Origin of the sequence: Alkalihalobacillus sp. NPDC127517, assembly GCF_050276055.1 — a bacterium.
Taxonomy (GTDB): Bacteria; Bacillota; Bacilli; order Bacillales; family Bacillaceae_D; genus Alkalicoccobacillus.
This window is the reverse complement of record NZ_JBNNQX010000011.1, coordinates 1-115,343: the sequence shown is the minus strand read 5'-3', so window position 1 is coordinate 115,343 and position 115,343 is coordinate 1. Positions and strand designations below refer to the sequence as shown.

The 115,343-nt window shown below is 40.8% G+C and carries 113 protein-coding genes, 3 riboswitches and 3 other annotated features (1 of these 119 running past the window's edge); of the genes, 97 read left to right on the top strand and 16 right to left on the bottom strand.

Features of this window, described 5'->3' with window-relative positions; genetic code table 11:
* The 17 genes from ACQKKO_RS15850 to ACQKKO_RS15770 form a co-directional block, all read left to right on the top strand.
* On the top strand, positions 1-221 hold the 3' portion of the coding sequence (locus ACQKKO_RS15850; RefSeq protein WP_498648877.1) for a head-tail adaptor protein. 148 nt of this gene lie to the left of the window's left edge; 221 of the gene's 369 nt are visible here — the last part of the coding sequence; its start codon lies beyond the left edge, outside the window; its stop codon occupies positions 219-221.
* The gene (locus tag ACQKKO_RS15845; RefSeq protein WP_498648874.1) at positions 218-610 is read left to right on the top strand and encodes an HK97-gp10 family putative phage morphogenesis protein; all 393 of its coding nucleotides are present in this window, start codon (positions 218-220) and stop codon (positions 608-610) included. Before ACQKKO_RS15850 ends, ACQKKO_RS15845 begins: the two co-directional genes overlap by 4 nt.
* A 2-nt stretch (positions 611-612) precedes the next feature.
* Entirely contained in the window at positions 613-984 is a 372-nt protein-coding gene (gene gp17 / locus ACQKKO_RS15840; protein ID WP_498648871.1) for a tail completion protein gp17, read from the top strand.
* Positions 985-989: 5 nt separating this feature from the next.
* Positions 990-1,592 (top strand): major tail protein, encoded by a 603-nt coding sequence (locus tag ACQKKO_RS15835; protein WP_498648868.1) that lies wholly within the window; start codon positions 990-992, stop codon positions 1,590-1,592.
* A 2-nt stretch (positions 1,593-1,594) separates the two neighbouring features.
* Positions 1,595-1,900, top strand: a complete 306-nt coding sequence (locus ACQKKO_RS15830; RefSeq protein WP_498648866.1) for a hypothetical protein — start codon at positions 1,595-1,597, stop codon at positions 1,898-1,900.
* Positions 1,901-1,951: 51 nt separating this feature from the next.
* Positions 1,952-2,311: a phage tail assembly chaperone G gene (gpG, locus tag ACQKKO_RS15825; protein ID WP_498648864.1), complete on the top strand. Its 360-nt coding sequence runs from the start codon at positions 1,952-1,954 to the stop codon at positions 2,309-2,311.
* 14 nt (positions 2,312-2,325) lie between these two features.
* Entirely contained in the window at positions 2,326-2,514 is a 189-nt protein-coding gene (gene gpGT, locus ACQKKO_RS15820; protein ID WP_498648862.1) for a phage tail assembly chaperone GT, read from the top strand.
* A 40-nt stretch (positions 2,515-2,554) separates the two neighbouring features.
* The gene (locus ACQKKO_RS15815; protein WP_498648860.1) at positions 2,555-6,502 is read left to right on the top strand and encodes a peptidoglycan DD-metalloendopeptidase family protein; all 3,948 of its coding nucleotides are present in this window, start codon (positions 2,555-2,557) and stop codon (positions 6,500-6,502) included.
* Positions 6,495-7,208: a distal tail protein Dit gene (locus tag ACQKKO_RS15810; RefSeq protein WP_498648858.1), complete on the top strand. Its 714-nt coding sequence runs from the start codon at positions 6,495-6,497 to the stop codon at positions 7,206-7,208. Before ACQKKO_RS15815 ends, ACQKKO_RS15810 begins: the two co-directional genes overlap by 8 nt.
* Positions 7,209-7,237: 29 nt before the next feature.
* Complete coding sequence (locus ACQKKO_RS15805; protein WP_498648856.1) at positions 7,238-13,123, top strand: phage tail spike protein; 5,886 nt, start codon at positions 7,238-7,240, stop codon at positions 13,121-13,123.
* Between the two features lie 15 nt (positions 13,124-13,138).
* A complete protein-coding gene (locus ACQKKO_RS15800) occupies positions 13,139-13,558 on the top strand; it encodes a DUF1617 family protein (protein ID WP_498648853.1) in 420 nt (139 codons plus the stop codon).
* A gap of 20 nt (positions 13,559-13,578) precedes the next feature.
* Positions 13,579-13,821: a hypothetical protein gene (locus tag ACQKKO_RS15795; RefSeq protein WP_498648851.1), complete on the top strand. Its 243-nt coding sequence runs from the start codon at positions 13,579-13,581 to the stop codon at positions 13,819-13,821.
* Between the two features lie 83 nt (positions 13,822-13,904).
* Complete coding sequence (locus ACQKKO_RS15790) at positions 13,905-14,573, top strand: restriction endonuclease (protein ID WP_498649020.1); 669 nt, start codon at positions 13,905-13,907, stop codon at positions 14,571-14,573.
* A gap of 51 nt (positions 14,574-14,624) precedes the next feature.
* Positions 14,625-15,053: a phage holin family protein gene (locus tag ACQKKO_RS15785; RefSeq protein ID WP_498648849.1), complete on the top strand. Its 429-nt coding sequence runs from the start codon at positions 14,625-14,627 to the stop codon at positions 15,051-15,053.
* On the top strand, positions 15,050-16,000 hold the full coding sequence (locus tag ACQKKO_RS15780) for a peptidoglycan-binding protein (RefSeq protein ID WP_498648846.1): 951 nt from the start codon (positions 15,050-15,052) through the stop codon (positions 15,998-16,000). Before ACQKKO_RS15785 ends, ACQKKO_RS15780 begins: the two co-directional genes overlap by 4 nt.
* 271 nt (positions 16,001-16,271) lie before the next feature.
* Complete coding sequence (locus tag ACQKKO_RS15775; protein WP_498648844.1) at positions 16,272-17,060, top strand: hypothetical protein; 789 nt, start codon at positions 16,272-16,274, stop codon at positions 17,058-17,060.
* A gap of 1 nt (position 17,061) precedes the next feature.
* Positions 17,062-17,745 carry a hypothetical protein gene (locus ACQKKO_RS15770; RefSeq protein WP_498648843.1) on the top strand — a complete coding sequence of 228 codons (684 nt, stop codon included), beginning with the start codon at positions 17,062-17,064 and terminating at the stop codon, positions 17,743-17,745.
* Positions 17,746-17,787: 42 nt separating this feature from the next.
* Here the strand turns inward: ACQKKO_RS15770 and ACQKKO_RS15765 are convergent, their stop codons facing one another.
* The 3 genes from ACQKKO_RS15765 to ACQKKO_RS15755 all read right to left on the bottom strand — a co-directional run bounded on the left by ACQKKO_RS15765 (position 17,788) and on the right by ACQKKO_RS15755 (position 19,435).
* Positions 17,788-18,156 carry a YolD-like family protein gene (locus ACQKKO_RS15765; RefSeq protein WP_498648841.1) on the bottom strand — a complete coding sequence of 123 codons (369 nt, stop codon included), beginning with the start codon at positions 18,154-18,156 and terminating at the stop codon, positions 17,788-17,790.
* A 124-nt stretch (positions 18,157-18,280) separates the two neighbouring features.
* Entirely contained in the window at positions 18,281-18,931 is a 651-nt protein-coding gene (locus tag ACQKKO_RS15760) for a hypothetical protein (protein WP_498648839.1), read from the bottom strand.
* Between the two features lie 309 nt (positions 18,932-19,240).
* Complete coding sequence (locus tag ACQKKO_RS15755; protein ID WP_498648837.1) at positions 19,241-19,435, bottom strand: helix-turn-helix domain-containing protein; 195 nt, start codon at positions 19,433-19,435, stop codon at positions 19,241-19,243.
* Positions 19,436-19,681: 246 nt separating this feature from the next.
* Here ACQKKO_RS15755 and ACQKKO_RS15750 point away from each other — a divergent pair, with 246 nt between their 5' ends.
* The 3 genes from ACQKKO_RS15750 (at position 19,682) to ACQKKO_RS15740 (ending at position 20,919) form a co-directional block, all read left to right on the top strand.
* Positions 19,682-20,107 (top strand): hypothetical protein, encoded by a 426-nt coding sequence (locus ACQKKO_RS15750; protein ID WP_498648835.1) that lies wholly within the window; start codon positions 19,682-19,684, stop codon positions 20,105-20,107.
* A gap of 178 nt (positions 20,108-20,285) precedes the next feature.
* Complete coding sequence (locus ACQKKO_RS15745; protein ID WP_498648833.1) at positions 20,286-20,465, top strand: hypothetical protein; 180 nt, start codon at positions 20,286-20,288, stop codon at positions 20,463-20,465.
* Between the two features lie 130 nt (positions 20,466-20,595).
* A complete protein-coding gene (locus ACQKKO_RS15740; protein WP_498648831.1) occupies positions 20,596-20,919 on the top strand; it encodes a DUF771 domain-containing protein in 324 nt (107 codons plus the stop codon).
* Positions 20,920-21,114: 195 nt separating this feature from the next.
* On the opposite strand, the gene ACQKKO_RS15735 is transcribed toward ACQKKO_RS15740, so the two are convergent.
* Both ACQKKO_RS15735 and ACQKKO_RS15730 read right to left on the bottom strand, forming a co-directional pair.
* Positions 21,115-21,543 carry a hypothetical protein gene (locus ACQKKO_RS15735; protein ID WP_498648829.1) on the bottom strand — a complete coding sequence of 143 codons (429 nt, stop codon included), beginning with the start codon at positions 21,541-21,543 and terminating at the stop codon, positions 21,115-21,117.
* Positions 21,544-21,630: 87 nt separating this feature from the next.
* Positions 21,631-22,041, bottom strand: coding sequence for a hypothetical protein (locus ACQKKO_RS15730; protein ID WP_498648826.1), 411 nt, complete (start codon positions 22,039-22,041; stop codon positions 21,631-21,633).
* Positions 22,042-22,382: 341 nt separating this feature from the next.
* Between ACQKKO_RS15730 and ilvD the strand changes: the two genes are divergently transcribed.
* From ilvD to yihA, 15 genes are all read left to right on the top strand, one after another.
* A complete protein-coding gene (ilvD, locus tag ACQKKO_RS15725) occupies positions 22,383-24,050 on the top strand; it encodes a dihydroxy-acid dehydratase (protein ID WP_498648824.1) in 1,668 nt (555 codons plus the stop codon).
* A gap of 2 nt (positions 24,051-24,052) precedes the next feature.
* Positions 24,053-24,308 (top strand) — a binding site (T-box leader).
* Positions 24,309-24,387: 79 nt separating this feature from the next.
* Positions 24,388-26,124 carry an acetolactate synthase large subunit gene (ilvB, locus tag ACQKKO_RS15720; RefSeq protein ID WP_498648823.1) on the top strand — a complete coding sequence of 579 codons (1,737 nt, stop codon included), beginning with the start codon at positions 24,388-24,390 and terminating at the stop codon, positions 26,122-26,124.
* Positions 26,121-26,642: an acetolactate synthase small subunit gene (ilvN, locus tag ACQKKO_RS15715; protein WP_498648821.1), complete on the top strand. Its 522-nt coding sequence runs from the start codon at positions 26,121-26,123 to the stop codon at positions 26,640-26,642. Before ilvB ends, ilvN begins: the two co-directional genes overlap by 4 nt.
* 62 nt (positions 26,643-26,704) lie before the next feature.
* The gene (ilvC, locus tag ACQKKO_RS15710) at positions 26,705-27,727 is read left to right on the top strand and encodes a ketol-acid reductoisomerase (protein ID WP_203089803.1); all 1,023 of its coding nucleotides are present in this window, start codon (positions 26,705-26,707) and stop codon (positions 27,725-27,727) included.
* Complete coding sequence (locus tag ACQKKO_RS15705) at positions 27,714-29,261, top strand: 2-isopropylmalate synthase (protein WP_498648818.1); 1,548 nt, start codon at positions 27,714-27,716, stop codon at positions 29,259-29,261. The genes ilvC and ACQKKO_RS15705 overlap by 14 nt, the downstream gene beginning before the upstream one ends.
* A gap of 12 nt (positions 29,262-29,273) precedes the next feature.
* On the top strand, positions 29,274-30,362 hold the full coding sequence (leuB, locus tag ACQKKO_RS15700; RefSeq protein ID WP_498648816.1) for a 3-isopropylmalate dehydrogenase: 1,089 nt from the start codon (positions 29,274-29,276) through the stop codon (positions 30,360-30,362).
* Positions 30,363-30,386: 24 nt separating this feature from the next.
* Positions 30,387-31,802, top strand: a complete 1,416-nt coding sequence (leuC, locus tag ACQKKO_RS15695; RefSeq protein ID WP_498648814.1) for a 3-isopropylmalate dehydratase large subunit — start codon at positions 30,387-30,389, stop codon at positions 31,800-31,802.
* Positions 31,803-32,381 carry a 3-isopropylmalate dehydratase small subunit gene (gene leuD / locus ACQKKO_RS15690; RefSeq protein ID WP_498648812.1) on the top strand — a complete coding sequence of 193 codons (579 nt, stop codon included), beginning with the start codon at positions 31,803-31,805 and terminating at the stop codon, positions 32,379-32,381.
* Positions 32,382-32,411: 30 nt separating this feature from the next.
* The gene (locus ACQKKO_RS15685) at positions 32,412-33,608 is read left to right on the top strand and encodes a tetratricopeptide repeat protein (RefSeq protein ID WP_498648810.1); all 1,197 of its coding nucleotides are present in this window, start codon (positions 32,412-32,414) and stop codon (positions 33,606-33,608) included.
* A gap of 155 nt (positions 33,609-33,763) precedes the next feature.
* Entirely contained in the window at positions 33,764-35,056 is a 1,293-nt protein-coding gene (gene tig, locus ACQKKO_RS15680; RefSeq protein ID WP_498648807.1) for a trigger factor, read from the top strand.
* 330 nt (positions 35,057-35,386) lie between these two features.
* Complete coding sequence (locus ACQKKO_RS15675; RefSeq protein ID WP_498648805.1) at positions 35,387-35,551, top strand: ClpX C4-type zinc finger protein; 165 nt, start codon at positions 35,387-35,389, stop codon at positions 35,549-35,551.
* An 83-nt stretch (positions 35,552-35,634) separates the two neighbouring features.
* Positions 35,635-36,909 (top strand): ATP-dependent protease ATP-binding subunit ClpX, encoded by a 1,275-nt coding sequence (gene clpX, locus ACQKKO_RS15670; RefSeq protein WP_498648804.1) that lies wholly within the window; start codon positions 35,635-35,637, stop codon positions 36,907-36,909.
* 153 nt (positions 36,910-37,062) lie between these two features.
* Positions 37,063-38,733 carry an ATP-dependent protease LonB gene (gene lonB, locus ACQKKO_RS15665; protein WP_498648802.1) on the top strand — a complete coding sequence of 557 codons (1,671 nt, stop codon included), beginning with the start codon at positions 37,063-37,065 and terminating at the stop codon, positions 38,731-38,733.
* Positions 38,734-38,939: 206 nt separating this feature from the next.
* Positions 38,940-41,261, top strand: a complete 2,322-nt coding sequence (gene lon / locus ACQKKO_RS15660) for an endopeptidase La (protein WP_498648800.1) — start codon at positions 38,940-38,942, stop codon at positions 41,259-41,261.
* A 4-nt stretch (positions 41,262-41,265) separates the two neighbouring features.
* A complete protein-coding gene (gene yihA, locus ACQKKO_RS15655) occupies positions 41,266-41,847 on the top strand; it encodes a ribosome biogenesis GTP-binding protein YihA/YsxC (protein WP_498648797.1) in 582 nt (193 codons plus the stop codon).
* A 350-nt stretch (positions 41,848-42,197) separates the two neighbouring features.
* Here the strand turns inward: yihA and ACQKKO_RS15650 are convergent, their stop codons facing one another.
* The gene (locus ACQKKO_RS15650) at positions 42,198-42,653 is read right to left on the bottom strand and encodes a LiaI-LiaF-like domain-containing protein (protein WP_498648795.1); all 456 of its coding nucleotides are present in this window, start codon (positions 42,651-42,653) and stop codon (positions 42,198-42,200) included.
* 268 nt (positions 42,654-42,921) lie between these two features.
* Between ACQKKO_RS15650 and hemA the strand changes: the two genes are divergently transcribed.
* From hemA to ACQKKO_RS15600, 10 genes are all read left to right on the top strand, one after another.
* Complete coding sequence (gene hemA / locus ACQKKO_RS15645) at positions 42,922-44,304, top strand: glutamyl-tRNA reductase (protein ID WP_498648793.1); 1,383 nt, start codon at positions 42,922-42,924, stop codon at positions 44,302-44,304.
* 16 nt (positions 44,305-44,320) lie between these two features.
* Positions 44,321-45,136, top strand: a complete 816-nt coding sequence (locus ACQKKO_RS15640) for a cytochrome C assembly family protein (RefSeq protein WP_498648791.1) — start codon at positions 44,321-44,323, stop codon at positions 45,134-45,136.
* Between the two features lie 27 nt (positions 45,137-45,163).
* Positions 45,164-46,093, top strand: a complete 930-nt coding sequence (gene hemC / locus ACQKKO_RS15635; protein WP_498648789.1) for a hydroxymethylbilane synthase — start codon at positions 45,164-45,166, stop codon at positions 46,091-46,093.
* Positions 46,077-46,871, top strand: coding sequence for a uroporphyrinogen-III synthase (locus ACQKKO_RS15630; protein WP_498648785.1), 795 nt, complete (start codon positions 46,077-46,079; stop codon positions 46,869-46,871). The genes hemC and ACQKKO_RS15630 overlap by 17 nt, the downstream gene beginning before the upstream one ends.
* Positions 46,872-46,877: 6 nt before the next feature.
* Positions 46,878-47,864 (top strand): porphobilinogen synthase, encoded by a 987-nt coding sequence (hemB, locus tag ACQKKO_RS15625; RefSeq protein ID WP_498648784.1) that lies wholly within the window; start codon positions 46,878-46,880, stop codon positions 47,862-47,864.
* A 15-nt stretch (positions 47,865-47,879) separates the two neighbouring features.
* Positions 47,880-49,166, top strand: coding sequence for a glutamate-1-semialdehyde 2,1-aminomutase (hemL, locus tag ACQKKO_RS15620; protein ID WP_498648782.1), 1,287 nt, complete (start codon positions 47,880-47,882; stop codon positions 49,164-49,166).
* A gap of 139 nt (positions 49,167-49,305) precedes the next feature.
* Positions 49,306-50,349 carry a stage VI sporulation protein D gene (spoVID, locus tag ACQKKO_RS15615; RefSeq protein ID WP_498648781.1) on the top strand — a complete coding sequence of 348 codons (1,044 nt, stop codon included), beginning with the start codon at positions 49,306-49,308 and terminating at the stop codon, positions 50,347-50,349.
* Between the two features lie 19 nt (positions 50,350-50,368).
* A complete protein-coding gene (locus tag ACQKKO_RS15610) occupies positions 50,369-51,280 on the top strand; it encodes a hypothetical protein (RefSeq protein WP_498648780.1) in 912 nt (303 codons plus the stop codon).
* Positions 51,277-52,287 carry a spore coat protein YsxE gene (gene ysxE / locus ACQKKO_RS15605; RefSeq protein WP_498648778.1) on the top strand — a complete coding sequence of 337 codons (1,011 nt, stop codon included), beginning with the start codon at positions 51,277-51,279 and terminating at the stop codon, positions 52,285-52,287. The genes ACQKKO_RS15610 and ysxE overlap by 4 nt, the downstream gene beginning before the upstream one ends.
* A gap of 101 nt (positions 52,288-52,388) precedes the next feature.
* A complete protein-coding gene (locus ACQKKO_RS15600) occupies positions 52,389-53,045 on the top strand; it encodes a hypothetical protein (protein ID WP_498648776.1) in 657 nt (218 codons plus the stop codon).
* On the opposite strand, the gene ACQKKO_RS15595 is transcribed toward ACQKKO_RS15600, so the two are convergent.
* The gene (locus ACQKKO_RS15595; protein WP_498648775.1) at positions 53,004-53,216 is read right to left on the bottom strand and encodes a YszA family small membrane protein; all 213 of its coding nucleotides are present in this window, start codon (positions 53,214-53,216) and stop codon (positions 53,004-53,006) included. The genes ACQKKO_RS15600 and ACQKKO_RS15595 overlap by 42 nt on opposite strands.
* Positions 53,217-53,370: 154 nt before the next feature.
* Positions 53,371-53,597, top strand: a binding site (T-box leader).
* A gap of 42 nt (positions 53,598-53,639) precedes the next feature.
* On the opposite strand from ACQKKO_RS15595, the gene ACQKKO_RS15590 reads away from it, so the two are divergent.
* The 3 genes from ACQKKO_RS15590 to ACQKKO_RS15580 all read left to right on the top strand — a co-directional run bounded on the left by ACQKKO_RS15590 (position 53,640) and on the right by ACQKKO_RS15580 (position 58,002).
* Positions 53,640-56,282 carry a valine--tRNA ligase gene (locus tag ACQKKO_RS15590; protein ID WP_498648773.1) on the top strand — a complete coding sequence of 881 codons (2,643 nt, stop codon included), beginning with the start codon at positions 53,640-53,642 and terminating at the stop codon, positions 56,280-56,282.
* A gap of 109 nt (positions 56,283-56,391) precedes the next feature.
* Complete coding sequence (locus ACQKKO_RS15585) at positions 56,392-56,559, top strand: hypothetical protein (protein WP_498648771.1); 168 nt, start codon at positions 56,392-56,394, stop codon at positions 56,557-56,559.
* A gap of 120 nt (positions 56,560-56,679) precedes the next feature.
* A complete protein-coding gene (locus tag ACQKKO_RS15580; protein ID WP_498648770.1) occupies positions 56,680-58,002 on the top strand; it encodes a bifunctional folylpolyglutamate synthase/dihydrofolate synthase in 1,323 nt (440 codons plus the stop codon).
* 55 nt (positions 58,003-58,057) lie between these two features.
* On the opposite strand, the gene ACQKKO_RS15575 is transcribed toward ACQKKO_RS15580, so the two are convergent.
* The 3 genes from ACQKKO_RS15575 to ACQKKO_RS15565 are packed head-to-tail and all read right to left on the bottom strand — an operon-like array spanning position 58,058 to position 60,614.
* Positions 58,058-59,839, bottom strand: coding sequence for a hypothetical protein (locus ACQKKO_RS15575; protein ID WP_498648768.1), 1,782 nt, complete (start codon positions 59,837-59,839; stop codon positions 58,058-58,060).
* Positions 59,830-60,252, bottom strand: a complete 423-nt coding sequence (locus ACQKKO_RS15570; RefSeq protein WP_498648767.1) for a hypothetical protein — start codon at positions 60,250-60,252, stop codon at positions 59,830-59,832. Before ACQKKO_RS15570 ends, ACQKKO_RS15575 begins: the two co-directional genes overlap by 10 nt.
* Complete coding sequence (locus ACQKKO_RS15565) at positions 60,249-60,614, bottom strand: type IV pilus modification PilV family protein (RefSeq protein WP_498648766.1); 366 nt, start codon at positions 60,612-60,614, stop codon at positions 60,249-60,251. Before ACQKKO_RS15565 ends, ACQKKO_RS15570 begins: the two co-directional genes overlap by 4 nt.
* Before the next feature lie 153 nt (positions 60,615-60,767).
* On the opposite strand from ACQKKO_RS15565, the gene ACQKKO_RS15560 reads away from it, so the two are divergent.
* The 20 genes from ACQKKO_RS15560 (at position 60,768) to ACQKKO_RS15465 (ending at position 80,236) form a co-directional block, all read left to right on the top strand.
* The gene (locus ACQKKO_RS15560; protein WP_498648764.1) at positions 60,768-61,238 is read left to right on the top strand and encodes a hypothetical protein; all 471 of its coding nucleotides are present in this window, start codon (positions 60,768-60,770) and stop codon (positions 61,236-61,238) included.
* 10 nt (positions 61,239-61,248) lie between these two features.
* Positions 61,249-62,610 (top strand): hypothetical protein, encoded by a 1,362-nt coding sequence (locus ACQKKO_RS15555; protein ID WP_498648763.1) that lies wholly within the window; start codon positions 61,249-61,251, stop codon positions 62,608-62,610.
* Positions 62,600-64,258 carry a GspE/PulE family protein gene (locus ACQKKO_RS15550; RefSeq protein WP_498648761.1) on the top strand — a complete coding sequence of 553 codons (1,659 nt, stop codon included), beginning with the start codon at positions 62,600-62,602 and terminating at the stop codon, positions 64,256-64,258. Before ACQKKO_RS15555 ends, ACQKKO_RS15550 begins: the two co-directional genes overlap by 11 nt.
* A gap of 15 nt (positions 64,259-64,273) precedes the next feature.
* Positions 64,274-65,314 (top strand): type IV pilus twitching motility protein PilT, encoded by a 1,041-nt coding sequence (locus tag ACQKKO_RS15545; RefSeq protein WP_498648759.1) that lies wholly within the window; start codon positions 64,274-64,276, stop codon positions 65,312-65,314.
* Positions 65,314-66,522, top strand: a complete 1,209-nt coding sequence (locus ACQKKO_RS15540) for a type II secretion system F family protein (protein ID WP_498648757.1) — start codon at positions 65,314-65,316, stop codon at positions 66,520-66,522. Before ACQKKO_RS15545 ends, ACQKKO_RS15540 begins: the two co-directional genes overlap by 1 nt.
* A 74-nt stretch (positions 66,523-66,596) precedes the next feature.
* Positions 66,597-66,680: riboswitch (cyclic di-GMP riboswitch) on the top strand.
* 69 nt (positions 66,681-66,749) lie between these two features.
* Complete coding sequence (locus ACQKKO_RS15535) at positions 66,750-67,187, top strand: prepilin-type N-terminal cleavage/methylation domain-containing protein (RefSeq protein ID WP_498648756.1); 438 nt, start codon at positions 66,750-66,752, stop codon at positions 67,185-67,187.
* A gap of 291 nt (positions 67,188-67,478) precedes the next feature.
* Positions 67,479-68,246 carry a prepilin peptidase gene (locus ACQKKO_RS15530; RefSeq protein ID WP_498648755.1) on the top strand — a complete coding sequence of 256 codons (768 nt, stop codon included), beginning with the start codon at positions 67,479-67,481 and terminating at the stop codon, positions 68,244-68,246.
* Between the two features lie 36 nt (positions 68,247-68,282).
* Positions 68,283-69,254 carry a type IV pilus biogenesis protein PilM gene (pilM, locus tag ACQKKO_RS15525; protein WP_498648753.1) on the top strand — a complete coding sequence of 324 codons (972 nt, stop codon included), beginning with the start codon at positions 68,283-68,285 and terminating at the stop codon, positions 69,252-69,254.
* Positions 69,254-69,877: a hypothetical protein gene (locus tag ACQKKO_RS15520; protein WP_498648752.1), complete on the top strand. Its 624-nt coding sequence runs from the start codon at positions 69,254-69,256 to the stop codon at positions 69,875-69,877. Before pilM ends, ACQKKO_RS15520 begins: the two co-directional genes overlap by 1 nt.
* Positions 69,874-70,668, top strand: a complete 795-nt coding sequence (locus tag ACQKKO_RS15515; RefSeq protein ID WP_498648750.1) for a hypothetical protein — start codon at positions 69,874-69,876, stop codon at positions 70,666-70,668. Before ACQKKO_RS15520 ends, ACQKKO_RS15515 begins: the two co-directional genes overlap by 4 nt.
* Before the next feature lie 101 nt (positions 70,669-70,769).
* Complete coding sequence (locus ACQKKO_RS15510; protein ID WP_498648749.1) at positions 70,770-71,807, top strand: hypothetical protein; 1,038 nt, start codon at positions 70,770-70,772, stop codon at positions 71,805-71,807.
* A gap of 73 nt (positions 71,808-71,880) precedes the next feature.
* Positions 71,881-73,836, top strand: coding sequence for a S9 family peptidase (locus ACQKKO_RS15505; protein WP_498648747.1), 1,956 nt, complete (start codon positions 71,881-71,883; stop codon positions 73,834-73,836).
* A 144-nt stretch (positions 73,837-73,980) separates the two neighbouring features.
* The gene (locus tag ACQKKO_RS15500; protein ID WP_498648745.1) at positions 73,981-74,562 is read left to right on the top strand and encodes a Maf family protein; all 582 of its coding nucleotides are present in this window, start codon (positions 73,981-73,983) and stop codon (positions 74,560-74,562) included.
* A gap of 53 nt (positions 74,563-74,615) precedes the next feature.
* Positions 74,616-75,299, top strand: coding sequence for a RadC family protein (gene radC / locus ACQKKO_RS15495; protein WP_498648743.1), 684 nt, complete (start codon positions 74,616-74,618; stop codon positions 75,297-75,299).
* Positions 75,300-75,454: 155 nt separating this feature from the next.
* Positions 75,455-76,495, top strand: coding sequence for a rod shape-determining protein (locus tag ACQKKO_RS15490; protein ID WP_498648739.1), 1,041 nt, complete (start codon positions 75,455-75,457; stop codon positions 76,493-76,495).
* Between the two features lie 13 nt (positions 76,496-76,508).
* Positions 76,509-77,387 carry a rod shape-determining protein MreC gene (mreC, locus tag ACQKKO_RS15485; RefSeq protein ID WP_498648737.1) on the top strand — a complete coding sequence of 293 codons (879 nt, stop codon included), beginning with the start codon at positions 76,509-76,511 and terminating at the stop codon, positions 77,385-77,387.
* A 2-nt stretch (positions 77,388-77,389) separates the two neighbouring features.
* On the top strand, positions 77,390-77,914 hold the full coding sequence (mreD, locus tag ACQKKO_RS15480; protein ID WP_498648735.1) for a rod shape-determining protein MreD: 525 nt from the start codon (positions 77,390-77,392) through the stop codon (positions 77,912-77,914).
* A 130-nt stretch (positions 77,915-78,044) separates the two neighbouring features.
* The gene (gene minC / locus ACQKKO_RS15475) at positions 78,045-78,734 is read left to right on the top strand and encodes a septum site-determining protein MinC (RefSeq protein ID WP_498648733.1); all 690 of its coding nucleotides are present in this window, start codon (positions 78,045-78,047) and stop codon (positions 78,732-78,734) included.
* Between the two features lie 28 nt (positions 78,735-78,762).
* Complete coding sequence (gene minD / locus ACQKKO_RS15470; RefSeq protein ID WP_498648730.1) at positions 78,763-79,557, top strand: septum site-determining protein MinD; 795 nt, start codon at positions 78,763-78,765, stop codon at positions 79,555-79,557.
* 160 nt (positions 79,558-79,717) lie between these two features.
* Positions 79,718-80,236, top strand: coding sequence for a type 1 glutamine amidotransferase domain-containing protein (locus ACQKKO_RS15465; protein WP_498648729.1), 519 nt, complete (start codon positions 79,718-79,720; stop codon positions 80,234-80,236).
* A 49-nt stretch (positions 80,237-80,285) separates the two neighbouring features.
* On the opposite strand, the gene ACQKKO_RS15460 is transcribed toward ACQKKO_RS15465, so the two are convergent.
* Positions 80,286-80,735 (bottom strand): cyclic pyranopterin monophosphate synthase MoaC, encoded by a 450-nt coding sequence (locus tag ACQKKO_RS15460; RefSeq protein WP_498648728.1) that lies wholly within the window; start codon positions 80,733-80,735, stop codon positions 80,286-80,288.
* 129 nt (positions 80,736-80,864) lie between these two features.
* Between ACQKKO_RS15460 and ACQKKO_RS15455 the strand changes: the two genes are divergently transcribed.
* Positions 80,865-81,329 (top strand): MogA/MoaB family molybdenum cofactor biosynthesis protein, encoded by a 465-nt coding sequence (locus ACQKKO_RS15455; RefSeq protein ID WP_498649019.1) that lies wholly within the window; start codon positions 80,865-80,867, stop codon positions 81,327-81,329.
* Positions 81,330-81,575: 246 nt separating this feature from the next.
* Here ACQKKO_RS15455 and ACQKKO_RS15450 read toward each other — a convergent pair whose 3' ends face one another.
* Positions 81,576-82,496, bottom strand: coding sequence for an aldo/keto reductase (locus ACQKKO_RS15450; RefSeq protein WP_498648727.1), 921 nt, complete (start codon positions 82,494-82,496; stop codon positions 81,576-81,578).
* A gap of 151 nt (positions 82,497-82,647) precedes the next feature.
* On the opposite strand from ACQKKO_RS15450, the gene ACQKKO_RS15445 reads away from it, so the two are divergent.
* From ACQKKO_RS15445 to ACQKKO_RS15400, 10 genes are all read left to right on the top strand, one after another.
* Positions 82,648-83,424, top strand: a complete 777-nt coding sequence (locus ACQKKO_RS15445; protein WP_498648725.1) for a peptidoglycan DD-metalloendopeptidase family protein — start codon at positions 82,648-82,650, stop codon at positions 83,422-83,424.
* Positions 83,417-84,298, top strand: a complete 882-nt coding sequence (locus tag ACQKKO_RS15440) for a M50 family metallopeptidase (protein ID WP_498648722.1) — start codon at positions 83,417-83,419, stop codon at positions 84,296-84,298. Before ACQKKO_RS15445 ends, ACQKKO_RS15440 begins: the two co-directional genes overlap by 8 nt.
* Before the next feature lie 34 nt (positions 84,299-84,332).
* Positions 84,333-85,820: an Rne/Rng family ribonuclease gene (locus tag ACQKKO_RS15435; RefSeq protein ID WP_498648720.1), complete on the top strand. Its 1,488-nt coding sequence runs from the start codon at positions 84,333-84,335 to the stop codon at positions 85,818-85,820.
* An 83-nt stretch (positions 85,821-85,903) separates the two neighbouring features.
* Positions 85,904-85,983, top strand: a sequence feature (ribosomal protein L21 leader region).
* 12 nt (positions 85,984-85,995) lie between these two features.
* Positions 85,996-86,304 (top strand): 50S ribosomal protein L21, encoded by a 309-nt coding sequence (gene rplU / locus ACQKKO_RS15430; protein WP_143849098.1) that lies wholly within the window; start codon positions 85,996-85,998, stop codon positions 86,302-86,304.
* Between the two features lie 8 nt (positions 86,305-86,312).
* Positions 86,313-86,648 carry a ribosomal-processing cysteine protease Prp gene (locus ACQKKO_RS15425; protein ID WP_479822140.1) on the top strand — a complete coding sequence of 112 codons (336 nt, stop codon included), beginning with the start codon at positions 86,313-86,315 and terminating at the stop codon, positions 86,646-86,648.
* Positions 86,649-86,654: 6 nt separating this feature from the next.
* Positions 86,655-86,936 (top strand): 50S ribosomal protein L27, encoded by a 282-nt coding sequence (rpmA, locus tag ACQKKO_RS15420; protein ID WP_498648717.1) that lies wholly within the window; start codon positions 86,655-86,657, stop codon positions 86,934-86,936.
* Between the two features lie 330 nt (positions 86,937-87,266).
* Positions 87,267-87,548, top strand: coding sequence for an AbrB/MazE/SpoVT family DNA-binding domain-containing protein (locus ACQKKO_RS15415; RefSeq protein ID WP_498648715.1), 282 nt, complete (start codon positions 87,267-87,269; stop codon positions 87,546-87,548).
* Positions 87,549-87,652: 104 nt separating this feature from the next.
* A complete protein-coding gene (locus ACQKKO_RS15410; protein ID WP_498648714.1) occupies positions 87,653-88,801 on the top strand; it encodes an amidohydrolase in 1,149 nt (382 codons plus the stop codon).
* A 148-nt stretch (positions 88,802-88,949) separates the two neighbouring features.
* Positions 88,950-89,120, top strand: coding sequence for a hypothetical protein (locus tag ACQKKO_RS15405; RefSeq protein ID WP_498648713.1), 171 nt, complete (start codon positions 88,950-88,952; stop codon positions 89,118-89,120).
* 80 nt (positions 89,121-89,200) lie between these two features.
* On the top strand, positions 89,201-89,857 hold the full coding sequence (locus ACQKKO_RS15400) for a uracil-DNA glycosylase (RefSeq protein WP_498648712.1): 657 nt from the start codon (positions 89,201-89,203) through the stop codon (positions 89,855-89,857).
* Positions 89,858-89,960: 103 nt separating this feature from the next.
* Here ACQKKO_RS15400 and ACQKKO_RS15395 read toward each other — a convergent pair whose 3' ends face one another.
* The 4 genes from ACQKKO_RS15395 to mtnK form a co-directional block, all read right to left on the bottom strand.
* On the bottom strand, positions 89,961-91,706 hold the full coding sequence (locus ACQKKO_RS15395) for a methyl-accepting chemotaxis protein (RefSeq protein ID WP_498648711.1): 1,746 nt from the start codon (positions 91,704-91,706) through the stop codon (positions 89,961-89,963).
* Between the two features lie 134 nt (positions 91,707-91,840).
* The gene (locus ACQKKO_RS15390; protein WP_498648710.1) at positions 91,841-92,962 is read right to left on the bottom strand and encodes an NAD(P)/FAD-dependent oxidoreductase; all 1,122 of its coding nucleotides are present in this window, start codon (positions 92,960-92,962) and stop codon (positions 91,841-91,843) included.
* A 54-nt stretch (positions 92,963-93,016) separates the two neighbouring features.
* Positions 93,017-94,078, bottom strand: coding sequence for an S-methyl-5-thioribose-1-phosphate isomerase (gene mtnA, locus ACQKKO_RS15385; protein ID WP_498648709.1), 1,062 nt, complete (start codon positions 94,076-94,078; stop codon positions 93,017-93,019).
* 12 nt (positions 94,079-94,090) lie between these two features.
* On the bottom strand, positions 94,091-95,302 hold the full coding sequence (gene mtnK, locus ACQKKO_RS15380; RefSeq protein ID WP_498648707.1) for an S-methyl-5-thioribose kinase: 1,212 nt from the start codon (positions 95,300-95,302) through the stop codon (positions 94,091-94,093).
* 80 nt (positions 95,303-95,382) lie between these two features.
* Positions 95,383-95,527: riboswitch (SAM riboswitch) on the bottom strand.
* 187 nt (positions 95,528-95,714) lie between these two features.
* A riboswitch (SAM riboswitch) is annotated at positions 95,715-95,823 on the top strand.
* A gap of 77 nt (positions 95,824-95,900) precedes the next feature.
* On the opposite strand from mtnK, the gene ACQKKO_RS15375 reads away from it, so the two are divergent.
* From ACQKKO_RS15375 to ACQKKO_RS15290, 18 genes are all read left to right on the top strand, one after another.
* A complete protein-coding gene (locus tag ACQKKO_RS15375) occupies positions 95,901-97,124 on the top strand; it encodes a 2,3-diketo-5-methylthiopentyl-1-phosphate enolase (protein ID WP_498648704.1) in 1,224 nt (407 codons plus the stop codon).
* 2 nt (positions 97,125-97,126) lie between these two features.
* Positions 97,127-97,810 carry a 2-hydroxy-3-keto-5-methylthiopentenyl-1-phosphate phosphatase gene (locus tag ACQKKO_RS15370; RefSeq protein WP_498648702.1) on the top strand — a complete coding sequence of 228 codons (684 nt, stop codon included), beginning with the start codon at positions 97,127-97,129 and terminating at the stop codon, positions 97,808-97,810.
* The gene (locus ACQKKO_RS15365) at positions 97,807-98,433 is read left to right on the top strand and encodes a methylthioribulose 1-phosphate dehydratase (protein WP_498648701.1); all 627 of its coding nucleotides are present in this window, start codon (positions 97,807-97,809) and stop codon (positions 98,431-98,433) included. The genes ACQKKO_RS15370 and ACQKKO_RS15365 overlap by 4 nt, the downstream gene beginning before the upstream one ends.
* Before the next feature lie 11 nt (positions 98,434-98,444).
* On the top strand, positions 98,445-98,987 hold the full coding sequence (locus tag ACQKKO_RS15360) for an AraC family ligand binding domain-containing protein (protein ID WP_498648697.1): 543 nt from the start codon (positions 98,445-98,447) through the stop codon (positions 98,985-98,987).
* Between the two features lie 85 nt (positions 98,988-99,072).
* Positions 99,073-99,546: a DinB family protein gene (locus ACQKKO_RS15355; protein ID WP_498648695.1), complete on the top strand. Its 474-nt coding sequence runs from the start codon at positions 99,073-99,075 to the stop codon at positions 99,544-99,546.
* A gap of 209 nt (positions 99,547-99,755) precedes the next feature.
* The gene (locus ACQKKO_RS15350) at positions 99,756-100,706 is read left to right on the top strand and encodes a phosphate ABC transporter substrate-binding protein (RefSeq protein WP_498648691.1); all 951 of its coding nucleotides are present in this window, start codon (positions 99,756-99,758) and stop codon (positions 100,704-100,706) included.
* An 84-nt stretch (positions 100,707-100,790) separates the two neighbouring features.
* The gene (pstC, locus tag ACQKKO_RS15345) at positions 100,791-101,726 is read left to right on the top strand and encodes a phosphate ABC transporter permease subunit PstC (RefSeq protein ID WP_203090024.1); all 936 of its coding nucleotides are present in this window, start codon (positions 100,791-100,793) and stop codon (positions 101,724-101,726) included.
* A complete protein-coding gene (gene pstA, locus ACQKKO_RS15340) occupies positions 101,726-102,613 on the top strand; it encodes a phosphate ABC transporter permease PstA (RefSeq protein ID WP_498648686.1) in 888 nt (295 codons plus the stop codon). The genes pstC and pstA overlap by 1 nt, the downstream gene beginning before the upstream one ends.
* A 62-nt stretch (positions 102,614-102,675) precedes the next feature.
* Entirely contained in the window at positions 102,676-103,455 is a 780-nt protein-coding gene (gene pstB / locus ACQKKO_RS15335; protein ID WP_498649017.1) for a phosphate ABC transporter ATP-binding protein PstB, read from the top strand.
* A gap of 19 nt (positions 103,456-103,474) precedes the next feature.
* Positions 103,475-104,257, top strand: coding sequence for a phosphate ABC transporter ATP-binding protein PstB (gene pstB, locus ACQKKO_RS15330; protein ID WP_498649014.1), 783 nt, complete (start codon positions 103,475-103,477; stop codon positions 104,255-104,257).
* A gap of 35 nt (positions 104,258-104,292) precedes the next feature.
* Positions 104,293-104,943, top strand: coding sequence for a phosphate signaling complex protein PhoU (gene phoU, locus ACQKKO_RS15325; protein ID WP_498648685.1), 651 nt, complete (start codon positions 104,293-104,295; stop codon positions 104,941-104,943).
* A gap of 252 nt (positions 104,944-105,195) precedes the next feature.
* Positions 105,196-105,567: a DUF1516 family protein gene (locus ACQKKO_RS15320; protein WP_498648683.1), complete on the top strand. Its 372-nt coding sequence runs from the start codon at positions 105,196-105,198 to the stop codon at positions 105,565-105,567.
* 24 nt (positions 105,568-105,591) lie between these two features.
* The gene (locus ACQKKO_RS15315) at positions 105,592-106,041 is read left to right on the top strand and encodes a GNAT family N-acetyltransferase (RefSeq protein ID WP_498648681.1); all 450 of its coding nucleotides are present in this window, start codon (positions 105,592-105,594) and stop codon (positions 106,039-106,041) included.
* A 4-nt stretch (positions 106,042-106,045) separates the two neighbouring features.
* Entirely contained in the window at positions 106,046-108,907 is a 2,862-nt protein-coding gene (locus ACQKKO_RS15310) for a PD-(D/E)XK nuclease family protein (protein WP_498648679.1), read from the top strand.
* Positions 108,904-112,203, top strand: coding sequence for a UvrD-helicase domain-containing protein (locus tag ACQKKO_RS15305; RefSeq protein ID WP_498648677.1), 3,300 nt, complete (start codon positions 108,904-108,906; stop codon positions 112,201-112,203). Before ACQKKO_RS15310 ends, ACQKKO_RS15305 begins: the two co-directional genes overlap by 4 nt.
* Positions 112,204-112,287: 84 nt before the next feature.
* Positions 112,288-114,288 (top strand): chemotaxis protein CheW, encoded by a 2,001-nt coding sequence (locus tag ACQKKO_RS15300; RefSeq protein ID WP_498649012.1) that lies wholly within the window; start codon positions 112,288-112,290, stop codon positions 114,286-114,288.
* A 22-nt stretch (positions 114,289-114,310) separates the two neighbouring features.
* Positions 114,311-114,751, top strand: coding sequence for a chemotaxis protein CheW (locus ACQKKO_RS15295; RefSeq protein WP_498648675.1), 441 nt, complete (start codon positions 114,311-114,313; stop codon positions 114,749-114,751).
* Between the two features lie 17 nt (positions 114,752-114,768).
* Positions 114,769-115,137, top strand: coding sequence for a response regulator (locus tag ACQKKO_RS15290; protein WP_498648674.1), 369 nt, complete (start codon positions 114,769-114,771; stop codon positions 115,135-115,137).
* Positions 115,138-115,343: the final 206 nt, after the last annotated feature.

Below are 115,343 nucleotides of genomic sequence, written 5' to 3'. Positions count from 1 at the left end.
CCGTTTGGCTTCGTGATTTAGAACAAGCTAAGGCTAATAACACGCTTTCTGATGTTACTGTGATCATTCGTGATCCGCTTGATGACTTCACGCCTACGAACCTACATTACTTGTCTATTGATTCCAGGGAGTATAAAGGTGTTAAGTACAATATCAAACAAACTCAACCGGATCTGCAAAATAAGAGCTTTATTAATATCATTGCGGAGGTTAAACGATGAGTAATGTTAAAGTAACGGGCGAAGCGGAGTTAATAAGGGAACTTGAAAAGCGATACGGTAAGGAAGCTATGCAAAGGCGTGTTGATGCTGCTCTTGTAAAAGGGGCAGAGGTATTCAAGAAAGAATTGAAAAGAGAGTTCGAGAAATTTAAGGATACTGGCGCCTCTGTTTTAGAAATTACTGTTTCCAGTCCTCTTGATTATGGAGGCAAACGTGCAGTAAGAATACATTGGCGTGGAGATAAAGGACGATACCGGATCATTCACTTGAATGAATTTGGCACAGTCAAAAATCCAAATCCGAAAGGAAAGGGCGCAATTGCTAAAGCTGAACGCGCTGCTACCGAAGCGTATTTCCGAACGATCAAGGAAGAGCTTGGGAGGGGATAGATTTGAAATGGAAAATCTATCACACATTGAAAGCTGATCCATTTATAACGGCTCGCGTAACAAATGAAATAAAATTTTACGAGTACCCTCCTACTGACAAGATGGAGGGTATTTATATTGTCGTAGATCCTATAGACGTGCCTCGTCCTGGTGACTATGCCGACAACCAACCGCTCACCGATGATTACTTGTTTCAAGTGGAGGTGTGGGGGATGGATGGCGCATTAGTTGAAGAAGTGGCGAAGCGGGTGCGAAAAATTCTCTTAGACATGAGTTTTAGTCCTGGATCAGGAGAGGATCAGTACGACAAGGATACAAAAATCTATCGATACGTCCGTCAATATGATGGCGTATTTTATATTGATGAGGAGTGAGTGAATTGGTAAAAAGTTATCGTTCTTCTACTGGTGTAGATAAGTTTTTCTATGCTCCACTAGCAAGTGATAATTCAATTGAAGATATTATTGAACGAGTGAAGTTCTTACAAAACATAAATGTGGAAATGCCACAGGAACCGGTTCGTGCATATGGAGATAATCAGGTTGCAGAAATTGCGGTTGCAGCTGGTGATATTTCTGTAACGTCCGCTTTCCACAAGCTTCCGGAAGAGGACAAGATCAAGCTTCTTGGTCTTGAAACAGTGGAAGGAATTTCTGCTTATGGGTCTAGTGACACACCTCCTTATGTAGCTGTTATTTTTGCGAAGACTTATGAAGATGGTTCAACTGAATGGGTCGGATTACCTAAAGGGCTGTTTTTACGTCCAAATGTTTCTGGTCAAACGAAACAGGGTGGCGTTGAATTCCAACCGGATGAAATTTCGGCTGCATTTATGGATCGTCAAGTTGATGGTTTCACTGATGATAAATCTGTCCTATTCGGTAAAGACAAAAAAGGTTCTACAACAAATCGGGATGCGCTGTTCCAGATTATTTTTGGTAAGCCTGTACCAACTGACGAAGACATTCCAGAGGGGGCATAAGCATGAGCTATGTAGTATTAGAGGATTTCACTGATGTTAAGGACAAGCGTAAGATCTACCGTAAAGGAGATAAGTACCCTAGACCAGCAAATAAGATAATCGATCAAAAGCGATTAGATCAATTAGCTTCTGATAAGAATCGAATCGGTGCACCATTAATCAAGAAAGTAGAGTCTGACCAAGTTGATGTGATCGCTGATGGCGAGGTCGTTGAAACGCTAGATTCTGCCGAAGGTAAAGAGCCGGCAAAAACAGTTAAACCTAAAAGTCAGGCTAAACCTAAAAAAGACGAAGCAAAGCAGGGGTAATCTCCTGCTTTTTTTGCTTTACAAATTTGAACCTAAAAGGAGAATGAACAAATGGCTTTAAAACGACACATGATCGAGTTAGTTAAGAACGTGGAGGAAGTGCAAAAGGGTGGAGAGGTTGTACTTGAACGCTTCTGGACACCAATATTGATTCCATTTAGAAAAGTACAAGAAGCGCTTCAAATGCAAGTTGATATTGAAAAAGAAGAAACGACTGAATTAGCTGCTATGGATATGATGGCTAATTTTGTAGCGAAAGATATTTATGATAACCAATTCACTGTGGATGATCTCTACAATCGTCTTCATGCACCGGACGCACTAGCTACTTTACAAGCTCAACTGGCATTCGTAGCCCAGGGGGATCAGACGAATGAAACAAAAAAGTTCCTGGAGCAAATGAAAAAATAAACGGTGAAGAATCTTTGACGTCAGAAGATTTTACACCTGAAAAGCAACTTGAGTACATGGATGAACTTGTTATGGAGCTTATGCAAAATGGAAAGGACATCAATGAAGTATTAGACTGGCCTTTTTATTATATCGTTGAGCTGTTAAGAAAGCAGAATGAGCCAAAACAGGAAACTTCTTTAATAGCTGCCTTTGGTGGCTAATTTTTTTTGTTTGTGATTCTTGAGGGAAGGAGGAAACCAAGTGGCCGAACGAATTAAAGGTGTATCGATTGATTTAGATCTTAACACGACAAAAGTAGAGCGTGGTATGACTGGTTTAAAAGGTACGCTTAAAACCGTTAATTCAGAAATGAAAGCCAATATGTCTGCTTTTGATAAAAGCGATCGATCGATTGGTAAATACGAGACACGTTTGAGCGGTTTAAATAAAAAGCTAGAAGTTCAAACAAAGATCACTGAAGAAGCTGAAAAGAAATATAGAGCGATGGTCGAGCAACATGGCGAGGGATCGAAAGAAGCTGAAAAGGCAGCACAAGAGTACAACAAGCAAGCAGCCGAGTTAAATAACCTTCAAAGCTATACAGAAGGCGTCCGTAAAGAGTTAAAGAAATTACAAGAAGAGCAACGTATTGCGAATTCCGGTTGGACGAAAACTGGTCAAGCATTAGACGCGACCGGAAAGAAAATGACAAAAATCGGTGACGGTATGCAGTCGTTCGGTAAGAAATGGACAGCTGGTATTGCGATTGCTGGTGGTGCAGTTGTTGGTCTTGGTGTCAGCTTATTCGCTTTGACAGATAAAGCAACACAAGCAGCGGACGCAATTGCTAAAGGATCAGAACGTGCAGGGGTATCAACAGACTTTTATCAAGAAATGACGTTCTGGGCGTCCCAAAATGGTTTAGCGCATGAGCAAATGGAAAAGGGCATGGGAAGAATGAATCAACGTCTCGGTATGGCGATGCAAGGGAACAAGAAGTATATTGATTCTCTTACACGTTTGGGTATTAATCTAGAGGATATCGAGAACGGAACCCTTACAACAGAAGATGCGTTTGCTCAATCCATTTCTACTCTTTCACAAATGACAAATGAGCAAGAAAAAGCTGAACTAGCCACAGAAATGTTTGGGGCAAAATTAGCTCAAGACTTAATGCCTGCATTGAATGACGGATCTTTAAGTATTGAAGAAGCGAAAAAACAAGCACAAGAATTAGGCTTGGTCATGTCAGAAGATCAGCTCTATGCAGCTGAAACCTTCCAGGATTCATGGGATAAGATCAAACGGTCGATGGGTGCAGCTGGAATGCAGATCGGACTTGATCTAATGCCAAAATTCCAAGAGCTTCTTAATTTCATCTTGGCGAACATGCCAAAAATACGAGACACTATCAGTTATGCGTTTGATCAGGTCATGGAGAAGATTTCGGCTACGGTTAAATGGTGGCGTGAGCTATCAGGTGGCGCAAAGACCTGGATAAAAATCGCTGCGGGTGTAGTTGTTGGTATAGGCCCTCTTGCAATTGTTTTTGGAACATTACTTAAAGTATTAGGTCCATTAACTTCTGGATTAGGAAAACTCTTTATGTGGGTAGGAAGAGTAGGGGGCATTCTACCGGCTATTAAAATTGCGTTCGCAGCGATCACCGGACCTATTGGGTTAACGGTCTTAGCAATTACTGGACTGGTTGCTGGTTTTACTCTTGCATACACCAAGTCTGAAACGTTTAGAAACATTATCCACCAGGTGAAAGATGCTTTTGTGGATGCGTATAAGAAAGTCAAAGAGTTCTTGACCACGAATCCTCAATTCCTAAGTTTTATTGATTCGGTGAAGACAAGTTTTTCTTCTGCAAAAACCATCATTATGGATGCGATAGGCAAAGCGATGGATTTTGTGAAAGAAAAAATAAGTATGGTCAAAAAGTTCTGGGATTCTGATGGTCAGCAACTACTTCAAGCGTTCCGAAATGTTTTTCAAGGAATCTGGAAAGTCGCTGAACCAATCATTGGTTTCTTAGTTGATGCCTTTAAGTTTGCTTTTCCGTATATAAAAATGCTAGTTATATCGGTCATAGGGAATATCAAAGGCGTCATTGATGGCGGACTAAAATTTATCCTTGGTTTAGCAAAAACTTTTTCTGGTCTTTTCACTGGTGACTGGTCAAAAATGTGGGAAGGCATTAAGCAAATGGTTTCCGGAGCCGTTCAATTTATCTGGAACTTTGTACAATTGAGTTTCTTTGGAAAATTACTTGGTGGAGTAAAAATATTTGTTAAGAGCTTTTCTGGCTTCTTTACAAACATGCTTACTGCGATTCGATCAACTTTTTCTAATATCCTAAAATGGATTGTTGATTTTGTTAAAAATCGCTTAACTTCCATGCAAAATACCGTATCTACTATTTCGACAACCATTCGAAATACTTTCTCTCAAATATGGAATTTCATATGGAATAGCATTATTAAGCCGGTGATCCGAAGTATCGTTGATTTCGTTCGTGGGCGTCTATCAACTATGCGTGACACGATCCGAAATATCTTTACTTCAGTTCGTGACGTCACACGAAACATGTTTAACCAGGTAAAAGATCGGATTATCAATCCGGTACGTGATGCAGCTTCAGGAGTACGTACACGATTTACTGATATGAAAAATAAAGCAGTCGATATTTTCCTCAATATGAAAAATAATATTGGAAAATACGTAACTGAAATGATTGACACCGTTAAGGGTATGCCAAAGAAAATGGGTGACGGTTTAAAATCAACTGCTGGGAAAATCGGAGACGGAATCAAGGCTGTAGCAAACAAAATGACCGAGCAATTAGGTAAAGGGGTCAATGGCGTCATTGGTGGTGTCAATTGGGTCCTAGATAAAGTTGGTGTCTCTAGCAAGATCAAAGAGTGGTCTGTGCCACAGTACGCGCATGGGACAGATGGACATAAAGGCGGTCTTGCTATAGTAGGAGACGGCAAAGGAGAAAATGCCGGTAGAGAGCTTATACAGACGCCTGACGGTGATCGATTCTTGTCACCATCTAAGGATACCTTGGTTAATCTGCCAAAAGGGACTCATGTTTGGTCGGCACTGGAGACCAAAGAGATGCTGAAGGACGTTCCAAAATACAATTTAGGAACAATTAAGAATGCTTTCTCTAATGCGTGGGGAACTACAAAAAAAGTCGGAAAGAAGATCAAAGATTCAGCGCTTGACGTCTGGGACTATATCTCGAACCCTGGAAAGCTATTTAATAAAGCACTAGATCTATTAGGTGTAGAAGCTCCAAAAATGGGCGGTATTCTTAAGAATGTCGGAACTGGTGCCTATTCAAAAGTAAAAGATTCATTTAAGAAATACGTCACTGATAAGATCAACGGTTTCTTTGATGGTGCTGAAGGCGGAGGCGGTGGAATTGGATGGAAAGGCTTTAGACTTTCATCTCCATTTAATCCTGCTAGGCGTCATCCGATCACCGGCAAAGTACGACCACATAACGGTGATGATTGGGCTGCTGGTATGGGAACGCCGTTTTCTGCTCAAGCAGCTGGACGCGTTTCATTTAGTGGATGGGCTGGCGGTTACGGAAATCTTATTAAGATCGTTTCGGGACCATTTGAACGTAGGTATGGCCACAACCAAAAGAACCTAGTAAAAGCAGGGCAGATGGTCAAGGCGGGACAACGGATTGGCTTAACTGGATCAACAGGTGACAGCACAGGTCCACACGTCCATTATGAAGTACGAAAGCATGGTGTTCCACTCAATCCAAGAGGATTAAAGACTGGTGCAAGAGTGGTTAAACGAGGCTTCTATGAATTGGCTGATGGTGGCTATCCTGAATACGTCATTCCAACTGATCCTGCTAGACATTCTGATGCTCAAAAGCTCCTTGCCTTAGCTGGTAAAGAGATTCAAGGCAATAAGCGTCCGAATCAGCTTTCTAATCCTTCTGGCGGAACAGGTAGTGGGGGAAATGGTTCAAACGATGATTTATTGCTACTACTTGCAGATAAGGTTGATAAAATGACATTGATCTTAATTGAAATGCTTGGACTGCAAAGAGATCAGTTAGAAGCATTACTGGCAGGTCATGATATTAATTTCGATGGTAAGCCTTTGGCTAAAGTATTACAACCACATTTGGAACGATTGAAGAATAGAAAGGGAAGGGGTCCTAATGGTTAGTTTTTCATTTAACGGAAAAAAGAACGATCGAATTTATATGTTAGCAGGAAGAACAAAGGCCCCTTTCGCGCCTCTTGTTCGAGAGTTCGTAAAGTATGGTAGTAGATACCATCTAAAAAAGACAGAAACAGAGCTATTAGATATTATTCAACCTATTGGCTACAAAGCTAAGACTTATGAAGAAGCTTTAGAAATTAAGAATAGCCTAGCGCCTTGGCTAGTTACAGAAGACCTGGTTCCCCTCATATTTGATGATGAACCGGGTCTTATTTATTGGAGTGTAGTTGAGGGAACGCTTGAGGATCTTCAAAGGGTGGAGCGTTCGATACTTTGGGAAGGCACAATCAAATTCAAGTGTTCTCTTGTAACAGGTCAAAATCGCACATTATCAATTGGGACTAGTTTTACTAACCACAATGTTATCAGTCAGAAGAAATCATTCTGGACTAGTCGAACAGTGTTTAATACTAACGCTTCGCGGTATGTCATTGAAAACAATGTCGGGGGTAAAATTATTATTAATTTTAATTTTGTTCCTACAGACATTTTAGAAATTGATGCGGAGAAAAGAAAGATTACTATAAACGGTAATCTTCAAATGCCATCGATAGATTTAATGTCTGATTGGTTCGTATTGGAACCAGGCACAAATCGATTGAAAGCAAGTCATACAACAACCGTTTCATATGTACAGACTTATCAATAAGGCATGTCATATCAGAAAGGAGGGAAAACATGGCGGAAATTTATATCTTTAATCCATCAGATGAACTATTAACAACCATTAGTCCAGAAACGGGATTGATCAGTGCTCCTTTTCGCGAAGAAAAAAACCGCCTTCCGGAAGAGCCTTTCACTTTCACTGTCGATGCTTCTTTTGAAGAAACTGTACACATAAAAGAAGAAAATCAAGTTGTCTTTAAAGATAAGGAAGGCGATCTACGTTTATATGTAATCAAGGAGCTTGATGATTCAGACGGAGTAAAGGGTCCGGAAACAACAGCTGTATGTGAACCAGCATTTATGGAATTAAAAGAGCGGATTGTCATAGACCGCAGATTTACCAATCAAGAGGCTCAAGTTGCTTTAAATGCTGCTCTTCAGGGTACTGGCTGGAAAGGAACTGTTGAGGTCGAATTGGGTACAGGTTCTACGAATTTCTACTACGAAAACGCAATTGATTGTATTTGGAAAATCATCGATGTGTGGGGTGGAGAATTTAAGGATGTTGTAACGTTCGATAAAAGCTCGATTACTTTAAGAGAGATCAAGATTCTGAATCGGCGTGGCTATGATCGAGGGAAACGTTTCGAGATTGATCACAATATGGAGGGCATAAGACGAACGGTTCTTTCTTACCCAATCACAGCAATTTACGGTCGTGGAGCTTCATTAGAAATCACGGATGAGGAAGGCAATGCAACAGGTGGAAATACACGATTTATCGATTTCGCTGATGTCGAATGGAAGAAGTCAAACGGTGATCCAGTAGACAAGCCGAAAGGTCAACGTTGGGTCGGTGATCCTGACGCATTAAAGAAATATGGTCGTTTACGTAATGGTACCATCTTACACAGGGAAGCTGAATGGCAGAACGGCGACTATGAAGATCCGAAAGAACTTCTTCAAGCCACATGGGATCAGTTACAACTTGTGAAAGCTCCAGAAGTAAACTATCAACTTGACGCTTACCTCTTTGAATCGATTGCTGGATATGAACATGAGCATGTAGCGCTTGGAGATACGGCCAGAGCGATTGACAGAAACTTCTCGAAACCAATAGAAATTCAATCGCGAGTTATAGCCATTAGTTATGACTTGGTGGATATTGAAGGAACAGCAGAAATTGAGATGGGTCAGTTTCTATCCGTTCATGAATATGACGACCGACTTGATAAAGTGACACAAAAGGTTGGTAATAACAGTGGTGCATGGGATCAAGCAGCTAGACCAATTGATGGAAGTCGTTATCCTGATACCATTCCACCAGTTCCTCCTAATGTAAAAGCAACTGGTTTGTTTGCGATGGCTTTAGTGGAATGGGATTTTGATTATGTACGTACATTCATACAGGGATATGAAGTCTTTGCCTCCGAGGTCAAGGGCTTTTTGCCGTCACCTGAGACAATGGTGTATCGTGGTTCAGCAAATAGCTACAGCTATGAGGGTGAAACGAATAAGCAGTATTATTTCCGGGTTCGTGCCTTCAACTATCATCAGCGTTATTCGTTGTATTCGGAAGAGGTATCAGCTACCACAGCGAAGATCATTTCTGATGATATTTTCTTTGGTCCCGAACTAGCAGCCGAATTACGTGAACTAAGCAAACAAGCTCAGATCATAGCTGATAACACGCTTTCGGGGAAGGCGCTTGTTGACGGTACGATTATTGATAGCAAGATAGCTCAAGGTGCTATTGATATGCAGCACTTGAAGCCTGGCATTGTTGATCTTGATAAAATGTCAGAGGACGCTATCAGGCAGATTAGAGAGAACGCAAAGGGCTATACTGATGAAGAAATAGCCAAAATGATTGAGCAATTGCAATTAGAAATCAATGAGGCGATCAAAGACATTGACTTCGACGAAGCATCGAAGGAGTTAAGGGCAGAGATAGCCAAGAAAGCCGGCTTAGAATATGTTGACGGTAAATTCCGTTTCAATGATCTTAAACTCCAGGAGTTAGATGAAATTGCTCAACGCTTGAGAAATGAAATGACTGATATTGATGGTAAGGTTAATTCAATTGAGGTCACTGTGGATGATGTTGAGGGTAAGCTTGATATTCAAGCAAAACAATTAGAGCAAACCGCAGACACTCTGACGGCTCATTCTGCGTCAATTAAAGCGAATGCTACAGATATTGGTTTACGTGTGACCAAGGACCAACTGGACAAGGTATCAGGCGATTTGACCACATCCATTGGAAATGTAAAGTTGACTGTTGATGGATTTAGTTCTGAATTCACCAGAGTGAACCGGCGCATGGATGGCATTGACACGAAACAATCTGAATTTGCTACTACAATCGATGGACTGTCTAATACGGTAAAGACCATCGAAACGCGCACAGGAGATAATGCCGGCGAGATCACGTCTGTTAAGACACGAACTTCTACTCTGGAGCAAAAGAGTGATCGGTTTGCTTTGACCTTGCAAACTTTAGAGTCAGAAGTCGGTAAAACTGAAACGTATAGGGCTATAAGTGTAAGATACAACAATAACACTTTAGAGTATTATCCTATCAGATCGGGCTTGTATGATTCGGACGGTAACAGAATTTCAAAAGCCGGTAATGATCGGTCTTACCTTCTTGGTGTATATGACAAGAAAACACGACAATGGCAGAGTCAAGAGATCTACGATGTATACGGCAATGTAGGCGAGGCTTTAAGGTTGGCAGAGGACTTGAATGCCTTAGATAAGGACAAGATCGTTGTATTAATCGGTACACATGCACCAGGACAGAACAGACTAAATCATGACTTACCTAAAGCGATTTACCGTTGTGGTGGATCAAAAACGGTATTCGAATTAGCAGACGGATGGGGAACTAGTCACCCTGCCTATATATTAATTGGTGTGCCTGGAATGGGCGAGGGTCAGGGAAAAGAACATTTCTCACCTGGTCCCCATGGGTGGCTTGATGTGAGTTTTAATATCACCAATGGTAATTTGGATTTAGATAGTTCTGGTGGGGCGATGGAGAATAGAGTTTCAAAGACAGAAACCTCTATTACTGCCGTGGAAGGAAGCATTTCTTTATTGGCAACCAAAGAAGAAATCAAGTCCAAGGTCGATACGGATATTTACAACCGCAGACAAACGGAGTTGAATACTTCCCTTGAAGGCATTCGTGGAAGTGTTACTGATGTAAAAAGAATTGCTGATAAAGCGACTGGTGATGTCAGCAGTCTTACAACAAGAACAAACAAGCTTGAATTGGATGGGAATGGATTCCGCACTAGCATATCCACCTTGGAAACAGGATTACGAGGTAAGATGAATGAATATCTTATAGATTTTAAAGGGATGAGTTCTTCTACGGATTATGTCATTCTTCTAACTAGAATTACTGCTAATGGAACTACTAATTACGTCAATGGAACCATCCATGGAAGGCGTGTTAGTGGTCACGTTGCGACTGGAAAAGTGGAGATATTATTCAATAATAACAGTAGTGGTACCCTTCCAGTAGGTTACATGGAGGCTACAACAATCCAGGGTGGAGACACATTCTCACTGGTATCAGTTATTTATGAAAATACCAGGTATCTAGCGTTGAGACACAGGCCCACTGATCAATTTCGACTTTGGAATACAGACAGCGTGTTTATTGGTCAAATAGGTTCTACAGGTGAAATGCTCCTAGCTGTTCAAACATCGGAGGTAACAAGCCTACAGAATTTCGTATCTGAATTACCGACAATCTCACCAGTTACAAAGTTTGAAACTGCAATAGAACAAACAGATAGACAAGTGGCACTAAGGGCGCAAGAAATTACTGCTTTAGGTACTCGTGTTTCAAAAGCTGAATCTGATCTTACAGTGCAATCCAATCAAATTAATGCTCGTGTAACTAAGGATGGACTTGTAACAGAGCTAAATCTTCGTCCAGAATCATTAAAAATTAAGTCGGGCCTTATACACTTAGCCGGCAATTCAAGAATTGATAATGCAGTTATTCAAGATGCTCATATCAACAACCTTAGTGGAGATAAGATTCTTGCTAACACGATTGGTGCGAAACAGCTATTAATTTCCGATTTTACAAATCTCATAGTTAATGGCGATTTTGAAGATGATCCAGTACGTGAAGTACCGAATGGGTGGTTTGCTGCTACTAACAATGCACCAGGTAATGGATATGTCAGCGATATGAGCGCATGGAGTGGTGGAAATGGTTCGGTCAAATGTTTCACATTGAATGGCAGTCCAAACGGTAACGTAGAGTATCATTGGGATAAATTAATACCAGTAACACCAGGAGAGGAACTATTCTATTCATTTAGAAAAAGGCACAATAGCTCTACTGCCGGTACTAATACCTGTGGTTTATCTGTTAGGAGATATGATCAGGCAAGGAATCACCACAGCTATGGTGGATTTCATATAAATAGCGACAAGCACACTGGATGGAGAGAGTACAGTGGAACTTGGGTAGTCCCGGCAGGAGTTTACTACATTCAGCCTAGAGCCTATGTTCAAACCGAAGCAGGCACAACATCGAATATGATGCACATTGACGACATTGTGATTAAAAAGAAAGCAACAGGTGAATTGATTGTTGATGGTTCAATCGAGGCTCGACATATCAAGGCTGATACAATCACCGCTAATTCTGGTATTATCGCAACCGCAGCTATCGGCACCGCAGCTATTGCGAATGGTGCTATCACACGAGCCAAATTAGAAAACGCCATTATCGGCACCGCTCAAATTGAGAACGGTGCTATTTCTAATGCCAAGATCGGTAATGCTGCCATTGATAATGCGAAGATTGCCAACACAACGATCACGAGTGCAAAGGTCGCAAGCATAGACGCAGCTAAAATCAATGCCGGTACCGTAACAGGTATTCGATTACGTTCCGTTGATACATCGTCATGGTTTGAGGTACAAGGTGGACGGATTCGCATGGAAATGACGAACGGTCGCCACATGACGATTGATAACACAGGTATTTACTATTTGGAGCGTAACGGAAATATCTTGTTTCAATCTAGCCAGAAGCTAACAACATCGGATATTTTCGGAACAGCAGAGTATAACGTGTACTTGGCCGCTTTCAATGAATCACGATCAGTAACCTATAGCACTGCATTAACAGGTAGCGGTAACGTTGCTGATTATGTGTACGTTCCACACAGAGCGCAAGGTTTTTATGGTAACTATTTAAACGTCAATCCTTATGGATCAGCCGTTAATATTTACTTAAGACCGCTATCTGGTGGGGAGGTAAGGGTCACACGTAATGAAACAGATGATGATTACCAATCACTAAGAGCAGGTACAACGCTTGTTCATCGATTGCAATTAAATCCGTGGAATACGAACACAAGGCATCTACATTTAGGTGCCGAGGATGAGGTCAGGATTGCCTCTTCTCCAAGCGCTAATGATGGTCTTGGTGTGGTAAGGGCAGCTACAGTTTATGCAAGCTCGATTACAATGAATGCAACAGGTAATGCATCTCATTTAAACCTGTTTGTTGTAGGAGCCGGTGAGGTTAGAGTGAGACATGGAAATGATGGTGGTTACGCGAATGCCAGGGCATTAAATTTCTATGAAAACTCTACAGTCCAATCTAAAACGGATATTAAGCCTTTCACAGGTGACGCCTTGAATGAAATTGATCGTATCGAAGTAATGGAGTACCTACTAAAAGATAATATTTCGAGGGGTATTCATGAGGTTCAGTTGGGCTTCATTGCTGAACAAAGTCCTTTTGTTGCTTCCTATGATGGTGAAGCTGTTATTCTCTATAAGGCTCTTTCATTGAACACGAAAGGTATACAAGAATTATCGAAGTACCGTAAAAAGGACAAACAGGAGGTTGAAGCTCTTAAGCTTGAAGTCGCTTCACTTAAGCGAGAAATCGAACAATTAAAATCAGCCTAATTGGAGGAATCATATATGATAGTTAAAATCGAAAACGCTAAGATCGGGCAGGTCATTGACCTGCTTTTTGATTTGTCATTGAAAGGGAAAGAATCGCGTCACCGTAGCAAATTTATCAAGGCGCTTACTGAACGCCTTGAGGAAGTCGCAGAAGAGGAACAAGAACTCATTAAAGAACATTGCCACCTTAATGAAGAGGACAAGCCTAAGACCCTAAATGACGGCAAAGAATGGGACATCAAGGACATTGAGGCTTACAAAAAAGACAAGCTAGAGCTTTACAAAGAAGAGTTTATCCTAGAAGGGGGGAACGTGAGTGGATACCTTAAAACGGTTCGTGATGTTGTAATGAATTGCGAAAAAGAATTCAGTGGACAGGAAGCTGCCATTTATGACTACTTGTATGACCAGTTAGAAGAAATCGAAGAACAATAAAAATAGGAGAGTGATAGAATATGGCTATTACGTACAGAGTAACAAATGTGAATTTCCAATATGATGAGAACGGTGAAAATCAAAAGGTAGAGCTGAACTTCTCCACGACAGATCCGGAGCGTCAGATTTATATGAATGGGCAAGTTCCCATCTCAACAGATGAGTATTTCCAAGCTGGCAGTCTTTCAGCCATGTCTGACATTGTGAAAGAGAAAGTCCTACAACGATTAACAGAAACAGATGAAGAGTCTTTGGAGAATTAAATTAATTAAAGAATTTCTCCTCCCTTGACGAATTAAATGGTGTATATTTAAAAAAAGCCAAGGAGGGTAGAAATTTGGAAATAATGTTTGGATTGTTCTTTTTAGTTTTTAGCGGTCCAATTTTTTGGATTACTCTAGCATTAATGTTGTACATTTTTTATAAGTCTATACTAAATGGCAACAAAATCAGAACTGTGTTATATGTGGGGCTATTGGTTTTAACGCTTATTTTGTTCGCTTACTATAATTCTACTTCGTTTGCTCCAATCATCCTAGCTCTTGTGCTTACTGAGATGCTTGTTTTTACAAGTTATAAATCTTATAAAGATGAAAAAATCAGAAGGAGAAAATTAACTGCTTCTAATATACAAGACATTGATAGGATGAACGGTTATTATTTCGAAAGCTATTTAAAAGAATTGTTTAAAGCATTAGGATTCAAAGTTATTAAAACTCCTAGTAGTGGAGACTATGGAGCAGATTTAATAGTAGAAAAAAAGGGCGCAAAGATTGCCATTCAAGCCAAAAGATATACTGGGAATGTAGGAATAAAAGCGGTGCAAGAAATACAATCAGCGATGCTGTATTATGAAACGGATGAAGCGTGGGTTGTAACGAATAGTGCATACACTCAATCCGCAATTAAACTTGCGAATAAAACGAAAGTAAGACTAATTGATCGCGAACAATTAATTAACCTAATCATTGAAGCCAAAGAAAATAATCAAGAGTGTATGCTACAACCTAGTTAATTAGCTCTCCAGACGGAGGGCTTTTTATTTTATTATGAAAAGGGTGGAGTCATGGAGCAAATATCATTGTTTTTCAATTTAGAAAGTCTTGAGGTTGCAAGAATGTATTTGTTTGGTCCAGTTAAGTTTCTAGATTTGTTAGTTATCCTCATGGTGGTAGACATTATCACAGGTATCATGAAAGCAATCAAACAGAAAGATTTGCGTAGTCGATCTGCTTTGTTCGGTTATGCTCGAAAGATTGCCATGTTTGGAATCATCATCGTGGCAAACATTATTGATAGGATTTTAGACCTCAACGGCATGGTTGCTACAGCGACTGTGCTTTTTTATATGGCAAATGAAATCCTATCCATCACAGAAAACGCAGCACATATTGGGTTGAAGGTACCACCAATGATCCAAGAGAAGTTACGTGGATTTGATCAACATGGACCAGAAGAAGAAAAAACACAATCAAAGGAGAGTGAAGGGAAATGAGTAGAGTATCACTTCAAACATTGTTAGATCGTTCAACAAGGAATATGGGTTCGGGCATGAATAACGTGGTGAAAGAGAGCGCGCTTGAGATGATCAAGCGTGCTTATGCTGAAAATATTAACGTTCAGATTAGTTCTGGTTTCCGATCTTTTGCGGAACAAACACGTATTTATAATCAAGGACGGACTACACCTGGTAGCATCGTCACAAATGCAAAAGCAGGATATAGTAATCACAACTTTGGTGTAGCGGTCGATTACTTCTTGACTAACCACGATGGATCAGAAGCAACCTGGGTAGTTAATGCACAATGGCGAAGAGTAGCTGCTATCGGTAAATTACTAGGGTTTAAATGGGGAGGCGATTGGACAAGTTTTAAGGATTATCCTCACCTAGAAATGACAGGCGGTCTGACCACAGCACAGATGAGAGCAGGAAGACGTCCTGACCTTAAACTTAACTTTACCCCTACAAAGGTAGAAGACGTCAAGACGGAGATTGGAGGGGAAGAGGTGACGTCCCCAGAGCCAGCTATTCCGACACCAACAGGTTCACCCTTCATTCGTTCTGCTCAAGGCTTCATGAACAGTCGGGGATATCCAGAAGCTAGAAAAGGAAACTTCACGCCGTTAGTTGTAGATGGTGTATCAGGACCACTATCTAAAAACGCAGTGATCCGTATTGCTCAGTATTTCGGTGGTACGACTGTGGATGGTCTTGTAGGTCCTAAAACATTGAAAGCAACAGCAACCATTCGCAGAGACAGCACTTCGACTTGGTGGAATCACTTAACTCAAGCAGTTCTTAATCTTCATGGAGCCCAGCTAGCCATAGATGGTTTGATCGGACCTGCTTCTGAAAGAGCAATCAAAGCTTTCCAAAAAGCGAATAGACTTACTCAAGATGGAATCGTTGGGCCTAAAACATGGGAGCAGTTATTTAAATAAAAAAGACCCTCTAAACGAGAGCCTATGCTATACTTTGTATAGATAGTGTTATCCTGTTGGCGGGGTATATAAGAGGTAGAGCCCAACCCAAAGTGGTTAGGCTCTTTTGTACATAATTAACCATTAATGATGGTTTATAATATACTGTTAAAGGAAACTATAGAAGTACACACAAAATCATTTGCATTATCTCATTGTAAACCTATTAGTTATTTACTTTTTATTCACTTTATGTGATAAAATAATTACAAAAAACGAAGGAAGATGACTTATGAGAAAAACTAAAATTATGTATAGTCAAAAATTTTGGATTTCTACGTTGTTATTAACAGTAGTAGTTATTTCAATTTTGGTTTACAATAGTTTTTCTTTTATTCTGTCTAATTGGTTCACATTTCTAAACCTTACATTAGGAGTGTTGGGTACAGTAGCTACCTTGTATAATTATTGGAGGAAATTCAATCTTTGGGTTAATAAAATAATTATTATTCTTAGAAATTCTAATTCCACTTGGAACATAATTGCTAACTATGTAGGCAGCTTTGATGAAAGTGTTATAAGGGAAATTAAACGTAATTTTGATGCTATTGATGAAGTAGATGAAATAGAAATTGTAAGTGACAAAACTTTTAGAATTTATCTCAATGGTTTACCTTTATATTTTAGCTACTCAGATATGGAGGATGCAAATGGAGATTTAAAAGGTAATCTTACAGTGCGTATTAGAGATTTTCACGCCTCGTACGAAAAAGCTACAAGCCTTTTAAATGAAACAATAGTACCTATACTGGATAGAGTGAAAGAAATAACTGGTGCTAAAAATACAGATAACACTTACAAATTTACAATATCTTTTGGAGAGAAAAATCCTTTTGTAGGTTTGGCTGTTAAAAATGTTGATATGAAAACAATTTCTAATTTCTCATATAGTTATAATAGACCCGTTACTTTTGGCACAAGTTCTGTTACAATTAGTAACAAAAGTATAATATGTGTCACCAATTCACTCAGAGATTTCCAAAATTCAAGCGTGAATTTTTTGACCTTAGTGGGGGACTAATGTGAGAGCTTATCATTTTCTAGATGTAGAAAGTTTTTTAGACTTTACAAATCCAAATAGTCGTTATTCTTCTGATGACGATCAACTCCCTTTGGAAGGCAACGACCAACCAAGCAGTTTATTAACTTTGACAACTAAAGACTATTATGAAGGTTTTCAAAAATATGTAATAGTCCATGAAAAGTTAAAAAAGAAGTCCGGAAGAGCTTACGATCAAGAAATTTTATTTAAGCAATTTATTGAAAGTAAGAATATGAACGCTTATTATCATCCTGAGAAAAAGTTACTACTAGTTGAAGGTGATAAAGGCGGAGTTAATGGGTGGGTAAGACGTTTTAGTAAAGTATTTGGTGATAAATTCAGGGTTTCAAGATCAAATGTTGATTTTCCTTATCTAGTTAAACATTCTGAGAATGTTTGGGGAGGGTGGATAAGTGGTTTTAATGACGGTTCATTAAAAAGTGTTGCTCTTTTTGGTGATCATGTTAATTTAAATGAAGATTATAGTAGGCTAGAAGCAGCGGGGAAACTTAGTTCTTTGAACTGTGCTTTAACGTTTGAGAAGAAAAGTTATGATTTTACTATTACAGCTAATAAAACAGTAGTAATAATGCAAAATCAAACTTCAGAGCAGGACTTAGATCTATTAATGCATTTAAAACCTATACTTTATAAAGAAATTTAATATTGTTTCCATAATACTTAAAAGAGCTTAAAAGGCTCTTTTTTATATTACCTGGATACTTCTTAAGCAGTCTACTGCTATATATTCAATCTCCCCATCATCCATTTCCACTTTAATTTGCTTCTGATCTCTCGAAACAGATCCAATACAGCAAACCACGTTATGGTACTCCCAATCGCGCCAATAATTAATGACCACACTTTTTGTGTGATTTAATGCATCCATAACCACATAACCAATCTCCTGCAACTCATTTGGATCCAATTCATGCTTTTCTTTGCGGTAATCACGCTCATTTGATAGTCGAATAGCTTCTTTATGTTCCGGTAGCATCATCCGACTACCTTCCCAAGTCAGATTCCCTCTACGTAAGTACGTTTTATATTCTTCGATCTCTTCAAATGATGGCATCATAAACACTCCTGATCTGATATCTTGCTCTTATTATATGCGAATGAATGTTCGTATTACAACTAGAAAAAAGAACCTCTATTGGGAAAGAGGCTCAGATTTAACTTTATAATTCCTTAATTTGTTAAAAATCAATTTGAATATCAATGCTGCTACCGATAGAATTATAATTTTCGTCACTTGGGGCATCGATTAAAATACGTACCCATTCAACTTCGTTTGGATCAGAATTTTGCAACATATAGCGAATGCTTCCGCTTTTATTAACTGCTCCTAAAAATTCTCCACCAATATGATCGCTAGCCAGTAAATCAGGTTCTAACTGTTCGCCAGTGTTAGTTGTAATAGTTGCTTGGTCCATATAAAAATTAATATCTTCATCCTCTGTATTTGAGATTTCCATATCAATCTGAATAATACCAGTAGCTTCGAAGTCATAGTACTCCGCTAATTCCTCAGGCCATTCAACAACCTCGCTTACAGTAACCTGTGGAAACGAGAGAGTCATTGGTCCTGTTTCAATATCGACTGGATCTTCGCTTCTAGCCAACAGTTTTATAGTGCCATCCTCATTCGTTTCTCCAACTTGTGTTTCCCAATCGTTATCAGAGTCTGCTTCTATAATATTAGATTCTTCTGCAGCCTCATCTGTCTCAGCATCGGCAGTTATGTCTTCGGTTTCTGCGGGCTCGCTTGTTGTTGGTTCATCGCTATCACCACAGGCGGCCAAAGCTAATACACTTATTAGTCCTAACGATAATAATATCTTTTTCATGATGTAGTCCCCTTTAATTAAGTAATGAACACAGTTATTTATTATAAAAGTTTTAATGCTTTAGTCATACTCTTTCGACAAAAATAGACATTAATTATCTAAACATTTTCCTTACTGACTTATTAACTGCTCTATGTGCAGGCCTTGCTACCGTTCTCCTGGCAACTCGTTTATGGTAAGTGCCTTTGCTTACAGCCTTAGCATCGCCGAATAGTCTTAAGATCTTAAAAAAAGCTCTCATGGACTTCACCGCCTTTAGTAAGTAAATCGTACTATTTTCTACGGTGTGCGACAACATAAAGTTTCCAATTATAAATTTAACTTTTCAAGTCCCTTCTTAATTTTAACCTCGGTTTCTATCTTCGGTCTGTACTCTTCATCATTACACATCTTGGAAATGATGGTCCGATTAACACCTGATGCCTGAGCCATCTCTTGTTGCGAAATATTGTTCCTATCTAACATCTTACCGAATTCTGTTCGTTTCTTCCCCAATCCAAACATTCTCATCACCTCATCAAAAGCATTGACAAAGATTTGTTTTTTTATTCAGGGCAAAAAACGTGCATAGTGGACAAGCAGTGATCCATAGCCTTTATCAAAGGACAACAAGACGTCCTTACATTTAAAGGGGGCAAACACCTATGACAAAGGAAATGGCAATGGAGCTACTTGAAAGCACTGATATCTACCTAACGGAAGAGGAACGTCAATGCCTGTTAGAACTAATTGGATTGAAAGAGATAGAGAATGAGAATGTATAGACCAACCGTGAGATACGATGAGGAATTTAGAAAGTACGTAAACAATCTCTTTCATGCAACAACATTAGATCGTAATCAAATCATTCGAGCAGCACTTTTTGCAAGTGCTCATTCTGAGACTTTCAAGGGATTGATTAGTGAACATTTAAAAACTGACGTCCCTCTCTCTCCCCTACTGTGGGAGCTATCAGACTACCAGCTATGGATGGAGCAGACATGGAAAGCGAAAGAAGAGAAGGGGGACGTCAAAGATGATCTTAGAGAAGTTATCACAAGAAGAATGGAACAGAAGCAGCCAGCCAAAGAGATCCTTCAATCACGACCGATTGAGGGACGATCAGGGGAGATTCGCGTCAACCAACCAAGTACCATTAGAAGAGAAGGAAGAGGTCTTAAAGTCACGATACATTAAACTTGTAAAAGAAAAAGGCAGCTACTCCACTTATATGGTAAAGGATTGTATCTTTTCTGCTAGTCAAAAATTCTCTTTATGCGTTATCGCTTCGTTATTTATTTATCTTTACTTAAAGTAGTGAGATGATTATTGTGATAGAAAAAGTATTAAATCATAGAAGAGAGGGATATATATTATGTTTATAATTAAAAGCGCTAAATTTCATGGCGAAGAAGTACAACTTTCAGAAGGTTTAAAGAAACTACTTGGTTCATCAAAAGCTTGGGGAACTGAGGGGCGAAAGGATATCCCAGGTTACAAATCAACAACATTTAAAAGAGATGGTCAATTTGTTACGAGGATAACAAAAATTTAGAGCTTATATTAAAACATTCAGTAAGAGTAACCTTACCTTGGTTCAACTTTATTGCACTTCAAAAAAAAAGCCATCATTTGCGATCCAACATAAAACAATAGTGAATTGGAACAAAAAGGAGTAAATGATAATGATTGAATTTACGATCAAAGCCAAAGAAGAAGAATTTAGAGAGTTGGTAAGAAAGGAAATAGATCTCTATGTAGGGGAAAGAGCTAATCAATTAGCTATTAATAAAGTATGGTGGTCAATGAGTGATCTAAAGACGATTACTGGTAAGGGAGAAGATTGGCTTAAAGAGAACTTTCTATTAAGACCTGAAATAAAAAAGAAAATAGACGTAAATAATGGAGGCTTTGTTCATTACCCAAATAGCAAAGGCGATAAATGGTGTTTCTTAGCTAGGAAAACCCAAGTATATATAGAAGAAAACTTTTCATCTATATATACTTGAATAGAGAATAAAGGGATTTATACAAAATTATAATTTACACAAATTTTACACAGAATATAGCGCAAGTACTGGTAGATCAAAGTAATTGCCTTAATATCGCACGTCCTCCTGGGACGTTACCGAGAAGAATTACATAGGTTTAAAAAACGATCTTAAGCATTAATTCTTAAGATCGTTTTTTCGTCATAGAAAAAATTACGAAGTGGGTAGTAGTCCTTCTATCTCAGAAACGTCCTTGTTGATTAGCAGCTTCAGTTTAAGTGCAAAGTCATCTAGCTGATTCAACTCTGTGAGAATATAAAAATGTGAATATAAAGACTCAGGTACGTCTTGTTTATTATCAAGAATGATCTCAAGACCCACATGCCCTCTGTTCGTATGGTTAAAAAATCGTACAGATAGATAATGAGTTGTTTCATCCGTATTCTCACCTGATGTCCAAATCCATTCTGCCCCTGCGACCGGGTTGAAGTGAATGATCCCTTGTCTTAACTCTTCTAGATCAGCAATTGTTGTGTAGACATCTAAAGACACTTTACTACTTGTAGTAAAAAACTCTAAACGACATTCTATAAGAGTCTCGTCTTCCCAAATCTTTTTTATTCGTATGCTTGGATTACTCAATAATGGCACACCTCAAATTCTTTATTCTCTGCGCCCTTTAGTCTAACACACGAACAATAAAATCAACCAAAAAAACGCCGTCTGCCGTTAGGTTTGCAGATAGGCGTTTTTTGTTTGGGTAGAGCTAGAAGTAATCGCTTGCAGCCACGAAGGATTCTCACTCGTGACATTTTCCTGTGTGTAAAAGTAAACCGTCCATCCTTTTTTACGGAGAACTCTTTTAATGCGCTCTTGCTTCGCTTCTGAACTCGCTTTAACAAAAGCTAGCTTGTAAGGAATTAAAGCGACATTCGTTCGTACCCCATAGATCATCTGGTTAGCCGTTGGATAAAAATTGCGTTGATGGAGCAGCTCACACAATTTCTTATCCATTGCGTCAGGGCACTGTTTCCAATGGTCATTGACAAGCACGAGATGAGTTAGTGGTTGTTTTTTGAATAAGAGAGAGAATAGTTTTAACTCTGACATTTTTTGAAACATGTTTTTTGTTCGTTTCATTTTCATCACCTAAGACTACTATCCCCGTTTTTTTAAAAAGTATGACAATTTTTTTAGAAATCTTAAAACTTTTTATTAGCAAGGATGTAACCGCATACAATAATTGAATCTATCTAAATTATCTAATTATTTTCGTTAAAACGGTTGACCCTCGCTAGCAAGAGGCGTATGATAAGTCTCAATAACAAAACACTTTTAACAAACAACGTAAGAAATGCTGACAAAGATTTTTGATTCTTCTATCTAATAAGAGTTAACGGAAGATTCACACGTGTTTATGCCCATGACAATGTTATATGTGGCCGAATAAACAGATTACACTGATGTGGGAGCGGGTAGCAATGAGAAGTAATATGATCAAAAAAGGAATCGATCGTGCACCTCACAGAAGCTTACTTCGAGCAGCGGGTGTTAGAGAAGAGGATATGGACAAACCGTTTATCGGAGTCTGTAATTCATATATTGATATTATTCCTGGGCACATGCATTTAAATAAATTTGCAGAGGTTGCTAAGGAAGCGATTATTGAAGCAGGTGGGATTCCATTTGAATTCAACACGATTGGTGTAGATGATGGAATCGCCATGGGACATATCGGAATGAGATATTCCCTACCAAGTCGCGAGATTATCTGCGATGCGGCTGAAACGGTTATTAATGCTCACTGGTTTGATGGAGTGTTCTACATTCCAAACTGCGACAAAATTACACCAGGAATGTTAATGGCATCGGTTCGAACGAACGTACCGTCAGTCTTTGTATCAGGTGGACCGATGGAAGCGGGTCGAACAAAAGAGGGCGAGAGTCTTTCACTTGTTTCAGTATTTGAGGGAGTAGGAGCTTTTTCTTCCGGGAAAATGACAAGAGAAGAGCTGCTTGAAATTGAACAGCAAGCTTGTCCGACATGTGGCTCCTGTTCGGGAATGTTTACAGCGAACTCCATGAACTCATTAATGGAAATGCTGGGACTTGCACTTCCGGGTAACGGAACAATTGTAGCAACATCTAATAAGCGTCATCAATTAATTAAAGATGCTGCTAAACACTTAATGAATCTCATTGAAAAAGATATTCGTCCACGTGATATCGTCACTCAAGAAACCATTGATGATGCATTTGCCCTTGATATGGCAATGGGTGGTTCAACGAACACGGTTCTTCATACATTAGCGATCGCTCACGAGGCGGAAGTCGAATATGATCTTAACCGAATTAATGAAGTGGCTGAGCGAATTCCTTATTTAAGTAAGATTAGCCCGGCATCTGACTATTCGATGGATGATGTTCATCAAGCTGGTGGTGTGAGTGCCATCATCAAACAACTTTGTGAAATTGAAGGGGCGGTTCATCCGGATCGGATCACGATCACTGGTAAAAGCCTCTATGAAAATGTGAAACACGCAGAAGTGACGAATAAAGATGTCATAAGAGACAAAGATACTGCATATAGTCCAGTGGGTGGTTTATCAATCCTATTTGGTAACCTAGCACCAGACGGAGCCGTTATTAAAGTGGGTGCTGTTGATCCTTCTATCCAAGTGTTTGAAGGCGAAGCAATTGTCTTTGAATCTCAAGAAGAAGCACAAGAGAAGATTAATAAAGGTGAAGTAAGAGAGGGACATGTGGTTGTTATTCGTAGCGAAGGACCTAAGGGTGGACCGGGTATGCCGGAAATGCTCGCACCAACCTCAGCCATCCAAGGTAGAGGTCTTGGTACAAAGGTTGCTTTAATTACGGATGGACGATTCTCTGGTGCATCACGAGGAATCTCTATTGGACATATCTCTCCTGAAGCTGCCGAGGGTGGACCAATTGCCTTTGTTGAAAACGGAGATACGATTAAGATCGACCTTCCAAATCGAGGGATTCATCTATTGGTTGATGAAGAAGAGCTAGCTCGCCGTAAGGTTGGCTGGACAGAACCAGAACCAAAAGTGAAAAAAGGCTATCTAGCCCGTTACTCAAAACTAGTAACCTCTGCAAATACTGGCGGAGTCATGAAAATATAATTGTTAAATTGTTGATGAGGAAAGTACGAATAGCCTTTCTGCTAAAGAGAGCCGCGTTGCTGAGAAGCGGTGCAGAAGATATTCCGAAACTCACCTCTGAGAGTCTTACTGAACGATTGGCTACGGGCTAATTTACTAGGGAGACCGGGTGTACCAGCACTCGTTATTAAAACGGACAGAATGTTTTGTCCATGAGACCAAATTGATTTTTGGTGAACTAGGGTGGTACCGTGAAAAGCTAATCTTTTCGCCCCTTCAGCTACAAACGTGGCTTGTTGGGCGCGGAAAGATTTTTTTTATATTCCCATACGCTTTGGACTAAAAAGGAGGAGCAAAGATGTCAACGAAAACAAAAAAACAGGAGCTTGTTGTGAACATTGAAAACCAAGAGGCACCAAAAGTACTATCAGGGTCAGGAATGCTGATTGAAGCATTAGCAAAAGAGAACGTTGAAGTCATCTTTGGCTATCCAGGAGGAGCTATTCTTCCAACCTATGATGAAATCTACAAAACAGGTATTCGTCATATTTTAGCAAGGCACGAACAAGGCGCCATTCATGCTGCGGAAGGATATGCAAGAGTAGCAGGGAAACCTGGTGTATGTGTTGTAACCTCCGGACCCGGAGCGACAAATGTAGTAACGGGAATTGCAGATGCGATGATTGATTCACTTCCACTTGTTGTTATTACGGGTCAGGTAGCTAAATCACTAATTGGAACAGATGCTTTCCAAGAAGCAGATATGCTAGGGATTACGATGCCAATTACAAAGCATAATTTTCAAGTGAGGTCGGTAGAAGAGTTTCCAAGAATTATTAAGGAAGCATTCCATATCGCAACAACGGGGCGACCAGGTCCAGTCCTAATTGATCTGCCAAAAGATGTGTCGCAAGATTCTGGGTTATTTGACTATAGCGGTGAAGTGAGTTTACCGGGATATCAACCGACAATTATCCCAAATCGTCAACAAATTCGTAAGCTTGCGGAAGCTGTCACACAAGCGAAAAAGCCCGTTATTTTAGCAGGAGCTGGCATTCTTCATGCTAAAGCAAGCGAGTATTTATATGAATATGTGGAGCAACAGCAAATTCCGGTTGTAAACACACTACTTGGACTAGGGAACTTCCCAGGTAACCATGAATTACACTTAGGTATGGCGGGGATGCATGGAACGTATGCCGCAAATATGGCGCTTCATGAAGCCGACTTATTAATTAACATTGGTGCTCGTTTTGATGACCGTCTTACAGGAAAATTAGAATTTTTTGCTCCAAATGCGACGATTGCACACATTGATGTGGATCCAGCGGAAATCGGAAAGAATATCGAGACGCAAATCCCGGTTGTAGGAGATGCAAAAGAAGCATTAAAGATGCTTATTGCTGAACAAGGCGCACAAGCAGATCATGCAGACTGGAAAGCTAGTCTTCAGCTAAAGAAAACGGATTTCCCTCTTTGGTATAAGCAAGAGGATGAAACGATTAAACCTCAACATTTAATCGAAAAGATTTATCAAAAAACCAAAGGTGAAGCAATCGTGACAACAGACGTTGGCCAGCATCAAATGTGGTCAGCCCAGTTCTATAAATTTGATAAACCCAACCGCTGGGTCACATCAGGTGGACTTGGAACAATGGGCTTTGGGTTCCCGGCAGCAATTGGTGCTCAAATCGCTGAGCCAGAATCAACCGTCGTTTCCATTATCGGTGATGCTGGATTCCAAATGACTCTGCAGGAAATGTCCATTTTACAGGAACTGAACTTGCCGGTGAAAATTGTTATTGTGAATAACGCATCACTTGGAATGGTTCGCCAGTGGCAACAGCTTTTCCACGGAGAGCGTTATTCAAACTCACTTTTCCCAATCCAGCCTGATTTTGTGAAGCTGGCGGAAGCGTACTCCATTAAGGCGATGAAAGTTGAAGTACTAAAGGATATGGAGTCAGCGATTGAAGAAATGCTTGCTCACGATGGTCCAGTTTTAATGGATTGTAGAGTGGCTCAAGAAGAGAATGTCTACCCAATGATTTGTCCAGGGAAAGGTCATCACGAAATGGAGGGGATTAGACCATGAAGCGAACGATTTCTACGCTTGTAAACAATAGCTCAGGTGTATTAAACCGTATCACCGGATTGTTTGCAAGAAGACACTATAACATTGAGAGTATTACCGTTGGTGTAACGGAAAACCCTTCCGTATCAAGGATGACATTTGTTGTTGTAGTAGACACGATGAATAACATCGAGCAGGTATTAAAACAGCTCCATAAGCAGGTTGATGTCTTAAAGGTGAAGGACATTACCGATGAGGCAATTATTGCTCGCGAGCTTGCCCTCATTAAAATTGTTGCCTTTCCTGAACAAAGAGGTGAAATTGCTGCTCTGGTTAACACATTTCGTGCACAAACAATTGACATTGGGCGTGAAAGCATGACGCTTCAAGTCGTCGGTGACCATGAAAAGGTCGAGGCGCTTATTGATCTCCTTCGGCCTTATGGAATTAAGGAGCTCGCCAGAACCGGCGAAACAGCATTAAGTCGTAGCTCTAAAAAGGTAATAGCGGATCCAAACAGGCTAAGCTTAATTAACTAACAGGAACAAGTGACATTCCAAATATATTAAATTATCTATTTAAAAAAGAGGAGAGATTTCTAATGGCAAAAGTATATTATAACGGTGATGTAAATGAAGGACTACTACAAGGTAAAACAGTTGCAATCATTGGATATGGTTCACAAGGTCACGCACACGCATTAAACCTTCGCGAAAGCGGTGTTCAAGTTGTTGTTGGATTACGCCAGGGGAAATCATGGGATAAAGCAGCTGAAGATGGATTTGATGTTCAAACGGTAAGAGATGCGTCAGCACAAGCTGATTTAATCATGATCCTTCTTCCGGATGAGCATCAACCGACAATCTACAAAAACGAAATTGAGCCAGAGCTAACAGAAGGAAAAGCACTTGTATTTGCTCATGGTTTTAACATTCACTTTAACCAAATCGTACCACCATCTAACGTAGATGTATTTTTAGTTGCTCCAAAGGGTCCAGGACATCTTGTTCGTCGTACATTTGAAGAAGGCGCAGGTGTACCAGGACTAATCGCTGTATTCCAGGATGCAACAGGTCAAGCAAAAGACACGGCCCTTGCATATGCAAAACAAATCGGTGCCGCTCGTGCGGGTGTGCTTGAAACAACGTTTAAAGAAGAAACAGAAACGGATCTATTCGGTGAACAAGCCGTATTATGCGGTGGTACAGCTGCCCTTGTAAAAGCTGGTTTTGAAACATTAACTGAAGCTGGGTACCAGCCAGAAGTAGCGTACTTTGAATGTTTACATGAATTAAAGCTAATTGTTGATCTAATGTATGAGGGTGGACTTGAAACAATGCGTTATTCAATCTCTGATACAGCACAATGGGGAGACTTCCAAGCTGGACCTCGTATCGTAACAGACGAAACGAAAAAAGCAATGAAAGGCATTCTGTCTGATATCCAAACAGGTAAGTTTGCTAAAGGCTGGATTCTTGAGAACCAAGCGAATCGTCCAGAGTATACAGCAATTAATGAAGCAGAGAAAAATCATCCAATTGAAGTGGTTGGTCGTGAGCTTCGTGAAATGATGCCATTTGTGAAAGGCAAATCAAAAGGAGTGGTGGGCAGTGCGAAAAATTAATGTCTTTGACACCACGTTGCGCGATGGAGAGCAATCGGCTGGAGTCAGTTTGAATCTAGAAGAAAAGCTTGAAATTGCAAGACAGCTAGAACGCCTTGGAGTGGACATTATGGAGGCTGGATTTCCAGCCTCTTCAAAAGGAGACTTCCAATCTGTTCAGCAGATTGCTCGTACCGTCAAAAACAGCTCGATCACTGGCCTGGCTCGTGCCGTTCAATCAGATATTGATACAGCATGGGAAGCCTTAAAAGATAGTGCGGAGCCAAGACTTCATGTATTTATTGCCTCTTCTCCTATTCACATGCAATACAAGCTGAATATGACGCCTGACCAGGTAGTAGAGAGAGCAGTTCAAAGTGTGAAGCTTGCAGCATCAAAGTTCCCTCATGTTCAGTTTTCTGCTGAAGACGCAAGTCGTGCAGAGCTTCCTTTCTTAGCTCGATTAGTAGAAGAAGCCATTCAAGCTGGAGCCACGGTTATTAATTTGCCAGATACGGTTGGATTTACAACCCCACATGAAATTGGAAAAATGTTTGCTTATATGAAAGAACATGTTCCAAGCATCGATAAAGTGGTCCTGTCTACACATAACCATAACGATTTAGGGATGGCTGTAGCAAACTCCTTGGCAGCGATTCAAAATGGTGCAGGTCAAGTAGAATGTACAGTGAATGGGATTGGAGAACGTGCAGGTAATGCTGCACTTGAAGAAATTGCTGTTGCCCTTAATATCCGCAAAGATTACTACAAAGCAGATACAGGTTTAACGTTAAAAGAAATTAAACGCACAAGCTCCCTAGTGAGTAAGCTAGCAAACATGCCGGTTCCTGGAAATAAAGCAGTTGTTGGTGCCAATGCATTTGCTCATGAATCTGGTATCCACCAGGATGGTATGCTGAAAAACAAAGAGACCTATGAAATTATTACTCCAGAGCTAGTTGGAGTTCATGAGAGTTCTATGGTTCTTGGGAAACATTCAGGAAGACACGCATTTAAAGAAAAGCTGACCGAGCTAGGTTTTGCGGGTGACTCTACGCAATTCCAACAAATCTTTGATGCATTTAAAGATCTTTGTGATAAGAAGAAGGAAGTCACGGAAGACGATTTGTTTGCATTAATGACTGAAACGATGACGGATGCCATTCAAGAATCTTATGAACTTCAGACAGTTCAAGTTAATTATGGAACAAACAACATTCCTACAGCAGCGATTACAATGAAGCTGCCATCAGGTGAAATGGCTCAAGAGGCCGCAACTGGGTCAGGTAGTGTTGAAGCCATTTATAACACACTTGAACGCATCATTGAGGGACCTGTCAGTTTGGAAGACTACCGCATTCAATCAGTAAATGGTGGTGGAGACGCATTAGCCGAAGTCTATGTGCAGGTTAAATACGCAGGGTTCGAGTCGTCTGGAAGAGGTACAGCACATGATGTGCTAGAAGCATCGGCTAAAGCCTACATCAACGCTGTGAATCGGACATTAATCCGAAAAGCTTATGAACAGGAACAAACGAACAAGGTCAATATATAGGAGATTCTGACTATGAAAAAACAGATAACGCTTTTACCAGGAGACGGAATTGGACCTGAAGTTGTAACGGAAGCTGTGAGAGTATTAGATAAAGTTGGAGACATATTTGGTCATGAGTTCTCATATGAGACAGCAGCCATTGGTGGAACGGCAGTCGATCAATTTGAAGATCCGTTGCCACAAACGACACTTGATCGTTGTAGAGAAAGTGATGCTATTTTATTAGGTGCTGTAGGCGGTCCGAAGTGGGATAGCCATCCGGCTCATTTACGTCCCGAAAAAGGACTTTTGCGCATTCGCAAAGAGCTGGAGTTGTTTTCAAATTTACGTCCAGTGTCAATTTACAACAGCTTGGTTTCAGAGTCTACTATTAAAGAAGACGTTGTAAGGGGCATTGATTTACTCATTGTTAGAGAATTAACGGGGGGCCTTTATTTCGGTGAACCGAGCGAGCGCTTGGACGTTGACGGCGAAGAAGCGGCTGTTGATACATTATCTTACAAGCGAAGTGAAATTGAACGAATTGTTCGGATGGCCTTTGAATTAGCAGAGCTAAGAGGTAAAAAAGTAATGTCTGTAGATAAAGCAAATGTACTCGAATCAAGTCGCTTATGGAGAGAAATCGCAAATGAAATATCAGAAGAATTTCCAGACGTGACACTTGAGCACATGCTTGTTGATAATGCTGCTATGCAGTTGATTCGTAATCCACGGCAATTCGATGTGTTAGTAACAGAGAATTTATTTGGAGATATTCTAAGTGATGAAGCTTCAATGATCTCAGGATCACTTGGTTTACTTCCATCAGCTAGCTTAAGTGCAGAGGGACCAGGAATTTATGAACCCATTCATGGATCTGCTCCAGATATTGCTGGAAAAGGTTTAGCTAATCCACTAGCTACCATTGCCTCTGTAGCGATGATGCTGAAATACGCTTTTAAAATGGAAAAAGAAGCAGAAGCAGTGATGTCTGCAATCAATGCAGCGCTTGATTCAGGCGTGCGCACAGCTGACCTAGTATACGGAAATCAAGAGGCAGTCACAACAACAGAGATGACGGATGCTGTTCTTGCTTTTATAGGTACCGAACAAACGAAATAATGTCAGAATGAGGAGGAATCGCAGATGGCACCTAAAACAATCATTGAAAAAATCTGGAATGCCCATGAAGTAACCGCAGAAGAGGGGAAACCAAGTCTACTCTATATTGACTTGCATCTTGTACACGAAGTAACGTCTCCTCAAGCTTTTGAAGGCTTGCGCTTAGCTGGGAGAAAGGTAAGGCGCCCTGATCTCACATTTGCCACAATGGATCATAATGTGCCAACAGTAAACCGTTACGATATTACGGATATGATTGCAAGAAAACAAATGGATACCCTTGCTGAGAACTGCAACGAATTTGGCATTGAGATTGCTGACTTAAAAAGCCCGGAAAATGGGATTGTCCATGTCATTGGTCCAGAGCTTGGGTTAACTCAGCCTGGGAAGACCATCGTTTGTGGGGATAGTCACACATCTACACATGGTGCGTTTGGTGCGATTGCATTCGGGATCGGTACAAGTGAAGTCGAACATGTTCTGGCTACTCAATCTTTATGGCAATCAAAGCCTAAAACCCTTGAAGTGCGTATAACAGGTCAACTGGGTACAGGAATTTCTGCAAAAGATGTCATTCTTGCAATCATTTCAAAATTTGGCGTGGATGTTGGAACAGGCTCCATTATTGAATTTACCGGAGACGCCATTAGAGGATTAACCATGGAAGAGCGCATGACGATCTGTAATATGTCGATTGAAGCTGGTGCAAAAGCAGGTCTAATTAGTCCCGATCAAGTAACCTTTGACTATCTGGAGGGACGTCAATTTGTTCCAAAAGGTGAGGAATTCGAAATCATTAAACACCAGTGGAGTGAACTGGCAACAGATGTTGGAGCAGCTTATGATCGTACAGTCATTATCGATTCGTCTGAGATTGAACCGATGGTCACGTGGGGGACAGATCCTTCACAAGGAGTACGAATAACGGATGTGGTGCCGTCCCCTGAGAATGCTCAATCTGTGTCAGAAAAAAGAGGGATCGAACAAGCGCTTGAATATATGGATTTAACACCGGGTACGCCTATTTCTTCTATTGAAATACAACATGTCTTCATTGGTTCCTGTACGAACTCCCGTATCAGTGATTTGCGAGCGGCAGCCGAGATTATACAAGGTAGAAAGGTCGCTGGACATGTTCGTGCACTTGTTGTTCCGGGATCTCAACGAGTGAAAAAGCAAGCAGAGAAAGAAGGGCTTGATCAAGTATTTAAAGAGGCAGGATTTGAATGGCGTGAGTCTGGTTGTAGTATGTGCTTAAGTATGAACCCTGACGTCGTTCCTGAAGGTGAACGATGTGCATCTACTTCAAACCGTAATTTTGAAGGTAGACAGGGGAAGGGCTCCAGAACCCACTTAGTAAGTCCTGAAATGGCTGCAGCTACAGCAATTGCTGGTCGTTTTGTAGATGTACGAACGTTTAGAACGGAAGGGGTGAAGTAAATGGAGCCATTAACAATTCATTCAGGTCAAACGGCCGCCTTAAATCGTGTAAATGTCGATACGGATCAAATCATTCCAAAACAGTTTTTGAAGCGAGTGGAACGAACAGGCTTCGGACAGTTTCTCTTTTTTGATTGGCGTTTTCTCTCTGATGGCTCAGATAATCCAGAGTTCGCTTTGAATAAACCTGAAGCAGCAGACGCATCTGTTCTTGTTGCAGGTAATAACTTTGGTTGCGGCTCTTCTAGGGAGCATGCACCTTGGGCGTTACATGATTATGGATTCAAAGTGATTATTGCACCAAGCTTTGCCGATATCTTCTATAATAACTGTGTGAAAAATGGTATGCTTCCCATTCGCCTAAATGAGCAAGAAGTAAATGAACTTCTCGAGAAGGCAGAACAAGATCTTTATTCACTAACCGTTAACTTAGAAGAGCAAACTGTAAGTGGAGAAGGGTTTGAAGCTCATTTTTCCATTGATCCTTATTGGAAGAAGATGTTGTTAAATGGTTGGGATGAAATTGGGTTAACTATGCTTCATGAAGAGAAGATTAAAGCGTTTGAAGAAGCGCGCTAAAGGGTACATTAGAAAAAGTCGGAGGTATCTTTGTCAAAAGGTATCTCCGTTTTTCTAAAGTTGAGACTGGATGCTTTTGCATTTGTAATAGGAAAGGTGAACTGGTACACTTTACCTAGCTTTAGACAAACGATGAGTCCAATTAGAGTGGGAGTAAAACGAATGACCGATAAATCTCACAAGAACGATCAAAACAACATTATTCTTTATCCAGGATTAGTACGTAGACTGCTTGAACTCGGGATGGATGCTCTTAAAGCGAAGGATGGTAAGGGTGCTCATGAGTATTTTGAGCAGGCCGAATCCATTGAACCGGAAAACGCAAAGGTCCGATTTGGAAAGATGCTCAGTTTAGTAGAGCTTGGTAGGCTGGAAGAGGCTGTGAACTTAACGGATAAGCTGCTAAGAGAGGGAACCGGAGATTATTTTGAAAACTTGCAAGTACATATTTCATTACTCGTCCAGCTTTCTAGATATGAGGAAGTTATTGAACTCCTAGATGCGGTCTTAGCTGAAAATCGTTTTCCGCCGCAACATGCGGAGAGTCTCTATAAGCTACTTCATTTTAGTAGACAAATGACAGAAAGCTTACCTGTTATCGATCAGTCGTTAGGTGATCATGTAGCGGATGATGTTGAGAAAGAAGAGTTAGACAAACTTCAATCATCAAATCCCGAGCTTGAATGGCAAGCTATTCAAAACCTAGGTAAGAAGAATCAGCACCAGGCAACAGAAGCGTTTATTACTTACATAGAAGATCCGGCCCATGATTGGCTGCTCCAAAGTTATGCCTTGCAATATTTAATGGATTGGAACGTAACTGAAGAAATAACCATTACTAAACTTGGACAAACTCAGGTTGTTGTTCCAGAAACACTTAAGCTTGAGGGAGCGCTGACTCATTTTATTTCAAAGATGAAGCATCTTCTAATTGAGTATTTAGAGCACGAGGATCCTATTCTTTTAGAGATGTCTACACAATTAATGGTGTTACATTCATTAACAATCTTTCCGTTCTTACCAGAGGAAACAGAACAGAGAAGCTATGCGGCTGCGTTCACGATGATTGCTTGTGAAAGGATTGCAAGTGATTATAATGAAATGGAAATTGTGGAGGCCTTTAAAACAAACCGCTCAGACGTGCTTGAGAAAATTGAGTTTGTTGAAGAATTAGAGGGTCAAGTTTTCAGGTATGGTCTACCTCATTTCACTGAAACGGACGGGTAATACATACATAATCCAAAAATTTTACGCAAGCCATTTGTTAATTCTAGTGCTTCCATTGAAAAGCAAGGGCTTTATGTTATAATAGTGTGGTTGTCAATCATGTATAACGGAAATCAATCGTTTTTAGAACGAAGATATAGTTGGAGGGAACACGAATGAGTGCAAAATGGGAAAAGCAAGAAGGAAATCAAGGAGTTTTAACAGTAGAAGTTGAAGCAGAGAAGGTAACACAAGCTTTAGACGAAGCGTTCAAAAAAGTTTCTAAAAAAGTAAACATCCCTGGATTCCGTAAAGGGAAAGTACCTCGTAGTCTTTTTGAAAAGCAATTTGGTGTAGAGTCTCTTTACCAAGATGCTCTAGATCTTCTTCTTCCAGAAGCGTATGCAAGTGCAGTTGATGAAGCTGGGATTACACCAGTTGATCGTCCTGACATTGACATCGAGAAAATGGAAAAAGGAAGCGAGCTTGTTTTTAAAGCAACAGTTACAGTGAAGCCTGAAGTTGAGCTTGGTGAGTACAAAGGTCTTCAAGTAGAAGCTCAAGAAACAGAAGTAACAGAAGAAGATATTGATGCAGAACTTAAACATCTACAAGGTCATCAAGCTGAGCTTGTTGTTATTGAAGATGGAGCAATTGAAGATGGCGATACTGCTGTTATTGACTTTGAAGGGTTCGCAAATGGTGAAGCATTTGAAGGTGGAACGGCTGAGAACTACTCTCTAGAAGTTGGTTCAAACTCATTTATCCCAGGATTTGAAGAGCAGCTTGTTGGCTTGAAAACTGGCGATGAGAAAGATGTTGAGATCACATTCCCTGAAGAGTATCACGCTGAAGATCTAGCTGGACAACCTGCTACATTTAAAGTGAAAGTTCACGAAATCAAGCGTAAAGAGCTTCCTGAGCTAAACGATGAGTTTGCTAAGGATGTAAACGAAAACGTTGAAACGCTAGACGAGCTTAAAAAAGAAGTAAAAGAAAAACTTGAAAAGCAGAAAAAAGATACAGCTGAAAATACAACACGTGAAGCTTTAATTGAACAAGCAACTGAAAATGCAACAATTGATATTCCAGAAGCAATGATCACAACTGAAACAGATCGTATGCTTCAAGAATTTGGTCAACGTCTACAAAGCCAAGGAATGGATCTTGAGACGTACTACCAGTTCTCTGGACAAAACGAAGAAGCGATGCGCGAGCAGTTTAAAGAAGATGCTGGTAAACGCGTAAAAGCGAATCTAGTACTTGAAGCGATCTCTATTAAAGAAGAAATCGAAGTATCTGATGAAGATGTTGATAAAGAGCTAGAAAAAATGGCTGAAATGTATCAACGTCCTGTTGATGAGATTCGTACAATTTTCACTGCTCAAGGTGGAGTTGAGAATCTTAAAGCAGATCTTAAGATCCAAAAGGCGATTGATCTTCTTGTAGAAGAAAGCAAAACGGCTTAATGAACACTAAGAAACAAGGTGCGGACTCGGACGCACCTTGTTTTTCTTCTACAGATTCTGATGTATGATGAGCTCCATTTTTGAACATGCTTAGGAGACTGTAAGAAAAATCTTTTGAAAAAAAGGGTTTTCAAGCAATTATCTTGAATGTATACAGTGTCTTAACATAAACTAACCTATAACAGACATGTATGCATGATACCGTACATAGAAGAGCAAATGAGTGTCGCACTAATTAAAGTATGCTACAATAGCTGAAACTCGTAGAAACAGAATAGAATGAAATGCTTTTTGGTTGAACTCGGAGGATGAATCGTTTACTTTATAGGGGTGATTTATTTGGCTGATAAGAGTAAGGAACTTTCCTGTTCTTTCTGTAGCAAGACGGAAGCGCAAGTAAGAAAGATAGTCGCTGGACCTGGCGTTTATATTTGTGATGAATGTGTTGAAATGTGCACAGATATCATTGAAGGGGAATTCGGGTCTAGACGATAATGTACGGCGCATGTTCATGACAAGGCTTATAAATAGTCATGACATTGATGCGAATGGTACAATATTTTGTGAGGGGTGATCTCATGTTTAAGTTTAACGAGGAAAAGGGACAATTAAAGTGTTCTTTCTGTGGAAAAACTCAAGACCAAGTTCGCAAGCTTGTAGCTGGACCTGGTGTGTATATATGTGATGAATGTATTGAATTATGTACAGAAATTGTAGAAGAAGAGCTTGGAACTGAAGAAGAAGTAGAGTTTCAAGAAATTCCAAAGCCATATGAAATCTGTGAAGTGTTAGATGATTATGTAATTGGCCAAGGTAATGCGAAAAAATCGCTATCCGTAGCAGTTTACAATCATTATAAGCGTATTAACTCATTAAGCCGCTCTGAAGAAGTTGAGCTAGCTAAGAGTAACATTTGTATGATTGGACCTACCGGTAGTGGTAAAACATTACTTGCTCAAACGCTGGCACGTATCTTAAATGTACCATTTGCTGTAGCAGATGCTACATCACTTACTGAGGCAGGTTATGTTGGGGAAGACGTAGAAAACATCTTACTTAAACTGATCCAAGCAGCAGACTATGATGTAGAAAAAGCAGAAAAAGGAATCATTTACATTGATGAAATTGATAAAGTAGCTCGTAAATCTGAGAACCCATCGATTACACGTGATGTATCTGGTGAAGGTGTACAGCAAGCGCTTCTTAAAATCCTTGAAGGAACAACAGCAAGCGTGCCTCCTCAAGGCGGACGTAAGCATCCTCATCAAGAATTTATTCAAATTGATACAACAAACGTTCTTTTCATTTGTGGAGGAGCATTTGATGGCATCGAGCAAATTATCAAACGCCGTCTAGGTAAGAAGATTATCGGATTCGGTTCTGAGGCAAAACAAGAAGAACTAAAACCAGGTGAATACCTAGCAAAAGTACTTCCGGAAGACTTATTACGTTTTGGACTCATTCCAGAATTTATTGGTCGACTACCTGTTATCTCGAGCCTCGAGCCGCTTGATTCAAAAGCGCTTGTTGAGATTCTAACTCAACCAAAGAACGCACTTGTGAAACAGTACCAAAAGCTTTTAGAGCTTGATGATGTTGAACTTGAATTCACGGAGGCTGCGCTAATTGAGATCGCCAATAAAGCGATTGAACGTAAGACGGGTGCTCGTGGACTTCGTTCGATTATTGAAGGAATCATGCTAGATGTGATGTTTGATTTACCATCACGTGAAGACATTGTAAAATGTATCATTCACGATAAATGTATCACGGAAGGTGCTGCACCAATTCTTAAAACAGATGATGGTACAGAAATTACGATTGATACTAGAAAACCAAAAGAAAGTGCATAACAAAAGAAGAGTAGCGAGCAGTCGCTGCTCTTTTTTTGTTTGGGTACGTTCTACCTTCCAACATTTACTATGCGTTAGACAAATATGCCGTAATGAGTCTACGACGGTTCGGTCATACTAAACACAGATTAGTGAGTGACAGGAGGAAATGGTGTGAACTGGACAAGTATTGTGTTAATCGTACAATTATTTTTTGGTGTTGTGATCGGCCTCTATTTTTGGAATTTGCTAAAGGGGCAACGTAGTCAGCGAGTGAGTATCGACAAAGAATCAAAAAAAGAAATGGAACAATTAAGAAAGATGCGAGCCATTACGTTAACTGAACCATTGTCTGAGAGGGTTCGCCCAAGTGGGTTTGAGGATATCGTAGGTCAAAAAGAAGGGATTCGTGCCTTAAAAGCAGCTCTGTGTGGACCAAATCCTCAGCATGTTATTATATACGGTCCTCCAGGTGTCGGAAAAACGGCCGCGGCCAGATTAGTATTAAAAGAAGCCAAAACACATGCAGGCTCGCCTTTTGCTAAAGAAGCTGTTTTTGTTGAACTGGACGGGACAACCGCTAGATTTGATGAACGGGGAATTGCAGACCCATTAATTGGTTCTGTTCATGATCCGATCTATCAAGGAGCGGGTGCAATGGGACAGGCGGGAATTCCGCAACCGAAGCAAGGAGCTGTATCAAAAGCACACGGAGGCGTTTTGTTTATTGATGAGATTGGGGAACTTCATTCGATTCAACAAAATAAGCTTTTAAAGGTACTAGAGGACCGAAAAGTCTTTTTAGAAAGTGTCTATTACAACGAAGAGAATGCAAACATACCTAAGCATATTCATGAGATTTTTCAAAAGGGTCTTCCGGCTGACTTTCGCTTAATTGCAGCAACAACTAGACAACCGGATGAAATTCCACCAGCCATTCGGTCTCGCTGTATGGAAGTGTTTTTCAGAGCGTTAAAGCCTGAGGAAATTATAAAGATCGCTCAAAATGCAGCACAAAAAATACAATTTGAGCTTGAAGAACAATCAGGGGTGAAGATATCCAGATATGCAACAAATGGGCGTGAAACCGTTAATATCATTCAAATCGCATCAGGGCTAGCGTTAGCAGAGGGGCGAAAGCAGATTCAAGTGAGTGACATTGAGTGGGTGCTCCATGCGGGACAGATCACTCCGCGCCCAGAAAAACGCATCCACGATGAGCCAGCCATCGGGCTTGTGAATGGGTTAGCTGTCTATGGTCCGAACTTAGGTGCATTACTTGAGATTGAAGTCAATGTCATTCCTCACATGCAAAAAGGGACGATCAACATTACTGGAATTGCTGAAGAAGAGAGTACTGGAACACAAGCCCGTTCAATCCGACGTAAAAGTATGGCTAAAGGCTCGGTTGAGAACGTAGTTACCGTACTTAGACGGATGGGAACGCCAACTGCTGATTACGATATTCATGTGAACTTCCCAGGTGGGGGGCCAGTGGATGGTCCGTCAGCAGGGATTGCAATTGCATGTGGGATTTATTCAGCGATTCATGAACAACCGATTAGGCATGATCTTGCTATGACGGGAGAGCTTAGTATTCGTGGTCAGGTTAAGCCAATTGGCGGTGTAGTTGCAAAAGTTGAGGCGGCTAAGTTAGCAGGAGCAACCAAAGTCATCATTCCGGTTGAGAATGCCGAAACCATCCTACAGGAAATTGAAGGTGTGGAAGTCATCCCAGTTTCGACATTAGACGAAGTTCTTGAACTTGCATTATTACCATCTATCAAAGAAAAAACCATCCCGGCACAGGCTGGTACAAAAGGATCAATTGCTACGTCTGTATAAATAGACAAAAAAACCTGGATAAGATAGAATTGAGAAAGTGCTTGACCAGCTTTAAAGACGATTAGTTATGAAAAGAAATGTTGACATAATGTGAGCGTATAACAGCAAGAACGCATAGACTACGATAACAGAACGAGGATTAGGGTCTACTAAGAAACTAATCCTCGTCTGATTTGTCTGGAACAGGAATTCGGAGGTGTTCGCGGATGGTCGAAACAGAAAAGAAACGGCATATTCCGCTTTTGCCTTTACGGGGATTATTGGTTTTTCCAAAGATGGTGCTACATCTTGATGTAGGAAGAACAAAATCTGTAGAGGCATTGCAGCAGGCGATGGAAGATGACCAGGAAATTTTTCTGTCTACTCAGAAAGAAATTAAGCTTGATCAACCAACAGAAGAAGATATCTACACAGTTGGAACGCTAGCTCGAGTGAACGAAATGACAAAGCTTTCAAATGGAACGGTTCGTATCCATGTGGAAGGAATTCAGCGAGCAAAAATAGAGCGTTATATTACAAATGAGTCTTATTTACATGTTGAGATTTCAACAATTCATGAAGAAGACGAGGAAGTTACAACAGAAGTACAAGCGATGATGAGACATGTTATGTCCATGTTTGAGCAGTTCTCAAAGCTTTCAAAGAAAGTATCTGCTGAGACGGTGGCGACTGTTGCCGATATTACTGATGCAAGTCGTTTAACGGACGTGATTGCGGCTAATCTTCCACTTAAGCTGCAGCAGAAGCAGGAATTACTTGAAACAAGCTCTATTCATGCGCGTCTTGTAAAGCTAATTGACATTTTAAATAACGAGCAAGAGATTCTCGGGCTTGAGAAGAAAATTAGCCAACGTGTGAAGAAGTCGATGGAAAAAACGCAAAAAGAATACTATTTGCGTGAACAGATGAAAGCTATCCAGAAAGAGCTCGGAGACAAGGATGGTCGCTCTGGTGAAGTCAGTAGCTTACGAGAGCAAATCGAAGCAATAGAGATGCCAGCATCTATAAAAGAAAAGGCATTAAAGGAACTAGATCGCTTTGAAAAAATGCCTGCAAGCTCAGCAGAGAGCTCTGTTTTACGAACTTATTTAGACTGGCTTATCCAGCTCCCTTGGGTCAATGAAACCGATGATCAGCTTGACGTGAATCACTCTGAACAAGTGTTGAACGAAGATCATTACGGACTCGAAAAAGTAAAAGAGCGTGTGCTAGAATATTTAGCTGTTAGGCAGCTAACTCAAGAGCTTAAAGGTCCAATTCTATGCTTAACAGGCCCTCCAGGGGTAGGGAAAACTTCCCTTGCTCGCTCGATTGCCCGTTCACTTAATCGTGAATTTGTTCGGATGTCACTTGGAGGCGTCCGTGATGAAGCAGAAATCCGTGGGCATAGACGTACGTATGTCGGAGCAATGCCAGGACGTTTAATTCAGGGAATGAAAAAAGCGGGAACGATTAATCCTGTCTTTTTACTTGATGAGATCGATAAGATGGCGCAAGACTTTAGAGGAGATCCATCCTCTGCGTTACTTGAGGTGCTTGATCCTGAACAAAACAACACATTTAGTGATCACTACATTGAAGAGCCATATGATTTGTCGAAAGTCATGTTTGTGACAACAGCAAATAACTTGAACACCATTCCTGGACCACTACTTGACCGAATGGAAATCATTTCGATTGCTGGATACACAGAGCTTGAAAAAATGGAGATTGCTAAAACCTATCTGCTACCAAAACAGATTAAAGAACACGGATTAAACGGTAATAAAATGCGTGTGACAAATGAAGCTTTGCAAAAGGTCATTCGTTATTATACTCGTGAAGCAGGAGTACGTAACCTTGAGCGACAAATGGCGACACTTTGTCGGAAGGCTGCAAAAGTTCTTGTAACTGGAGAAAAGAAACGTGTGAATGTAACAGAAACAGTGGTTGAAGAGATGCTTGGTAAAACACGTTTCCGTTATGGTCTTGCAGAGGAAGAAAATCAAATTGGTGCAGCTACTGGACTTGCTTATACGTCAGTTGGCGGCGATACACTATCAATTGAGGTATCAGTTGTACCAGGTAAGGGTAAGCTGACGTTAACAGGAAAGCTTGGAGACGTTATGAAAGAGTCGGCTCAAGCGGCATTCAGCTACATTCGCTCTCGCTCAAATGAACTGAAGATCGACTCTTCCTTCCATGAAAACATGGATATCCACATTCACGTTCCGGAAGGCGCCACTCCTAAGGATGGCCCATCTGCTGGAATTACAATGGCGACAGCTTTAATTTCTGCATTAACCGGTCGTTATGTTAAACGTGAAGTCGGAATGACAGGAGAGATTACGTTAAGAGGTAGAGTTCTGCCTATTGGCGGATTAAAAGAAAAATCAATGAGCGCGCATCGTGCAGGGTTAAAGACCATTATTATTCCGCAAGATAATGAAAAAGACCTGGATGATATTCCAAAGAGTGTACGCGATGAGCTTCAATTTATACTCGTGTCACACCTGGATCAGGTGTTGGAACACGCTTTAGGGGAATGACCATATGAAAATTACAAAGGTTGATCTTAAGTATATTGCTGTAAAACCTGAACAATATCCTAATACCTTTCTGCCGGAGATTGCCTTGGCAGGAAGGTCCAATGTGGGTAAATCATCATTTATCAATAAAATGATCAACCGGAAAAGCCTGGCGAGAACGTCTGGTCAGCCCGGTAAGACTCAAACTCTCAATTTCTATGAAATCAATGAGAAGATTCATTTTGTGGATGTACCAGGTTATGGATTTGCTAAAGTTGCAAAATCAGTAAGAGATCAATGGGGAAAAATGATTGAGCAGTTCTTTATGGAACGCGAGCAGCTAAAAGCGGTTTTATTGCTTGTTGATTTCAGACACAAGCCTTCAAAAGAGGACAAGCTGATGTATGATTGGTTGCATCATTTTGAGATTCCGGTCATTGTTGTTGCGACAAAGGGCGACAAGATTGCAAAATCAAAATGGCAGAAGCATCTTAAAATCATTTCGGACGAGCTTGAATTGCGTGAAGAGGATCAATTGTTCTTATTCTCATCTGAAACGGGCTACGGCCGAGAAACCGTCTGGCGTGCGATTCAGAAAATGATTTAAGTTATCAACTAAACGTTTTGAAAAAGTGGACACGGATTCGCTCTGTTGGGAATTCCGCATAGTCAGATTAAAACGTAAAAGACTGAAGAGACTAAGACATAACTAAAAATCAATTTGAAAAGGCGAGTGATTCGATTGCAGAATCATTCGCCTTTCTTGGGTTTATTTGAACGAGCGGAAGGAGAACCCGAGACTCCAACGGAACAGAACGCGGTGAAGACACTGTAGCGGTGCTTTCCCCGCGGAAGGGGCTAAGGCCGTTCCCGTGGAAAGCGAGGGATTCTCCTGTAGCGGATATTGTGCTACATTCGTGTTTCGCTATCTACATTAATGTTATGTCCCAGCTCGTCTTATTTCTTTTTCTGATAAAGCATAATGACTCCAATGACAATGAATACGACCGGCCAAAAGTAGTCTCCGAACGGGAGAAATGCTGGGTTTTGCAGATACGGTTTCCATGGTGAGAGCATAAATAATGCGAGTAAAAATAACAGTATACCTGGAATGAGACCTTGATGTTTTGTTCGAGTATAAAGGAATAAAAAGGACATACTGATAATGAGCGGATACATACCCAAATGGCTCGGCCAAAACGAGACGAGCTGCAACCCATGATAGTGAATAGCAAGTCCGATTAAGAGCGCACCGGGAAACGATAAGAAACCGTCATATTTACTTTGAAACAAAAGAGCCAATCCAATGATTAATAAGATAGATGGCCAGGTTAGAAGCTGGTTTCCCGCTAGTTGAGGGAAGGCTTGCAATAAAAAGTAGCTGCCAAGTCCGATGAGCAAGACACCGGGCATAATTGAAACGGCTTTTCCTTTTCTCAGAATTCATACCTCCGATTTTGTAGTAAGCAGATCATTTGCCGAAATGAGTCAAAAGGCATACCATTAACAGGGTTAGTTTGTTAAACTTGAATTTATGGTAGCACAACATGAGAAAAAGTTCACATAAATTTACGATGAGAATGCTCATTTACATGTTATACTAATGGTTGAATGTAACCGAGTACAATGTTAATAGGTAAGCACATAGACCGTATATTTTTTTTTAAGGGGTGAGCGACACATGCACATAATACAAGTGGGATTAAATTATAAAACAGCCCCGGTTGAGATGAGAGAAAAAGTTGCATTTCAGGAAACGGAGCTCCCCGCTGCTTTAAAACAATTACGTGTGTCAAAGAGCATACTAGAATGTGTAATCATATCTACCTGTAATCGGACAGAAGTGTACGTCGTTGCCGATCAACTTCACACAGGTCGTCATTTCACGAAAACATTTCTGTCGGATTGGTTTGATATTTCAAAAGATGAGATTACACCTTATCTTCATATAAAAGAAAATGATGTGGCCATTGAGCACTTAATGCGTGTAACGGCTGGACTTGATTCAATGATTCTAGGAGAAACGCAAATTCTAGGTCAGGTTAAGTCTCAATTCCTGCTTGCGCAAACGGAACAAGTGACAGGCACCATCTTTAATGAGCTATTTAAACAAGCGGTGACGTTTGCGAAAAAAGCTCATTCTCTAACGGACATCTCGCAACAGGCAGTTTCTGTCAGCTATGCGGGTGTTGAGCTAGGGAAACGTATTTTTGGGAGCTTTGATAAGAAGAATGTACTTGTGCTAGGAGCCGGGAAAATGAGTGAGCTCACAGCCAAGCATTTACATTCTAATGGAGCTGCAGAAATTACTGTTATTAACCGTACAGAAGAAAAAGCTAGAGAGCTAGCAAACCGCTTTTCAGGGAAAGCGAGAGCGTTTGGTGAGCTTGAAGATGCGTTGGTTCATGCAGATGTCTTTATCAGTTCAACCGGTTCACGTGATTTTGTGGTCACAAAACAAAATGTAGCGGCTGCTTTGAAAAAAAGAAAAGGTCGTCCGTTATTTATTGTAGATATTGCGGTTCCTCGTGATATTGATCCAGCTATTGGCGAGTTTGATGACGTCTATCTATACGATATCGATGATCTTCAAAATATTGTTGAATCAAACCTTGCTGAGAGAGAAAAAGAAGCTGAAAAGATTGGTCTTTTAATTGAGGCGGAGCTTGTTCAATTTAATCAGTGGTTAAACACACTTGGAGTGGTTCCAGTGATTACAGCTCTACGTTCAAAGGCTTTAGCTGTACAAGCTGATACAATGGAGAGCATTGAACGTAAGCTTCCTCACCTTTCTGAGCGCGATCGTAAAGTTTTGCGTAAGCATACAAAAAGTATTGTGAATCAGTTGCTTAAGGATCCGATTACTCGCATAAAGGAACTCGCGGGTGAAGAGGATCCAAATGAGTCACTTGATATGGTGACAAAGATGTTTGCTCTTGAGCTGGAGCTTGCAGAACAAGAAAAGCAAGCGTCTATGCGTGCGGCTGAAGATCAATGGGAACAAAGTAAACACGTTTCGTTTGCGACGGTTCCTTCTGAAGATAAGGTGGCTGTTCGTTCTTAAGTGAGGAGTTCCTACTATGAATTGGATTTATCCTATTACTGTTATTTTATACAGCTTCAGTGTCCTCGGATACTTTATTGATTTTGTTTTTAACAACCGGAAAGTCAATGTAGTGGCTTTCTGGTTGCTTTCAATTGTCTGGAGCTTACAGACAGTTTACTTTGTTCTGAGAGCACTGGAAGTGGGGAGATTTCCAATCGTTACCCCATTTGAAGGGCTCTTTTTTTATGCGTGGAGCGTTGTCACAATTTCTTTAATCATCAACCTGCGTTTTAAAGTTGATTTTCTGATCTTTGTAATGAATGTTGTGGGTTTTAGTATGATGACGATGAGTTTGTTTAAGCCTCATACTGAAGTGCCAACGTATTTAGCGAGTATGCTGCAATCGGAGCTGCTTGTGCTACATATTAGTTTTATCTTGCTTTCTTACACGGCCTTTACATTAAGCTTCTCGTTTTCGATTCTTTATGTGCTTCAGCATCAGATGTTAAAAAAGAAAAAGTGGAGTAACCGGTTAGAGCGCTTTGGTCCGTTTCCATTTTTGGAACGCTTTTCGTTCTTAACAGCTTCTGTCGGTTTTCCGCTTATGCTAATGGGAGTGATCTTTGGCTTTGTTTGGGCCTCTGTTGAATATGGATCTCTACCATGGAATGATGTGAAAACCCTCACGTCCATTTTTACCTTAATCGTTTATGGCGTGTATCTTTACCAGCGTGTGGTAAACTATAGAAGAGGTTACCAGACGATTCTGTTAAATATTAGTGCGTTTTTAGTTTTATTAATTAATTACTTTTTATCAGGTCAATATTCTAGCTTTCATATTTGGACTTGATGGCAGCGAGATGAAATGGAGGACGTTATGCGTACGATCGTATTAGGAACAAGAAGAAGCAACCTAGCACTAACTCAAACAAAGTGGGTCATTGAACAATTAAAGCAACTAAATCTACCCTATGAATTTAAAGTGAAGGAAATTGTCACAAAGGGAGATCAAATTTTAGATGTTACCTTATCTAAGGTTGGGGGCAAGGGATTATTCGTTAAAGAAATTGAACAAGCGCTTGAAAAAGGAGAAATTGATTTAGCAGTTCATAGTATGAAGGATGTTCCTTCTGTTTTACCTGAAGGGTTTACACTTGGGGCAATTACAACTAGAGAAGATCCACGAGATGCATTGATTTCAGAAGGGCATGTGAAGCTTGCAGATTTACCAAGTGGTGCAATCGTTGGGACAAGCAGCTTAAGGCGGTCCTCTCAAATTCTTGCGAAAAGACCTGACCTTGAGGTACAGTGGATTCGCGGAAATGTAGAAACCAGATTACGAAAGCTAAAAGAAGAATCATTCAGTGCCATTATTCTTGCAGCCGCTGGGCTTAATCGACTTGGCTATACGAAGGATTTTGTCACAGAGTATCTTGAACCGGACGTTTGTGTGCCAGCTGTTGGTCAAGGCGCACTGGGGCTAGAGTGTCGTACAAACGACCCGGAGCTCATTGATTTACTTGCAAAACTAAATTGTCCAACAACCTCTCAAACCGTCCGAGCGGAGCGCAGCTTTTTGCATACGCTTGAGGGAGGATGTCAGGTGCCGATTGCCGGATATGCTACGTTAAAGGACGGCCAGATTGAGTTAACCGGTTTAGTGGGTTCGCCTGATGGTAAAGTACTCTTACATGAAACAAAGACTGGAGATTCTCCTGAGGAGCTGGGGAAAGCCGTTGCGGCTGCTCTACTCGATCAAGGTGCTGACGACATTTTAGAGAAGGTTAAGCGTGACCTTGAATCCTAATTCATTAAATGGAGTGCGGATTCTAATTACTCGTGCTCCGGAGCAAGCAACGCTTTTCGCGGAGCAAGTAGAACGCTTAGGAGCAAAAGCTTTGCAGGTTCCTCTAATTAATGTTCGTCCATGCCTGGGTCAGGAGCAACGAGTGCAACTAGTGAGTAAACTTGATTCATTCCAATGGATTGTATTTACGAGCGTAAATGGTGTGACATTTTTTCTTGATTCTTTAACTGAACAAGAACGCAAAATTATCCGTCATTCAATAAACGTAGCATCGGTCGGAACACAAACAACCAAAAGGCTTCTAGACTATGGAATCCATGTTGATTTGATGCCAACTCACTATGAAGCAGGATCACTTGCGGAGGCACTACTCTCAGAAACACAGATAGGTGATCACATATTGATTCCAAGAGGGAACCTAGCACGTCCGCTTTTAGCGAACAAGCTAAAGGATTCGGCTCGTGTTGTCACTGATCTACCGGTCTATGAGACGTTTCAACCAAGTGTTGCCCAGAAGCAGCTTGAGACAATCGCAGCAACCTCTGTCCATCCAAATTATCTAACCTTTACAAGTGCCTCCACTGTCAGGCATTACTGTACCATCAGTAGCCGGATATTCGGTGGAACAAGTCACTTTTTCCAAAATGCTAAAGTTGTCTGTATTGGACCGATTACAGCGATTGAAGCAAAAAAGCACGGTCTTACAGTAGCGGCTGTGCCAAGTGTTTATACTACAAAAGCCATGATTGAAGAAATGGTTCGTTTAAATAAGGAGTGAAGCAGCATGTCAGAGTTATCGTTTGATCGGCATCGTCGCCTAAGACAGTCCCCCTCTATGCGTAGAATGATTAGAGAAACCACATTAAGCCACGATGACTTTATTTACCCAATCTTTGTGAAGGAATCAGGGAGCGAAGTAACAGAGGTTGCTTCCATGCCAGGAGTGTTCCAATGGCCGCTTCATGAAGTATTGAATGAAGTCAAAGAAGTAGTTGAGCTTGGTATCCCGTCCATTATTCTTTTTGGACTTCCAGCAGAGAAGGATGCAGAAGGATCACAGGCTTTCCATGATCACGGAATTGTGCAAGAAGCGACTCGAGTGATTAAAGAAGCATATCCTGAGTTAACGGTTATTGCTGATACATGTCTGTGTCAGTTTACAGATCATGGTCACTGTGGTGTGATTAAAGACGGTGAAATTGATAATGACCCATCTCTTTCTATCCTTGCGAAAACGGCTGTTTCGCAAGCAAAAGCAGGTGCTGATATTATTGCTCCTTCTAACATGATGGATGGGTTTGTTACAGCGATCCGCCACGGTTTAGATGAAGCAGGATTTAATCATGTTCCAATTATGGCTTATTCAGTGAAATATGCCTCGGCCTTTTACGGTCCGTTCCGAGATGCGGCACATGGTGCTCCGTCATTCGGTGATCGAAAAACGTATCAAATGGACCCTGCCAATCGAGAAGAAGCGATTCGTGAAGCTCAATCTGATCTAGAAGAGGGTGCTGACTTTTTAATTGTGAAGCCTGCCCTATCTTACCTTGATATCATTCGCGAAGTGAAGGATTACTCTGGTATCCCTCTTGTTGCATATAATGTAAGTGGAGAGTATGCAATGGTAAAGGCAGCAGCATTAAACGGTTGGATTAACGAACGTGAAGTGGTGCTAGAGAAACTACTTAGCATGAAGCGAGCTGGAGCGGATCTTATTTTAACGTACCATGCAAAAGATGCTGTGGGTTGGATGAACGAGTCAAACAGATAAAGGAGCGGTCAGTCTATGAATTATTCTAAATCAGAAGCAGCCTTTGAACAGGCAAAACCACTTATGCCAGGTGGGGTGAATAGTCCAGTGCGGGCATTTAAGTCAGTGGATATGAGTCCTGTTTATATGGAGAGCGGAAGTGGTTCAAGAATTCGAGATATTGATGGCAATGAATACATTGATTATGTGCTTTCATGGGGTCCGTTAATTCTTGGTCACGCTGATCCACAAGTTGTTGAACAGATCAAAAAAACAACGGAAAAAGGGACGAGCTTTGGCGCACCAAATGAGCTAGAAACGAAGCTTGCCAAGCTTGTGATTGATCGTGTTCCATCAATTGAAGTGGTACGTATGGTGAACTCTGGTACGGAAGCAACGATGAGCGCCCTACGTTTAGCGAGAGGCTTTACAGGACGTTCAAAGATCTTGAAATTTACAGGTTGCTATCACGGACATGGGGATTCTCTACTAATCAAAGCAGGGTCTGGAGTGGCAACACTTGGCTTACCTGACAGTCCTGGTGTTCCTGAATCAGTTGCTAAAAACACGCTAACAGTTCCTTATAATGACGTTGAAAGTGTTCGTTATGCCTTTAACGAATTTGGAGATGATTTAGCTGCAGTTATTGTAGAGCCTGTTGCTGGTAATATGGGGGTTGTTCCTCCAGAACCAGGTTTTCTTGAAACATTACGTGAGTTAACAGAGAACAATGGCACGCTTCTTATCTTTGACGAGGTCATGACAGGTTTCAGAGTAGGGTACCACTGTGCACAAGGAACGTTCGATGTCATACCTGATTTAACGTGTCTTGGAAAAGTAATCGGTGGCGGTTTACCGGTTGGTGCCTTTGGTGGGAAACGCGAAATCATGGAGCAAATCGCTCCAAGTGGTCCGATCTATCAAGCAGGTACGCTATCTGGAAATCCACTTGCAATGACGGCAGGATACGAGACCTTATCTCAACTGTCAGAAGCAGATTACACCGTGTTTGCAGCAAAAGCAAAACGATTAGAGGAAGGGTTGTCTGAAGCAGCTAAAAAGCACGACATTCCTCACCATATTAATCGTGCTGGTTCGATGATCGGTCTCTTCTTTACAAATGAAAAAGTAGATTGCTTCGAAAAAGCACAGACGTCCGATTTGTCGATATTCTCTCAATACTTCAGAAACATGCTAGAAGAGGGTATCTCACTGCCACCTTCTCAATTTGAAGGAATGTTCCTCTCTACCAAGCATACAGATGAAGATATTGAGGCAACCATTGTTGCAGCGGAACGTGCATTTGCAAAGATAACGAAATAAAGAAATGAAACAGATCTCCCTACATCCATGTAGAGAGGTCTTTTTTTTGTCATAAATCTTATGGTTGCCTCATAATCTTTTCATGTACGGATTGTATAGTCATGATTGTTTGGATTTGATTTAATAAGGAGGAATTAGAATGACGCAGGAGCATCCCTCAAAATTAACACTAACGGTAGAAGAATCGGTATGGCTGAATAAAGGACAGGAAATAGAAGAAATTCTCGGTATGTCATTATCACCTGAAATCACAATCAAGGAGAGTGGAAACCAAGTTAGTATTGTCGGTGGGTTACGTTTGGTTGGAGAATACTTACTCGCTGATTCAGACCAAAACACAGATCATGTGATCGATGATGAAGATGGCTACCGTGAGCAAGCCGCGTTTCGATCAATTGAGGAAGTGAATGTGTCCGAGAATGGAAAAGGTGCTCTAAAACACTTTTTTCCGATTGATGTAACAATTCCCTTAGATCGGATTCAGAATTTGCAGGACATCTATGTTGAGGTAGAGTCATTTGATTATGATGTGCCTGATAAGAGCTGCATTCAGTTAACGGCGGATATTTCCATTAGCGGAATGACTACACAAGACGAGCCTGAAAGTCGTGTAGAAGTTCAGGAATCTGTTGAAGAGGAAGTTGAACAAGAACAAGAGGAACAAGCAGTAGAAACGTCCTTTGCCTATGAAGCGTATCAATTGCCTACACCTACACCTGCGATCACCGAGGAAGTAGAGGAAGAAGAAGTTGAAGAAGAGATCGTTCGTGCTGAGGTTGAAATAGAACCTCCTCCTTATGCGGATGACGAAGAAACAGTTTCAGAGCTTCAGAGAATCACTCTTGCACCTAAGCAACCAGAGGTTTATGCAGAGCAAACGTATAGAAACGATGCGTATTATGAAGATCAACAAGAGCAACCATCAGAAGAAGATTCAACAGAACAAGCCAAGTATCAGGCAACGGAGGAACGTGAAGAAAATGCCCTATATCTAACAGGCATGATGGCTAAAAGTGAAGAACAATTTACGAGAGTAAAGATGTGTATTATTCAAGAGGATGAATCGCTTGATACGATTGCAAACCGTTATGATGTATCAACAAGTCAGCTCATTCGAACCAATCGATTGGAAGCGGATCACGTGGAAGCTGGTCAGATTCTCTACATTCCCGTCCAGTCCTAATTAGAGGGGAGGCGATTAGATGGATCTGGCAGATGAGTTAAAGAAAGAGTATGGATGGCAGCAAGCAAAGATGATAGAAGAGGACATCATTGAATCCGATCATGGTTTAAAACGGATTAGACATTGGGATGATCTGAATCTCTTGAACTGGCACATCAATTGGCGCGATCATTGTACCCGCGCGCCAATTGTTCTTACCGATCGAATGATTCGAACAAAGGACGGCGAAGCATATCTTTCAAAAAAATCCTCCTGGATCACAGTTCATGATGAAGTAACTGAACCATTTTCATATCCGAAAAATGGACAGGTATGTGGTACGTTGCTTGGCTTAATGATTGAATACGGCTTAAAAGCTGAGACAGATATAAAGCGTACAAAACGGGAAGCACCAAATCTTTTCACACTTGAAAAAAAGATCTGGCGCTTCCCAGTGTCGTTTCAGACCACCTTACGAAATATGGTTCATGAAGGCAAACGACGTCTTAAAAAAGCAGAAGCCATACAGAAGAAGGATGAAGGAGAGGAGATCTTGCCTCTACTTGACCCGCTTCAACATGCGGGTCAAGCGAAAAGCGTTCATGGAATGCTCCATTGGAACGGTGGCGCCGACTATCCTGAGGAAGGCTATGCCACGCTGAGTCGATGGATTAAGAAGCAAAGTGTTGAACTAGATCAAGAAGGATTAGAAGAGGTTTTGAATGCAATACAGGAAGTGTACCCAGTATTTTCAAAGCTTCAAGCCAGCTTTTTGTTAGCGGAATGCCTTATTCCTTATGAATTAGAAGCCATCATTCAGATTGATCCACGTAAAGAAACCGAAGAAACACTTCAATCGGTGGTTATACAATGCAAAAAAGAGTGGAATGAGTCAAAACAAGTTGTTCTTGGATTAGCAGATTGGCTGGATGGGAGGCGTCAGTCAAATTGAATCAACAGCAGACATTCTTAGAAGCCATATTGTTCCATTATGATTTATATCCCGAACGGATTGAGTCATCATTTGGAAAGGTGAAAAAGCTTGAGTCAAAAAGAGGCGTCTTTGCTCTAAAGGAAACGACGTTATCTCAGTCACAGGCGGACGAATTAGTTCATGCCATGCATCGATTAACAAAGCTCGGCTACAAACAAGCCATTCCTCTTATACCTACAAAATACGGGGAATATACAATCACAGTAGGAGATGCTAGTTATTATTTGATGCCATGGGTGGAATCACCTGAGTATACAGCTAGAGAGTCGATGGAAGAAAAAATTATCGACCAAATGGGTGTCATTCACCGGATGACAGTAAAAACGCAGGAGCTATCTCTTGAACAGCTTGAGCAATCCTACCAGGAGCTTTTAAAAAGGTGGGAATCACGGCAATTAACCTTTATGCACTTTGCTGATCAAGCCGAGCAAAAAATATATATGTCTCCATTTGAATTAACCTTTTTAACACATGTTCATTTACTTGATCAAATGGCAGAAGTGGCAAAATTCCAGTTAAATAATTGGTATGAAGCGGCTAAGGAGAAAGGGAAGTATCGAAGTGTATTGAATCACGGCAGACTATCACGGAACCATACATTGTTTACTCCAGAAAATGATCCGCTTCTTTTTAATTTTGAGCGTGTCAGTCTTGATACACCAGCCAGAGATCTGGCCACGTTTTGCAGATACAGTTTTCCTTATGCACAATGGTCCGATGAAGAAGTTCTAAGATGGTTTGCAAGATATGAGCATCATTTACCTTTATTAGATGAAGAGAAACAGCTCTTATGTAGTTATCTTTGTTTTCCTGAGCCCGTGGTGTATGCAGTAGATGCGTATCACCGAAAGGAGACGGACTGGAGCGAATTAGCTCACGTGCAGCGTTTAGAGAAGCGGCTCCTGTCTATGAGAAAGTCTCAACGATTAGCTTCCAGACTTTTACCGACGTCAACGGAATCTTAAACATAGATCTCTTGCAGAAATAAACTCATTTCCTTATACTGTATTTATTATCATTAATATGAGATTCATTGAGTTGATCTGGTTGATTGGAGGTGCTGAAGATGGAAGATGGGCAGAATAAAGAGTATACGCAGGATGCATCGCTTCTCCACAGGATGAAAGATTATCTTCAATCAAAGGGTTTGTCCCAAAAAACGTGCGATCAGCTGCTTCTTACATTTAAGGAGCAGCTAGCTTTAGATCAGGATGAAAACAAACTGCGGTTACAGTATGATTCCCCTACTGAATTAGAACGCCAAATGGCATGGCTTCAACGAACAACTTGGCGCCAGATGTTAGTGTCCATGGTGGGGAAGGGGTTTCTAATCATTAGTGTCTTTTTCCTTCTTCAGGCAGCGGTTCACTTCATGAGTATGGCCAGTTACGGAAATAGTGGGGCCACCTTAACACATGCCTCCGTTGTGCCACTTTTAGTTTTTGCTGTATTTGGTTACGGAGGATTAGCTATCTTAACGTACACAACCATTTATCGTCCCGCCATTGGGCGCCCGCTCCTTTGGACAATCATTGGGTGGATGAGTGTAGCGTTAGGGACAGGATTGTGTATGGTGAGTATGTCTTTATGGGACGATATCTTAATGTTTCCGATCACAACAACCAGCAGTATCATCTTAGCTGTGGGCTGTTACGCCATGTATAGGTGGACGGCGCTCCCATCAAAAAAGCTTCAACGAAATCGAGCAATAGAATACAATTAGGACGACCAATAAAATAAAATCAATCGTTGTTGGAAAGAGAAGCAAACGAATGGTTTGAAAACAAATGATCGGCAGCAGACATTGATAGCAGATGGCTTTAAAGTAAGACCATATACCCCATTTTTTTGGTGGTGGACAATAGGGAGGTCTCTTATACCCACGACGTAGCAACCCAATCTCCCCTTTCGCTAAAAAGCCATTTTGTTTACATACTATGCATTACAATTAATTGTGCAATGAATCCTGGTTAGAAGCGTAGAAAATAGGCTATGCTGATATTGACGAAAGAGATAGAAACAGGATAGAATAGACTATATTCGAAAATAGACATGCAGAGATCGGGAAGAGTATACGTAACCCCTCACAGAAAGAGAAATCCTTAGGCTGGAAGATTTCTTAGGTAGGTTAAGTAGAAGGTCGCCCGTGAGCAGCCTTGCTGAACATAAGTAGGTAAGGACGGGTACTGGCCGTTAACAGATTGAGTGTGCATAAAGTAGAGATGATCTGCCTTTGTGCAAACAAAGGTGGTACCGCGAACTCTTCGTCCTTTGAGATGAAGGGTTTTTTTGTATGAAAAAAAGGAGGCGCGTAACGATGGCAGAACAAAAAAAGGAAATGCCAACAAAGTATAACCCAAAAGAAACAGAAGCTAAATGGTATGACTATTGGGTGAAAGGGAAGTTTTTTGAAGCAACAGGAGATGAGAGCAAGACGCCTTACTCAATTGTTATTCCACCTCCAAACGTAACCGGAAAACTTCATCTTGGTCATGCTTGGGATGCAACATTACAAGATATTCTTGCTCGTACAAAACGTATGCAAGGCTTTGATACATTATGGTTGCCAGGAATGGACCATGCCGGAATTGCGACACAAGCAAAAGTAGAAGCAAAGCTGAAAGAAGAAGGACTTTCTCGTTATGATTTAGGAAGAGAAGCTTTTATTGAAAAGTCTTGGGAGTGGAAAGAGGAATATGCTCAATTTATCCGTGATCAATGGTCTAAAATTGGGATTTCCGTTGATTACTCCCGCGAGCGCTTTACATTAGATGAAGGGCTATCCAAAGCAGTTAATGAGGTATTTGTTAAGCTTTTTAAAAAAGGCTTAATTTATCGCGGCGAATACATTATTAACTGGGACCCAGCTACAAAAACGGCTTTATCCGATATTGAGGTTATCCACGAAGATGTGACAGGTGCTTTTTATCACATGAATTACCCACTGACTGATGGCAGTGGAACAATTGAAGTGGCAACAACGAGACCGGAAACCATGCTTGGAGATACGGCAGTAGCTGTTCATCCTAAAGACGAACGCTATGCCCACCTCATCGGCAAAACGGTTACATTACCGATTGTTGGACGTGAGATTCCGATCGTAGCTGATGACTATGTAGATATGGAATTTGGTTCGGGTGCTGTTAAGATTACCCCAGCACATGATCCGAATGACTTTGAGATTGGGAACCGCCATAATCTTGAACGTATTCTTGTGATGAATGAAGACGGGACAATGAATGAAAATGCAGCAGCCTATCAAGGCTTAGATCGATTTGATTGCCGTAAGCAAATTGTTTCTGATCTGCAAGAACAAGGTATTCTCTTTAAAATTGAAGAGCATGTACATTCTGTTGGTCACTCTGAACGAAGCGGTGCTGTTGTGGAGCCATACTTATCTACACAATGGTTCGTAAACATGCAGCCATTAGCAGATGCAGCGGTTGCCCTTCAGAAGACCGAGGATAAAGTAAACTTTGTTCCTGACCGGTTTGAGAAAACGTATCTTCGTTGGATGGATAACATCCGTGACTGGTGTATTTCGCGTCAGCTTTGGTGGGGTCACCGAATTCCAGCTTGGTATCATAATGAAACGGGAGAAATTTACGTTGGTCATGAGGCGCCTGAAGATGCTGGAAACTGGACACAGGATGAGGATGTTCTAGATACATGGTTTAGTTCAGCACTATGGCCGTTTTCTACAATGGGCTGGCCTGACGAGGAAGCGATTGACTTTAAACGCTTCTACCCAACAAGTGCACTTGTAACAGGTTACGATATTATCTTCTTCTGGGTAGCTCGTATGATCTTCCAAGGAATCGAGTTTACAGGTAAGCGTCCATTTAACGATGTCTTAATTCACGGATTAATCCGTGCAGAGGATGGACGTAAGATGAGTAAATCACTTGGTAACGGAGTGGATCCTCATGATGTTATTGACAAATATGGAACAGATGCCCTTCGTTTCTTCTTAACAACCGGAAGTTCCCCGGGAAATGATTTGCGTTTTTACTGGGAAAAAGTCGAGGCAACATGGAATTTCGGTAATAAGATATGGAATGCCTCTCGCTTCGCGTTGATGAATATGGAAAATATGGGTTATGATGACATTGATCTCAGCGGACAAAAAACAGTAGCGGACAAATGGATTCTAACTCGTCTTCAAGACACTATTAAAGAAGTTACTCGTCTAATTGATAAATATGAATTTGGTGAAGTAGGAAGATTGTTATACAACTTCATCTGGGACGATCTCTGTGACTGGTACATTGAAATGGCTAAGCTTTCTCTATATGGAGAAGACGAGGCAGCGAAACAAACAACTCGTTCCGTTCTTGCGTATGTATTAGATCAAACGATGAGAATGCTGCACCCAATCATGCCATTTATTACGGAAGAAATTTGGCAGCACCTTCCACACAAAGGTGAATCAATTACAGTTGCTGACTGGCCAATTGTTCATTCAGAATTCATGTTTGAAGAATCTCTTGAAGATATGAATCAGCTGAAAGAAGTGATTCGTTCGGTTCGTACGATTCGTTCAGAGTTGAATGTTCCGATGAGCAAACAAATTGAGTTATTGGTTCGTCCGGCGAACGAGAAGAGTTTAGCTCAATTACAAAGAGGTCAGGCTTTCATTGAAAAGTTCTGTAACCCAAGTAAGCTTGAGATCTCTACAGGCATTGAAGCACCAGAAAAATCAATGTCACAAGTGTTAAGTGGAGTAGAGCTATTCTTACCACTGGCAGGTTTGTTGAATATTGATGAAGAAGTAGCCCGGCTTGAAAAAGAGTTAACTCGTTTAACAAAAGAAGTGGAACGAGTAGATAAAAAGCTAAGCAACGAAGGCTTTGTAGCGAAAGCTCCTGCAAAAGTGATTGAAGAAGAAAAGAAAAAACAAGCTGATTACTCTGAACAACGTAAAACAGTTGAAGCGCGTATTGCTGAGTTAAAAGCATAAGAATTTGAGCCAAAGTGATCATTTGATTGCTTTGGCTTTTTTTTGTAAGAGGAATGTAGTGAGTTATTGTGGAATATTCATCATCAAATAATGAACAAGGAGGAGCAAGATGAGTACTATGATTGCTTGGTTAACTCTGGTGTTAATTGGAACAGGAATTTTTGTCTATCTTCTAGCATTCCTAACAGGAGATGTAATCAGCTCCTTGCTCATAGGCGTTCTTGTCCATACGTCGATTATTCTGGCATGTAAATTAGGTAGGAAACGGAAACTTTAATGACAAGAACAAGAAGAATTTCTAACAATTTGTTTCTACCTCTTTAGACATATTGTATTTCACATCGATTCCTCGCTATAATGTAGTCAGTAGACAGGGATACAGAGTGGGGGAGTGAACATGAATACAAGAGACGAGACGATTAATTGGATTCACAGTCTGTTACCTTTTGGGATTAAACCCGGCTTAAAAAGAATGGACTGGATGCTAGAGCGATTAGGAAATCCAGAATCCAAATTAAATATGATTCATGTAGCTGGAACAAATGGAAAAGGATCCACGGTTAGCTTTATGCGTCATATGCTTGAAGCAAGCGGATACCAAGTTGGGACATTTACATCTCCGTATATGGAATGCTTTGAAGAACGCATATCAATGAATGGGAACCCAATATCAGAAGAAGAGTTGATCACTGCTGCGAACAAAGTGCGACCGCTTGTGGAAGAACTGGCACAAACAGAGCTTGAATCACCCACAGAATTTGAAGTGATCACAGCCATCATGTTTGAGCATTTTGCTAATGTAGCGAAGCCGGACATTGTTCTTGTTGAAGTAGGTCTTGGGGGGAGGCTTGATTCAACGAATGTGATTAAACCGCTATTATCAATTATTACTTCGATTGGTCATGACCATATGCACATCCTTGGATCAACGATAGAAGAAATTGCTGCCGAAAAAGCGGGAATTATCAAGAAAGGGACTCCTGTTCTATCAGCAGTCTCAAACCTAGATGCACAAGCTGTTTTAAAAGAAACGGCTATTGAACGAGATACATCATTCTTTCAGCTAGGTGAAGACTTTTATAAAACAGCAATCAAACTAAATCAAAATGGACAAAGCTTTACCTTTGATTCACCACTTGGCAGGCTGACTCATTTAAAAACAACAATGAGGGGCGAACATCAACTAGAAAACGCCAGTGTGGCCCTAATGGCGATGTTCTATCTGAGAGAACACAGCCATTACCATATCTCAGATGACGCCTGCAAAAAGGGATTAGCTGACACCATTTGGCCAGGCAGGTTTGAACAACTCTCAGATCAGCCACTTGTGATTGCCGATGGCGCACATAACGAAGAGGGTATGAAGGCATTAGCCATAACACTCGCAAATCATTATCCAACCTATAAAATTAATATGCTTGCAGGAATGACTAAAGAAAAAGACGTCAACAAACTGCTCGCACCATTTATTAATACAGATATACACATTACATGGACAAGCTTCGACTTTTTTAGAGCAGCCGAACCAAACGAATTACATGAACAGACGCCAGAGGGGATCTCGGCTTCGGTGAATGGGGACTGGAAAGTGGCGCTGGATGAGTTGATGAGCAATTGGAATAAGGATGAAATGATCTTACTTACAGGATCTCTGTATTTTATTTCGGAGGTGCGGGGCTATTTGAAGGATAGTGAATCAAAGAAATTTAATTTAGTGTGAAAGAAGGAGTTCCTTATTTATGAGGAACTCCTTCTTTTGTTTTAATAATTGACATCTAGTATAATGGAAATTTTGGAAGTGTTGGTGTTATATCTATTGACGAAACTCTAGCTTCCTTTTTTGACTTTATCAAAGCCCTTCCATTTTCAGTGAGTGAGCCTGACGTTTTCCCTGTCCATGTGAGTGTTTCACCAGTATGAAAATAAGCTCCCTGTATGTCACCTTGGTTACTAGGAAACATTATAGATCCATTAATAAAAGAATCATTTAAGGTGTCAATCTTTGCTAGTGGCTCTACAACTAACGAGTTAGCCACATACAGGTTTTTATTTGTAGTTAATTTAACGTTTCTACCTGTTTGCAAACGACCCTTTATATATATCGAATCACCACTAGTGAATTTAACATCCTGTCCTAAGATCATTTCATCGTAAATAACAAAAGTGTTATTTGATTTAACAGTAGAGTTCTGACCAATCTTTGCATAGCCATTTATATATATATTTTTTCCGCTATCGAGAACATTTTGATAGGGGTTATTTAAACTACCATTAATAATTAAATCATTCTTGCTTTTTAATTCAACCTCATTCGCATTTGTTACACTACCATTAAGGTATAATGTTCCTCCGCTTTCAATCTTCCCTTTGTAATCGATTTTAGTATCTTTATCCACATATATATCTCCTTTTGAAGATACCTTAGAGGAATTATTAATGTTTAATTGACCTCCAATTCTTATATTTCCACCTAAAGTATGGGAGTAACTGAATCCAAAAGTAGCATCTTTTACAACTTTTAAATCTCCTGATATTTTGACATTACTAATAGAGCTGACAGAATAATCTAGTTTGCCCTGAATGATAAAGTCTTTGGCAACGGTTAGATTAAGGTTCTGTCCTAGTATGGCATCACCAGTAACAAATAAGTTTCCTCCTGATGCCACAGTGTTCTTAACATTAGGTAATACTAAATTTCCGTTGATTGTAATATCGTCACCTGTAATTAAATGACTGTTAAAATCAAGTTTTACCTCTCCACCAACATAGAGCTTGCCATTTGGTATATTTATATCATTTTGATTAGAAGCGTCGATAATTTGAGTGTATGGTAAATAAACATTGCCATTACTTAACGAAAAATCGGTATCATATTTAAAGACAATCTTGTTAGTATCAATTCGTATATCACCATTTGTAAGGTTAATTTGACTCTGATCATAAAATGTGAGGATTCCGTTTTTCTTATCGCACTGAATCGTATCATGTTGACCCCATTTTTTTATCTTAGATATTTCACCAAATTGAGGATATCGATTGTATTCAAAAACACCGTTCCTACAAATAACATCCGCATCTCTTAATTCCCATTCTTCTTTTTCTTTTAATCCGGTGTCAATCGTAATATTACCCCTAGTCGCAAGCACCACAGGCTCTTCTAAATCCTCAATCTCTAACGTAATTCCTTTTCCTTCTTGAATGGTCATTTTCTGAATTCCTTCTATTGGCGTATGACCATCTTTAGAATCAGCATTCAACTGACCGTTCACTAGCCTGTATTTGCTTGTAATATTATCCGAGTCGATGATTTCAAAGTTATATTCATCTGCACCTTTTTTAATATCCTTTGCCGACTGCACAGCATTCGTAAGCTCCAGCAGTCCCACCTGCATATCCTGTCGATCCTGAGATTCTCCTTGGACTTTGCTAGTTAATGTAGTACTTTGCGCAAGAGCAGCCATACCAATTCCAAGAATAATTATAAGTATCACAACACTAGCTAAAACCTCTATGAGGGTAAGACCTTTATCATTTTTTAATCGATCTTTTATTCCCATGAGCTCACCTCAAGTTCAAGAGGGGACGTTTTTATTACGTCTAAAGTGACAGTTGTGATATGAGATTGTTCTCCGCTTGCCGTGCTAGTTAATTTGATGTTTTTTTCGGTCATTGAGCACTTAAGCACTAGATCATAGCCATTAATCTTTTTAGAAGAAACCTTATCCGCTGAACAACTCTTCTTCTGAATATCAATAAGCTCCGCCGGTTTATGCTCGATCACACTTAGCAATGTTTCGGCTCCTGCCTCTGCTGCATATTTTGCTTGAATGGTTTCAGTCACTGTTTGGCTTTTACTAATCTCATTAAAAAGAAAGCCGAGCAATCCAAGTCCGACTAATGTTCCAACAACGATAATCCCAAGTACCACGGGAAGTGCTGCTCCTTTTTGGTTTTGAAGGGTGAGTTTCATCGTGTACTGACCGCCTTTGGAATGTTTAGTTCGGTTTCAAGTAGAACTGGGTCTGTGAGTAAGCTTGAATAATCAACCTTTACTGTTACATGACATAACTGCTGGTCTGCTTGTACAGTACGATTTACAGAGAATCCGTCTTTAATACTAGTATTCTTTTTGCAGAAATTTGCTTCTTTATTTAAACGCATACTTTCTATCTCAGACTGCGCGACAAGTGTAGCTTCCATCACAATCTGGTTTCGTTCATTTGCCTTTATACCGTTCATAAGCATAGTTGCAAAACCGATGGCAAAGATTGATAGAATCACCATCGAGGCAAGTAATTCTATTAAGGTTAACCCTTTTTCATTTCTACTCATATCACCGACTCCTGTCGTGAAAAAATATTCCTAATCATATGTATCCAAAACTTTTACTTTATTATACAATAAGTCTGATCTACCTGTATCTAAATAATTATGAAGATCAATCAATAAAATTGTTATGTAGTCTAAAAAGGCTGGTGAATGTGTATGGTTTATACACTCTCTTTTTTTATGGGAGCAATTCTTGTTATTAGTTTGGTATTTGTGCTTTTAAAATCACTTCAACTATCGATTAAGTTAAAGCTAATGATCATTGGGGCTTCTGTAGGGATTTCCATGGCGGCTGCTGCATCCTATCTATTATTTTCCTTACTACTAACTATCACTCTATCCGTTGTTTTGCTCATTCTAGCAAGTTTGATTCTTGCAGCACGTCTTGAAAGAGAGCAAGAGGATACAAGCTTTGAATGGGTGTTCCCACAAAGAGAGTCAGCTTTTTCAGAAGTAGCGATAACGGAAGAACCGACAGATATCGTTGCAAGTTCAATCATTCCGGTTGTAAACGAAGAGGTGCCCGAACCGGTTCTTATACGAAAACAAGCATTAACAGAAGTAGAAACGGATGAATCCGAAGAATTAATGACGGGTCGCCGCAGACGAATTCAAATAGAGGAGTAATGGATAAAAGATGAAATCTTTTTTTAAAATTGGCCTAATCGTGTCGCTTATGACTTGTTTGTTTGTTGCGAGCTTGTATGTTGGTCGGTTTATAGATATGAAAGCATTAGCAAATGAATATCAAATGGGAACAATGATTTCAGGAGTGGAAGTAGGCGGACTCTCACCCGATGAAGCGCAAGTAGAACTTATGAAGCAGATGGATGAGAGAAGAAACAATCAGACAATCGAGTTATATTTATATGATTCAAACGTTTTGCTTCCAGGTGACGCACTGCAGTTACGTATGCCTGAATTAAATGTAGACATACCTGAACGTGTCGAACAGGATGCCACGATTGACGTTACTCTCTTAACAGAAGCGATCGGGCAGATTGAATCTGCTGAATTACAAGGTTTGGTAGATATTCCGAGATTAAAAGAGGATATTGAGCGTCAAGTAAATGAACAACAGACTATACCTGTATCCATACATCTTGCCCCTTATATTGACGAGTTGATGGACGAGCAATCGGTACTGGCTAATGTATACAAACCATACTTGGAATCGACGCTCTTGCAACAATGGGCGCAAGCATTAGACGGCTATGTTCTTGAACCAAGACAAACCTTTTCGTTAAAAGATGCTCTTGCGGAAATGAATCAGGTTGTGGTTGGAGGGGAAAGTCTTGATCTGTTTGCTTCAGCCATGTATCAAGTTATGGCGAAATCAAACCTTGACCTGATTGAGCATCACAGCCCAAGCAAGTTGCCTTATGCAACCGACATTGGATTTAGTGCATCGGTGAATGAAGAACATCGTAATTTAATCTTTTTCAATCCTAATTACGCAACGTTAGAACTACATACAACCTTTTCAAATGATGGATTAATTGTTGAACTGATTGGGACACCGTATCTACATGAATATGAACTTGTTGTTGAAGATCAAGAAACGATTCAGCCTCGTCTTGAAATTCAGTACTCGAAGAAGCGTCGTGCCGGAAATTCTCAGCTCATTGAAAATGGTAAGCAAGGCTCTGCAGCAACTTTATATCGTAAGGAAGTTGGAGCTAATCAGGTAGAAATAGACATGCTACTTCTTGCCAGAGATTATGTAGCAGCAAAGCCAGATATCGAGGAACGCAGCGTGTATGCGCTCCTTGAGCCAGAACCAGAGCCGCTTATTGATCAAGATCTGCAGCCAGTCATTATTGACCTACCAGAAGGGCAATCAACACCTAATGTGATTGAGAACCCTCAGGAGCATTCTCCTGAACCTACTAACTCTATGCAGACTCAACCTTTACCAACAGAACAACCAGAGGATGATAAAGATCCAGTAAAAGGGGAAACCGAACCAACGGATGAGGAGCAGAAAGATGAGAGTTAAAAAGAAAATAGGAGACTTATTAGTTGAGGCAGGTTACCTAACCGATGATCAGGTTCAATTAGCCTTACAAGAAAAACGCTCTGGTCAACGATTAGGAGATGCACTTCTTGAAAGAGAATTAATTACTGAACACGAACTCATTAAAGCCTTGGAAACTCAGCTTGGGATTACACACGTGAATTTATATCGAACAGCTGTGGATACGCAAGTGTTAAAACTCATACCAGAAGAGATCGCCAAAAAATATACCTTAATTCCAATTAGTAAGCAAGCGGACCTCTTGCAGATAGCCATGGCTGATCCACTTGATTATTTCGCCATTGATGATATACAAATGATCACTGGCTTTCAAGTAGAGCCGCAGATTGCGGTTCGAGCTGAAGTAATCGAAGCGATCGAGCGCTACTATCAAATTAATGATTCGTTAATTGAAGATGAGACGGCAAAAATAGAACCCGTAACTAAGGAAGAGCCTGCTGCAAGTGAACAGGATGCTCCAATTATTAAGTTAGTGGATCAGCTCCTGCAGCATGGGTTAAATCAGCGAGCCAGTGATATTCATATTGATCCGCTAGAAGAAACATTTATGGTTCGTTACCGGATCGATGGTATTTTGCGTACTGAGCGTACCTATTCATCAACCATTTTAAGTGCGCTCACGGCTCGGATTAAAATTATGGGTGAATTAAATATTACTGAAAACCGCCTTCCACAGGATGGTCGGATAAAGGTGTTAGTAGGTTCGGAGCATGTAGACATGAGGATTTCGACTTTACCGACTATCTTTGGTGAAAAGATTGTAATCCGGTTGCTGGCTGGCTTAAGTGAACGCACAGATTTAAGCTCTTTAGGGCTGAATCAAGTTCATGAAAAAATGTTCCGTTCAATGCTTGAGAACCCATCCGGACTCATTCTGTTAACAGGGCCAACAGGTTCCGGGAAAACGTCTACGTTATATGCGGGTTTGCATCATTTAAATACAGATCAAGTAAATATTGTGACGGTAGAAGACCCGGTGGAGTATCACATTAACGGCATTAACCAGGTTCAGGTAAACAGCCAGGTAGGCTTAACCTTTGCAAAAGGACTTCGTGCCATCCTGAGACAAGATCCAAACATCGTGATGATCGGGGAAATTCGCGATACCGAAACCGCGGAAATTGCAGTTCGGGCATCGTTAACAGGACATTTGGTTTTAAGTACACTTCATACGAATAGTGCGATTGCAGCCATTCCCCGGTTAACAGAGATGGGCATTGAGCCGTATTTAGTCGCTTCTGGATTATCAGGTGTGGTTGGTCAGCGACTTGTTCGTCGAATTTGTCCGACCTGCAGACAAACGCATGCTCCAAACGAATTGGAGCGTGAGCAATTTGAAAAGCGTGGAATGAATGTCACACAGCTATACCGAGGTGAGGGCTGTAGTCATTGTGGTGATACAGGCTACTTAGGAAGGATTGCCGTTCATGAAATGCTAATGATTGATGAAACAATCCGTCAGCTGCTTATGAACAAAGAAACACTCCAAAATATTCATGAATACGCGACGAATAACGGAATGATTTTTTTATTAGATGATGGACTGTTAAAGGTTAAACAAGGCTTAACGACCTTAGAAGAAGTACTTCACGTGACATTACATCATTAGGAGGAGCGTTACGAGATGAAAGAAAAACTTGAAGCGTTACTTTCAACCGCTTTTACAAAGGGTGCTTCAGATATCCATTTGACCGTTGGAACGGCACCTATATTCAGAGTGAACGGGGAGCTTGCACCTTATGGAGAGGACAAGCTGACACCAGATGATACAAGACAGATGGCAGAAGCAATTATTCCACAGGATTTGATGAGTGAATTTGAAACAAAGGGAGAGTTGGATTTTTCCTTTGGAATTCCTAGAGTGTCTAGATTTCGAATTAACGCTTATTTTCAACGCTCTTGTATCGGAATGGCCATACGAGTCATTCCTACAACGATCCCTAAGTTGGATGAGCTAAACATGCCACCGATTTTAAAAGAGATTGTGCAGCAGCCTCAAGGGTTAGTTCTTGTGACGGGTCCAACAGGCAGTGGGAAATCAACAACACTTGCGGCGATGATTGATCAAGTGAATCGAACGGAAGCAAAGCATATTATTACACTCGAAGACCCGATTGAATATTTGCATCGCCATCAGAAGTCCGTTGTTAATCAACGTGAGGTTGGATTTGATACGAAAAACTTTACGAATGGATTAAAGGGCTGTTTGAGACAAGACCCTGACATCATTTTAGTCGGAGAAATGCGTGACCTTGAAACCATTTCAACAGCGATAACTGCTGCAGAGACTGGACATTTGGTTCTTGGTACGTTACATACAACAGACGCTCCGTCTACCATTGACCGAATTATTGATGTGTTTCCACCTGCACAGCAGGCACAGGTTCGTATTCAACTTGCTTCTGTGTTGCACGCCGTCATTTCGCAACGTCTATTTCGAACAGCTGATCATAAAGGACGCCGAGCAGCTACTGAAATTTTAATAAATAATTCAGCAGTGAAAAATCTTATTCGAAATGAAAAGATCCACCAGATCCAAAATGTAATTCAAACGAGCAGAGCTGAAGGCATGATGACGATGGATACGTCGATGGCAGAGCTTGTAAAGCAAGAAGTGCTGAGTCATGAGGTCCTATCAATTTATTCAAAGGGGAATGTGAGTTAATGGCGACTTTTTCGTATACAGGAAGAGACCCTTTTGGAAAGCCGGTAAAAGGCAAAACGCAAGCAAACGATGAGACTGCGGCCATCGAGCTTTTAAAAGAAAAACGAATTTCAGTAACAGCCATTGAGGAATTACAGCAAGGCTTGTATCAAGACATTCAATTGTTGAAGCCGAAAGTGAAATCAAAGGACTTTGTATTGTTTTTGAGGCAGTTCTCTACCTTGCTTAAAGCGGGTGTTCCTGTTATTGAAACAATTAATGTATTAAAGAAACAAACTTCAAGTAAGCCACTGCAAGTCGCATTAACGCTTGTTGAAGAGGATGTAAGAGCAGGGAAATCATTATCAACAGCCTCTGCCAAACAAGGAGATCTGTTTCCACCCTTGTTTGTAAATATGGTTAAGGCCGGTGAAGCAGGTGGACGATTGGACGATATCCTGGATCGTTTAGCAAGCTACTATGAAAAACAACATCGTCTGAGACAAAAAGTGCTAGCTACATTAACTTACCCATTATTTGTAGCGGTTGTCGCCATTGCTATTATTATCTTTTTGTTAGTCTTTGTTGTGCCGACCTTTGCTAGTATGTTTGCAAGCTTTGGCGGTGATTTGCCCGCTATTACTAAATTTGTAATGGCAGCTGGCGATTTGGCGCTTGTCTTTTGGTGGACCGTTCCGTTACTAGGGGTCCTCGCTGTATTAGGATGGAAGTCCGGGCGCAAGAATCCAAAAACTCGTATCTTATTTGATACCTTTTTACTGCGCTTACCAATATTCGGTGCATTACTACAAAAGTCAGAGCTCGCACGAGTTACACAGACTCTTGGGGCCTTATTTCAAAGCTCTGTGCCTGTGCTTCAAGCCTTAACGATTGTTGAAAAAGTAGCGGAGAATCAGGTCATTGCTCATGTTCTAAACGATGCGAGAAAATCGTTGCAATCAGGAAATACACTTTCTGCACCACTTGAAGCACATTGGGCCTTTCCTCCGCTTGTGACACAAATGATAAGTGTAGGAGAGAAGTCAGGATCACTTGATGCCATGCTTGAGAAAGCAGCTGAATTCTATGAAGCTGAGGTAGAAGCAGCAACCGATCAAATTAAAGCTTTAATTGAGCCGACCATGATCATCCTATTGGCAGGGATAGTAGGAACGATTGTCCTAGCTATTATGGTTCCAATGTTTAAAATATTTACAACTATAGGGTAAAAAAGTACTAGACAAATAGATTCGGATAGGATAATCTAAGAATATCAAATAAACAACAAATACCTACACATACATACAACTCGGAAAGCGTTGAAAATCTATCTGTATCTGGGCACTTGGATAGATTGGAGCTACTAGTGCAACCGGCCGGCATCGTCTATTAGACATGCAAGGTCGGTTTTTTGTTGTTTATTAACAAAACCTATATAAAGTGGAGGCGGACAAACATGAAAACATTACTACAAAAGCATTTGAAAAACCAGAAAGGCCTAACTCTTATTGAGTTACTAGCAGTCGTTGTGATCCTAGGAATTATCGCAGCAATTGCAATTCCGAGTATTGGAGCGATTATTGATAACACGAGAAAAGACGCGCATATTGCGAATGCTGAGCAGATGGTTAATGCAACAAAAACAGCAGTAGCTACAAACGTAGGCGATGGTAAAGAATATTCACTATCACAATTGGTTGAAGCAGGATTGATAGAGAATCCAGACATTCCTGGAAAAGGTGGGAAATATGGAACTGGTACTGTTAAAATAACTACTGAGAATAACAATAAAATTTATACAGTCACACTAGATAAATTTATTGAAAACAAAACCATTACACAACTTAGAGGTAAAGGTGATGGAGAAGGAAGAAAAGCCGTTACGATAAATTAATTATTACGACGAACGATCCCCGGATCGTTCGTCGTTTACGTTCCACGCAATCTAGCGGAAGGAGGACCGTAGACTCCTGCGGAAAAACACGTGTCTGAAGACTCAGGAGTGGCGTTCTTCCACGGATGAGGCTAAAGCCGTGTCCGCGGAAAGCGAAGGATCCTCCTGTTGCGGCGATCTAGCTCAAACAAAATTTCTTATACCCAATTGAACTTCCAATTAAAAACAGATATCCTTATAGGTATAAGGTTTCATGATATTCAGACTAATACTATCAATCGAGGTGAATGCATGATCGATGGCATCATTGTAGCGTATTTGGCGCTTGTTGGTTTAGTGTTTGGCTCTTTTTACAATGTGGTAGGACTCCGGGTACCTGTCGGTGAATCGGTAGTAACACCTCGCTCTCATTGCACGAAGTGTGATCGTACACTTGAAGCACGCGAGCTGATTCCAGTGTTATCCTTCGTAATTCAACGTGGGTCGTGCCGGACATGTGATACAAAGATCTCGTTTTTATATCCTTCCACAGAATTAATAACAGGCTTTTTGTTTGCTTTTTCTTTCTATTGGTTTGGGTGGACTGCAGAAACCGTTGTGGCTTTGCTTTTTGTTTCGATGCTTGCCATTATCTTTGTGAGTGATATGCGTTATATGCTAATTCCAGACAAGATCCTGCTCTTTTTTGCGGTTCCTCTTGTTGCTGTTCGCTTGTTTTTTGCACCGCTTTCCACATGGTGGGATCCATTTGCAGGTGCTGTGATCGGCTTTTCGCTTCTTTTATTGATTGCTATAGTCAGTCGAGGCGGAATGGGCGGTGGCGATATTAAATTGTTTGCGGTACTTGGACTTGTTCTTGGCTGGAAGCTTGTTCTGCTTACGTTGTTTTTAGCATCAACTTATGGGGCGATTGTAGGACTTATTGCAAAGCGTATGAATAAAGTGAAACGTGGACAACCCATTCCATTTGGACCGTTTATTGCGGCAGGTGCGTTAACTGCTTATTTTTTTGGAGTGGATTTAATCCAGTGGTATACCGAACGCTTTATGATGTGGTAATCGATTGAATATTAAATAGATATAGGAGAATCGGGTATGGGGATATTTAGTGGTAGAAAACAACAGAGACATGCACTTGTGTTTAAAGACCATGTGATTCGGTATGTTGGTAGTAAACGGGCCGATTTAAAAACGATTCAAACATTTGGAGAAGTGTTCCTTCCACCGGGCCTGATTCACCGTGGTAAAATCGTTGATAATGAGGGCATTAAGCGCATTCTTGAATCACAGCAGAGTGAATGGGAATGTAAGAAAAACAGTCTCGTCCAATTATGTGTTCCTGATAGTCAACTTCTTATCCGCCGTCATGAAGTAGCGGCAACCGTACCCGATGAGGAAATAAAAGGGCAGCTTTACATAGATGCGGGAGATACACTTGTGCTGCCTTTTGAAGATCCTTTATTTGATTATCAAAAGCTTCGTGAGAATGAAGAAACGAAGGAATTGCTTTTATATGTCTCAAAAGAAAATGTCATGAATGAGTATGTCCAGTTAATAGAGCAAATGGGATGGCAGCCTAATGCTGCGGACTTAACATCAGCCTGCAGTTACCGATTATTTACAGAACAAGGACTTCTAAATGACCATCCTGTTTCGATTTCGGTTCAATTTGATGTGTCGCTTGTGAATATTACGATTTTAGCCAGTGGCAAACCGCTTTTCTCTCGTACGTGGCCACTTTCTTACGATGAGGAACGATGGGAGATTCGTAACAACGAGCTTCATTGGAAGCTAGATGCAGATGCATTAAAAGAAGAAATTCAAACCGTTTTAGTAGAGGTAGAAAAGGTCATTAGTTTCTATCAATACTCCGTTTTAAAAGGCGAGGTAACGATTGAAAAGATGTTAGTTAGCGGAGATATGATCGCCATGAATGTCATTGTTGAGGAATGCACACTGTTTTTTCAATCCATGAAGGTGATCTCTCAGCTTGAATTTACTGACACCTATGTACCAGCAAGGTATTATGACGCCCTTGGCTTAATGCTGAGAAAAGAGGTACGCTAATGCAACAACCTCAAGAAATTAACCTTTTACCAGAGCGATATAAACGAGATGTGACGCCTTTTGCGATGGGAATAGGTACAATCATTTTGATTCTGATTGCCGTGTTTGCGTTTCTCTTCTACTATAGTAAGCTTGAACGCGAACGGACGGATGCGGTGAACGAGGTTGCGGAACTTCAACTGCAAAAAGTTGAACTTGAGGCTGCGGCTGGAACACTTGCAGCAGATCAAACACCTGAACAAGAGCTACAAGAAGCGATTACTCAGCTTGAAACCTACCGTGTGGAGACCTCGAAATTTACCGAAGAGCTCATTCGCCTTCTGCCTGAGCGCGGTTTTTTTGTTCGCTACTTTTACCAACGAGACGGTTTGCTAGAAATAACGGTAAGCTTCGATCAAATGCAGGAAGCGGCTCAATACTATCACGAACTATCTCAAAGTCCATATGTTGATGCGGTTCGTATGGGTGAGATCGGTACGGAGGCAGTTGCAGAACAAGCTGTGGATGAGGAAGAAGGGGCTAGTAGTGACGATTCCCGCACCTTACCACGTTATGAGGCAAGCTATGAGTTGTCCATGAATTTACAAGACGTTAATGTGGATGAGGAGGTGGAGCAACCGTGAGGATCTATATGACAAAAAGAAGATGGGTCATCCTTTTCATGATCATTGGACTCGTTTTTGTTGGTTGCTTTTTAAGCTATTGGCAATTTATAAAACCTGCACAAGCGAGCCTCCTTCAAGCTAAAACGGATGTGTCTGTTGCTCAAATTGAGCTTGCAGCGGCTCAAAATCAAGAGCAGGTTCTAGCGGATGATACTTCTGTTTTGCCTAGTGCTGTTCTTCAGCAAAAGCTACCAGTTGTCCCACTTGAAGACGATGTAATTTTTGCGCTCTCTCAAGCTGAAGCGATAGCTGATGTACACATTGAACAGGTAAATTATCAAGGGAATCAGAGCTTTCCAGAGTCTAATCGAGTCATTACTTTTAATGAGGTAGAGGAACCAACAGAGGAAGAAATGACGATTGAGCTTGAACCTGGGGAGGAAGAAGAGCCTGAGGTTGCTGAGCCTATCGTAGACCCTGAACTCATGATCGATTGGACCATTCCAAATGTAGAACCAATCCAAGCCCTTGTTCAAGTACGTACGTCGGAATACGACGGCATTGCAAAGTTCGTTCAAGAATTAGAACATTATTCACGAATCTTATCTGTTGATTCGATTTCCTATGAAAGTTATAAGGAAATGCAGGATGCGGGAGTGGAAGAAGAGGTAGAGACGGAGAGCTTTGGCTTTTATGTGATGGTGTCTTCCTTTTACTATCCAAGCTTAGCAGAGACGATGGAGCCATCTGCGCCATATCGCACGTATCCCGATCACTCGGAGAAAACCGACCCACTCTATCCAAGATGATCTTAAAAAGAAGCTTCCAACTGGAACGCTTCTTTTTTGGTTCTATGAATCTACTTTCTTTCATAGCTATCAGGTAAAGAAGGCAAAAGGAGGAAGCTGTGATGGAAGAGAAGAAGAAGTCCATTTCCTTTCAGTTTTCAAAAGATGGGACAAGGACAGATTTAAGGGACAAGCATAATCCACAGCCAAAAAAGAAGAAACCTGAAACGGAATGGGTGTTTCCAGAACCAGATCATGTAATAGAGAAGAGTCCATCTGCATTCCCTACGAATGAAGAGAACCGAGAGATTTTTCTTTGGGATGAAACGAAGAAAGCTGATTCTACAAAAAAGAAACCTAGTATAAAAAAACAGAGCTTCACTTCATTCTATCAAAAAGGAAGAGCTCTTCCATGGGCACTGGTAGCCGCAGTTGCGTCAGCGATACTGATCGGAATAAGCTTAGGCTTTGTCACACTCACCGTTACAAATGGTGACACCACACATGATCCAAGTGGAGGGGCTACGGAAGTGTCAACGACTCCTATCGCTCCGGTAGACGAGTCCGCTACACAACTATCTGAAACGGAATTATATGTGATTCAAGGTGGTGCTTTCTCAACAAGCGGGGCAAGTAAACAAGTATCAGAAACGTTTAAACAAGATGGATACCCGGTAACCATTGAGTCTGGAGGAGACGCAGAGCTGTTATACATTGCTGCTGCTGGTACAAAAGAAGAAGCCATTCAATTAGTTGAATTGTATAAAAAAGCAGGGCATGATGCGTTTGTAAAGAAATATGAAGTAGCTGCACCAACGGGTGAGCAGACAGAGGTTACTAAATGGTTTGATCAAGCTGGACTTTATTTGGCAGAGGTTGCGGAGGCATCAGCAAGGAATTTAGGCGAAACTCCATACGGGGAAGCAGAAATGACGACATTAACACAGCATTTAACTCAGCTTGAAAATCAACGCGATCCCATGATGGAATCGGCAACGGATGAAGTAAAGGCTTCTGCGCAAACCGTGATGGCAAAGCTTGCTGAATCAAGTCAGCTCCTTCAGGCTGAAACAGAAGATGTTTGGAAGGCACAACAGCTCATTTTAGAAGCGATGTCAGTCTATAAGATTAGTATGGAAGATTTAAGCGAAAACGAGTAACTGATTTTTGTCGAAAGAGTGAGAACCTGTTATTCTAGTAGTGTGAACATTTCGAGAAAAAGGACGTGTTGGAATGAGTAAACGAGTCATCACACCTGAAGATCTTCTGCAACTGCGCAGTGTGACGTCACCTGCGCTTTCTTCTAATGGTGAGCAATTGGTCTACGTAGAAACAACTTTACATAACGAGAAAAACACGTATGCAGCAGAGTTAATGAAAACAACTCTCACAGACCCACAAACATCTGTGCAACTGACGCAAGGTGGACATGTGAACCGGTCACCACAATGGTCACCGAAAGAAGAGATTCTTGCATTTATCTCAAACCGCTCAGGAACACCGCAATTATTTCTAGTAGGTAGTTGGGGTGAGCCAAAGCAGCTGACTGATGAAAAGAAGGGAATTACTGATTTTAAATGGTCTCCTGATGGAACGCAAATTGCGTATTCTAGTGTTCAGGCTCCTGAAGAAGAGAAAGAAGACGATCAGCTTGAACCGTTAGTTGTGAACAAAATGAAATATAAATCAGATGCAAGCGGATTTTGGAAAGGTGAATACACGCATGTATTTACAGTTGATGTTCAGTCAAATAAACATACTCAGTTAACAACGGGTGAGGTCTCTTATACACTACTTGACTGGATGAGTGATAGTCAGCAAGTACTGGTTACGTCTGTGAATCAAAAGGATACAGATTTTGTGTTTACCAATGATTTATTGATTATTTCGGTTGAAACAAAAGAACAGGTTCAATTAACAGATCAAACACATGTGATTAGTGATGCGAGTGTTTCTCCAGATGGAGAATATATTGCGATGCGTGCTCATGAAAGAGCGTATGAGAATGCGACTCATTTTGAGATTTATTTGTTAGAACTTGCAACGACGACATGGACGAAGCTAACAGCAGATTGGGATGTTCAACTAGGGCCAGTTGTAGCCGCAGATTTCTTGCAAAACACAGTGGATCCAGGCCTAGTTTGGAGTCAAGATAGTCAGGCCATCTCATTACTCGTTTCTTTTAATGGAAATGTTGATGTGTACCAAGTGAGTGTAGATGGGACAAGAGTTGCCCTTCTAACAGGAGATCAATATGTGTATGGCTTTGCGCTGCATCCTGATGGGGAAACGTTGGTAGCGGGTATTAGTACATCGAACCATCCTGGTGATTTGTACCTTACAAAGGCAAAAACAAATGAGGTGACCAGATTCACCACAAGTAATGATTCAGTACTTAGTGAACTTGAAGTGGTTCCAGCAGAAGAAATTCGTTTTACACACGAAGAAGGACATGAGCTCCAAGGGTGGCTAATGAAACCAGCTGGCTTTAGTGAAGGGGAATCTTACCCCTTAATTGTTGAAATTCACGGTGGTCCTCATGCAATGTATGCAAATAGCTACATGCATGAATTCCAAACGTTAACAGCACGTGGATTTGCCGTATTGTACATTAATCCACGAGGAAGCTTAGGTTATGGTCAGGAATTTGTAAATGCGGTTCGCGGCGATTATGGCGGTGGCGATTACCGCGACATAATGGCAGCTGTTGATTATACTCTTGAACAGAATCCATGGATCGATGAAACCCGTCTTGGCGTCACAGGTGGAAGCTATGGTGGCTTTATGACAAACTGGATTGTCGGTCATACAAATCGTTTTAAGGCGGCTGTTACTCAGCGTTCCATTTCCAACTGGACAAGCTTTTACGGTGTAAGCGACATCGGCTACTACTTTACAGAGTGGCAAATCCAAGCAGACTTAAATGAGACAGACAAGCTTTGGAAGCACTCTCCACTTGCTTATATTAATCAAATTGAAACGCCATTACTCATATTGCACGGTGAAAAAGACTATCGCTGTCCAATCGAGCAAGCAGAGCAGCTATATATCGCTCTTAAGCGTCGCGAGAAAATAACAACATTTATTCGTTTTCCAGAGTCTAACCACGAGCTTTCAAGAAGTGGAAAACCAAGCTTACGCTTAAGACGACTCGAAGCAATTGGTCAGTGGTTTGATCAGTATCTCTAAGAAGAAAAAGGGAGTCTATAGTGACTCTCTTTTTCTTCTTTTTGTCTCATTTTTCTGAATATAGATTGTTCCTTTAATAAGAGTTTGGTATTCTTATAAGAAGCCTGTACAATAAAGGAAAAAGATTGTAGAGGTGTTCCCTTCATGAAACCACTTATTTTGGCCTCAAGCTCCCCAAGACGTAAAGAATTACTTCAGCAAATTGGTTTTCAATTTAGCATTCGAACAAGTGAAACAGATGAACGACTTGAGCCAGACTGGACGCCTCAAGACGCGGTATTGCATCTATCTAAAAAGAAGGCTGAAGCAGTTTTCACATTGCATCCAGATGCAGTAGTTATTGGTGCAGACACCATTGTTGTGATTGATGATGTCATTCTTGGAAAACCATCCAACCGCCAATCAGCAAAACGCATGCTTACTCAGTTATCTGGCACAAATCATCAAGTATTAACCGGCGTCACAATCATCTCCGACACAACCAAAACATCCTTTTTTACTCAAACTGAAGTCTATATGTATGATCTGACCGAACAAGAGATCGAACAATACATTGATTCTGGAGAACCGTTTGACAAAGCAGGTTCATACGGAATTCAAGGACTAGGAGCTACATTAGTCAAAGAAATTAAAGGTGATTATTACTCCGTTATGGGATTACCAGTAGCCGAAACCGCAAGAAGACTTCAACCCTTCTCCATTTACCCAATGCTAAAGAGAACGTGAAATGAACACATGATTCCCCTCAAATTCGTGCATGTTAGAAAGGAGAGCGTGAATTGACACTCCTCATTCGAGATGTCCCCGTAACAGAAAGACCTCGTGAACGTTTGCTACAAGTAGGAGCTAGTGTCTTAACAAATCAAGAAATTATCGCCATTTTACTCCGTACAGGCTCTAAAAAGGATTCAGTTATTGACCTTGCAGGAAAGGTATTGTCAAACTTTGACGGTCTTGATTTATTAAAAGAAGCAACCATTGAAGAGCTTTGTTCAATTGATGGGATTGGATTGGCTAAGGCTGTTGAACTAAGTGCGGCGATGGAGCTGGGTAGACGTATCCATACTTTACAAACAAAGGATCGGTATGTCATCCGCTCGCCAGAAGATGTTTCATCTCTTGTCATGGAAGATATGCGCTTTTTAAAGCAGGAACACTTTGTATGCTTGTATTTAAATACAAAAAATCAGGTCATTTTTCGTCATACGGTCTTCATAGGTAGCTTAAATGCCAGTATTGTGCATCCAAGAGAGGTCTTCAAAGAAGCGCTTAGACGTTCTTCAGCCTCCATCATCTGTCTGCACAATCATCCAAGTGGAGATCCAAGCCCTAGCAGGGAAGACATTGATGTAACAAAACGGCTCTACGAGGCAGGGCGCGTCTTAGGGATTGAATTACTCGACCACATTATTATAGGAGATCGCACATTTATCAGTTTAAAGGAGCAAGGCCATGTAGGATAAGGGCCGATTGTGTAAAGAGTACAGTAAAAAAGTGGGTTGATCCGAGTATAAAGGCTTATATTCTTTCTTGGGGCAAGATTAGGCTATTTTTTTCCTTTGTTATTCGATATAATAAAGGTTATGATTTCGGATCTGTCATGAAGGGAGATACATAGATGTTTGGTGGGTTTTCAAGAGATATTGGAATTGACTTAGGAACAGCGAATACGCTTGTATATACAAAAGGAAAAGGGATCGTTTTGCGAGAGCCATCGGTTGTTGCATTGCGTACAGATACAAATTCAATTGAAGCTGTCGGAAATGATGCAAAAAATATGATTGGTCGTACACCAGGAAATATTGTGGCGATTCGTCCGATGAGGGATGGCGTTATTGCCGACTTTGATACAACAGCGACAATGCTTAAATATTTTATCCGTCAGGCACAGAAAAATCGTTCTGTGTTTACTCGTAAGCCATCGGTTATGGTTTGTGTACCGAGTGGAATTACTGCCGTTGAAAAACGCGCAGTAGAGGACGCTACAAAACAAGCAGGGGCAAAGGAAGCTTATACATTAGAAGAACCGTTTGCCGCTGCAATCGGTGCTGACCTGCCTGTGTGGGAACCGACCGGAAGTATGGTTGTAGATATTGGTGGGGGAACAACGGAGGTAGCCATTATTTCTCTTGGAGGAATTGTTACTAGCCAGTCCATCCGTGTTGCCGGTGATGAAATGGACGATGCCATTATTCAATACGTTAAAAAAACGTACAGCCTGATGATTGGAGAACGTACCGCAGAAACCTTAAAGCTTGAAATTGGTTCTGCCAATTCTCCTGAAGAAGTGATTGAAATGGACATTCGTGGTCGTGATCTTGTATCAGGCTTACCGAAAACCATTACAGTGACTGGTGAAGAGATTTCAAAAGCATTAGCAGATACCGTTTCGACAATTGTTGAAGCTGTGAAAAATACGTTAGAACAATCACCACCGGAGCTTGCGGCAGACATTATGGACCGCGGAATTGTCTTAACAGGTGGTGGAGCATTGCTACGTAATCTGGATCGTGTGTTAAGTGACGAAACGAATATGCCAGTGATCGTTGCAGAAGATCCACTTGATTGTGTAGCAATTGGAACTGGGCGTGCTCTAGAGAATTTACATTTGTTTCGTTCAAAAGCGGGTATAACGTCTCGTTCTGATCGGAAATCGTAAGTGGGTGATCTAAGTGCCATCGTTTTTTTCAAATAAGAAATTAATTATTTTACTTGTGAGTTTAATTATATTGGTTGCTTTAATTGGTTATTCAACTAGTGGTAGAGAAAATACAACGGGTCCGGAGCAGCTTGTTCGGGACTCAGTTGGGTGGGTTCAAAATCTTTTCTCCACACCAGCTCATGCCATTGGCGGGTTTATTGAGAATGTTCGAGACATTAAAGACATCTACGAAGAAAATCAATTACTTAAATCAAGGTTAGATGAGTATGCACAAATCTCGGTTGAGCGGAATCAGTTAGCGAATGAAAACGAAACCTTGCAGGACATGCTTGATTTGCAGGATACGTTAAATGATTATGTGAAACGACCGGCAACGGTTATTCACCGGAACCCGGATCGTTGGACACAATATGTCGGAATTAACTTAGGTGAAGATCATAATATTGCTGCTGATATGGCGGTCGTTGATTCAAACGGAGGACTTGTTGGAAAAGTGAAACAAACGTCCAAATTCACTTCGTATGTCCAGCTTTTATCTGATAACGATCCTTCTAACCAAGTATCTGCGCAAATTATGGATGGAGAAGACATTCCTGGCTATGGTTTTATTGAAGGATATGATGAGGATCGAAACCTACTAATCTTACGTAAAATTGATGTTGAAGCAGATATCGAGCCTGAACAAATTGTCACAACATCAGGACTTGGTGACGTGTATCCGGCTGGATTGATTCTTGGTGAAATAGAAGAAGTAGAACTTGATGAGTATGGTCTTTCTCAAACAGCTTATGTAAAGCCTGAGGCAGACTTCTCTGCGTTTAGCTATTTATATGTTGTAGAACGTGGAACGGAAGCTATGGATCCTTCTTTACTCGAAGAGGAGGAATAAGTGTGAGCCGTTACTACCCTGCAGCCTTATTGCTGTTCTTACTCGTTATTGAAGGAACCATTGTCCCTAATGCGGTCGCTAATTTCCTGCAGATGGATGCCGTCATGGTTCCCCGCTTCTTAATTGTTGTCATTGTATTTATAGGTATTTTTATTGGGCGTAAAGAAAGCCTGATCCTTGGTTTAATATTCGGGGGTATCTATGATATTGTGTATACAGAATTTTTGGGGATCTATGCATTTGGACTTGGGTTCATTGGATACCTGTTTGCATTCTCTACAAAAAGAATTCAAGACAGTATCATTGTTCCAATCGTATTATCGAGTGTAGCCATACTCTTTTTTGAATACTATCAATATAGCATTATCCAAATGCTTGGCGTATCAGATTGGTCAGCTGGACAATTTGCGAAGGATCGCTTGCTGCCGACAATTCTGTTTAACCTAGCTTTTGCGATACTAGCCATTTTTCCTGTTCGTAAGCTTTGTATGCATGTGAATCACCAAGCAGACCTTCGTCAACGTTAATTCTTACGCCTGAAATAAAGGACAATTCATAGACGATGGCGAATGTAGTGAGGGGTTCTGAGCACAATTCGATTAAAACAGTCAAAATCTGAACATCGTTTGCAACGAGAGTGTCTGAGGTGAATAGAAGGTGACGCAAAAAAAACAATTCGTGACGATCAAAGGTACTAAGGATGGTCTTGTCTTTTTACTGGACGAGCATTGTGCATATGATCGTTTACTTGAAGAATTGAAGGAAAAGCTCAATTCAAATTACTACCAGCAAAAAGAAGGTCCTGGTGTAAGTGTACGCGTAGATGTTGGTCGCAGGTATTTATCCGACGAGTCGGAAGCAGAACTGAGAAGTGTCATTACAGAAGATCGGGGTTTAACAATTGAAGCCATTGAGTCTACGGTTATATCCATTGAAGAAGCAGAAAGACGACAACAAGAGAGTCAGTTTTTAACACTTACGCGTATTGTTCGTTCAGGACAAGTGTTAAAGGTACGTGGAGATGTGCTTCTAGTTGGTGATATTAATCCGGGCGGAACACTGATGGCAACAGGCAGTATCCATGTTCTAGGAGCGTTAAAGGGAATTGCTCATGCGGGGTATGAAGGGAATCGTCAGTCAGTCATAACTGCGTCGTTAATGGCACCTGTTCAACTACGTATTGCTTCTGAAATCTACAGCTTTGCTGACATTGACCATGAAGATACATTTATGGAAACCGCATTTTTAAAAGATGCTACCTCAGAGTTTGTACTTGAACGTGTACAGAGGCTAGCACATGTTCGACCAGAACTGACGTCTAATACGAGTCAACTGATCGAGGAGTAAAGGGATCTATAGAGAAAGGGGAATACATGTGGGAGAAGCGATTGTTATTACAAGCGGAAAAGGCGGAGTAGGAAAAACAACCACATCCGCAAACGTTGGTACCGCATTGGCCTTACAAAATAAAAAAGTCTGTCTGGTGGATACAGATATCGGCTTGCGTAATCTCGATGTTGTCATGGGTCTTGAGAATCGTATTATCTATGATTTAGTAGATGTTGTGGAAGGACGTTGCCGTTTAAAGCAAGCGTTAATTAAAGATAAACGTTTTGAGTGCTTATTTTTATTGCCAGCCGCTCAAACAAAAGATAAAACATCTGTTGATCCGGCGCAAATGCAAACGATTATTGAAGAGCTTAAGCAGGAATACGATTATGTCATTATTGATTGTCCAGCGGGGATTGAGCAAGGCTTTAAAAATGCCATCTCCGGTGCAGATCGTGCAATCGTTGTAACCACACCTGAACGTTCTGCAGTGCGTGACGCGGACAGAATTATTGGATTGCTTGAGAAAGAGGATATTGAGGCGCCAAGACTTGTTGTTAACCGCATTCGAGGGCATATGATGCAAAATGGTGAAATGATGGACGTTGATGAAATTGCAGCCATTCTTGCAATCGAGCTAATTGGAATTGTCATTGATGATGATGAAGTCATCAAGTATTCAAATAAAGGCGAACCAATTGCATTACATAATGGAAGTAAGGCATCCATTGCTTATCGTAACATTGCTAGACGTATTTTAGGGGAGAACGTTCCGCTTCAATCATTTGATGAGCAAAAAGGCATGCTAGCCAAAATAAAGAACTTTTTTAGAGTCCGATAATAAAATAAGAGGCAACCCTTGTACCTAAAGCAAGGGTTGCCTCTTTTATTTATGATATAGATATCAGTTAATTAAGAATATTATTTGTAGTCAATTCTTAAGTTTAGCTCTATGTGCACCGGGTACACTTCTAGTAACAACAGAAATAGGAGTGATAGAGATGGGTAAAAACATAGCAGTTCTTATTACAGATTACTTTGAGGATGTTGAATACACTGATCCGGTAAAAGCATATAAAGAAGCTGGACATACTATTACAACAATTGAGAATGAAAGTGGAAAAACAGTTACTGGGAAGCAAGGCGATGAAACTGTAACGATTGATAAAGCAATTACTGAAGTGAGCCCACAAGATTTTGATGCGCTTCTTCTACCAGGAGGCTTTTCTCCTGATATCTTGCGTGCTGATGAACGTTTTGTTGCTTTCACAAAAGAGTTTGCAGATGCTGGTAAGCCAATCTTTGCTATTTGCCATGGTCCACAGTTATTAGTGAATGCAGACGTTCTAAAAGGACGTACAGTTACTGGCTTCACATCAATCTTAAAAGACCTTGAGAATGCTGGAGCAACTGTGAAGGATGAAGAAGTCGTTGTATGTGGTGGCAACCTAGTGACAAGCCGCACACCTGATGACATTCCAGCCTTCAATCGTGAATCCTTAAAAATATTAGGTGCTTAATTGCATGTATTAAGCCAGCAGTAATCACTGCTGGCTGTTTTGTATGAGATTATTTAGAATCATCGCTTTTACGAGATAGATAAGTAGGTCCAATGACCATGCCTTTATCAAACTCCTTGCACACATCGAAGATTGTAAGGGCTGCCGTGGAAACGGCAATCATCGCAAGGGTGTCAAGTGAGGTTGATGTTTTTGCTTGAACAAAGGATTGAATCGACAAAGTATGATTATCCCATGTGAATTCAATTCGAAGAGTATCCGCCGTTTGCGAGTGACAGTACGGAATAAACTGTCCTGCATTTTTGGCAGCTAATGTACCAGCGACTCTTGCAGAATGACAAAGCTCTTCTTCTTGAATCTTTCCCTCTTGGATAAGAGAGTAGATTTGTTTACTACATTCAATCGTTGTATTCGCTATAGCTGTTCGTTCGCTGGTAGATGAGAAGGAACGGGCTAGTGATAAAAAATTTGGTTTGGACGATCGCTTTTGCCTGTTCATTCATTCTCCTCCATTTCAGCTTGTATCCGAACAAACTATACACTGTGTAATCATAATAGAAAACTAGACAGACTGTCAATTAAAGGAGGTCACTTCACTGTGATTCAATCGAAACTTGTAGTGAGATGTATGATTTTGACGGTTTCTTCAACAAGAACCTATGAAACCGATTTAAATGGTAAAGAGATGAGAGCACAATTAGAACAAGTAGGACATGCTGTAACGGAGTATCAGATTTGTAAAGATGATTATAGTAGTATTCAAAGATGGCTAAAAGTAGCGGCTACACGAGCGGACGTGGATGTTGTATTAATTAGTGGAGGCACTGGAATTGCAATAGAGGATACAACATACGAAGCTGTAAGAGATAGTCTTGATAAGGAAATGCCAGGGTTTGGAGAGATTTTCAGGTATATTAGCTTTAGTGAAGAAATCGGAACAGCTGCGATCACAAGCCGAGCCATTGCAGGTGTCAGAGACGGAAAGGCCATCTTCTCCTTACCAGGCACAACAGCTGCCGTTAAACTAGGCATGGAAAAGATCATTGTCCCAGAACTTAAAAGTGTGGTCAGGGAAATCGCTGACGGTCAGTGATAAAACCTGGGCCATAGCTGTATAGTACTTAAGAAAACATGAACATAGCCATACATCCGCTGCAGGAGAAACGCTCCCACCTGCAGGTTAAGGCCTCAGTCTATCCGCGGAAAACCACCGCTACAAAGTCTTCACCACGTACTATTTCATAGAGAGTCTCGAGAAAAAACAGTAATGGCGAATGATTCGATCATTGAATCATTCGCCATTTTTCAATTCGTTTTGAGTTGTGTCCTAAGCTCTATTCTAATAACGATGCTGCTCATACAAATCGGCTTTTGTAACGGACTTAAGCCAAGTGATTTCTTCGACTGTTAGAGGAGCTGTTTGAACGGCTTGGATTTGATCGCGAACTTGTTCCTGGCTGCTTGCTCCTGCAATCACAGACGCAACTGGAGTGTGTGCTAAGTTATAATGGAAAGCCACATCTACAAGAGAGCGATCGCTTCCGAAGCGTTCCTTAAGCTCCTGCTGCAGTGTTTCAAGCTCACTGGTGGAGTAGGTTAAGTATCCCTTTTCTGATAGAGATTTGTTTTCATGTAATGGTCGTTTACTTAAAATTCCTTTGGCAATGGAACCTCTTGTCACCACACTGACTTGATGCTTTGACAATAGGTCAAACCACTCTTCTGGTCGACGATCAAGTAAGCTGTACTGCATCATAATACTAACAATAGAAGACTTTTTAAGATATTCGCGAATGACATTCGGGCGTATGGATGAAATCCCATATTCACGTATAACGCCTTCTTGTTTTAATCCTTCAAACGCCTCAATTGTTTCATCAATGGGGTCATCAATGGTGCCGCCATGAAGTTGATAGAGATCAATATAATCCGTTTGTAACCGGCGTAAGCTATCCTTTACTGCTTGTTGGATATGTTTTTTAGAAGGATCCCATTCCCAGCCTTCTTTTCCTTTTTCAAAGCGATTACCGCCTTTTGTGGCTAGAATGATGTCTTTTCGACGAGACTTAATCGCTTGTCCAATGATTTCTTCGTTTTCACCTTGATCATATAAATCAGCGGTATCGATATAATTCACACCCCGATCAATGGCTTCATCTACAATGGATTTGGCTTTTTCTACGTCTGTTCCTAAAGACATTCCTCCAAGACCTAATTCACTTATCTTTAAATCAGAAGAGCCGAGCTGTCTTTTATTCATGAATCTCACTCCTTTTTTAGTGTCATCATCCTTCTCTTCCCGATCTTCTTCTTAATCAACCGTCTTCATCTAGAGCGAATGGACATACTCCTGCATCCACAATCATAAAGTAGAGAACAAGCATATTTGCAAGGATAAGGAGCGTGGCATAGTGTCTAAAGAGCTACAGCACATTCGTAAACGGATGGAAGCAAAACGCAAAGCAAATCGGAACAATCAAAAGGGACCAACTTCTTTTACAAGAATACGACCAACTGAAACAAAAGTAAAAGAAAGCTTGCCTGTTAGAGCAGAAAACGAACAACCACCACCAAAAACAGTGTTTTCATCAAGTACATTTCTTTTACGCACGTTTTTTTGCACGTTAGTGTTTGTAGGGTTACTCATAATTTATCAGAATGAACAAGCCAGCTTAAGTCCAATCAAAAAGGCGGTTACTCACACATTTGAGCAGGAGTTTCAATTTGCTGCTATTAGCAATTGGTATGAATCAAATTTTGGACGACCTATCACACTGCTACCGTCTACTGAACAAGAACCTACTCAAGTGAAAGAACCACCAGTTAAGGTCACACCTTATGCGGTACCTGCATCTGGAACTGTTCGTGAAAACTTTGATCAGAACGGACGTGGGGTAATGATTGAAACGGGTGAGGGGATTGATGTTCGCGCAGCAACAGGAGGGTATGTAACAGATGTCACGGATAAAGAAGACACTGGTAAAACAGTTATTCTTCAGCACTATGATGGAACCGAATCAACCTATGGCATGCTAAATGAAATTACGGTGAACATATATGATCATATTCAAGCGGGGAGCCAGTTAGGTACAGTGTCAAACAGTGAAGGAGATAAAGGGATCTATTATTTCGCACTTAAAAAAGGCGAAGAATATATTAACCCAAATGAAGTGATTTCGTTTGATTAACGTTTGGAACCTACTTTCAATTGTTCGAATTAATCCTTTTTTTTGGATTGTCCTTGCCATCGGATTGCTTACCGGATATTTTCGCGAAGCGATCTTGCTATTTTTGATTGTATTTATTCACGAATTAGGACATGCGGGAGCTGCAATTCATTATAAATGGAAGCTGCGTAAGATTGAACTCCTTCCGTTTGGAGGAGTTCTAGAAGTCGAAGAAAGTGGGAACAAGCCAATTAAAGAGGAATTGATCGTTGTCCTGTCTGGCCCGGTTCAACATCTTTGGATGATTGGCCTCTCTTTTCTACTTGTTCAGACAGAGACCTGGTCCCCTTATTGGCATGGATTATTTGTGTGGCACAACTTGGTCATTCTTAGTTTTAATCTTCTTCCAATCCTTCCTTTGGATGGGGGGAAGCTAGTTCAGTTATGGTTTATGGAGCGTTGGCCTTATAAAAAAGCGCACCTTGCTTCCATGATAAGCTCGGTGTCTGTTCTGGTAATTGTCGCACTATGCACACTTGTTCTTCCATTTCATTTAAATATGATTCTTGTCTTGATGTTCTTAGTCATTAACAACTATCTTGAGTGGAAGCAAAGGCACTATCGCTTTATGCGGTTTTTAACAGAGCGGAACCACCTGCCAAATAAAAAGGACAAATCTCTTGTTCTTTTCGTTTCATCAGATCTTCCTGTTCGAGAAGCTGTACGACTACTAAGACGAGGCTATCGCCATGAATTCAGATTGGAAGAAGAAAAGCAGCAGGTGTCAGAGTCACTCGTTTTACAGGCGTTATTTAACCGTAAGCTGACAGAACCATTACGCACACTCACAACAATCCCTCCACGTATAAATTCCATTCAAGTTAAGGTACAATAGGTCTAGATAGGGAATTAGAGGGAGTGTCTTCTTAGTGGGTAAGCTAGTCATTAATGCAGCGACACGTGAAAAAAGAGCTGCTGTAATTGAAAATGAACAGGTTGTTAATTTAATGATCGAGCAGCCGCATCAACAGCGAATTGTGGGTGCGATTTATAAAGCAAGAGTGGAGAAGGTTCTTCCCGGTATGCAAGCAGCTTTTGTAAATATTGGTCGTGAGAAAAATGCGTTTCTATATCGGGATGATCTCTTATCATTTTACTGTAGTCAGGAGGACAGTGAGACAAAGAAGCATAAAAGCATTTCTCACTATGTTCACCAAGGAGAAGAACTCATTGTACAGGTCACAAAAGAAGAGATCGGAACGAAAGGGTGTCGGGTAACTAATGTCGTGACAGTGCCAGGTCACCACTTGGTGTATTTGCCTCATAGTGAGTATATTGCAGTGTCTAAGAAATTTAAGACATCAGAAAGTAGAGAGCAATGGCGTTTAAAGGCTGAGCAGTGGATTAGCCACCCAGAGGGCTTAATTCTACGTACGGCTGCCGAAGCTCAAACCGAATCAACGCTTCTTGCTGAATTAAATGGATTGCGAGAAGAATGGCAGCAGGCAGTGCAGGATGCTAAGTCGAAACGAGTACCTGCACTGATTTTACCTGCACCGGGCTTTATTGATCAAACAATAAAGGATTATGCATCGAGTGGTATAACTGAAATAGTTGTAGATGATCTAGCCGGTAAAAAACGGATTGATCAGTTTCTTGCATTTATGCAGCTCTCTGTTGAGACAACATTATATCGTGACCAGAAAAATATCTTTTCAGCATTTGGAATTGATCGGCAGCTGGACCTTGCTACGAGACGTCAAATTTGGTTAAAAAGCGGAGCCTTTTTAGTGTTTGATCAAACGGAAGCAATGACTGTGATCGACGTGAATACAGGTAAATTCACTGGGAAAACAAAGCTTGAGGACACTGTATTAAAGGTGAATATAGAAGCGGTAGATGAGATTTGTAGGCAAATGCGTCTCCGTGATCTCGGAGGAATCATCCTTATAGATTTTATTGATCTTAGAAACGAAGCACATAAAGCAAAGCTTACAAAGGCTCTTGAAACGACCCTCAGAAAAGATCGGACTCAAACAAGTGTACGAGGCTTAACCAAGCTTGGTCTGATGGAAGTTACTCGAAAGAAAGTAAAGGAAAGTCTGCAAAAAAGTCTACAAACAGAGTGTTCGGTGTGCAGAGGGACAGGCTATCTTCTTTCAACGGAATCATTGGCCTTTAAAATTGAAAGAGAGCTTTGGGAGTATCGTGATCAGGCAGAAGCCGTAGTCATTGAATTACCAAGGCACGTTCGGCCTATTCTGTTTGGAGAAGGAGGCGAACATAAAACTCGCCTAGAGCAAACCCTAGGGTTTGAGCTGTTTACCGTTCATCCAACTCATTCACACACTCATTCGTATGCGATTCAATATGTAGGCGAAAAAGCGGAAGCACAGCGTCTTATAAGCACGTATTAAACCAGTAAAGACGTGCGGAATTTTATTGACTTCATATTTTTGATTGTGATATGATGAAACATGTTAGTGATTTGGTTGCACCCAAAGAACTACAACCGCGCGGAACAGGTTTTTAAAAAAAGACGTTGTCTTTTTACCTGAAATGGCGAGTCTGAGTATATAAGGAGGTGCAGATATGTACGCAATTATTGAAACAGGTGGAAAACAGTTAAAGGTTCAAGCTGGAGACACGATCTACATCGAAAAGCTTTTTGCTGATGTTGACGAAGTGGTAACGTTTGATAAAGTTCTTTTCGTTAGTGGAGATGAAACAAAAGTTGGAGCTCCATTAGTAGAAGGTGCTACTGTTACTGGTAAAGTTGAAAAACACGGCCGTGACAAAAAAATCATCGTTTACAAAATGAAAGCTAAGAAAAACTACCGTCGTAAGCAAGGTCATCGTCAGCCATACACTAAAGTAGTGATCGACGCTATTAATGTGTAAGGTTTGATATGATTAAAGTTCGTATAAATCGACTTACAACAGGTCGCATTGCATCTTTTTCAATGTCGGGACATGCTGAATCAGGTCCTTATGGTCATGATTTGGTCTGTGCTGGAGCTTCTGCCGTGTCCATTGGCGCAGTAAACGCTGTTCAGGTATTATGCCAAACAGAGCTTATTGTTCAGATGGAAGACGATGGAGGGTATTTAAGTTGTACAGTGCCAGACTCTTTAACAGAAGCACAGCATAGAGATGTGCAGCTTCTTCTTGAAGGAATGGTCTTATCACTTAAATCAATGGAAGAAGAATATGAAGCATTCATATCCATAACAGACAGGAGGTGAATTTTCATGTTGAAAATGAATCTACAATTTTTCGCATCCAAAAAAGGGGTAGGTAGTACAAAGAACGGTCGTGACTCTCAGTCTAAACGTCTTGGTACAAAGCGTGCAGATGGTCAGTCTGTAACAGGCGGAAGCATCCTTGTTCGCCAGCGTGGTACTCGTATCTATCCTGGAACGAATGTTGGAAAAGGTGGAGATGACACTCTTTTTGCGAAAGTGGACGGCGTTGTGAAATTCGAACGTGTTGGTCGTGATCGTAAGCAAGTTAGTGTATATCCTGCATCTTAATGAAAAAAGCTCTCTCACTTAGGTGATAGAGCTTTTTTTGTTGTGATGAGCGTATGTATATCACGCTATGTCAAAAGTCTGATCACTTTACAATTCCACGGTACATATTAGAAATTCACTTTATGAATAAGAAAAAAATGGAATATACCTATTACCATTCGAGTGTTAAAAGAGTATTTTACCAATTTCTCTGTTAAAAGACTTTGATGTGATATAAAATAAAAGGGCATACAATGAGTTGTCAGTCACTTCCGTTTTTCTGGAATCGTCCCTCAATTGTAGCAACAAAGAATGCGGAGTAAGATTGAATAGAAGGAGTCGTGATTTAACATGAAGTCAACAGGTATTGTTCGTAAACTAGACCAACTTGGAAGAATCGTTATACCAAAAGAATTAAGAAATATGCTTGAAATTGAAATCAAGACGCCTCTAGCGATCTTAGTTGATGGAGAGCAAATCATTCTTGAGAAATATCAGCCGTACCGTGCGTGCATGGTCACTGGAGAAAGCTCAGATGACAACATTTCTCTAGCAGATGGACACATTATTCTTAGTCCTGAAGGCGCTGAGAAAGTGATGAACGAATTACAAAGATATATGGATCAAAAGTAAATCTATTAGACTGACTTTCAGAAGAGAGTCAGTCTAAAATTAACCTTATCCTTCGTAACACGAAGTAAAGAATAGAAGAAAGATGAATCGAAAGGTGTGTCAAAATGAAAGCTTACATTAACGCAACGGTATGGACAGGATTTGAAACCATAGAAAAAGCACAGCTTATCATCGAAGGAGAAAAGATCAAGGCAATAGGTCGTGACGTAAAGATACCTTCTGAAGCGGAAATCATTGATTTATCAGGGAAATATGTAACACCGGGTTTGATTGATGTGCATACCCATTTAGGCGTGCATCCTGAAGGTCTGGGTATTGAAGGACATGATTTTAATGAAACTTCAGATGCATCAACACCATACGTCCGCTCACTTGATGGCATCAGTCCACAGGATAAAGGATTTGTAGAAGCAAGGAAGAATGGTGTAACAACTGTACAGATTTTACCCGGGAGCGCAAACGTCATTGGTGGTGAGATCGTAGCTGTTAAAACAATTGGACATGTTGTGGATGAGATGATTATTAAGAGTCCTTCCGGTATGAAAGCCGCATTAGGTGAAAATCCAAAGAAAGTTCATGGTTCAAAAGGAAAGTCTGCCGTTACACGTATGGGCGTAGCGGGTCTATTACGGAAAGAATTAATGCGAGCAGAGGATTATCAAAAGTCGCTTGAAAAGGGTACAGCTACATCCCGCGATCTTGGCCTGGAGCAGCTTGCAAAGGTCATTCGCAAAGAGATTCCACTTAGAGTTCACGCGCACCGTGCGGATGATATTGCAACTGTACTACGCATTAAGAATGAGTTTAACATTAATGTCACGATTGAGCATTGTACAGAGGGCCATTTAATTGTGGATCATCTAGCAAACAACCCTGTCCCGATTGCTGTGGGTCCAACAATGTCTGCAAAATCAAAACAAGAGCTTGCGAACAAAGCATGGGATACAATGGTTCTGTTCGAGAAACGTAACATTCCGTTTGCAATGACTACGGATCATCCTGTTGTAACGATTGATCATCTGTTAACTACAGTTAAAACGGCTGTAAATCATGGATTATCAGAAGAAACGGCATTGAAGGCGATTACTAGTCAAGCGGCAGTCCACATTGGACTTGCAGATCAAGTTGGTTCACTAAAAGAGGGACTCGATGCGGATGTGGTTATTTGGAGCGATTCGCCGTTTCAGCTTATGACTAAAGTAGAACAAACGTTAATTAATGGACAAACAGTCTATACTCGCGAACAGCAATAGGTTTATATTGGATGTTGGAAGGCTATACTAGGAAGGAAAGTTCTTTTGTTTTAATTAGACAAATTGCTTTCCTTTCTTTTTTTTAGTCTCGCAATCGGTTATACTAGAATAGAATAAATGGAAGTTAAAAGCAGGGAGGAGCTTACAGGTGGGACACCTGGATTTTTTAAATGATGCTGAAACTGCTAATGTTAAGCGCTTACAAAAAAGTGTGATCCAATCAGATGATGAGCGATTACGCAAACGCTCCATCACTCAAATTATTTTAATCATTGAACGAGCCAGGCTTCGAGAACAACAAGATCATTGTAAGATATAAGGAAGATATACGAACCATTCAGATAGAACCATGTGCCACCTATGCTAGGTGGTATTTGTTTTTTAGGAGGGGGAGAAGAATTGACTAAAGAGAGAAAAGTAACAAACGAATTAATCCAAATCTGTAAAGAACGGATGCAGCCCTATGCTTGTACCGGGTTCTTAATGGGAGCAGGCAAAGAAGATGCAGAGATCATGCTTGTAGGGGAAGCCCCGGGACGACAAGAAGTCATCGAGAATAGACCGTTTATTGGAAAAGCGGGACAAGTGATGGATGACTACTTTACCTGGTTAGATTTAACAAGAGAAGACGTTTATATTACAAGTGTGATACGCAGCCGCCCTTATCAAAAGTCAAAGCCGGGGTATGAAAAACCAATCGACCAGCGTGGAAATCGTACGCCGAATCAAGCAGAAATCTTGGCTCATGCGCCCTTACTAGACGCTCAAATAGAGGAAGTAGATCCTAAGATAATTGTCACATTAGGAGGAGTTGCGTTTAGAAGAGTGACCGGAATGAAGGAGCGTTTAACGGACGTTCATGGAACCCCTTTTCAAGCAAAGATTCTGAAGCTAGATTCGTTGCACAGCAATCGATACATCCCAACTGATAAAACCTACACCATCTTTCCAACCTTCCACCCAGCATCCATCTTCTACAATCAAAAGCTAAAAGCTGCCATAGAAGATGATATGCGAAAGTTAAAAGACTACTTAACTATGAGTAAGATGAATTGAGATGTAACTGAACATTTAAAGGCCAATGGTTCTGTGACAGAACCATTGGCCTTTGTGTTTCTTCAAACGAGAGAGAGTACCCTCGACACAGATGTATTACTGTTTATTCATCATCACGATAATAAGATAAGTCCTCTTGTAGTTGTTGGTTTAATCCAGTTAGACTTTCAGCCGTTTTTGCTACATTTTGAATGGCATTTCCTTGTTCTTCTAAGGATGCTGACATCTCTTCAACAGAAGCGGCGGTTTCCTCTGATACACTTGAGGCATGTTCAATAGCTTCTTGAATCGTATCGGTAGAAGTTGTAACATGGGTTAATTCAGATTCTAGTTGTTTTATCGTCGTAGCGATAGTAGATATAGCTGTATCAATTTCTATAAATTCATTGGAAGTCTGTTTAACAGCCTTACTCAGCTCTGTTGAATACGTGCCTGTTTCACCCATTAATAATACGGTTTTCTCTGTTTCTTTCTCAATACTTTCGATCATTTGTGTAATCTCATTTGTGCGAATATTTGCTTGCTCTGCGAGTTTTCTTACTTCACTTGCAACAACGGCAAATCCACGACCTTGTTCTCCGGCACGAGCAGCTTCAATACTTGCATTTAAAGCTAGGAGGTTGGTTTGCTCTGCAATGCTAGTAATAACGGATGTAATACTTGAAATATCTTGTATTTTTAAATAGAGATTCGTAATTCCAACACTGATACGATCCGAAGCATCTAAAGAGGCTTGATTTGATCTTTCTAATGTTGAAATGATTTCTTTCCCTTTTGCTACTGCTTGACTTGAACGCTGGGTAGCATGGTTCATCGAATCTTTTTGCTCATTCATAGCAAGAACAGATTGATTTAAATCGCTTGTTTGATTTGTTGTTTGCTCTAAGTGTGTCGCTTGTTCTTGAGTACCTGAGCGAATTTCATCAATGGCTCGTACAATTTCTTCACTGCTAGCTGATGTTTCTTCAGAAATAGCAGAAAGGTCCGTTGCTTGATCAAGTACATTTGATCCTTTTTCCTGTAAGCTAGAAATTAAATTTCGTAGTTGCTTAGACATTGAATTAAATGCATGTCCTAATTGTCCAATTTCGTCAGGTCCGGTTGGCAATTCATTCACTCGAAGGTTGCCCTCGGAAATTTGATTTGCCACAGTAGCAACTTGTCCTAATGTACGGACTTTTTTGCGAATCACAAAGTACGTTAGGATAATAACGACCACGGATATTATACTGATTACCGAAATCATGAAGATGCCAAATGCATCTACCTCTTCATAAAATTCACTTGTAGTCGCTGTCATGCCAATGTGCCAATCCCATGGCTCAAAGTAAGTCATATAGGCAATTTTATCTATTAATTCTCCGTTTTCCTGTGTACGCTCATATTCTGTATAACGGTTTTCTGCTGCTTCTTTCGTCGCTGAAGCAACAAGCATTTCTTGAACGGTGGTATCGCTCGGTATGTCTCCAATTGTAGAAGTAGGATGAAGCTGCACTGTATAATCTTCTAAATAAGCGACCATGTAGCCATCAACCTTGTACGAAACGTTCGCTTGGCTGATATCATAGCCGGAATCTGTTTTCGGACCGGAGATTAGGACTCGTGCACGTTCCTGTGCTTCATCAAGTGTTAATGTACCCGCTTCCACATCTAACTGTAACGATTCTAGTAATAACAGGGCGGCATCAACAGAATGTTGAATGTCTAATTTGCCAGAACTCGTTAATTGCTCTTTGGCAAATAAATAACCCATTCCTGCTGTTAGTGCTGTAGAAACAATTAAAGAAGCTACAATAAACAGAGTAAGTTTAACTGAGATGCGCTGTAACAATCTTGTTTTCTTTTTCAAATGTAAATCCCTCCATACTCCATCTATCGTCAGAAAATCTGTCGTTCTGAATAGGTTCTAATATTATATTTTTAAAGTATGGAGAGGGAGGTTACAAAAAAATAAATCGCTTGGAAACCCAAACGATTTACACTTTATTTTATGGATAGAGCATTCTCTAAATCATAGCTTTCCAAATCAATTGTAGTTTCCTCATCTAAAGCTAATTTAGCCAACTCTGCTCCAATATATGGTCCCATTGTTAAACCAGATGCTCCTAAACCGTTTGCGACAAGTATAGATGGTAGACCTGGAACTCTCCCGATAACTGGAAGGAAATTCGGAGTAAACGGTCTAAATCCTACTTTAATGGTTTGGACGGTTGCATCTGCTAATCCAGGTGCATTGTGAAGAGCTTTTGTTAGTAATTCTGAGGCACCAGCGGCTGTCACGCGTTGATCAAAGCCAACATCGTCTTCATGTGTGGCACCTGCAACCACTCGTCCATTTGGAAAAGCTAAAAGGTATTGATCTCCTTGTGGCATCACAACGGGCCAATCACCTGTCCCTTTAGATTGCGTTTCAAGGTGAAGGATTTGCGCTTTTTGAGCCTTGACCTCAAAGTTGATTCCAAGTGGAGCTAACAATTCATCTGCCCAAGCGCCGGCCGTCACAATCAGTGTGTCAGGGTCATAAGCCATGTTATTCACTTGGACGGTGACTTGATCGTTATCGCGTTTTCTTAAGGTAGCATCTCCAGAAATATACGTTGCCCCGTGCCCGATAGCAGCTCGCACTAATGCATCTTTTAGCGCACCACCATCTACGCGTGCAGCTCCACTAACATGAACACCTTCAATACCATCTATTAAAGGTGGGAATAGAGCTTGAACCTCATTGGCTGTTAGTCGAGTAATGTTACCCATTTCCGGTGCATCAATCTTTCGTTTTTCAGCTCGTCTGATGAGATCATCAAGCTTTTTGGGTTCAGAATGTAAACTAATCGCTCCGACCTTTGCATATCCAGTATTCGTTTCACCATCTTGTTCTAGTGTATGAATCAAGTGAGGGTAGTAGGCGGCTCCTGCTTTTACTAATGAGTACCAGGCTTTATTTCGTCTCTGAGAGATCCATGGGCAAATAATTCCGGCGGCGGCCTGAGTGGCTTGCCCCGGTTCCTCACGGTCTATGATCGTCACATTTTCCCCAAGCCGTGCAAGGTGATAGGCAGTGGATGCACCAAGGATGCCTGCACCGATAATGACATGTTTTTTCATTTGGAACGTTCCTCATTTCTAATCAAAAATAAAAAAGGTGAGACTGGCTCACCCTTATTGTTCGTGTAATTCATGTAGTTGATCTGCCTTGAAAATCCCTTTCTCCGTTACGATTGCTGTAATTAAAGAATGATCGGTCACATCAAAAGCAGGATTGTACGTTTTCACATTAGCAGGTGCCATAGGTTCAGTATACCACTTTGACGTAATTTCTTCAGCCGAGCGTTCCTCTATGACAATGTTTTGACCCGTTTGGCATTCAAAATCAATCGTTGACGTAGGTGCACACACATAAAAAGGGATGCCGTAATGTTTTGCAAGGATAGCAACACCAGATGTCCCAATTTTGTTAGCTGTATCTCCGTTTGCAGCAACTCGGTCGCAGCCAACAAGAACCGCTTGAATCTTGCCCTCACTCATGACGATGGAGGCCATGTTATCACAGATGAGCGTCACATCAATATTTGCTTCTGACAGCTCCCAAGCGGTTAACCGAGCGCCTTGAAGCAGGGGACGTGTTTCATCGGCAAATACTTTAAATTCATAGCCTTTTTGCTGACCGAGATAGATCGGAGCAAGTGCTGTCCCGTACTTAGCTGTTGCGATTGTTCCGGCATTACAATGGGTTAAGATCCCGTACCCAGGTTCAAGAAGTGTAAGGGCATATTCACCAATGGCTTCACATACTTCCTCATCCTCAAGTTGAATTGCTTTTGCTTCTTCCAGTAAACCAGAAGTGATCGACTGCATTCCATCTGAATGACTAACTAATTGTTCAAATCGAGCTTCCATCCGGTCCAGGGCCCAAAACAAATTCACGGCAGTGGGACGGGAGGAGCCAAGATACATTTTATTATCAGAGAACGTACGTCTTACCTCATCCAGTGTTTTAGTAGAACTGTGTTTCACCGCTAGATACACCCCATAAGCTGCGGCAATCCCAATGGCAGGTGCACCCCGCACCTTAAGCTGAACAATAGCATCCCAAACGTCCTGAGGATTTTTTAGTTCCGCATATACCTTTTGACCTGGGAGGAGGGTTTGATCTAAAATCACCAATGACCCTTCATCCTCAGACAGATAAACGGATTGAATGACATCAACAAGTTGCTTCATTATTCTCTCTCCTTACACATATTCGCTAATGACGCGAGTGAAATCTTCTCCATGAAAGAAATCCTGTCTGTTTAAAATAAACACTTTTGCTGCCTTTAAGCAAGCAATCTCAGCAGATGCTCGTTTCGTTGGATCCGTTATACTTGTCAGATCTTCTACGGGTGCAAGCCCAATGACTCTGCGTGAAAGCTCAAGACCTACAACAGCTGCTGTGTCGGTGAGTAATTCCTCCAAATAGTATTCTAAGAACCCGGGATATTCAGCGACCCGTTCTGTGACTTGATCATAAAATGCATATGTGAATTTCTCTTTAAACTGGTCAACAAGTTCTCGTATCGTGGTAAGTAAATACGACGTATACGATTCACGTTCGATCGGATCTTCAATCGTTTCTTCACCATTGACATAAGCAAAGATTAAATTAGCGATGATATTACCGATGTCATAACCTGCTGGTCCGTAAAACGCAAATTCGGCATCAATCACTTTTGTTTGATGTTCCGTTACAAAGATTGATCCAGTGTGGAAATCTCCATGGATGAGAGACTGTGCCTTTGTTAGAAATTGAAACTTAAGCTTAGCGGTTTCTAGCGCTAATTGTTCGTCCCCCCAAAACTCTTCTTGGACATAAGGAAGCGTCTCGCTAAACACTTCATTTCGATGGCAGTCGTAAAATGGTTCTGTATACACTAAATCTTCTGTGATCTCACAAAGCTCAGGATTAATGAACGCTTTTACCTGTTCTTTCTTATCCTTATGATTAAGCACAAGATCAGACGTTAGAAGTAACGTTTGAACAAGAAATGTGGAAAGATGATCACTTAGCAACGGAAACGTTTGTTTATGTAAGAATGCTTTTCTGAGAATGGTGTAATTTGAGAGATCCTCCATAACAGTACAATTCATAATAGGGTCATAATGATAGACCTCTGGAACAAATTCAGGAACTAATTCTCCTTGTATTTTTAAAATATCATGTTCAATTCGATTACGATCAGGGGATACCTTAAACTCGTCAGAAATTCTGGCAACAGGGCCAGCTTGCTTAATAATAATGGATTGTGAGGTTTGTGGATCAACTAATCGGAAGACATAATTTAAGTTTCCGTCGCCAATTTCCTCGCATGTGATAGCAGAGCCTTCAGGAAATATCGACAACGTTTTGGCATATTCAATCGCTTCGGTCTCTGTCATTGTGAAATATCGTTCAGTAAAGGTTGTCACAGGAATTCCTCCATCTTTATAAAATAAAATCTAAAAAGCCTCTTTCATGAAAGAAAGAGGCTTGAACACTAGGATTCAACCTCTTATCTTTCAGACTCACTTGAGTCTGTTGGATGTAGCACCGTGCCTTAAAACCTTAAAGGTTTTCATTCTCACACATGAGAATGAGTAGGTCGGTTGCCGGGCTTCATAGGGCCAATTCCCTCAGCCAGCTCTCGATAAGAGTTACATATTCAATTATTAGGAGTTATCTTCATTTTCCCAATCAGAGTAATTGGTTTAAATATTACGAGGAAAGAATTCAGTTGTCAATAGATTCTGATAAAATGATTTTTGCTAATTGACAGAATAGATGGACGCTGTCATAATCCTTAGTATATTTATCAACATTATAAACTGAATATTGATTTTACTCTTATGAAGAGCTGGTGGAGGGAAGATCCCGATGATACCCGGCAACCTGTTTTGACTTATGTCCACTCAAGGTGCTAATTCTCACAAGATCACTTGGTAGATAAGAGGACAAGATAAAATGATTGCTACCGTCCTCTTTCTCATTTAAGAGGGCGGTTTTGTTTGTATGGAGAGGAGATTATTTATGAGCTTTATAACCGTTACGTATCGAGTATTTGATCAAAAACATGATTTACATAAAAAAGCAGAGTCCATTGCGCTTGGTTTAACCATTGGTTCATGGACCCATCTACCCGCACTTGAAAAACAGCAGCTGGAGCGTCATAAGGGCGAGGTGGTAGAGGTAGTCGAAGAAGAATCATCTGAACAAACCATAAGCTACTTTAAGAATACCCGCACCATTGGACGGATCAAAATCGCCTACCCGCTAGCGAATTTTTCGAGTGACCTTCCGGCGATCCTAGCAACTGTATTTGGAAAGTTATCGCTTGATGGAGAAATTAAATTAATTGATATGGAATTGCCTCCGGAGCTAGAGCAGTCATTTCCTGGCCCTTCATTTGGCATAGAAGGTATACGAGAACTTGTTAGTGTCTATGATCGCCCCCTCGTAATGAGTATTTTTAAAGGGATGATTGGTAAGGATACACAGGAATTTAGTCAGCAATTAACAGATCAACTTCTAGGTGGGGTTGACTTGGTTAAAGATGACGAGATTTTATTTGATAATTCTTTAACCCCTTTCAGTGAGAGAGTAGAGATAGGGAGCAGGATTATAAACCAAGTGTATGAAGAGACAGGAGAAAGAAAGCTCTATGCTGTGAATCTCACTGGACGAACATTTGAATTAAAAGAAAAGGCAAAACAAGCCGTGGACCAGGGAGCCACAGCTTTATTATTTAATGTGTTTGCTTATGGGTTGGATGTATTGCAGGCATTAGCGGAAGACCCTGAGATCCATGTTCCAATTATGGCGCATCCAGCGGTATCTGGGGCTCTAACTGCCTCACCATTTCACGGCATTTCAAACCGTGTGTTACTCGGTAAGCTGTTACGATTGGCCGGAGCAGATCTTGTGTTATTCCCGTCTCCTTATGGAAGTGTTGCCCTGGATAAAACAGAAACAGATGCCATTGCACATGCACTGACAGAAAAGCGTCAACTGAAAAAGGCATTCCCTGTTCCATCAGCAGGCATCCATCCAGGATTAACGCCTAAACTTATTCATGACTTTGGCCGTGATTGTGTAATTAATGCGGGTGGTGGAATCCACGGACATCCAGGTGGTGCAAGAGACGGAGCAAAAGCATTTAGAGATGCGATTAAAGGTGTAATGGACACATCTTTAACAGATGCGGCAAAGGAGTCACCAGAACTGAAGGCAGCACTTGATTTGTGGGGGAATTAGAAATGAAAGAGAGATTTGAAAAAACACCGATTATTTTTTGTGATTTTGACGGGACGATTACAACAAAAGATAACATCATCGCCATCATGCAGCATGTGAACCCGCCTGGCTGGGAAGCAATTAAAGATGACATTTTAGCTGAGCGAGTCTCGATTCGGTCAGGGGTTGGCCAGTTATTTCAATTAATCCCCTCAAGCTATAAGGAAGAGATCATTGATTTTGTGTTAAACAAAGCTGAAATTCGTGACGGGTTTCCAGCATTTCTTCAATACGTACGAGAAAATCACATTCCGTTAAAGGTTGTAAGTGGAGGAATTGATTTTTTTGTAGAGCCTATCCTTAAGCCTTATGGAATAACGCACAGCTTATACTGCAACGGAAGTCGTTTTGATCAACCAACCATTCACATTACGTGGCCACATCGTTGTGACTCGCTTTGTTCAAATGATTGTGGCTGCTGTAAACCAACGATTTTAAGACATTACCCAAGTGAAACCTACTACAAGATTGTGATTGGGGATTCAATTACTGATTTGCAGGCAGCAAAAGAAGCGGATGAAGTCTTTGCTTGCGGATCCTTTCTATTAGATAAGTGTCGCGAACTGTCTCTTAACCATTCAGCGTTTACAAGCTTTCACGAAATCATTCATCAATTTGAAGAGAGACGAGAGGAGGTTACAAAGTGAAGGGTACACAGCTTTCCTACGCAGCTCATTGGGAAGAACTAGCGGATATTAAGGATGAACTGGCTGCACGGGATTGGTTTCCAGGAACGAGTGGAAATCTTTCAGTGAAAGTGTCCCATTTTCCCCTGCAGTTTCTTGTAACAGCTAGTGGCAGAGACAAGCGAAAGCGAACAGGTGAGGATTTTTTGCTAGTTGATAAGACTAGTCAGCCTGTAGAAAATACACCATTAAAACCTTCGGCGGAAACCATTCTCCATCAACGTATCTATGAAAAAACAGATGCAGGATGTTCGCTCCACGTGCATACGATTGCCAATAATGTGATATCAGAGCTGTATGCAGATGAGGGAGAGATCACATTTGGGCAACAAGAACTGATCAAAGCTTTTAACCTCTGGGAAGAAGATGCAACGATAACGATTCCAATCGTACCAAATCATGCGGATCTTCCATTACTTGCAGAAGCTGTTGCAAATGAAATTAGGCCAGGAGTGGTTGGTGTTCTTATACGAAACCACGGCATTACAGTATGGGGTAAAAATGGATTTGAAGCCAAGAAGCATCTTGAAGCTTTTGAGTTTTTGTTTGAGTACCATTTAAGATTAAAACAAGTAATCAAATAGGAGGAAAAAACATGGCTATCATTCACATTCGTCAAACAGGGCAAACGATCAAAGAGGATTCTGAGGTACGCGCATTTTTGGAAAGCCAGGAAGTATTGTATGAATATTGGGATCCAGCAAAACTTCCAGAACGATTACAAAATGAATGTCACCTAACAGATAAAGATAAGGAAGAAGTACTCTCCATATTTGATGAAGACATTCGTTCTCTTGCAGAACGTCGCGGGTACAAAAAATGGGATGTGATTGCCTTAAATGAACAAACACCCGATTTAGATGTACTCTTAAAAAAGTTTGAGCAAGTGCATACACATACTGAAGATGAGGTGCGTGCGATTACTGCAGGTTCAGGTACATTTGTGATAAAAGGTGCCGAAACAGGGTATTTTGATGTTAATCTGTCACCTGGTGATGTCATTTCCGTTCCTGTTAACATTCCGCACTTCTTTACATTATCAGATGAACGCCAAGTTGTAGCTGTTCGGCTGTTTATTGATCCAGAGGGATGGGTTGCGCACGCATTTAATGATCCTGATTTTAAGAAAGCTCAATAAATAAAGGCCTTTTTCTTTTCTCTGCTCATCATTCTGGCTATACTAGACAAGTAAAGACTGGTTGAATGATAAGGAGAGATAAGAAATGTTTAGAACTAAAGCTGATTTTTTAGAAGAGTGGGCTCGTGAGAAACAATTAACACTTCAAGTACTAGAGTCACTTACAGACGAGAAATTAGACCAAGCAATTGTTGAAGGTCATAGCTCACTCGGGTGGTTAGGCTGGCATTTAACAACCACGATCCCATTTTTTGCTTCCATTGCAGGTGTGGAGAATGTAGGCAATCCTTCTTCTGCAGTACCAAATCAAGCGAAAACGATTGTTGATACGTATAATGAAGTCAGTCAAACACTTCTAGATCAAGTGGAAAACACATGGACAGATGAAAGCTTTACTGATATGGTTGATTTCTTTGGAGCACAAAGTCCTAAAGGTGCTGTTCTTCGAATGCTTGTAAGCCATCAAGGACATCATCGTGGTCAAATGACAGTGCTATTACGTCAAGCTGGGCTTAATGTACCTGGCGTATATGGTCCAACAATTGAGCAGCAATCATAAGAGCAACACCTCGGAAACAAATCCAAAACTGGATTTGTTTCTTTTTTATGTTGGCTATGTAAACGCTTATAAATGATTGCGCTTTCTTTCTCTTTACACAATCTTTACATTCAGATCATAACTCCTTAATAGAACAAGCTTATACTTCAGTTGAAAGAGAGGCTAACGCCTAGTAAACCATTTGGAGAGAAAATAGGGAGGTTGTTACATTGAAATTGAAAAAGCTTCTTTTATTCATGATGTTGTCTGCATTACTTGTGATTGCTGTTGCATGTGGAGGTAATGATGATAGCGAAGATACGGGAACAGATTCTACAGGTGGATCTGAAACAGAACCAGCTGAAGAAGAAGATGAAGCAGCTGGCGGAGATGCAGAAGGTCAATTAGTTTTATCTGGTTCAAGTGCAATTCAACCATTAATGGCTGCAGGTGCTGAAGAGTTTATGGCAGAAAATGCCGGTGCTGACATTCAAGTACAGGCTGGTGGATCCGGTCAAGGTCTTAGCCAAGTTGCTGATGGATCTGTAGATATTGGAAACTCTGATGTATTTGCTGAAGAAAAAGAAGAAATTCCTGCTGATGAATTAGTAGACCACCGTGTCGCTGTAGTAGGAATGGGACCTGCTGCTCATCCAGGAGTAGGCGTTGAAGATGTAACATCTGAACAACTTATCGACATTTTCACAGGTGAAGTAACAAACTGGTCTGAGCTTGGTGGAGAAGATGTTGAAATCACTCTAGTAAACCGTCCGGATTCTTCTGGTACTCGTGCTACATTTGTTAATTACGCTTTAGATGGTGCTGAGCCAGCTGAAGGTATTACAGAGGATTCTTCAAACACTGTTAAACAAATCATCTCTGAAACAGAAGGTGCAATTGGATACCTTGCATTCTCTTACTATAATGATGACACTGTTCTTCCATTAAAATTAGATGGCGTAGAGCAAACCGATGAAAATGTAACAACTGGTGAATATCCAGTTTGGGCTTATATGCACTCTTATACAAATGGTGAGCCTGAAGGTCTTGCTAAAACGTTCCTTGAATACATGATGGGCGATGATGTTCAACAAATGATCGTTCCTGAGCTTGGATACATCCCATCAACGGATATGCAAGTTGAGCGTGACGCCGAAGGAAACCAAACAGACGTACAATAAACAAGTTAAATAGGCTGAGAGAAGACCCCTATCAGGTGTTCTCCAGCCTTTATCTTCTATATCTATCGCAAGGGGGCCATTGTTATGGCGGCACAGCAACAAACTGTCCATGACCGTTTACTAAAGAAAAACAATCGTAACGCTGAAAAGATTGAGCGCAAAGGGAAAATCATTGTTTATGGTTGCGCGACAATTATTATTTTGGCGACTATATCTATTACACTCTTCCTGATGACTAAGGGGCTTCAGGCATTTGTGGTGAATGGAGTAAACCCAATCAGCTTTTTAACAGGCCTTGATTGGAACCCAACCCGAAGCGAAGCAAATGGTGGACCGGTTTATGGTGCACTCCCGTTTATTTTTGGATCATTTGCAGTAACCATTTTATCTGCTTTAGTAGCTGCTCCGCTTGGGGTTGGGGCTGCTATCTACATGATTGAAATTGCACCTTCTTGGGGCAAACGAATTTTACAACCTGTTATTGAACTACTTGTTGGGATTCCATCAGTGGTTTATGGATTCATTGGTTTAAGTGTGATTGTTCCGTTTGTTAGGCAATATGTAGGTGGACAAGGATTCGGTCTACTTGCAGGAACCATCGTTCTTTCTGTCATGATTTTACCGACTGTGACAAGTATTGCGACGGACGCACTACGGACATTGCCAAATGGATTAAGAGAATCTTCGCTCGCACTTGGTGCAACGCGCTGGCAAACAATCCGCAGAGTTCTGTTACCTGCAGCATGGCCAATGTTACTGACAGCAATTGTTTTAGGAATGGCGAGAGCATTTGGGGAAGCACTAGCTGTTCAGATGGTTATTGGGAATGCGCGTACGATTGCAGAATCACTAACAGATCCAACAGGTACACTTACTACAATTATCACGTTAAATATGGGGCACACAGTTCAAGGAAGTGTTGATAACAATGTCTTGTGGTCACTTGGCTTAATCCTACTTGTGATGTCGTACATCTTTATCATTATTATTCGATTCTTATCATCTAGGAGGTCATTTTAATGAATACAAAAATGACTGATAAGCTTGCAACAGGTGTATTTACAGCGATCGCAGGAATTATTATTGCCATCCTTGCTGGACTATTAGGCTATATCTTTTATAAAGGCTTTGGCGTCATTTCATTTGATTTCTTAACAAATCCACCGAGCTCATTTCGTGCGGGTGGGGGAATTGGACCACAGCTATTTAATTCATTTTATATCTTATTCTTAACGATGATTTTCACCGTTCCACTAGGAATTGGTGGAGGAATTTACATGGCTGAGTATGCAAAGCCAGGAAAAATTACAAACTTTATACGAACATGTATTGAGGTACTTGCATCGTTACCTTCCATCGTTGTTGGGATGTTTGGACTATTATTATTCGTTTCCATCACGGGATGGGGTTATACCATCATTGGTGGAGCGCTTGCTCTAACAGTATTCAACCTTCCTGTTATGGTTCGTGTATGTGAAGATGCGATTACTGGTGTACCACGTGACCAAAAGGAAGCGAGCTTTGCGTTAGGGATTACTCACTGGGATACAATTCGTACGGTCATTCTTCCTGCTGCATTCCCATCAATCCTAACTGGAGTCATCCTAGCATCGGGTCGTGTGTTCGGTGAAGCGGCTGCGTTATTATTCACAGCTGGACTAACAACACCACGTTTAGAATGGTTGAACTTTAATCCATTCAGTGAAACATCACCATTAAATATTTTTAGACCGGCCGAAACCTTGGCTGTTCATATTTGGAAAGTAAACACTCAAGGACTCGTACCAGACATTCGTGAAATTGCAGATGGAGCATCAGCGGTTCTTGTCATTGCAGTCCTACTGTTTAACCTATTTGCTAGATGGTTTGGTAAAAGACTTCATAAGAAATTAACGGCTTCAAAATAATAAGCTTTAAACTAATAAGGGGAGGCGTTCACATGTCCATTATAACGGCTGAAAGACAAGAGATGGCGAGTGGAGAAAGCGCTGTGGATACAAATCGAATTTTAACGGTAAAGGATTTAAATATTTATTACGGGGAAAATCATGCTGTTCAGCATCTAAACTTAGACATAGACAAACAAGCAGTTACAGCACTAATTGGACCTTCTGGATGTGGGAAATCAACGTTTTTGCGTAGTATTAATCGTATGAACGACTTAATTCCGATCTCGCATAATACAGGAGAAATTGAGTACCAAGGGTTAAATCTTCTTTCTAAAGAAGTGAATGTGGTAGCACTTCGTAAAGAAATTGGTATGGTGTTTCAACGTCCAAATCCATTTCCAAAGTCGATTCAAGAAAATCTAACGCATGGTTTGCGTTTTCATAACGTACCTCGGAAAGAATGGAAAGAACGAGTAGAGGATTCGTTGAAAAAGGCTGCATTATGGGATGAAGTCAAAGATCGTCTTAAAGAATCAGCTCTTTCATTATCAGGTGGACAGCAACAACGCCTATGCATTGCTCGTACACTAATGATGAAACCAAATGTATTACTTTTAGATGAACCGGCCTCAGCATTAGATCCTATTGCAACGGCCAAAATTGAAGAATTAATTCTTGAATTAAAGAAAGATTATACGATCGTGATTGTCACGCACAATATGCAGCAAGCATCTCGTATATCTGATAAAACAGCCTTCTTCTTTAATGGAAAGTTAATTGAGTACAACCGTACAGACAAATTATTCTCTAATCCAGACGAGAAGCAGACGGAAGATTATATCTCTGGACGATTTGGATAAGGGGGACTAAATCATGACAATGACAATGGAGAAACAAGCACAGGCATTACAAACGGTTTACAATGTCAAAGATTTTAATTTGTGGTACGGAACAAATCATGCATTAAAAAACGTTTCATTTGATATTAATGAATCAGACGTTACAGCGATTATTGGACCATCTGGGTGCGGGAAATCGACATTTATTAAAACATTAAACCTGATGATTAATATGAATCCGAGTGTAAAGATGTCAGGTGATATCGTATATAAAGGAGATAGTCTGCTGTCAGGTAAGCCAGATTTAGTGGATTTACGTAAAAAAGTAGGAATGGTTTTCCAAAAGCCAAACCCATTTCCTAAATCGATCTACGAAAATGTCGCCTACGGACCACGAGTTCACGGCATTAAGAAAAAACAAGTTCTTGATGAACTCGTTGAACAAAGCTTAAAGGATGCCTTTTTGTGGGACGAAGTTAAGGATCGTCTTCACACAAATGGTATGGGATTATCAGGTGGACAGCAGCAGCGTCTCTGTATCGCACGGGCACTTGCGACAAAACCATCTGTCATATTAATGGATGAACCAACCTCTGCTTTGGATCCAATTAGTACATCAAAAGTAGAAGAATTAATTGATGAACTTCGAAAAAACTACACGATTGTAATCGTGACACACAATATGCAGCAAGCGGCACGGATCTCGGATAAAACAGCCTTTTTCTATATGGGTGAGTTAATGGAAATTGGCGATACAAACAAGATCTTCACTAATCCGGATAACAAAAAAACAGAACAATACATTTCTGGACAGTTTGGATAATTTTACGCACGTACTATTGTTTAAGGAGGGGGATTATGCTGCGTAGTTCGTTCCATCAGCATTTAGAAAATGTCAAAGATCAAATTTCACATTTAGGTAAGGAAGTATTAAGTCAATTCGATCAGGCGATTCATGCATTTGAGCATTCAGACCTTGATGTAATAAAAAAGGTTATTTCATACGATGAACAAATTAATAAGTATGAGCTGCAAATCAACAATGAAGTGTTTCAGTTAATTGCACGTCAACAACCCGTTGCAACTGATTTGCGAAGTTTAATTGTCGCGATGAAAATTGCTGGAGACCTTGAACGAGTTGGCGATCTGACAGTAGATATGGCAAAAGTCTCAAAGCGTATTGAAGCAGAGAGTTACCTTGAGAAAAAGCATGAGCTTCTTACAATGGCATTAGATGCTCGAAAAATGTTAGAAGAATCGTTAATTTCATTCCAAACAAAGAATCTGATTGTAGCCCAAAAAATGGCTGCATTTGATGATAAAGTGGACGCGCAATTTGGACGGTTTATTAAAGGGCTCTTCCAGAACGAGACGAGTGAACACGGAGCTGAACAATTAACACAACTCGCTTTTATCGCCCGTTACATCGAACGTATTGCCGATTACGCAACCAACGTTGCAGAATGGGTAATCTACGAATCAAACGGTGAGCACTTCGATTTAAATTAAATAGGTATTTATAAAAGGCTGATATCTCTTTAATAGAGTCATCAGCCTTTTGTCTTTTCATGAATCAAGCGAGTATTCTCCAGGAGTGAAATAACGCTCTGTCCAATTTTGGATTGTAATAACGAATTCGTTCACCCCACTTTTTGCATTAGCTGATCATTCCTATAATATGATACACTTTTATCATAAACGTTTACCCAATGAATCGGCACAAAAGGTCATTGCTGATCAACCAACGAGCAGGAGGCCAACTTGGACGCGCAAACATTTTTAATCTATTACAAGGTTCACATTGGTAGCTGGGGATTGCTGCTGCTCTTATTTGGAGTTCTTTTTATTTTATATAAATGGAAGCTGCCATTTGCAAACCGCCTGCTACGTTTCATGATCTGGTTTTTATATATCGGACAGGTTACGTCAGGAATAGCGATTATTTATGCGTACCATTTTCCGATTCCATACGTCATTAAAGGAATTATGTCATTGATTTTAATTTATGCAATGGAAGTGATCTTACGAAAAACAAAGCGTAACCGAAGCGGTACATCTGCTTATTGGTTTGTATGGTTTATTGCGCTTGCCATTGTGCTATTACTCGGATTTAATGTTGGAATGAGTACATAAAGGATAAGAAAGAAGAGGGATAAAATGAACTGGAAAATTAAATTGTTTCAAGAGCTTTCAACTAGTGAGCTGTACACCATTCTTCAAGCAAGAGTGGATGTATTTGTCGTTGAGCAAAACTGTGCATATGAAGAAGTAGATGGAAATGATCAGGAGGCTATTCATGTAGCAGGATATGTCGATGACAAGCTTGCTGCTTATTGTAGACTCTTTTTACCTTCTGCTAAACGAGAGCGTGCTTCAATCGGTCGTGTGCTTGTCACAAAAGAGTTCCGTCGTTCTTCGTATGGAAAAGATCTGATGGCTCAGGCCATTCATACACTAGAGGTTGATTTCAAGCAAAACAGTATTCAAATTCAAGCTCAGTACTATTTAGATCGTTTTTATCGCTCATTTGGGTTTGAACCTATTTCAGAGGTCTATCTTTTAGATGAAATTGATCATGTGGATATGGTACGTAAGAAAGGAGAGTAGCTACATGTCACAACAAATGGTTTATGGAACAAGCCTATCTGCAATAGGAAGTGAGCAAAGAGTCAAACAGTATGCCAACCAAATGAAAGAAAATCACTCAACGGTTTTATATTTAATGCCATCAAGTACTTGGTTAAATAAAGCCCGGTCTACCCATTATCCTTTATCATTTGGCACGTTTGACGATTTGGCTAGCTCAATACTTGATGTTCATAACATGGCGTTTCTTTCTTTAACAGAACAAGAAAGAACGCTTTTTTTTCAACGGATTTTAGAGTCGAATCGCAAGGAAGATGCCCGTTCACCAAGAGAAAAGGCGCGTGCGTATGCTGACACTTATGGTCAGATCAAAAGGCTTGGTCTATCCATTGATGCGGTAAAAGAATCATTTGCTGCATGCATGCCTACGTTTTCAACCTATGAAGCGATGCTAGAAGACCACAAAATGATTGATCCGGAACAAAAACTTTTATTGGCAGCTCGCTTACTTCTTTCAGAAAAGGACATGCCTTTTCAAGTCGTTGTAGAAGGATTTTATGATTTTTCTCCATTACAATTCAAACTACTTGAAGGATTATTTCATGCAAATGTCCCTGTTTCTATTTATCTGCCTAATTTTAAAAAGCTGGATATGGTTGAGGAGACGTTAGCTGACTTACAGTCCATTGGTTATGATATCGACTCGTTTAAAGTAGAGCCAACACCGAAAGTCACTTCAACCGTTTCGGTCGTAAAGGCAACGAGTTCAAAGGAACAATGGACTGGACTAACTCAACAAATTCAACAGCATGCTGATCAAGCCGGTGTCGTTGTTCGCATGGAAGAACGCGACCAGTGGATAAGAGAAGCGCAGGAACAACGTCTACCCATTACACAACCAACCTTGATTCAGCTTGAACAAACACCTAGCTTCAAGCTGGTCAAATATCTGTTGATGCCACCTCAAGATCGGACCGAACATATTGCCCTTTTTACAGACATTCTATCCTTTTATCAAATTAAGGGAATTAGGTTTGTAAAAGCTCTCTATAACGTAAGACGCACTGGGAAAACAGAAATTGATCAAGTGGACCATCTACATGAACAGATCCACCAACGAAGCTGGAAGGCGAAAGAAACCTTTACAGCCTATTTGCAGACACTGCTTCAAGAATTAGAGGCATTGACACTTACTGACTGGATCGAAAAACAGGTAATAGAAGAAACAAACGTGGAAACTCTTTCTCATTTACAGTGTGAAAAACAAGCGATTCGAATAGTACTGGAAACATTGGAATGGAAACTAAAAGAGTATCAGCAGTATCAACTAGAGAATCTGATCGTTTCGTTTGATTTTTTTCAATCATGGATCAATGAAACATTTAGGATCAAAGATCTTCTAGTGCAAGCAGGCCTTAGAACGGGAGTTGAATCCTTTACCTGGCAGCATCTTGCTCACTTTGAAGGCGAAACGTTGTATGTCCCTTCTATGGGTGCGGATCACTTTCCAGGTCGACCACAGCTCGCAGGATACATTCAAGATATCGACCTATATACATTGAACATTCCATATGGTAAACCGACTCAAGCTCATTTTCGAAAAAAGCAAGAAGCATACTTTGAACAGCTTTTTTATGTTGCGAAGGAAATTGTTTTTAGTTATGTAGAAGGTGTGGATCCTCATTCTCCACTTTTACCATCCTCTTTTGTGGAAAGCTTTGAAGTCACAGATACGTGGTCGTTTGAAAAACGAATGACCAAGAAGGTAGTGAATCATCAAGAAGAACAGAAGGAAATTCAAGCGTACTGGAAAGGTAGACAATATGAATTAGAGGATCTGCCAGCCGATCTCACTGAGACTAATGAGTTCATTCAACGATTAGAATCAGGGCTCGAGCCAATCTCTATGGAAGCTACGGACCGTTTATCTAAGCACTCAACGGTTGGAATTACCGCATTAGAGAGTTATGCGCGATGTCCCATTCGATATTCCTTTGAACGACTACTCAGTGTAAACGAACCAAAGACAAAAACAGTTGGTGTATCCCACATTCAAATTGGTGAGCTTGTTCATTCAATCATTGAATGGTTGTATAACGAACTGGATGTGATTGGTATGCCATTCTCTGCACTTGGTGAAGAGACAAAAGAAATGGTTCCAAATCTTTTGCAACAAAAGCTAGAGGAAGAGTGGGAAGAAGTTGAACGAGAAAGTCCACATGTGTCAAAGTTGGAGTTAAATCTCTTAAAACAACAATGGTTAGTGAGGTTGCTTAACTGGTGGAAGGCGGAACGGAAACATTTCTGGGATAACACGAAGCTTGCAAATATGCGAATAACGTCTCTTGAAAAGCGATTACAGCTAGACATGTCAGTAGGGAATCATGAGACGATTCGATTAAAAGGAAAAATCGATCGAGTCGATCAGCTAGATCAAGAGTTTATTATCTATGATTATAAAACGGGTCATGCAAATCTTAAGATGGAAGAAGAAGTAAGAACGGGACTTAAACTACAGCTTCCTCTTTACAGTTACAGTTTAAGAGAGCAGCTTGAGCGACAATCAACAGAGCCATATGAAGCCATCGGGGCATCCTATATAAGCTTACGTTCACCTGCGAAACGAGCGAATAATGGAATTTGGAAGGAAAGTGAAGTTGGAAAGGAATCTAGATTTAATGTGAGTGCACTTTGTAAAAACAAAGAAGAGGAGCTAGGTACACCAGCATTCCTTGATAAGTACGAACTCGAACAGAAGGTCCAAACTCTATGGCACGGGATGACGCATGAATTCCCGGTTAAGCCACTTGACTGCAGAGACAGCTGTCCGTACGGGCCAATTTGTCGAGTGACAGATGAACAAAAGGAGGCCCTAGTAGAAGAATGAGTATGACATTTAATGACCAGCAAACAGAAGCAATCTTTTCAACTGAACCATTGCTCGTTATCGCAGCGGGAGCAGGCTCTGGGAAAACGCGTGTGTTAACAGAGCGGATCATGCATTTATGTGATGTGAGTCTCCGTGATCCAGATTCCCCACTTGGTACCGAAATAGATCAGATTGCAGCTATCACCTTTACAGAAAAAGCAGCAAGGGAAATGAAGCAGAGGATTCGAGCAAGCTTAGAGGAGAAGGCGAGGGAATCTACTCAGCCTGTTGAGGAAGATTATTGGTACCGGCAAAAGATTAAGCTTGAAGGAGCAACCATTTCAACCTTTCATAGCTTCTGCCAGAGGTTATTAAAGCAGTATGCCTATCAGGCTGGATTGCCTGCTTCTTTTCAGGTGCTAGACGAGGTTTCTGCGAGTCTATTAAAGCAAGAAATCCTAGAGGAATTGTTTGAGACGGCCGAATTTTTTCGGGGAGCAGAGTCTCTTATTCATTTGTTAAGTAAAGATCAATTAAGTGCATACCTTCTAGCGGTCTACGATCAAGTAAGAGAGCTTGTACCGGGTGAAAACGTCATTCAAACGTTTGACAGCTCTGACATGTGGGATAAGCAAATGGCCGCAATGCACAAGGATTGGGAAGAACAGTTAAGAGAGTTCGATCAAAAAGGAAAACAAACCATTCAGTCCTTTCCGTCATCCGGACTTTCGCCTGCTACTCAAACACATGTTGATCGATTAATTTCATTTTTTGAACAGCCTTTTAATGATCATCTGGAACAATATTTTGAAGAGTTAACCGCCTGTATGCCATCACGTGTTAATAAGAAATGGCAGGATGATCTGCCAAGTTTGTTTGAATTGTTTGAGTTCGCCTGGAAGCCTTTAAAGAAACGAGGACAACCAACAATCAATGAATTCTCGCAGGATTCCAAAACAATTCTCACACAGTTTATCCGGTTGCTCCAACAATTTGATGAGATGTACAAAAAGCAAAAGCAATTTCAAGGAGCCTTAGATTTTACAGACTTACAGCAAAAAACATTAACATTACTTGAGGATGTGTCGGTGCAAGAAGCAACTAGACGTGAATATGCCCACATCATGGTTGATGAATTTCAAGATACCAATGCCCTGCAGTTAGAAGTATTAAATCGAATTAAACCTAGATACCGGTTTATTGTTGGAGATACAAAGCAATCTATCTATCAATTCAGAGGGGCAGACGTTTCTATTATGAATCAACTAGAATCAGATGCCGAGCTACATCAGGAAAGCCGTCGAATTCTAATGAACCGCAATTATCGTACGGTAGAGCCGATTGTTGAGGCAGTGAATACCATTTTTCAAAAGGCAATGACTGATTCACAGACGTATGATTATCAAACCCTCTATCAACCGTTGCAAGCACATCGTGAATACATGAGTAATGGGGAAGAAGCGGTGGAAATCGTTTCGAGTGAACATGAGGAATACGACATACTGACCAATCGAATTCTTAAAATGCAACAGGAACAAAACCACATTATTCAACGAGAAGATCACTGGTGTCCTCCGATGTGGCGGGACATGGCTATATTAATTCCAACTAGAACGCATTTAAAGACGCTTGAGAAGTCACTTAAAAAGAAACAAATCCCTTACGAAATTCAAAGTGGGATTGGATTCTACGAAAGACGTGAAGTTGTTGATTTCATGATGCTACTTAGATGGATGAATGAACCGTTTGAAGATTTTTACCTACTGGCACTCCTCAGAAGTCCATTATTTGGTTTAACAATTGATGATTTCTTATCAATTAAAGAATCATGCCAAGAGGGACAAACCATGGGTGAATACCTCTGTTTTGATGAACGTTTAGATCAGACACATCAGTCAAACGAGAGACTTGTTCGCTCAGTAAACAAGCTAAGACGATGGATGGAAAATTGGATTCCATTTAATCTTGGTTCTACAACTGACGAGTTTTATCAGCTATTTGTAAAAAGTGGGTTAAAGAATTCTCTTCTGCTCCAGACGGGCGGTCCTCAGCGAGTCAAAAACGTGGAAAAGCTAATAGACGTTTTAATCGGTGAGAAGGAAACAAATCTGCCTTCCTTGATTGAAGCTATGGAACGAAGAATTCAGTTAAGTGGAAAAGAAGGTGATTCCCAAATCGAGCGTGCAGAAGGAAACGCGGTTACGATCATGACTGTACACGGTTCAAAAGGTCTTGAATTTCCCATTGTATTCCTACCTCAGCTGCATCAAAAGCCTCAAGGGGATAAAGGAAAGATTCGATTTCATTCTGAGCTAGGGTTTGTGATGAATCTTGAAGCCGAAGATGCGACACTTGCCACTCCGGCATATCAACTTGTTAAGCAAGAAGGAGATCGTAAAGCTGTAGAAGAGGCAAAGCGTTTGTTTTATGTGGCTGTGACCCGGGCGAAGGATAAGCTAGTCCTGATCAATCCTAATGCAAAGGCCAACCCTGCATCATGGCTTGAGATGATTGAGCAAGTAGAGGACGACACCTGGTATACGGAGGATGTCATCAGAGAGTATGCGGCATGGTCAGAAGAGGCAAGCTGGACATTCACAACACCGAAAGTAAAAGAAAGTGCAAAGGATCCTCTCGTTCCACTTTCAGTAAGTGAAGTGATGAGTTATTACCATGATCCTGCTCAATATATAGAGACGTATGTAAAGAAAATCAATTCAAATCAGTTACCCCACGTCCAATCAACACAACAACCTGGAATTGCTGCAAATCGGCTAGGAACTTATGTTCACCGGGCAAGTGAATTAGTTGATCTAGGATGGACTGTGCAAGAGGCAGTGGACCTTACCTTAGAAGAAACACGCGGACAGGCAATCTATCGAACGGATATGCTCTCATTAGTTCATGCGTATTCAAAGGCTAACATAGGTGACATGCTTAATCTTGAATGGAGTTTCTCAGTTGAACTAGAAGGAGCCGTTATAACTGGAATCATTGATCGGGTTGCTATGATGAACGGTGCGCTATGCTTGTTTGATTTAAAAACAAATGTGATCCAGAAATCAGGAGCTGAACTAATTGAATTCTATCGTGTTCAATTGATGATGTATAAGTGGGCGTTTGAACAAGTAACTGGACAAGCTGTTGAAGGGCTTTATCTTATAGTACTTCGTGACCAGGAGCAGCCAATTCATGAAGTGATTCCAACTGAAGAAGAAGAGAAAAACCTTCGTTCGGTCATTCGACAACTTGTAAATTTAAAAACGGCATCAACAACTACTGAAAGCTATCTTCAAACGGACCGATATAAGTAAGAGAGGTCATAGGATTGTTTTTTCATCTTACCTTTTTACCAAGATGAAAAGCAGAATGAAGAGAATGAGGTGGACGTAGTTTTGATGAACTCAGAATACTTGGCTGTGTTCCTTGATGAGAGTCAGGAACACCTGCAGGCAGTGAATGATCATCTATTAAAGCTTGAGAAACAACCTGAAGATGAATCAATTGTCGGAGAGATTTTCCGCTCAGCCCATACGTTAAAAGGCATGTCGGCAACAATGGGCTATGAAGATTTAGCTCACTTAACCCATAACATGGAAAACGTATTGGATTTAATTCGGAATAAGAAGAAACAGGCGACAACAGAGATTATTGACATTATGTTTCAATCTGTTGATTCCCTTGAGAATATGGTAAATGACATTGCAAGTGGTGGGGATGGAAAGTTAGATGTTACATCGCTTGTCGCAGAGCTTGAAGCCATTGAAAAAGGGTCAAGCCAGGCTGTTAAAGAAGCAGCAGCGACAACAGAACAAGTGGACCTACTTGAAGTGTATGATGAATACGAGCGAACTGTACTTGAAGAATCTCTAGAGCAAGGGTACTCTGTTTATCAAATTAAAGTAGAGCTTGATGAGAAGGCGATGTTAAAGGCTGCTCGTGTATTTATGGTGTTTGATGTTCTGAACCAGTTGGGTGATGTCATTAAATCCTCACCAGCCACAGAGCTTTTAGAGGAAGAACAGTTTGAACGTGAATTTGTAGTCACGATTGTTTCAAAAGATTCAGGTGAAGTGATTAAGAATAAGATTCTTGGAATCTCTGAAATCTCAGATGTTGTTGTTCAATCAATGACAAGCTTTGTACATGCCACTCAGGCAGAGGATCAGACATTACAACCGGTACAAGAAAAACCAAGCAAAGGCAAACAGGAGCCTGAGAAAGAAAAAGAAACTCAAAAGGCACCAGAGAGCAACAAAACGATTCGAGTAAACATCGATCGTCTGGATGTACTTATGAACTTGTTTGAAGAACTTGTTATTGATCGCGGGAGACTTGAGCAAATCTCAGGAGAATTAGTGAACGCAGAGCTTACTGAAACGGTAGAAAGAATGACTCGTACAACAGGCAATCTGCAAGAAATCATTTTAACCATGAGAATGATGCCGGTTGAAACGGTCTTTAATCGTTTCCCGCGAATGATTCGTAATCTATCAAAGGATCTTGGAAAACAAGTCCACCTTGAGATTGTTGGAGCAGAAACGGAGCTTGACCGCACAATTATTGATGAAATTGGTGATCCACTTGTGCATTTGCTACGTAATTCCATTGATCACGGAATTGAAACACCAGAAGAACGTATGGCTGTTGGGAAGCCGGCTCAAGGTACCGTTCTTTTAAAGGCCTATCACAGCGGAAACCATGTCTTCATTGAAATTAAAGATGACGGTGCTGGGATTAGTCGTGAGAAGGTTTTAGATAAAGCCTTAAAAAATCAAATTATTACAGAAGAGGATGCGGGTTCATTAACCGATTCTCAAGTATTTGGTTTACTCTTTGAGCCAGGTTTTAGTACAGCGGAGCAAATAACGGATATTTCGGGACGTGGTGTTGGTCTTGACGTCGTACGAAACACCTTTGAATCATTAGGTGGAGTTGTAACGGTTCAATCTGAGCTGGATAAAGGATCAACCTTCCTAATTCAATTACCACTTACGTTATCCATTATTGATGTTATGCTCGTTGAAACAGGTGGAGAGACATACGCGATTCCACTTACATCGATTGTTGAAACAGCGATCGTCAACAAAGATGAATTGTTTAGTGCGCATGGACAAAAGGTCATTGATTTTAGAGGGAAAGTGGTCCCACTTGTTTTCTTAAGAGATGTCTTTAATACGCCAGTCATTGAACTTGACGAAGACTTTTACTCCTTGGTTATTATACAAAAAGGCGAACAGATTGCTGGTTTAGTGGTAGATTCCCTAATTGGACAGCATGATATTGTCTTAAAATCGCTCGGTAATTACTTAACAAATGTGTTTGCCATTTCAGGAGCCACGATACTTGGTGATGGTGAAGTGGCCCTTATTGTAGATCCGAATGCGTTAATCAAATAAAAAGAGGGAGGAGAGACGGCTAATGAGTGTTGAAATCGTTGAAGAACAAATGAAGGTCATTATTTTTCAAATGCATACAGAAGAGTACGCAATTAAGGTAAGTGAGATCCAATCCATTGAACGGATGCAGTCATTTACACGAATCCCGGGTACGGCTCCTTTTATAAAAGGAGTTATGAATCTTCGTGGTGTGATTACACCTATCATTGATTTAAGACAAAAACTCGGTCTAGAAGAAAAAGAAGCTGATGAAACAACAAGAATCCTTATTACATCTAATGAAGAGCTTATTCTCGGTTTAATTGTTGATGGTGCAAATGATGTGTTAGACATACCAGTACATAAAATTGAGCCAACACCTGAGGTCGTTGGAGGCGTGGAAGCTCATTACTTAGATGGTGTCGTGAAGCTCGGAAGTCGCTTGTTCAGCTTAGTTAATTTAGAAAAGGTTATGCAGGATTAAAAAAATGAGGTGAACAGATGGCTACGATCTTAATCGTGGACGATGCAGCTTTTATGCGGATGATGATTAAAGACATCCTTGTAAATGCTGGGTTGCAAGTAATTGGTGAAGCAGAAAACGGATTACAAGCAGTTGAAAAATATCAAGCGCTCAAACCAGACCTCGTTACGATGGATATTACGATGCCAGAGCTTGATGGTATACAGGCATTAAAGCAGATTAGAGAGCTTGATCCAGATGCGAACGTTATTATGTGTTCAGCAATGGGGCAGCAAGCACTTGTGCTTGAGGCAATCCAATCAGGAGCCAAAGACTTTATTGTTAAACCGTTCCAAAAAGAACGCGTGGTGGAGACAATTCATCAAATAACAGATTCATTAAAGTAATGGACGATTTTTCTCGAAATGCAGTATACCAATAAGAAAGAGCTAAAAGTTAAGGCTAGGACATAACTAAAAATCAACTAAAAAATGGCGAATGATTCAATCATTGAATCGTTCGCCATTCGTGTGTGCGCCCAGCATGGGTGATAACTTGGTGGTGAAAGTCCACTACAGGCTTGGCAGTAGGAACTGTTAGCTGACGGCAAGGG

Excerpts from the sequence above, each read along its gene's own strand:
- ACQKKO_RS15545 (WP_498648759.1), top strand. The coding sequence starts at position 64,274 with ATGAAAGAAAAACTTGAAGCGTTACTTTCAACCGCTTTTACAAAGGGT.
- ACQKKO_RS15585 (WP_498648771.1), top strand. The coding sequence starts at position 56,392 with ATGAGTACTATGATTGCTTGGTTAACTCTGGTGTTAATTGGAACAGGA.
- ACQKKO_RS15315 (WP_498648681.1), top strand. The coding sequence starts at position 105,592 with ATGAACTGGAAAATTAAATTGTTTCAAGAGCTTTCAACTAGTGAGCTG.
- ACQKKO_RS15755 (WP_498648837.1), bottom strand. The coding sequence starts at position 19,435 with ATGTTTGGATTGGGGAAGAAACGAACAGAATTCGGTAAGATGTTAGAT.
- ACQKKO_RS15535 (WP_498648756.1), top strand. The coding sequence starts at position 66,750 with ATGAAAACATTACTACAAAAGCATTTGAAAAACCAGAAAGGCCTAACT.
- ACQKKO_RS15610 (WP_498648780.1), top strand. The coding sequence starts at position 50,369 with ATGGATCTGGCAGATGAGTTAAAGAAAGAGTATGGATGGCAGCAAGCA.
- ACQKKO_RS15450 (WP_498648727.1), bottom strand. The coding sequence starts at position 82,496 with ATGAATAAAAGACAGCTCGGCTCTTCTGATTTAAAGATAAGTGAATTA.
- ACQKKO_RS15805 (WP_498648856.1), top strand. The coding sequence starts at position 7,238 with ATGGCGGAAATTTATATCTTTAATCCATCAGATGAACTATTAACAACC.
- ACQKKO_RS15785 (WP_498648849.1), top strand. The coding sequence starts at position 14,625 with ATGGAGCAAATATCATTGTTTTTCAATTTAGAAAGTCTTGAGGTTGCA.
- ilvD (WP_498648824.1), top strand. The coding sequence starts at position 22,383 with ATGAGAAGTAATATGATCAAAAAAGGAATCGATCGTGCACCTCACAGA.
- mtnA (WP_498648709.1), bottom strand. The coding sequence starts at position 94,078 with ATGAAGCAACTTGTTGATGTCATTCAATCCGTTTATCTGTCTGAGGAT.
- pstC (WP_203090024.1), top strand. The coding sequence starts at position 100,791 with ATGGCGGCACAGCAACAAACTGTCCATGACCGTTTACTAAAGAAAAAC.
- ACQKKO_RS15650 (WP_498648795.1), bottom strand. The coding sequence starts at position 42,653 with ATGCCCGGTGTCTTGCTCATCGGACTTGGCAGCTACTTTTTATTGCAA.
- ACQKKO_RS15790 (WP_498649020.1), top strand. The coding sequence starts at position 13,905 with ATGTTTGGATTGTTCTTTTTAGTTTTTAGCGGTCCAATTTTTTGGATT.
- ACQKKO_RS15830 (WP_498648866.1), top strand. The coding sequence starts at position 1,595 with ATGAGCTATGTAGTATTAGAGGATTTCACTGATGTTAAGGACAAGCGT.
- phoU (WP_498648685.1), top strand. The coding sequence starts at position 104,293 with ATGCTGCGTAGTTCGTTCCATCAGCATTTAGAAAATGTCAAAGATCAA.
- yihA (WP_498648797.1), top strand. The coding sequence starts at position 41,266 with ATGAAAATTACAAAGGTTGATCTTAAGTATATTGCTGTAAAACCTGAA.
- ACQKKO_RS15775 (WP_498648844.1), top strand. The coding sequence starts at position 16,272 with ATGAGAAAAACTAAAATTATGTATAGTCAAAAATTTTGGATTTCTACG.
- ACQKKO_RS15530 (WP_498648755.1), top strand. The coding sequence starts at position 67,479 with ATGATCGATGGCATCATTGTAGCGTATTTGGCGCTTGTTGGTTTAGTG.
- leuB (WP_498648816.1), top strand. The coding sequence starts at position 29,274 with ATGAAAAAACAGATAACGCTTTTACCAGGAGACGGAATTGGACCTGAA.
- ACQKKO_RS15560 (WP_498648764.1), top strand. The coding sequence starts at position 60,768 with ATGGTTTATACACTCTCTTTTTTTATGGGAGCAATTCTTGTTATTAGT.
- ACQKKO_RS15360 (WP_498648697.1), top strand. The coding sequence starts at position 98,445 with ATGGCTATCATTCACATTCGTCAAACAGGGCAAACGATCAAAGAGGAT.
- ACQKKO_RS15390 (WP_498648710.1), bottom strand. The coding sequence starts at position 92,962 with ATGAAAAAACATGTCATTATCGGTGCAGGCATCCTTGGTGCATCCACT.
- rplU (WP_143849098.1), top strand. The coding sequence starts at position 85,996 with ATGTACGCAATTATTGAAACAGGTGGAAAACAGTTAAAGGTTCAAGCT.
- ACQKKO_RS15290 (WP_498648674.1), top strand. The coding sequence starts at position 114,769 with ATGGCTACGATCTTAATCGTGGACGATGCAGCTTTTATGCGGATGATG.
- ACQKKO_RS15375 (WP_498648704.1), top strand. The coding sequence starts at position 95,901 with ATGAGCTTTATAACCGTTACGTATCGAGTATTTGATCAAAAACATGAT.
- ACQKKO_RS15300 (WP_498649012.1), top strand. The coding sequence starts at position 112,288 with ATGAACTCAGAATACTTGGCTGTGTTCCTTGATGAGAGTCAGGAACAC.
- ACQKKO_RS15800 (WP_498648853.1), top strand. The coding sequence starts at position 13,139 with ATGATAGTTAAAATCGAAAACGCTAAGATCGGGCAGGTCATTGACCTG.
- hemL (WP_498648782.1), top strand. The coding sequence starts at position 47,880 with ATGAATTATTCTAAATCAGAAGCAGCCTTTGAACAGGCAAAACCACTT.
- pstB (WP_498649014.1), top strand. The coding sequence starts at position 103,475 with ATGACAATGGAGAAACAAGCACAGGCATTACAAACGGTTTACAATGTC.
- gpG (WP_498648864.1), top strand. The coding sequence starts at position 1,952 with ATGGCTTTAAAACGACACATGATCGAGTTAGTTAAGAACGTGGAGGAA.
- ACQKKO_RS15810 (WP_498648858.1), top strand. The coding sequence starts at position 6,495 with ATGGTTAGTTTTTCATTTAACGGAAAAAAGAACGATCGAATTTATATG.
- ACQKKO_RS15505 (WP_498648747.1), top strand. The coding sequence starts at position 71,881 with ATGAGTAAACGAGTCATCACACCTGAAGATCTTCTGCAACTGCGCAGT.
- hemA (WP_498648793.1), top strand. The coding sequence starts at position 42,922 with ATGCACATAATACAAGTGGGATTAAATTATAAAACAGCCCCGGTTGAG.
- ACQKKO_RS15520 (WP_498648752.1), top strand. The coding sequence starts at position 69,254 with ATGCAACAACCTCAAGAAATTAACCTTTTACCAGAGCGATATAAACGA.
- ACQKKO_RS15580 (WP_498648770.1), top strand. The coding sequence starts at position 56,680 with ATGAATACAAGAGACGAGACGATTAATTGGATTCACAGTCTGTTACCT.
- ACQKKO_RS15510 (WP_498648749.1), top strand. The coding sequence starts at position 70,770 with ATGGAAGAGAAGAAGAAGTCCATTTCCTTTCAGTTTTCAAAAGATGGG.
- hemB (WP_498648784.1), top strand. The coding sequence starts at position 46,878 with ATGTCAGAGTTATCGTTTGATCGGCATCGTCGCCTAAGACAGTCCCCC.
- ACQKKO_RS15730 (WP_498648826.1), bottom strand. The coding sequence starts at position 22,041 with ATGAAACGAACAAAAAACATGTTTCAAAAAATGTCAGAGTTAAAACTA.
- hemC (WP_498648789.1), top strand. The coding sequence starts at position 45,164 with ATGCGTACGATCGTATTAGGAACAAGAAGAAGCAACCTAGCACTAACT.
- lon (WP_498648800.1), top strand. The coding sequence starts at position 38,940 with ATGGTCGAAACAGAAAAGAAACGGCATATTCCGCTTTTGCCTTTACGG.
- ACQKKO_RS15410 (WP_498648714.1), top strand. The coding sequence starts at position 87,653 with ATGAAAGCTTACATTAACGCAACGGTATGGACAGGATTTGAAACCATA.
- ACQKKO_RS15780 (WP_498648846.1), top strand. The coding sequence starts at position 15,050 with ATGAGTAGAGTATCACTTCAAACATTGTTAGATCGTTCAACAAGGAAT.
- ACQKKO_RS15490 (WP_498648739.1), top strand. The coding sequence starts at position 75,455 with ATGTTTGGTGGGTTTTCAAGAGATATTGGAATTGACTTAGGAACAGCG.
- pstB (WP_498649017.1), top strand. The coding sequence starts at position 102,676 with ATGGCGAGTGGAGAAAGCGCTGTGGATACAAATCGAATTTTAACGGTA.
- tig (WP_498648807.1), top strand. The coding sequence starts at position 33,764 with ATGAGTGCAAAATGGGAAAAGCAAGAAGGAAATCAAGGAGTTTTAACA.
- ACQKKO_RS15750 (WP_498648835.1), top strand. The coding sequence starts at position 19,682 with ATGAGAATGTATAGACCAACCGTGAGATACGATGAGGAATTTAGAAAG.
- ACQKKO_RS15540 (WP_498648757.1), top strand. The coding sequence starts at position 65,314 with ATGGCGACTTTTTCGTATACAGGAAGAGACCCTTTTGGAAAGCCGGTA.
- ACQKKO_RS15465 (WP_498648729.1), top strand. The coding sequence starts at position 79,718 with ATGGGTAAAAACATAGCAGTTCTTATTACAGATTACTTTGAGGATGTT.
- ACQKKO_RS15455 (WP_498649019.1), top strand. The coding sequence starts at position 80,865 with ATGATTTTGACGGTTTCTTCAACAAGAACCTATGAAACCGATTTAAAT.
- ACQKKO_RS15570 (WP_498648767.1), bottom strand. The coding sequence starts at position 60,252 with ATGAAACTCACCCTTCAAAACCAAAAAGGAGCAGCACTTCCCGTGGTA.
- ACQKKO_RS15555 (WP_498648763.1), top strand. The coding sequence starts at position 61,249 with ATGAAATCTTTTTTTAAAATTGGCCTAATCGTGTCGCTTATGACTTGT.
- spoVID (WP_498648781.1), top strand. The coding sequence starts at position 49,306 with ATGACGCAGGAGCATCCCTCAAAATTAACACTAACGGTAGAAGAATCG.
- ACQKKO_RS15745 (WP_498648833.1), top strand. The coding sequence starts at position 20,286 with ATGTTTATAATTAAAAGCGCTAAATTTCATGGCGAAGAAGTACAACTT.
- ACQKKO_RS15370 (WP_498648702.1), top strand. The coding sequence starts at position 97,127 with ATGAAAGAGAGATTTGAAAAAACACCGATTATTTTTTGTGATTTTGAC.
- ACQKKO_RS15415 (WP_498648715.1), top strand. The coding sequence starts at position 87,267 with ATGAAGTCAACAGGTATTGTTCGTAAACTAGACCAACTTGGAAGAATC.
- pstA (WP_498648686.1), top strand. The coding sequence starts at position 101,726 with ATGAATACAAAAATGACTGATAAGCTTGCAACAGGTGTATTTACAGCG.
- ACQKKO_RS15305 (WP_498648677.1), top strand. The coding sequence starts at position 108,904 with ATGAGTATGACATTTAATGACCAGCAAACAGAAGCAATCTTTTCAACT.
- ACQKKO_RS15575 (WP_498648768.1), bottom strand. The coding sequence starts at position 59,839 with ATGGGAATAAAAGATCGATTAAAAAATGATAAAGGTCTTACCCTCATA.
- clpX (WP_498648804.1), top strand. The coding sequence starts at position 35,635 with ATGTTTAAGTTTAACGAGGAAAAGGGACAATTAAAGTGTTCTTTCTGT.
- ACQKKO_RS15500 (WP_498648745.1), top strand. The coding sequence starts at position 73,981 with ATGAAACCACTTATTTTGGCCTCAAGCTCCCCAAGACGTAAAGAATTA.
- ACQKKO_RS15640 (WP_498648791.1), top strand. The coding sequence starts at position 44,321 with ATGAATTGGATTTATCCTATTACTGTTATTTTATACAGCTTCAGTGTC.
- leuC (WP_498648814.1), top strand. The coding sequence starts at position 30,387 with ATGGCACCTAAAACAATCATTGAAAAAATCTGGAATGCCCATGAAGTA.
- ACQKKO_RS15565 (WP_498648766.1), bottom strand. The coding sequence starts at position 60,614 with ATGAGTAGAAATGAAAAAGGGTTAACCTTAATAGAATTACTTGCCTCG.
- ACQKKO_RS15355 (WP_498648695.1), top strand. The coding sequence starts at position 99,073 with ATGTTTAGAACTAAAGCTGATTTTTTAGAAGAGTGGGCTCGTGAGAAA.
- ACQKKO_RS15460 (WP_498648728.1), bottom strand. The coding sequence starts at position 80,735 with ATGAACAGGCAAAAGCGATCGTCCAAACCAAATTTTTTATCACTAGCC.
- ACQKKO_RS15550 (WP_498648761.1), top strand. The coding sequence starts at position 62,600 with ATGAGAGTTAAAAAGAAAATAGGAGACTTATTAGTTGAGGCAGGTTAC.
- ilvB (WP_498648823.1), top strand. The coding sequence starts at position 24,388 with ATGTCAACGAAAACAAAAAAACAGGAGCTTGTTGTGAACATTGAAAAC.
- rpmA (WP_498648717.1), top strand. The coding sequence starts at position 86,655 with ATGTTGAAAATGAATCTACAATTTTTCGCATCCAAAAAAGGGGTAGGT.
- ACQKKO_RS15845 (WP_498648874.1), top strand. The coding sequence starts at position 218 with ATGAGTAATGTTAAAGTAACGGGCGAAGCGGAGTTAATAAGGGAACTT.
- ACQKKO_RS15425 (WP_479822140.1), top strand. The coding sequence starts at position 86,313 with ATGATTAAAGTTCGTATAAATCGACTTACAACAGGTCGCATTGCATCT.
- ACQKKO_RS15765 (WP_498648841.1), bottom strand. The coding sequence starts at position 18,156 with ATGCCATCATTTGAAGAGATCGAAGAATATAAAACGTACTTACGTAGA.
- ACQKKO_RS15590 (WP_498648773.1), top strand. The coding sequence starts at position 53,640 with ATGGCAGAACAAAAAAAGGAAATGCCAACAAAGTATAACCCAAAAGAA.
- ACQKKO_RS15760 (WP_498648839.1), bottom strand. The coding sequence starts at position 18,931 with ATGAAAAAGATATTATTATCGTTAGGACTAATAAGTGTATTAGCTTTG.
- ACQKKO_RS15310 (WP_498648679.1), top strand. The coding sequence starts at position 106,046 with ATGTCACAACAAATGGTTTATGGAACAAGCCTATCTGCAATAGGAAGT.
- pilM (WP_498648753.1), top strand. The coding sequence starts at position 68,283 with ATGGGGATATTTAGTGGTAGAAAACAACAGAGACATGCACTTGTGTTT.
- ACQKKO_RS15740 (WP_498648831.1), top strand. The coding sequence starts at position 20,596 with ATGATTGAATTTACGATCAAAGCCAAAGAAGAAGAATTTAGAGAGTTG.
- ilvC (WP_203089803.1), top strand. The coding sequence starts at position 26,705 with ATGGCAAAAGTATATTATAACGGTGATGTAAATGAAGGACTACTACAA.
- ACQKKO_RS15295 (WP_498648675.1), top strand. The coding sequence starts at position 114,311 with ATGAGTGTTGAAATCGTTGAAGAACAAATGAAGGTCATTATTTTTCAA.
- ilvN (WP_498648821.1), top strand. The coding sequence starts at position 26,121 with ATGAAGCGAACGATTTCTACGCTTGTAAACAATAGCTCAGGTGTATTA.
- leuD (WP_498648812.1), top strand. The coding sequence starts at position 31,803 with ATGGAGCCATTAACAATTCATTCAGGTCAAACGGCCGCCTTAAATCGT.
- ACQKKO_RS15600 (WP_498648776.1), top strand. The coding sequence starts at position 52,389 with ATGGAAGATGGGCAGAATAAAGAGTATACGCAGGATGCATCGCTTCTC.
- ACQKKO_RS15795 (WP_498648851.1), top strand. The coding sequence starts at position 13,579 with ATGGCTATTACGTACAGAGTAACAAATGTGAATTTCCAATATGATGAG.